The sequence below is a fragment of the Bradyrhizobium sp. C9 genome (assembly GCF_002532045.1).
GTDB lineage: Bacteria > Pseudomonadota > Alphaproteobacteria > Rhizobiales > Xanthobacteraceae > Bradyrhizobium.
On sequence record NZ_NWTG01000015.1, the window covers coordinates 1 to 113,208 of the forward strand.

108 protein-coding genes (1 of these 108 only partly in view) are annotated in these 113,208 nt (G+C 62.5%); 62 read left to right on the forward strand and 46 right to left on the reverse strand.

The features are described 5' to 3' along the window. Window positions 1–81: 81 nt before the first annotated feature. Together fghA and CO675_RS25790 are read right to left on the reverse strand one after the other, a co-directional pair. Entirely contained in the window at window positions 82–927 is an 846-nt protein-coding gene (gene fghA, locus CO675_RS25785) for an S-formylglutathione hydrolase (RefSeq protein WP_097674652.1), read from the reverse strand. Between the two features lie 24 nt (window positions 928–951). Continuing rightward, complete coding sequence (locus tag CO675_RS25790) at window positions 952–1,572, reverse strand: response regulator transcription factor (protein WP_097674653.1); 621 nt, start codon at window positions 1,570–1,572, stop codon at window positions 952–954. A gap of 177 nt (window positions 1,573–1,749) precedes the next feature. Between CO675_RS25790 and CO675_RS25795 the strand changes: the two genes are divergently transcribed. After that, window positions 1,750–3,114, forward strand: a complete 1,365-nt coding sequence (locus CO675_RS25795) for a histidine kinase (protein WP_097674654.1) — start codon at window positions 1,750–1,752, stop codon at window positions 3,112–3,114. On the opposite strand, the gene CO675_RS25800 is transcribed toward CO675_RS25795, so the two are convergent. Together CO675_RS25800 and CO675_RS25805 are read right to left on the reverse strand one after the other, a co-directional pair. After that, entirely contained in the window at window positions 3,111–3,542 is a 432-nt protein-coding gene (locus tag CO675_RS25800; RefSeq protein WP_198964742.1) for a YkvA family protein, read from the reverse strand. The two genes, CO675_RS25795 and CO675_RS25800, sit on opposite strands and share 4 nt — an antisense overlap. 29 nt (window positions 3,543–3,571) lie before the next feature. Then, window positions 3,572–4,546: a helix-turn-helix domain-containing protein gene (locus tag CO675_RS25805; protein ID WP_097674774.1), complete on the reverse strand. Its 975-nt coding sequence runs from the start codon at window positions 4,544–4,546 to the stop codon at window positions 3,572–3,574. Here CO675_RS25805 and CO675_RS40120 point away from each other — a divergent pair. The 6 genes from CO675_RS40120 to CO675_RS25830 all read left to right on the forward strand — a co-directional run bounded on the left by CO675_RS40120 (window position 4,500) and on the right by CO675_RS25830 (window position 10,219). After that, window positions 4,500–4,838 carry a hypothetical protein gene (locus tag CO675_RS40120; RefSeq protein WP_198964750.1) on the forward strand — a complete coding sequence of 113 codons (339 nt, stop codon included), beginning with the start codon at window positions 4,500–4,502 and terminating at the stop codon, window positions 4,836–4,838. The two genes, CO675_RS25805 and CO675_RS40120, sit on opposite strands and share 47 nt — an antisense overlap. A gap of 129 nt (window positions 4,839–4,967) precedes the next feature. Continuing rightward, window positions 4,968–6,770, forward strand: coding sequence for a lanthanide-dependent methanol dehydrogenase XoxF5 (gene xoxF5 / locus CO675_RS25810; protein ID WP_097674655.1), 1,803 nt, complete (start codon window positions 4,968–4,970; stop codon window positions 6,768–6,770). A 124-nt stretch (window positions 6,771–6,894) separates the two neighbouring features. Next, window positions 6,895–7,371: a c-type cytochrome, methanol metabolism-related gene (locus CO675_RS25815; RefSeq protein ID WP_198964746.1), complete on the forward strand. Its 477-nt coding sequence runs from the start codon at window positions 6,895–6,897 to the stop codon at window positions 7,369–7,371. 50 nt (window positions 7,372–7,421) lie between these two features. After that, a complete protein-coding gene (locus CO675_RS25820) occupies window positions 7,422–8,531 on the forward strand; it encodes an S-(hydroxymethyl)glutathione dehydrogenase/class III alcohol dehydrogenase (protein ID WP_097674776.1) in 1,110 nt (369 codons plus the stop codon). A gap of 33 nt (window positions 8,532–8,564) precedes the next feature. Continuing rightward, window positions 8,565–9,128, forward strand: a complete 564-nt coding sequence (gene gfa / locus CO675_RS25825) for an S-(hydroxymethyl)glutathione synthase (protein ID WP_097674656.1) — start codon at window positions 8,565–8,567, stop codon at window positions 9,126–9,128. A gap of 137 nt (window positions 9,129–9,265) precedes the next feature. After that, on the forward strand, window positions 9,266–10,219 hold the full coding sequence (locus CO675_RS25830) for a hypothetical protein (protein ID WP_097674657.1): 954 nt from the start codon (window positions 9,266–9,268) through the stop codon (window positions 10,217–10,219). 9 nt (window positions 10,220–10,228) lie between these two features. On the opposite strand, the gene CO675_RS25835 is transcribed toward CO675_RS25830, so the two are convergent. Beyond that, on the reverse strand, window positions 10,229–10,660 hold the full coding sequence (locus CO675_RS25835; protein WP_143279108.1) for a hypothetical protein: 432 nt from the start codon (window positions 10,658–10,660) through the stop codon (window positions 10,229–10,231). Window positions 10,661–10,963: 303 nt separating this feature from the next. On the opposite strand from CO675_RS25835, the gene CO675_RS25840 reads away from it, so the two are divergent. Next, window positions 10,964–12,106, forward strand: coding sequence for an epoxide hydrolase family protein (locus tag CO675_RS25840; protein WP_097674659.1), 1,143 nt, complete (start codon window positions 10,964–10,966; stop codon window positions 12,104–12,106). A gap of 109 nt (window positions 12,107–12,215) precedes the next feature. Here CO675_RS25840 and CO675_RS25845 read toward each other — a convergent pair whose 3' ends face one another. After that, the gene (locus CO675_RS25845) at window positions 12,216–12,680 is read right to left on the reverse strand and encodes a GNAT family N-acetyltransferase (RefSeq protein ID WP_097674660.1); all 465 of its coding nucleotides are present in this window, start codon (window positions 12,678–12,680) and stop codon (window positions 12,216–12,218) included. Window positions 12,681–13,115: 435 nt separating this feature from the next. Between CO675_RS25845 and CO675_RS25850 the strand changes: the two genes are divergently transcribed. Beyond that, the gene (locus CO675_RS25850; protein ID WP_245452919.1) at window positions 13,116–13,691 is read left to right on the forward strand and encodes an invasion associated locus B family protein; all 576 of its coding nucleotides are present in this window, start codon (window positions 13,116–13,118) and stop codon (window positions 13,689–13,691) included. Here the strand turns inward: CO675_RS25850 and CO675_RS25855 are convergent. From CO675_RS25855 to CO675_RS25890, 7 genes are all read right to left on the reverse strand, one after another. Then, entirely contained in the window at window positions 13,676–14,689 is a 1,014-nt protein-coding gene (locus CO675_RS25855; protein ID WP_097674777.1) for an ABC transporter ATP-binding protein, read from the reverse strand. The two genes, CO675_RS25850 and CO675_RS25855, sit on opposite strands and share 16 nt — an antisense overlap. Beyond that, entirely contained in the window at window positions 14,682–15,662 is a 981-nt protein-coding gene (locus CO675_RS25860; RefSeq protein ID WP_097674662.1) for an ABC transporter ATP-binding protein, read from the reverse strand. Before CO675_RS25860 ends, CO675_RS25855 begins: the two co-directional genes overlap by 8 nt. Beyond that, window positions 15,659–16,480, reverse strand: coding sequence for an ABC transporter permease (locus CO675_RS25865; protein ID WP_097674663.1), 822 nt, complete (start codon window positions 16,478–16,480; stop codon window positions 15,659–15,661). Before CO675_RS25865 ends, CO675_RS25860 begins: the two co-directional genes overlap by 4 nt. Window positions 16,481–16,547: 67 nt before the next feature. After that, window positions 16,548–17,483: an ABC transporter permease gene (locus CO675_RS25870; RefSeq protein WP_097674664.1), complete on the reverse strand. Its 936-nt coding sequence runs from the start codon at window positions 17,481–17,483 to the stop codon at window positions 16,548–16,550. Between the two features lie 60 nt (window positions 17,484–17,543). Beyond that, window positions 17,544–19,133: an ABC transporter substrate-binding protein gene (locus tag CO675_RS25875; RefSeq protein WP_097674665.1), complete on the reverse strand. Its 1,590-nt coding sequence runs from the start codon at window positions 19,131–19,133 to the stop codon at window positions 17,544–17,546. Window positions 19,134–19,699: 566 nt separating this feature from the next. Continuing rightward, window positions 19,700–20,638, reverse strand: a complete 939-nt coding sequence (locus CO675_RS25885) for a GAF domain-containing protein (RefSeq protein WP_097674778.1) — start codon at window positions 20,636–20,638, stop codon at window positions 19,700–19,702. Window positions 20,639–20,750: 112 nt separating this feature from the next. Continuing rightward, the gene (locus CO675_RS25890) at window positions 20,751–21,545 is read right to left on the reverse strand and encodes a class II aldolase/adducin family protein (RefSeq protein WP_097674667.1); all 795 of its coding nucleotides are present in this window, start codon (window positions 21,543–21,545) and stop codon (window positions 20,751–20,753) included. 188 nt (window positions 21,546–21,733) lie between these two features. Here CO675_RS25890 and CO675_RS25895 point away from each other — a divergent pair, with 188 nt between their 5' ends. Together CO675_RS25895 and CO675_RS25900 are read left to right on the forward strand one after the other, a co-directional pair. Beyond that, window positions 21,734–23,230, forward strand: coding sequence for a M81 family metallopeptidase (locus CO675_RS25895; protein WP_097674668.1), 1,497 nt, complete (start codon window positions 21,734–21,736; stop codon window positions 23,228–23,230). Next, a complete protein-coding gene (locus CO675_RS25900; protein WP_097674669.1) occupies window positions 23,227–24,237 on the forward strand; it encodes a glutathione S-transferase N-terminal domain-containing protein in 1,011 nt (336 codons plus the stop codon). Before CO675_RS25895 ends, CO675_RS25900 begins: the two co-directional genes overlap by 4 nt. A 39-nt stretch (window positions 24,238–24,276) precedes the next feature. Here the strand turns inward: CO675_RS25900 and CO675_RS25905 are convergent, their stop codons facing one another. The 5 genes from CO675_RS25905 to CO675_RS25925 all read right to left on the reverse strand — a co-directional run bounded on the left by CO675_RS25905 (window position 24,277) and on the right by CO675_RS25925 (window position 30,258). Next, window positions 24,277–24,906: a 2-hydroxychromene-2-carboxylate isomerase gene (locus CO675_RS25905; RefSeq protein ID WP_097674779.1), complete on the reverse strand. Its 630-nt coding sequence runs from the start codon at window positions 24,904–24,906 to the stop codon at window positions 24,277–24,279. 512 nt (window positions 24,907–25,418) lie between these two features. Further along, window positions 25,419–27,341, reverse strand: a complete 1,923-nt coding sequence (locus CO675_RS25910) for a flavin-containing monooxygenase (protein ID WP_097674670.1) — start codon at window positions 27,339–27,341, stop codon at window positions 25,419–25,421. Between the two features lie 9 nt (window positions 27,342–27,350). After that, a complete protein-coding gene (locus CO675_RS25915) occupies window positions 27,351–28,124 on the reverse strand; it encodes an SDR family NAD(P)-dependent oxidoreductase (protein ID WP_097674671.1) in 774 nt (257 codons plus the stop codon). Then, entirely contained in the window at window positions 28,121–28,765 is a 645-nt protein-coding gene (locus CO675_RS25920) for a TetR/AcrR family transcriptional regulator (RefSeq protein WP_097674672.1), read from the reverse strand. The genes CO675_RS25915 and CO675_RS25920 overlap by 4 nt, the downstream gene beginning before the upstream one ends. Continuing rightward, window positions 28,762–30,258 (reverse strand): AMP-binding protein, encoded by a 1,497-nt coding sequence (locus CO675_RS25925; RefSeq protein WP_097674673.1) that lies wholly within the window; start codon window positions 30,256–30,258, stop codon window positions 28,762–28,764. The genes CO675_RS25920 and CO675_RS25925 overlap by 4 nt, the downstream gene beginning before the upstream one ends. Window positions 30,259–30,428: 170 nt before the next feature. Between CO675_RS25925 and CO675_RS25930 the strand changes: the two genes are divergently transcribed. The 9 genes from CO675_RS25930 (at window position 30,429) to CO675_RS25970 (ending at window position 38,568) form a co-directional block, all read left to right on the forward strand. Next, a complete protein-coding gene (locus CO675_RS25930; protein WP_097674674.1) occupies window positions 30,429–31,688 on the forward strand; it encodes an ABC transporter substrate-binding protein in 1,260 nt (419 codons plus the stop codon). Between the two features lie 94 nt (window positions 31,689–31,782). Continuing rightward, complete coding sequence (locus CO675_RS25935) at window positions 31,783–32,685, forward strand: branched-chain amino acid ABC transporter permease (RefSeq protein WP_097674780.1); 903 nt, start codon at window positions 31,783–31,785, stop codon at window positions 32,683–32,685. Beyond that, window positions 32,682–33,701 carry a branched-chain amino acid ABC transporter permease gene (locus CO675_RS25940; protein ID WP_097674675.1) on the forward strand — a complete coding sequence of 340 codons (1,020 nt, stop codon included), beginning with the start codon at window positions 32,682–32,684 and terminating at the stop codon, window positions 33,699–33,701. The genes CO675_RS25935 and CO675_RS25940 overlap by 4 nt, the downstream gene beginning before the upstream one ends. A gap of 2 nt (window positions 33,702–33,703) precedes the next feature. Next, complete coding sequence (locus CO675_RS25945) at window positions 33,704–34,462, forward strand: ABC transporter ATP-binding protein (protein ID WP_097674676.1); 759 nt, start codon at window positions 33,704–33,706, stop codon at window positions 34,460–34,462. Then, window positions 34,459–35,175 carry an ABC transporter ATP-binding protein gene (locus tag CO675_RS25950; RefSeq protein ID WP_097674677.1) on the forward strand — a complete coding sequence of 239 codons (717 nt, stop codon included), beginning with the start codon at window positions 34,459–34,461 and terminating at the stop codon, window positions 35,173–35,175. Before CO675_RS25945 ends, CO675_RS25950 begins: the two co-directional genes overlap by 4 nt. A gap of 85 nt (window positions 35,176–35,260) precedes the next feature. Continuing rightward, window positions 35,261–36,481 (forward strand): CaiB/BaiF CoA transferase family protein, encoded by a 1,221-nt coding sequence (locus CO675_RS25955; protein ID WP_158231302.1) that lies wholly within the window; start codon window positions 35,261–35,263, stop codon window positions 36,479–36,481. Next, on the forward strand, window positions 36,478–37,254 hold the full coding sequence (locus CO675_RS25960) for an enoyl-CoA hydratase/isomerase family protein (RefSeq protein WP_097674679.1): 777 nt from the start codon (window positions 36,478–36,480) through the stop codon (window positions 37,252–37,254). Before CO675_RS25955 ends, CO675_RS25960 begins: the two co-directional genes overlap by 4 nt. Beyond that, window positions 37,255–37,710 (forward strand): MaoC family dehydratase, encoded by a 456-nt coding sequence (locus tag CO675_RS25965; RefSeq protein WP_097674680.1) that lies wholly within the window; start codon window positions 37,255–37,257, stop codon window positions 37,708–37,710. 3 nt (window positions 37,711–37,713) lie between these two features. After that, window positions 37,714–38,568 (forward strand): HpcH/HpaI aldolase/citrate lyase family protein, encoded by an 855-nt coding sequence (locus CO675_RS25970; protein WP_097674681.1) that lies wholly within the window; start codon window positions 37,714–37,716, stop codon window positions 38,566–38,568. Here the strand turns inward: CO675_RS25970 and CO675_RS25975 are convergent, their stop codons facing one another. The 8 genes from CO675_RS25975 to CO675_RS26010 form a co-directional block, all read right to left on the reverse strand. Beyond that, complete coding sequence (locus tag CO675_RS25975; protein ID WP_097674682.1) at window positions 38,569–39,807, reverse strand: CaiB/BaiF CoA transferase family protein; 1,239 nt, start codon at window positions 39,805–39,807, stop codon at window positions 38,569–38,571. Next, a complete protein-coding gene (locus CO675_RS25980) occupies window positions 39,804–40,847 on the reverse strand; it encodes a TRAP transporter substrate-binding protein (protein WP_158231303.1) in 1,044 nt (347 codons plus the stop codon). Before CO675_RS25980 ends, CO675_RS25975 begins: the two co-directional genes overlap by 4 nt. Before the next feature lie 39 nt (window positions 40,848–40,886). Beyond that, a complete protein-coding gene (locus CO675_RS25985; RefSeq protein WP_097674684.1) occupies window positions 40,887–42,176 on the reverse strand; it encodes a TRAP transporter large permease in 1,290 nt (429 codons plus the stop codon). After that, window positions 42,173–42,733 (reverse strand): TRAP transporter small permease, encoded by a 561-nt coding sequence (locus tag CO675_RS25990; protein ID WP_097674685.1) that lies wholly within the window; start codon window positions 42,731–42,733, stop codon window positions 42,173–42,175. The genes CO675_RS25985 and CO675_RS25990 overlap by 4 nt, the downstream gene beginning before the upstream one ends. A 17-nt stretch (window positions 42,734–42,750) precedes the next feature. Then, window positions 42,751–43,782, reverse strand: coding sequence for a TRAP transporter substrate-binding protein (locus CO675_RS25995; protein ID WP_097674686.1), 1,032 nt, complete (start codon window positions 43,780–43,782; stop codon window positions 42,751–42,753). 287 nt (window positions 43,783–44,069) lie between these two features. Beyond that, on the reverse strand, window positions 44,070–45,662 hold the full coding sequence (locus CO675_RS26000) for an ATP-binding protein (protein WP_097674687.1): 1,593 nt from the start codon (window positions 45,660–45,662) through the stop codon (window positions 44,070–44,072). Then, entirely contained in the window at window positions 45,659–46,363 is a 705-nt protein-coding gene (locus tag CO675_RS26005) for a response regulator transcription factor (RefSeq protein ID WP_097674688.1), read from the reverse strand. The genes CO675_RS26000 and CO675_RS26005 overlap by 4 nt, the downstream gene beginning before the upstream one ends. Before the next feature lie 28 nt (window positions 46,364–46,391). Continuing rightward, window positions 46,392–47,879, reverse strand: coding sequence for a DUF4153 domain-containing protein (locus CO675_RS26010; RefSeq protein WP_097674781.1), 1,488 nt, complete (start codon window positions 47,877–47,879; stop codon window positions 46,392–46,394). 245 nt (window positions 47,880–48,124) lie between these two features. Between CO675_RS26010 and CO675_RS26015 the strand changes: the two genes are divergently transcribed. Then, window positions 48,125–49,429, forward strand: coding sequence for a glycoside hydrolase family 3 N-terminal domain-containing protein (locus tag CO675_RS26015; protein WP_097674689.1), 1,305 nt, complete (start codon window positions 48,125–48,127; stop codon window positions 49,427–49,429). Window positions 49,430–49,439: 10 nt separating this feature from the next. Here the strand turns inward: CO675_RS26015 and CO675_RS26020 are convergent, their stop codons facing one another. From CO675_RS26020 to CO675_RS26030, 3 genes are all read right to left on the reverse strand, one after another. Next, entirely contained in the window at window positions 49,440–50,594 is a 1,155-nt protein-coding gene (locus tag CO675_RS26020) for an OpgC domain-containing protein (RefSeq protein WP_097674690.1), read from the reverse strand. A gap of 166 nt (window positions 50,595–50,760) precedes the next feature. Then, entirely contained in the window at window positions 50,761–51,036 is a 276-nt protein-coding gene (locus tag CO675_RS26025) for a hypothetical protein (protein WP_097674691.1), read from the reverse strand. A 160-nt stretch (window positions 51,037–51,196) separates the two neighbouring features. Beyond that, window positions 51,197–51,835, reverse strand: a complete 639-nt coding sequence (locus tag CO675_RS26030; RefSeq protein ID WP_097674692.1) for a LexA family transcriptional regulator — start codon at window positions 51,833–51,835, stop codon at window positions 51,197–51,199. Window positions 51,836–52,536: 701 nt separating this feature from the next. Between CO675_RS26030 and CO675_RS26035 the strand changes: the two genes are divergently transcribed. From CO675_RS26035 to CO675_RS26055, 5 genes are all read left to right on the forward strand, one after another. After that, complete coding sequence (locus CO675_RS26035; RefSeq protein ID WP_097674782.1) at window positions 52,537–52,749, forward strand: hypothetical protein; 213 nt, start codon at window positions 52,537–52,539, stop codon at window positions 52,747–52,749. A gap of 158 nt (window positions 52,750–52,907) precedes the next feature. Continuing rightward, a complete protein-coding gene (locus CO675_RS26040) occupies window positions 52,908–53,108 on the forward strand; it encodes a hypothetical protein (RefSeq protein WP_097674693.1) in 201 nt (66 codons plus the stop codon). A 278-nt stretch (window positions 53,109–53,386) separates the two neighbouring features. Continuing rightward, window positions 53,387–55,000, forward strand: a complete 1,614-nt coding sequence (locus CO675_RS26045) for a recombinase family protein (protein WP_097674694.1) — start codon at window positions 53,387–53,389, stop codon at window positions 54,998–55,000. Between the two features lie 639 nt (window positions 55,001–55,639). Then, window positions 55,640–56,062, forward strand: coding sequence for a GFA family protein (locus tag CO675_RS26050; protein ID WP_097674695.1), 423 nt, complete (start codon window positions 55,640–55,642; stop codon window positions 56,060–56,062). 288 nt (window positions 56,063–56,350) lie between these two features. Continuing rightward, a complete protein-coding gene (locus CO675_RS26055; RefSeq protein WP_097674696.1) occupies window positions 56,351–57,613 on the forward strand; it encodes a CaiB/BaiF CoA transferase family protein in 1,263 nt (420 codons plus the stop codon). A gap of 151 nt (window positions 57,614–57,764) precedes the next feature. Here the strand turns inward: CO675_RS26055 and CO675_RS26060 are convergent, their stop codons facing one another. Next, window positions 57,765–57,950 (reverse strand): hypothetical protein, encoded by a 186-nt coding sequence (locus CO675_RS26060; RefSeq protein WP_016847356.1) that lies wholly within the window; start codon window positions 57,948–57,950, stop codon window positions 57,765–57,767. 25 nt (window positions 57,951–57,975) lie between these two features. Here CO675_RS26060 and CO675_RS26065 point away from each other — a divergent pair, with 25 nt between their 5' ends. Continuing rightward, complete coding sequence (locus CO675_RS26065) at window positions 57,976–58,158, forward strand: hypothetical protein (protein ID WP_092115610.1); 183 nt, start codon at window positions 57,976–57,978, stop codon at window positions 58,156–58,158. Between the two features lie 23 nt (window positions 58,159–58,181). Here CO675_RS26065 and CO675_RS26070 read toward each other — a convergent pair whose 3' ends face one another. The 4 genes from CO675_RS26070 to CO675_RS26085 are packed head-to-tail and all read right to left on the reverse strand — an operon-like array spanning window position 58,182 to window position 61,306. Next, window positions 58,182–58,502 (reverse strand): cupin domain-containing protein, encoded by a 321-nt coding sequence (locus CO675_RS26070; protein WP_097674697.1) that lies wholly within the window; start codon window positions 58,500–58,502, stop codon window positions 58,182–58,184. Further along, window positions 58,499–59,239, reverse strand: coding sequence for a YqcI/YcgG family protein (locus CO675_RS26075; RefSeq protein ID WP_245452921.1), 741 nt, complete (start codon window positions 59,237–59,239; stop codon window positions 58,499–58,501). The genes CO675_RS26070 and CO675_RS26075 overlap by 4 nt, the downstream gene beginning before the upstream one ends. 40 nt (window positions 59,240–59,279) lie before the next feature. Further along, a complete protein-coding gene (locus CO675_RS26080; protein ID WP_097674699.1) occupies window positions 59,280–60,572 on the reverse strand; it encodes an MFS transporter in 1,293 nt (430 codons plus the stop codon). Beyond that, window positions 60,572–61,306 (reverse strand): hypothetical protein, encoded by a 735-nt coding sequence (locus CO675_RS26085; protein WP_097674700.1) that lies wholly within the window; start codon window positions 61,304–61,306, stop codon window positions 60,572–60,574. Before CO675_RS26085 ends, CO675_RS26080 begins: the two co-directional genes overlap by 1 nt. Window positions 61,307–61,348: 42 nt before the next feature. Between CO675_RS26085 and CO675_RS26090 the strand changes: the two genes are divergently transcribed. From CO675_RS26090 to CO675_RS26110, 4 genes are all read left to right on the forward strand, one after another. Continuing rightward, complete coding sequence (locus CO675_RS26090) at window positions 61,349–62,368, forward strand: GlxA family transcriptional regulator (protein WP_097674701.1); 1,020 nt, start codon at window positions 61,349–61,351, stop codon at window positions 62,366–62,368. Window positions 62,369–62,522: 154 nt separating this feature from the next. Continuing rightward, entirely contained in the window at window positions 62,523–63,656 is a 1,134-nt protein-coding gene (locus CO675_RS26095) for an alpha-hydroxy acid oxidase (protein ID WP_097674702.1), read from the forward strand. A 144-nt stretch (window positions 63,657–63,800) separates the two neighbouring features. Next, on the forward strand, window positions 63,801–64,004 hold the full coding sequence (locus tag CO675_RS26100; RefSeq protein WP_097674703.1) for a hypothetical protein: 204 nt from the start codon (window positions 63,801–63,803) through the stop codon (window positions 64,002–64,004). A 427-nt stretch (window positions 64,005–64,431) separates the two neighbouring features. Then, a complete protein-coding gene (locus CO675_RS26110) occupies window positions 64,432–64,785 on the forward strand; it encodes a phasin (protein ID WP_097674705.1) in 354 nt (117 codons plus the stop codon). 29 nt (window positions 64,786–64,814) lie between these two features. On the opposite strand, the gene CO675_RS26115 is transcribed toward CO675_RS26110, so the two are convergent. Next, window positions 64,815–65,075 carry a hypothetical protein gene (locus CO675_RS26115; protein ID WP_097674706.1) on the reverse strand — a complete coding sequence of 87 codons (261 nt, stop codon included), beginning with the start codon at window positions 65,073–65,075 and terminating at the stop codon, window positions 64,815–64,817. Window positions 65,076–65,261: 186 nt separating this feature from the next. Between CO675_RS26115 and CO675_RS41880 the strand changes: the two genes are divergently transcribed. Continuing rightward, entirely contained in the window at window positions 65,262–65,600 is a 339-nt protein-coding gene (locus CO675_RS41880) for a hypothetical protein (RefSeq protein WP_502693408.1), read from the forward strand. Between the two features lie 101 nt (window positions 65,601–65,701). Here the strand turns inward: CO675_RS41880 and CO675_RS26125 are convergent, their stop codons facing one another. After that, window positions 65,702–65,887 carry a hypothetical protein gene (locus CO675_RS26125; RefSeq protein ID WP_097674707.1) on the reverse strand — a complete coding sequence of 62 codons (186 nt, stop codon included), beginning with the start codon at window positions 65,885–65,887 and terminating at the stop codon, window positions 65,702–65,704. A gap of 682 nt (window positions 65,888–66,569) precedes the next feature. On the opposite strand from CO675_RS26125, the gene CO675_RS40660 reads away from it, so the two are divergent. The 5 genes from CO675_RS40660 to CO675_RS26145 all read left to right on the forward strand — a co-directional run bounded on the left by CO675_RS40660 (window position 66,570) and on the right by CO675_RS26145 (window position 69,733). Then, on the forward strand, window positions 66,570–66,731 hold the full coding sequence (locus CO675_RS40660) for a hypothetical protein (RefSeq protein ID WP_158231304.1): 162 nt from the start codon (window positions 66,570–66,572) through the stop codon (window positions 66,729–66,731). Between the two features lies 1 nt (window position 66,732). Next, window positions 66,733–66,900 (forward strand): hypothetical protein, encoded by a 168-nt coding sequence (locus tag CO675_RS42020; RefSeq protein ID WP_502693407.1) that lies wholly within the window; start codon window positions 66,733–66,735, stop codon window positions 66,898–66,900. 409 nt (window positions 66,901–67,309) lie between these two features. Beyond that, on the forward strand, window positions 67,310–68,485 hold the full coding sequence (locus CO675_RS26135; RefSeq protein ID WP_097674708.1) for an acyl-CoA dehydrogenase family protein: 1,176 nt from the start codon (window positions 67,310–67,312) through the stop codon (window positions 68,483–68,485). Window positions 68,486–68,495: 10 nt separating this feature from the next. Further along, window positions 68,496–69,050 (forward strand): flavin reductase family protein, encoded by a 555-nt coding sequence (locus CO675_RS26140; protein WP_097674709.1) that lies wholly within the window; start codon window positions 68,496–68,498, stop codon window positions 69,048–69,050. After that, entirely contained in the window at window positions 69,047–69,733 is a 687-nt protein-coding gene (locus tag CO675_RS26145) for a TetR/AcrR family transcriptional regulator (protein ID WP_097674710.1), read from the forward strand. The genes CO675_RS26140 and CO675_RS26145 overlap by 4 nt, the downstream gene beginning before the upstream one ends. A 6-nt stretch (window positions 69,734–69,739) precedes the next feature. On the opposite strand, the gene CO675_RS26150 is transcribed toward CO675_RS26145, so the two are convergent. Together CO675_RS26150 and CO675_RS26155 are read right to left on the reverse strand one after the other, a co-directional pair. Continuing rightward, window positions 69,740–70,615, reverse strand: a complete 876-nt coding sequence (locus CO675_RS26150) for a polysaccharide deacetylase family protein (protein ID WP_097674784.1) — start codon at window positions 70,613–70,615, stop codon at window positions 69,740–69,742. Between the two features lie 16 nt (window positions 70,616–70,631). Then, window positions 70,632–71,726, reverse strand: a complete 1,095-nt coding sequence (locus tag CO675_RS26155; protein ID WP_097674711.1) for an LLM class flavin-dependent oxidoreductase — start codon at window positions 71,724–71,726, stop codon at window positions 70,632–70,634. A gap of 168 nt (window positions 71,727–71,894) precedes the next feature. Between CO675_RS26155 and CO675_RS26160 the strand changes: the two genes are divergently transcribed. The 8 genes from CO675_RS26160 to CO675_RS26195 all read left to right on the forward strand — a co-directional run bounded on the left by CO675_RS26160 (window position 71,895) and on the right by CO675_RS26195 (window position 80,375). Continuing rightward, entirely contained in the window at window positions 71,895–72,776 is an 882-nt protein-coding gene (locus CO675_RS26160; protein WP_097674712.1) for an FAD binding domain-containing protein, read from the forward strand. Further along, window positions 72,773–73,258: a (2Fe-2S)-binding protein gene (locus CO675_RS26165; protein ID WP_097674713.1), complete on the forward strand. Its 486-nt coding sequence runs from the start codon at window positions 72,773–72,775 to the stop codon at window positions 73,256–73,258. Before CO675_RS26160 ends, CO675_RS26165 begins: the two co-directional genes overlap by 4 nt. Next, a complete protein-coding gene (locus tag CO675_RS26170; RefSeq protein ID WP_097674714.1) occupies window positions 73,255–75,645 on the forward strand; it encodes a xanthine dehydrogenase family protein molybdopterin-binding subunit in 2,391 nt (796 codons plus the stop codon). The genes CO675_RS26165 and CO675_RS26170 overlap by 4 nt, the downstream gene beginning before the upstream one ends. Before the next feature lie 67 nt (window positions 75,646–75,712). Beyond that, window positions 75,713–76,966: an ABC transporter substrate-binding protein gene (locus CO675_RS26175; protein ID WP_097674715.1), complete on the forward strand. Its 1,254-nt coding sequence runs from the start codon at window positions 75,713–75,715 to the stop codon at window positions 76,964–76,966. A 54-nt stretch (window positions 76,967–77,020) separates the two neighbouring features. Beyond that, window positions 77,021–77,905, forward strand: a complete 885-nt coding sequence (locus CO675_RS26180; RefSeq protein WP_097674716.1) for a branched-chain amino acid ABC transporter permease — start codon at window positions 77,021–77,023, stop codon at window positions 77,903–77,905. 7 nt (window positions 77,906–77,912) lie between these two features. Then, window positions 77,913–78,899, forward strand: coding sequence for a branched-chain amino acid ABC transporter permease (locus CO675_RS26185; RefSeq protein ID WP_097674717.1), 987 nt, complete (start codon window positions 77,913–77,915; stop codon window positions 78,897–78,899). After that, entirely contained in the window at window positions 78,896–79,666 is a 771-nt protein-coding gene (locus CO675_RS26190) for an ABC transporter ATP-binding protein (RefSeq protein WP_097674718.1), read from the forward strand. The genes CO675_RS26185 and CO675_RS26190 overlap by 4 nt, the downstream gene beginning before the upstream one ends. Before the next feature lie 4 nt (window positions 79,667–79,670). Continuing rightward, window positions 79,671–80,375 (forward strand): ABC transporter ATP-binding protein, encoded by a 705-nt coding sequence (locus tag CO675_RS26195; RefSeq protein ID WP_097674719.1) that lies wholly within the window; start codon window positions 79,671–79,673, stop codon window positions 80,373–80,375. Window positions 80,376–80,419: 44 nt separating this feature from the next. Here the strand turns inward: CO675_RS26195 and CO675_RS26200 are convergent, their stop codons facing one another. Beyond that, entirely contained in the window at window positions 80,420–81,571 is a 1,152-nt protein-coding gene (locus CO675_RS26200; RefSeq protein WP_097674720.1) for a zinc-dependent alcohol dehydrogenase, read from the reverse strand. Window positions 81,572–81,765: 194 nt separating this feature from the next. Here CO675_RS26200 and CO675_RS26205 point away from each other — a divergent pair, with 194 nt between their 5' ends. The 7 genes from CO675_RS26205 (at window position 81,766) to CO675_RS26235 (ending at window position 87,780) form a co-directional block, all read left to right on the forward strand. After that, window positions 81,766–82,773, forward strand: coding sequence for an ABC transporter substrate-binding protein (locus tag CO675_RS26205; RefSeq protein WP_097674721.1), 1,008 nt, complete (start codon window positions 81,766–81,768; stop codon window positions 82,771–82,773). A gap of 38 nt (window positions 82,774–82,811) precedes the next feature. Next, the gene (locus CO675_RS26210) at window positions 82,812–83,627 is read left to right on the forward strand and encodes an ABC transporter permease (protein ID WP_097674722.1); all 816 of its coding nucleotides are present in this window, start codon (window positions 82,812–82,814) and stop codon (window positions 83,625–83,627) included. 4 nt (window positions 83,628–83,631) lie between these two features. Beyond that, a complete protein-coding gene (locus CO675_RS26215; protein ID WP_097674723.1) occupies window positions 83,632–84,417 on the forward strand; it encodes an ABC transporter permease in 786 nt (261 codons plus the stop codon). Beyond that, the gene (locus CO675_RS26220; protein WP_097674724.1) at window positions 84,414–85,472 is read left to right on the forward strand and encodes an ABC transporter ATP-binding protein; all 1,059 of its coding nucleotides are present in this window, start codon (window positions 84,414–84,416) and stop codon (window positions 85,470–85,472) included. Before CO675_RS26215 ends, CO675_RS26220 begins: the two co-directional genes overlap by 4 nt. A 9-nt stretch (window positions 85,473–85,481) precedes the next feature. After that, window positions 85,482–86,321 (forward strand): phosphodiesterase, encoded by an 840-nt coding sequence (locus tag CO675_RS26225; RefSeq protein ID WP_097674725.1) that lies wholly within the window; start codon window positions 85,482–85,484, stop codon window positions 86,319–86,321. 295 nt (window positions 86,322–86,616) lie between these two features. Next, window positions 86,617–87,354 carry a Crp/Fnr family transcriptional regulator gene (locus tag CO675_RS26230; protein WP_097674726.1) on the forward strand — a complete coding sequence of 246 codons (738 nt, stop codon included), beginning with the start codon at window positions 86,617–86,619 and terminating at the stop codon, window positions 87,352–87,354. A 141-nt stretch (window positions 87,355–87,495) separates the two neighbouring features. Next, on the forward strand, window positions 87,496–87,780 hold the full coding sequence (locus tag CO675_RS26235) for a hypothetical protein (protein ID WP_097674727.1): 285 nt from the start codon (window positions 87,496–87,498) through the stop codon (window positions 87,778–87,780). A 15-nt stretch (window positions 87,781–87,795) separates the two neighbouring features. On the opposite strand, the gene CO675_RS26240 is transcribed toward CO675_RS26235, so the two are convergent. Beyond that, a complete protein-coding gene (locus CO675_RS26240; RefSeq protein ID WP_097674728.1) occupies window positions 87,796–88,890 on the reverse strand; it encodes an amidohydrolase family protein in 1,095 nt (364 codons plus the stop codon). A gap of 1,555 nt (window positions 88,891–90,445) precedes the next feature. Between CO675_RS26240 and CO675_RS40125 the strand changes: the two genes are divergently transcribed. Next, the gene (locus CO675_RS40125) at window positions 90,446–90,874 is read left to right on the forward strand and encodes a hypothetical protein (protein ID WP_143279110.1); all 429 of its coding nucleotides are present in this window, start codon (window positions 90,446–90,448) and stop codon (window positions 90,872–90,874) included. A 209-nt stretch (window positions 90,875–91,083) separates the two neighbouring features. On the opposite strand, the gene CO675_RS26255 is transcribed toward CO675_RS40125, so the two are convergent. Further along, entirely contained in the window at window positions 91,084–92,583 is a 1,500-nt protein-coding gene (locus tag CO675_RS26255) for a phosphomannomutase/phosphoglucomutase (protein ID WP_097674731.1), read from the reverse strand. A 245-nt stretch (window positions 92,584–92,828) separates the two neighbouring features. Between CO675_RS26255 and CO675_RS40130 the strand changes: the two genes are divergently transcribed. After that, the gene (locus CO675_RS40130) at window positions 92,829–93,125 is read left to right on the forward strand and encodes a hypothetical protein (protein WP_143279112.1); all 297 of its coding nucleotides are present in this window, start codon (window positions 92,829–92,831) and stop codon (window positions 93,123–93,125) included. A gap of 792 nt (window positions 93,126–93,917) precedes the next feature. Here CO675_RS40130 and CO675_RS26260 read toward each other — a convergent pair. The 3 genes from CO675_RS26260 to CO675_RS26270 form a co-directional block, all read right to left on the reverse strand. Next, complete coding sequence (locus tag CO675_RS26260) at window positions 93,918–94,769, reverse strand: GumC domain-containing protein (protein ID WP_143279114.1); 852 nt, start codon at window positions 94,767–94,769, stop codon at window positions 93,918–93,920. Window positions 94,770–95,424: 655 nt separating this feature from the next. Next, entirely contained in the window at window positions 95,425–96,015 is a 591-nt protein-coding gene (locus CO675_RS26265; protein WP_097674733.1) for an RES family NAD+ phosphorylase, read from the reverse strand. Further along, the gene (locus CO675_RS26270) at window positions 96,012–96,677 is read right to left on the reverse strand and encodes a hypothetical protein (RefSeq protein WP_097674734.1); all 666 of its coding nucleotides are present in this window, start codon (window positions 96,675–96,677) and stop codon (window positions 96,012–96,014) included. The genes CO675_RS26265 and CO675_RS26270 overlap by 4 nt, the downstream gene beginning before the upstream one ends. 174 nt (window positions 96,678–96,851) lie before the next feature. Between CO675_RS26270 and CO675_RS26275 the strand changes: the two genes are divergently transcribed. From CO675_RS26275 to CO675_RS40665, 5 genes are all read left to right on the forward strand, one after another. Beyond that, window positions 96,852–97,040, forward strand: a complete 189-nt coding sequence (locus CO675_RS26275) for a hypothetical protein (protein WP_097674735.1) — start codon at window positions 96,852–96,854, stop codon at window positions 97,038–97,040. 692 nt (window positions 97,041–97,732) lie between these two features. Continuing rightward, complete coding sequence (locus tag CO675_RS26280; protein WP_097674736.1) at window positions 97,733–98,050, forward strand: DUF485 domain-containing protein; 318 nt, start codon at window positions 97,733–97,735, stop codon at window positions 98,048–98,050. Beyond that, window positions 98,047–99,741 carry a cation/acetate symporter ActP gene (gene actP, locus CO675_RS26285; RefSeq protein WP_097674737.1) on the forward strand — a complete coding sequence of 565 codons (1,695 nt, stop codon included), beginning with the start codon at window positions 98,047–98,049 and terminating at the stop codon, window positions 99,739–99,741. The genes CO675_RS26280 and actP overlap by 4 nt, the downstream gene beginning before the upstream one ends. 37 nt (window positions 99,742–99,778) lie before the next feature. Then, window positions 99,779–101,134: a fumarylacetoacetase gene (gene fahA / locus CO675_RS26290; protein WP_097674738.1), complete on the forward strand. Its 1,356-nt coding sequence runs from the start codon at window positions 99,779–99,781 to the stop codon at window positions 101,132–101,134. A gap of 15 nt (window positions 101,135–101,149) precedes the next feature. Beyond that, a complete protein-coding gene (locus tag CO675_RS40665) occupies window positions 101,150–101,302 on the forward strand; it encodes a hypothetical protein (protein WP_158231305.1) in 153 nt (50 codons plus the stop codon). On the opposite strand, the gene CO675_RS26295 is transcribed toward CO675_RS40665, so the two are convergent. Further along, complete coding sequence (locus CO675_RS26295; protein WP_097674739.1) at window positions 101,289–102,341, reverse strand: AraC family transcriptional regulator; 1,053 nt, start codon at window positions 102,339–102,341, stop codon at window positions 101,289–101,291. The genes CO675_RS40665 and CO675_RS26295 overlap by 14 nt on opposite strands. Window positions 102,342–102,590: 249 nt before the next feature. Here CO675_RS26295 and CO675_RS26300 point away from each other — a divergent pair, with 249 nt between their 5' ends. Beyond that, window positions 102,591–103,358, forward strand: a complete 768-nt coding sequence (locus CO675_RS26300; protein ID WP_097674740.1) for an enoyl-CoA hydratase/isomerase family protein — start codon at window positions 102,591–102,593, stop codon at window positions 103,356–103,358. A gap of 2 nt (window positions 103,359–103,360) precedes the next feature. Further along, window positions 103,361–104,572 carry a CaiB/BaiF CoA transferase family protein gene (locus CO675_RS26305; RefSeq protein WP_097674741.1) on the forward strand — a complete coding sequence of 404 codons (1,212 nt, stop codon included), beginning with the start codon at window positions 103,361–103,363 and terminating at the stop codon, window positions 104,570–104,572. 431 nt (window positions 104,573–105,003) lie between these two features. On the opposite strand, the gene CO675_RS26310 is transcribed toward CO675_RS26305, so the two are convergent. Next, window positions 105,004–107,046, reverse strand: coding sequence for a BTAD domain-containing putative transcriptional regulator (locus tag CO675_RS26310; RefSeq protein WP_097674742.1), 2,043 nt, complete (start codon window positions 107,044–107,046; stop codon window positions 105,004–105,006). Between the two features lie 1,003 nt (window positions 107,047–108,049). Between CO675_RS26310 and CO675_RS26315 the strand changes: the two genes are divergently transcribed. Then, window positions 108,050–113,208, forward strand: partial view of an LEPR-XLL domain-containing protein gene (locus tag CO675_RS26315; protein WP_158231306.1) — the start only. It continues 25,156 nt past the right edge of the window; only the first 5,159 of its 30,315 coding nucleotides appear in the window; its start codon is at window positions 108,050–108,052; its stop codon lies beyond the right edge, outside the window.

Below are 113,208 nucleotides of genomic sequence, written 5' to 3' on the forward strand. Positions count from 1 at the left end.
TCGACGTCGGCCGCCGCCGGCTACTTTGCATGGGGTTGTTTTCGATATTTTGGTATCACGCCGCCTTGGCTGGGGAAAGCATCACGCCTTCAGCCGCGCGGCGTGCCACTGCAGATGATCGGCCATGAAGGTCGAGATGAAGTAATAGCTGTGGTCGTAACCCGGCTGACGCCGCAGGGTGAGGGGAATGTTGGCCTTCTCGCAGGCGGCCTTCAGGAGCTCGGGCCGCAGCTGTTCGGTAAGAAAGCCGTCGGCATCGCCATAGTCGACCAGCAGATCGGAGAACCGGGCGCCGTCCTCGATCAGCGCAACCGCATCATGCTTGCGCCACGCCTGCTTGTTATCGCCGAGATAGCCGCCCAGCGCCTTGTTGCCCCACGGCACCTGCGATGGCGCCACGATCGGGGCAAACGCGCTCGCCGCGCGATAGCGATCGGGATAGCGCAGCGCCACCGTCAGCGCACCATGGCCGCCCATGGAGTGACCGAGGATCGATTGCCGCGCCGTGTCGACCGGGAATTGCTCGGCGATCAGTTTTGGCAATTCCTCGGTGACGTAGCTCCACATCCGGTAATTGGTCGCGAACGGCGGCTCGGTCGCATCGACATAGAAGCCTGCGCCAAGGCCGAAATCGTAGGCATTGGCGGGATCGCCGGGGACGCCTTCGCCGCGCGGGCTGGTGTCGGGCGCAACGAAGATCAGGCCGAGCTCGGCGCATGCCTGCCGGAATTCACCTTTCTCGGTGACGTTGGCGTGCGTGCAGGTCAACCCCGACAGATAGGTGACGACGGGCAGCTTGGCCCCGGCTGCATGCGCGGGGACGAACACCGAGAAGGTCATGTCGGTCTTGGTTTCGCGGCTTGGGTGCCGGTAAACGCCTTGCGTGCCGCCATGCGACTTGTTCTGGGAAACCGTCTGCATCGTCATATTCCTCTGTGTTGGAGCGCGACGTCAGGCGACGCCGCTCTCGATCGCCAGCCGCACCAGCTCTGCCGAAGTGCGCACGCCAAGCTTCTGGCGCATGATCGATGACGTGTTCGCGACCGTCTTGTATGACGAATGCACCAGCCAGGCGATCTCCGACAGGCTCTTGCCGGAACTGAGCAGGCGCAGGATCTCCATCTCGCGCGAAGTGAGCTTGGAGAGTGGATTTTGCGCAAAGCCCGGCCGCGCAAAGGCGACGTTGCGCGCGATCGCCGGCGGCAGGTAGACGCCGCCATTGCCGACCTCGCGCACCGCCTCCACCAGATCGTTGGGGTCGCCGGTCTTCGAGACGTAGCCCTTGGCGCCGATGTCGATGGCGCGGGCGGCGAACACCGGGTCGTCGTTCATGCTGAACATGATGAGACGCGCGGATGCATCGCGCGACAGGATACGACGCGCCAGCTCGAAGCCGGAGACCGTCGGCAGGTTGATGTCGATCACGCAGAGATCGGGCTTCTCCGCGACGAACGCCCGTTCGCCGCTTTCGGCATCCGCAGCTTCCAGCAGGATGATCTCGGGATCGTCGGCGAACACGGTGCGACAACCGGAGGCCACGATGGGATGATCATCAACGATCAGAATGCGCATGGCGTTGTTCCGGCGACCTGCTTCGACTCATCGTGACATCGATTTGCGCGAAGAACACCTCGGTTTCGACCGGTTGTGCACCTCGCACGAGATTGCGATAGGGTGCGATTAGATAGCCGGGCAAATTTGGCTGTCAACGATCCTCTCGGAGGAGGGATCGCGGTCGGGGGCAACGTCATGTGGCAAAAGCTATCCTTGCGCGCACGGATCAACCTGCTGCTGGCGCTGATACTGGCGCTTGGGCTCGGCATCAATATTGCGCGGCTCGTGCTCGAAGCGGGGCCGCGCGTCCAGGCCGAGGATCAGAGCGTGATCCGGCTGGCGCGCGAGTTTGTCGCGACGATGGTGGCCGGTCTTGACGAGGCGCCGGATCCGGATGCGCGGCTCGACCAGATCGTCCAGGATCTGAGCCGGCTGCGTCACGTCAGCATCACGCGGCAGGATGACGCGACCGCAAAGTCTGCCGAGCACCCCGGGGAGGCAGGCGATCCGCGCGCTCCGCCGGAGTGGTTCGTCGCGCTGGTTCATCCCGAGCAGACCTCGGTGCGGGTGCCGATCTCGGTTCACGGCAAGCCGCAATCGCTCGTCATCACCTCGCATCCCGATGACGAAATGGCCGAGATCTGGGATGGCATCGTCACCCAGCTCGAGATCGGCTCCGCGATCGCGGTGGCGCTGCTGCTGGTGACCATGCTGGTGGTCGGCCGCGCGCTTGCGCCGCTGGAAGCGCTGTCGCAGGCCATGACCGGTATCGAGGCGGGAGATTACGATGCACGCGTCGAGCCGGGCGGATCGCCTGAATTGGCCGCGATCTGTGCCAAACTGAACCATTTGGCGGCGACCCTTGGCGAAGCCGTCGACAGCAAGCGGCAGCTGGCCGAACGTGCGGTTTCGCTGCAGGATTCCGAACGCAAGGAGATCGCGCGCGAATTGCACGATGAATTCGGGCCCTATCTGTTCGCGCTGCGCGCGCATGCCGGCGCGCTGACGCGGCTGTCGGAGGTCGAAAAGCCCGATCCTGCCGCGCTCCGCAAGCACGGCAGCGCTATCCTCGAGCAGGTCAACGCGCTTCAGCAGTTCACTCGCCGCATCCTGGAGCGATTGCGGCCGGTGGGTTTGGCAGAGCTTGGGCTCGCGGAAGCGCTTGGCGCGCTGCTGCGGCTATGGGGCGAGACCCATCCTGAGGTGGAGATCGAGAGCCGCATATCGCCCGATCTCGGCGAGACCGGCGAGACGGCCGATCTGACGATCTATCGTATCGTGCAGGAAGCGCTGACCAATGTGTTCCGCCACGCCGGCGCAACGGCGGTCGATATCACGATCGAGCCTGCGGAGCGGCCGACCGGCCTGCGCGGCAGCCGCGGCTGCGCGCTGGTGCGCGTCCGCGACAACGGCCGCGGCCTGCTCAGGGATCACCGGCTCGGCCGCGGTTTGACCGGCATGCAGGAACGAATCCTCGCGCTCGGAGGCACGCTCAAGATCAATTCCAGCGATGACGGCGTGACGGTCGAGGCACTTGTGCCAAAGGCCGCGCAGGCTTAGGGCGCGGTTCGCGGCCAGCATGCGAAGACGGCCCATCCCAGTGCGAGTGCGCCGGCGATCCAGAGCACGATGATCGCGATCATTCCCGCGCGACTGGTCGGGCGCTGCAGGACGGCGCCGCCTTTGGCGCGGCATTCTGCCATCACCTCATCCGGAACGAGCGAGATCGCAAGCCAGATGCCGAGCGGCAGCAGGATCAGATCGTCGAGATAGCCGATGACCGGGATGAAATCCGGAATCAGGTCGATGGGGGAGAGTGCATAGGCCGCGATAGCGACGGCGAGGGCTTTTGCGTACCACGGTACGCGCGGATCGCGCGACGCGAGATACAGCGCAACGCTGTCTCGTTTGAGGTTGCGCGCCCAATCCTTGATTGAGGACAACTTGATCGAGGAAAGTTTGATTGAGGACAGTTTGTTGGACGACATGGCGTGGCGCCCGCACGTCAGGCGAAACGCTATTCCAGGACCACATCGACCGGCATGCCGCCGTGCAGACCCTTGTGCACGGAGGAGGGGGCGATGCCAAAATACTTTCGGAACACACGGCTGAAATGCGATGAGCTCGAGAAGCCCCAGGAGAACGCAACGTCCGTGATGGTCTTGCCGTTCTGCGATTCCAGCTCCTGCCGGCAATTCTGCAGCCGGGCCTTCCAGATGTAGTCACTGACCGTCATACCGCGATCGCTGAACAGCATGTGCAGGTAGCGCTTCGAACAGCCGAGCGCCGCGGAAATGCGGTCGATGCAGAGATCGGGATCGCGCAGATGCTCGCGGATGAAGCCCTGGGCGCGCACATAGGTCGCCTCGGCGCTGCCGCGGTCGAACATCGCGCCGGTCTCGCGCAGCGGCAGCAGCAGCAGGTCGATCAGCGCATCGGCGACGCCGACGGCGTTGACCGGGGTCAGCGTCGGCGCCTCGCCGAACGCGGCATGGACGAAATCATAGGCGATGCGGCCGGTGCCGTTGCGCGCCGACAGCTTGCACGGCGCCATCTTGGAGAGCTGGAAGCCGCGCTCCTTGAGCAGGTCCTTCGGAACGATGACAACCTCGTGGCGCGTCAGCGACGGGCTGATGATCGTGTGCGGACACGACACATCGTAGGCGAAGCAGTCGCCCGGCATGATGTCGAAGTGCAGACCGTCCTGCTCGAAATGCGAGACGCCGTGGGTCTGAAATACGATCTTGATGTAGGGGTGCTCGCTCAGCCTGATGCGCGAGATGGTATGCGCGATGCGGTGCTGGCTTGCCTCGATCTGGCACAGCTTCAATCGCGATACGGTCGTGAAATTGATCCGGCCCTCGAGCGAGGATCCTTCCAGCGCATCGACGTCGAACTGACCGCAGAGGTCAGTGAGCGCATCCGACCAGCGCTGGATCTGCCGCTTGGGCGTCAATCCGTTCGTGCTGAGTGAATGGACTGTGTCGGTCATCTTTCCAGCCACCGATTCGATCCCCAACGTGACTGCCCATCGCGCCAAATTCTGGTCCGGGATGATGCGCCTTCTCCCTGATTCTGAACAGTTTGGGGAGGCGGCGGGATTTCTTCCCGATCAAAGCCGGGCGATCCTCCGACTTAGTTCTGGGCGCGTCAAGCGCAACCTTGGGCCGGTTCTATCCGACACTGGAACAGCGCCGGAGACGTTTGATGCCCTGCAGCATGAAGCAGCCTTTACCGCTTATTCGCGGCCCGACCGCAAAAATCTGACAATGCTTCGCTTCTGAGCAAACGGCGCTTCGCTGCTGGGCAAGTCAGCGGGATTCGATCGGACTATCACTTGGGTACCAAAATGGAAGAAGTGGGGCCGTTTCGGCGGAAACCCTTGAGCTCTTGAACCTGGGAGGAAATCCACGATGCGCAAGTTGCTTTACGCGACCAGCCTTGGGGCAATGGCGGTGTTCGCCGCCGGAGCTGCCAACGCCAATGACGAACTCCACAAGATGGCGCAGAACCCGAAAGACTGGGTGATGCCGACCGGCGACTACACCAATCAGCGCTATTCGAAGCTGAATCAGATCAACGCCCAGAACGTCGGAAAGTTGCAGGTAGCGTGGACGTTTTCGACCGGCGTGCTGCGCGGTCACGAAGGCGGCCCGCTGATCATCGGCAACATGATGTACGTGCACACGCCGTTCCCGAACAAGGTCTACGCTATTGACCTTTCCAAGGACAACCAGATCGTCTGGAAGTACGAGCCGAAGCAGGATCCGAACGTCATTCCGGTGATGTGCTGCGACACGGTCAACCGCGGCGTCGCCTATGGTGACGGCAAGATCTTCCTGCACCAGGCAGACACCACGCTGGTCGCACTCGATGCCAAGACCGGCAAGGTGGAATGGACGGTGAAGAACGGCGATCCGAGCAAGGGATCGACCGGCACCTCCGCACCGATGGTGATCAAGGACAAGGTCTTGATCGGCATCTCCGGCGGCGAGTTCGGCGTTCAGGCCCACATGAGCGCCTACGACATCAAGACCGGCAAGCTGGTCTGGCGCGGATACTCGGAAGGTCCGGATGACCAGATCCTGGTCGACGACAAGACCACCGAACTCGGCAAGCCGGTCGGCAAGGACTCGAGCCTGAAGACGTGGCAAGGCGATCAGTGGAAGATCGGCGGCGGCGCGACCTGGGGCTGGATCTCCTATGATCCCGAACTGAACCTCGTGTACTACGGATCGGGCAACCCCTCGACCTGGAATCCGAAGCAGCGTCCCGGCGACAACAAGTGGTCGATGACGATCTGGGCGCGTAACCCGGATACCGGCGTCGCCAAATGGGTCTACCAGATGACGCCCCATGACGAATGGGACTATGACGGCATCAACGAGATGATCCTTTCGGATCAGTCGATCGATGGCAAGCCGCGCAAGCTGCTGACCCACTTCGACCGTAACGGCCTCGGCTACACGCTCGACCGCGCCACCGGCGAACTGCTGGTCGCCGAGAAGTACGATCCGAAGGTGAACTGGACCTCGGGCGTCGACATGAAGAAGGACTCGCCGACCTATGGTCGTCCGAAGGTTCTTGACGCAGCGTCGACCGACAAGGCCGGCGAAGACCATAACGTCAAGGGCATCTGCCCGGCGGCGCTGGGTTCGAAGGACGAGCAGCCGGCAGCCTACTCGCCGGAGACCCAGCTGTTCTACGTGCCGACCAACCACGTCTGCATGGACTACGAGCCGTTCAAGGTGAGCTACACCGCAGGTCAGCCCTATGTCGGCGCGACGCTGTCGATGTATCCGCCTCCGGGTGAGACCAACATGGGCAACTTCATCGCCTGGGACGGCAAGACCGGCAAGATCGTCTGGTCGAACAAGGAGCAGTTCTCGGTCTGGTCGGGTGCACTCGCGACCGCCGGCGGCGTGGTGTTCTACGGCACGCTGGAAGGCTACCTGAAGGCAGTCGACGCCAAGACGGGCAAGGAGCTCTACAAGTTCAAGACCCCGTCCGGCATCATCGGCAACGTCACGACCTATGAGAACGGCGGCAAGCAGTACATCGCCGTGCTGTCGGGTGTTGGCGGTTGGGCAGGCATCGGCCTCGCGGCCGGTCTGACTGATCCGACGGCCGGTCTCGGTGCAGTCGGCGGTTATGCCGCGCTGAGCAACTACACCGCGCTCGGCGGCACGCTCACCGTGTTCTCGCTGCCGCAGTGAGCTGAGCAACCCTCGTTCCGGCGCGTGGAGCGATCTCCATGCGCCGGTCCGTCTTCAATCCGCACGCGAGGATATGCTTTTGCGTAAGATCTGGTTTGTGACTGCCGCGATCTTCGTCGTGGCAATGGGAGGAGTTGCCTCCGCCGAGGACGTGGGTGATCCGACCGCCGTCAAGTCCGAGGACGGCAAGTATCTCGACAAGGATGGAAACCCGACGTTCAAGGTCGCGTCCGACGGTACGGTGGACTGGTACACCTACTCCGGCTACCGCCGTTATCATTCGGAGTGCCACGTCTGCCACGGTCCCGACGGCATGGGCTCGACATACGCGCCGGCGTTGAAGGATTCGCTGAAGACCATGAGCTATGCCGACTTCATGGGTGTGGTCGCGAGCGGGCGCAAGAACGTGTCGACGTCGCAGGAAAACGTCATGCCGGCATTCGGCGATAATCCGAACGTTGCCTGCTACATGGACGACCTCTATGTGTACCTGCGCGCCCGCGCCAATGATGCGGTTGGGCGTGTTCGACCGGCCAAGCACGAAGACAAGTCGGATGCCTACGGAAAGGCGGAAGACGCCTGCATGGGCAACAAGAACTGAGCGTGACCGGCGCGAATGACAAACCTGTTTGATGTTTTGTGGAGACCAAGATGAAGACCCGCGCCGCAGTCGCATTCGAAGCCAAGAAGCCGCTTGAGATCGTCGAGCTCGACCTGGAAGGACCCAAGGCCGGCGAGGTCCTTGTCGAGATCAAGGCGACGGGTATCTGCCATACCGATGCCTACACGCTCGACGGCTTCGACAGCGAAGGCATCTTCCCCTCGGTACTCGGGCACGAAGGCGCCGGCATCGTTCGCGAGGTCGGCGCCGGCGTGACGTCGGTGAAACCGGGCGATCACGTGATCCCGCTCTACACGCCCGAATGCCGCCAGTGCAAAAGCTGCCTGAGTCAGAAGACCAATCTCTGCACCGCGATCCGCGCGACGCAAGGCAAAGGCGTGATGCCCGACGGCACCTCGCGCTTCAGCCACAAGGGCAAGACGGTCTTCCACTATATGGGCTGCTCGACCTTCTCGAACTTCACCGTTCTGCCTGAGATCGCGGTGGCGAAGATCCGCGAGGACGCGCCGTTCGACAAGAGCTGCTACATCGGCTGCGGCGTCACCACCGGCGTCGGCGCCGTCGTCAACACCGCCAAGGTGACGCCGGGCTCCAACGTCGTCGTATTCGGCCTCGGCGGCATCGGCCTCAACGTGATCCAGGGCGCCAAGATGGTGGGCGCCGACAAGATCATCGGCGTCGACATCAACGACTCAAAGGACAATTGGGGCCGCCAGTTCGGCATGACGCATTTCGTCAACCCGACCAAGGTGAGCGGCGATATCGTGCAGCATCTGGTGGGCCTGACCGACGGCGGCGCCGACTACACCTTCGACTGTACCGGCAACACCAACGTGATGCGCCAGGCGCTGGAGGCCTGCCACCGCGGCTGGGGCGTGTCGGTCGTGATCGGCGTTGCGGAATCCGGCAAGGAGATCGCGACGCGGCCGTTCCAGCTCGTCACCGGACGGGTCTGGAAGGGCACCGCGTTCGGCGGCGCGCGTGGCCGCACCGACGTGCCGAAGATCGTCGACTGGTACATGAACGGAAAGATCCAGATCGATCCGATGATCACCCACGTGCTGAAGCTCGACGAGATCAACAAGGGCTTCGACCTGATGCACGAGGGCAAGTCGATCCGTTCGGTCGTCGTGTTCTAAAATCAAAACACCAAGCACTAGGAGGATAGGTCAATGACTGTTCATATCCACCCGTCAGTCGACAACGGCGTCAAGCAAGGCTCCGGCAGTTTTGCCGGCGGCACACTGGTCTGCAAATGCGCGGACAAGAAGGTCAAGGTCGGGGTCAAGGGCGATGTCGCCCACAACCACGCCTGCGGCTGCACCAAATGCTGGAAGCCTGCGGGCGCCACTTTCTCGGTGGTCGCCGTGGTCCCGCGCGAGAACGTTACCGTGCTGGAGAACGGCGACAAGCTGAAGATCGTCGACGCGGCTGCGGTGATCCAGCGCCATGCCTGCACCGGATGCGGCACGCATATGTACGGCCGGATCGAGAACAAGGGCCATCCGTTCTATGGTCTCGACTTCATCCATCCGGAGCTGTTCCAGGAGTCCGGCTCGGCAGCGCCCGGGTTCGCCGCCTTCGTCTCGTCCGTGATCGAGTCCGGCGTCAAGCCGGCCGATATGGCCGGGATCAGGTCGCGGCTGAAGGAGCTTGGGCTCGAGCCCTATGACTGCCTGTCGCCGGCGCTGATGGACGCGATTGCCACCCACGTGGCGAAATCCAAGGCGGCCTGACCAAGGCAGTCTGACGAGGACGGTCTGACCGGCCGGCCCTGACGAGATCCGGTGCCGGCAGAGGGCCTGTCGGCGGCGGATATGCTGGTAGTACCCGTGACCTTGAACCTTGCATGCCCTGCGGGCGACCACAGGGCATGCATTTTATTTTCCGCCTTGCCCTCGTCCTATCCCCGATCCTGCTCCTTTCGCCGGCCCGCGCCGTGTCGCCGGAGGACCGCTACATCGCCGCGCGCGACGCTGCGATCGCCAAATTCGCCAAGCTGTCGAACGACAACAAGATCAATGAGGCCGTCGACAAGGCGGAGGCCGCCGCGCGCGACGAGCTGAAGGGGCAACTGACGGCGATCCTGTCCCAGCCCGCCCGACCCGGCTTTGCGCCCGCGCAGCTCAATCTCGATACTCTATATAAGGGCGATATGGGGTTCGGCATGCTGGATGGCCTCCGCTTCGACGCCGACAAGGGCAGGGACGGCGGCAAGATCGGCGAGAAGCGCGCCGATGGCAGCTTTGTCGAACCGAAAGCCCATATCATCGTTACCTCCGAAGCCCTGTTCACGCGCTGGCTGCACGAGCACAAGACGTGGTGGGACAAGGGCAGCAAGAACGTGCCGCAGCAGATCGAGCCGGCCCTGAAGTTCGAGGGCCTCTACACCCAGGCGATTTCGACCGATGCCGCGGTGATCAACTTCAACGAGCTGCCGATCGTCAAACCGGCGTCGGCCACCCTGACTTACGGGTTCCTGGCCGGCCGCACCCAGGACACAACCCCCGAGGCCGCCGACGAGGTGTTCGTCGCGGCGCTTGCCGGCGGCAAGTTCTACATCGCCTATGGCGAGATCGAGCCGGTCGTGAAGGTGCCGGCCTGTACGGCGATCCGGACCGACTACAACAAGAAGGCGGACGAAGCGGCCGAGAAGCTCGAGCGCAAGCAGATCACGCGGAAGGCTTATGACAAGCTCGGCGACCTGCGCCAGCAGGGCGATGACGCATTCAAGCGCTGCTTCGTTCAGCACGCCCCGGAGCAGCCGGCATTCGCCGAAGCCGCCAAGCAGGCCCAGGCGCTGCTGGAGACGGCGATCGGCAGGTAGATCCGCGCGCTATTCCCACTCTCCAAACAGCAGACACATCCACACCACCTGCAGGACCGGCCAGGCCGCGAACGCGCTGCACAGCAGCCCATTGCCGAGCGGCGCCCTGCGTCGGCGCACCCGCATGAGGGAGGTGATTCCGAGTGGAAGCAGCAGGAGAAATGTCGGTGCGAAAATCGCGCCGTACAAAATGACAAGCTCCGCGTGGGCGGGAATGCCTTCCTGCGTGATGAATTGCAGCAGGAAAAAGTACATGACGAGGAGAACAGGGGCAAACAGGGCCGACGAGGCTGCCGGCGAGAACCCTGACGGATCGATGCCATGCCTGCTCACCCAAGCCCTGATGATGATCCATCCCGACACGAACATCACGACAAGCGGCACGCCCAGCTTCAACAGAACGTCTTGCGCGTTCATGATGCTCGTCAGGTAGAGTGCCACATCAAGCTCCATGCGCTGCGACGTGAGTGCTTCGATCGCCTGCGATTCATGCCGATCGATCGCAGCTTCTGTCCTAACAACATGGCGGCGCCGATGATGGATTTTGTCGTGCAGAATTCGCGGTTTGTCGTGCAGGGTTCGTGCAGACGGCCAGGATAGCCGCAGCCGCGCTCCTGCCGATGACTGGCAAGCAGGCCCGGTGCCGCCGCTGCAAGCGATGGCTCGCGAATGGCCCGGCGCGGGTTTGATCGGCGGCCCGCGCGCACCTATCTTCTCCGGACGCTCTGCATCCCGGGAGACGCCATGAATACCGCCATCAGCCCGTTTCGCATCGCCGTCAGCGACGATGTCCTCGAGGATCTCCGCACCCGGCTGCGCCGGACCCGCTGGCCCGAGGCCGAGCTGGTCGACGACTGGAGCCAGGGCGCGCCGCTGCAATGGATCAGGGACGTCTGCAACTATTGGGCGGAGAGGTATGATTGGCGGCAGCGCGAGGCGCAGCTCAACCGCTTCAGCCAGTTCACGACCGAAATCGACGGGCTCGGCATCCACTTCATCCATGTCCGCTCCAGGCACCCGGAGGCGCGGCCATTGCTCATCACCCATGGCTGGCCGGGATCGGTGGTTGAATTCCACAAGGTGATCGAGCCGCTGACCGATCCGACGGCGCATGGCGGCAGCGCGGCCGATGCCTTCCATGTGGTGTGCCCGTCCTTGCCGGGCTTCGGCTTCTCGGCCAAGCCGACCGCCACAGGCTGGGGCGTCGATCGCATCGCCACCGCCTGGGCCGTGCTGATGGAGCGGCTCGGCTATTCCAGGTATTTTGCGCAAGGCGGCGATTGGGGCTCCGCGGTCACGACCGCGATCGGCGGGCAGGACGCGGCACACTGCGCCGGCATCCACATCACGCTTGCGATGTCGACCCGGCCCAATGTCGAGGGACAGCCGACGCCGGAGGAGACCCGTGCGCTCAACGGCATCAAATACTATGCCGATTGGGATTCCGGCTATTCCAAGCAGCAGTCCACCCGGCCGCAGACGCTTGGTTACGCGCTGACGGATTCACCGAGCGGGCAGGCGGCCTGGATCCTGGAAAAGTTCTGGGCCTGGACCGACTGCGACGGGCATCCGGAAAACATCCTCAGCCGCGACGAACTGCTCGACAATGTCATGCTGTATTGGGTGACCGAGACGGCCGCGTCGTCGGCGCGGCTCTATTGGGAAAGCTTTGGGCCCGGCAAGCGAACCCCGCACAAGGTGAGCGTGCCGACCGGCGTTGCCGTGTTCCCGAAGGAGATCGTCACGCCGGTCCGCAAATGGATGGAGACGAATTTCACCAACATCCAGCACTGGCGTGAGATGCCGAAGGGCGGACATTTCTCGGCGTTCGAGCAGCCCGAGCTGTTCGTCGGCGAGGTGCGGGAGTTTTTCGGCAAGCTGGGTTAGCTGTGTAGTTCGACGCGCAGGATGGGTAGAGCGAAGCGAAACCCATCGACCTTGCGTGCAGCACGAATGATGGGTTTCGCTTCGCCCTACCCATCCTATGAACCACAAACTACAGCAGCCCCCGGTAAATCCCCGGCGCGGAGCCTTCGATGGCCACCGCGCCGACGGCCTTTGCATAGAATTCTGCCGGCCCGACGCCGCCGATGATGGCGTAGCCGAAGCCCTGGTGTTTCATGTCCTCGAGACAGGCGAACAGCAGCGCCTTGCCGATGCCGCCCTGCTGCGCCTTCGGCGCGACGCCGGTCGGACCGAAGAAGTTGCGACAGGCGGCGTCGTGGCAGGCAAATCCCACGATCTTCTTTTGCTGGATCGCAATGAAGCAGGAGGCCGGTTGGCGGCTGAATGCGACCTCGGTTTCGCTGGCCCATGCTTCGCTGAACGTTTCCCGCACCCAGGCCACGACCTTGTGCTTTTCGGGCGCAAGCGCCCTGCGCATGACAATTCCGGCCTTCAGCAATCGATCGTAGGCGGGCCGGGAATCGGGCAAAGCATAGAGCTTGACGAGCATGTCCATCCGGCGACCTTAATTGAAAACGCGCCCCGCGGGCAAATCACGGGAGGAAGGGTGGGGCGGGGCCGCAGGCTTTGTGGATGAATGGATTCCGGGTTTCTCGCTTCGCGGGCCCCGGAATGACGGACCTGTCGCGATGGATTGCCGCAGTACGGACCGTCGAGCGCCGCTCATTTCCGCCGCTGCTTGTTCGCGATCCTGGCTTCGCGCGCAACGGCCCAGAAATACCCGCCGCAGAATGCAACAATCGAAACAATCACGGCGGCGGCAATAGTCTCTTGCATGTCGGCGGCTCTCCAAGTACACGTGTCTCACATACGTGGGAATTATGCCCACGAAATGGCAGGTCGGTTTCGGGACGTAAAGAGGCGGAGCGCATGCATGGCGAGAGACAGCGCAACAGACAGACGCCTTCGGGCAATCGCAGCTTTCATCATCATGGCCGGCATCGGTTCGGCGCAAGCGGCTCGGACTGCTGAGAAGCCGGATGCCAGCCGGGGCACCGTCTCGATTCCGATCGACACAAGGAGCCAGACGTCCGCGATGGAGGGTGTGGTCCGCCCCATCCAGCTTCCCAAGGGCGCTTCCGCGCTCAGCGAGACCTATGGAGACTGGATCGTCAAATGCCTGCTCGACGGCGGTGCCAAGCTCTGCACCCTGGGACAGACACAGACCTCCAAGGAGACCAATCAGCAAATCTTCGCCATCGAGCTGATTCCGAGGGATGGAAAGGCCGAAGGCAACATCCTGATGCCGTTCGGGCTGAAGTTCGACGCCGGGGCCGTGCTCAAGCTCGACGGCAAGGATCTGGAGCAGACCCGGTTCTCCACCTGCACCGCGCAAGGCTGTTTGCTTCCGGTATCTTTTCCCACGGTCGTGACCGACACGATCAGCAAGGCGAAGACGCTCACCGTTGCCGCGCAGAACATCAGTAACGGGCAGGCGGTCGTCTTCAATGTCCCGCTCAACGGCTTCGCCGCCGCGCTGGAACGCACCATTCAGCTTGGAGGCTGACCGGCAATCTCGTCAGCGCGCCAGCACCGGACCGCGTGCCCGTCGGTGCGTGTTTGGAGCGAAGGCCCGGGCTCGCGCTGGCACACCGCTTCGGCGTAGCGACAGCGTGGGCTGAATGCACATCCGTCCGGCGGATTGAGCGGATTGGGAAGCTCGCCCCTTGTCGTCGCAAGCGGTGCGCGGCGTAGCGGATCGGGAATCGCGGCGATCAGGGTCTGCGTATACGGGTGGGCCGGCCGTTCGAAGATTTCGCGCCAGCCGCCCGTCTCGACGATGCGGCCGAGATACATCACCGCGACCCTGTCGCTCATGTGCTCGACGACGCCGAGGTCGTGGCTGATCATGATGTAGGAGAGGCCGAGAGTCTCCTTCAACTCCAGCAGCAGATTGATGATCTGGGCACGGATCGAGACGTCGAGCGCCGAGACCGGTTCGTCGCAGATGACGATCTTGGGATTGAGGATCAGCGCACGGGCGATGCCGATCCGCTGGCGCTGGCCACCCGAGAACTCATGCGGGTAGCGGCCGGCCTGCTCGGGCCGCAGGCCGACATGTTTGAGCATCGCCGCAATGCGTCCGTCGATTTCGCTCTTGGCCGTCACGCCATGCAGGCGCAGCGGGTCTTCTAGCGTGCGGCGAACGGTCTGGCGTGGATTGAGCGAGGCGTAGGGATCCTGAAACACCATTTGCGCGGTGCGGGCCAGCAGCTTTCGATCGACCGATCGCTGGCCCGTCACGACGTGCCCGTCGAGCACGATCCTGCCTCGCGTCGGCGTCAGCAGCCCAAGCAGCAAAAGGGCGACGGTCGACTTGCCGCAGCCGGATTCGCCGACGAGACCGAGGCACTCGCCGCGCTTCAGTTCGAGATCGATACCGTCGACCGCGCGCAGCAGCCGCTGGCCGCCGCCCAGCAAGCCGCCGCCGAGCGGAAAATGCACTGCGAGATCCTCCACGCTGAGGATGACATCGTCGCCGGGCCTCGCCGCAAGGTCATGCATGGTGGTGGCACCTGACGAGGCCGCCTGCACCGAGCCATGTCGTCTCCGGTGCGGTGGTCCGGCAGATCTCGGTCGCCTGTGCGCAACGCGGATTGAAGCGGCAGCCGCTCGGAAAGTCCGCGATCGCCGGGACGACACCGGCGATCTCGCGGAGCCGCGACCGGCCGAGTGCTGCGCGACTGCCCAGCCGCGGCAGCGAGTCGACCAGGCCCTGCGTGTAGGGATGCGCGCAGGCGCGGAAGATATCGTCCGAGCCGCGCTCCTCGACAATGCGGCCGGCATACATGACGCCGACGCGGCGGCAAACGTTGGCGACGAGGCCGAGATCGTGGCTGATCATCAGGATCGCCGTGCCTCGCTCGGCGCACAGATTGCGCATCAGTTCGATGATTTCCGCCTGTACCGTCACGTCGAGCGCGGTGGTCGGCTCGTCGGCGATCAGAAGATCCGGGTCGCATGCCAGCGCGATGGCGATCATCACACGTTGGCGCATGCCGCCCGAAAGCTGGTGCGGGTAATCCTTCACCCGCCGCTCCGGCGCGGGGACGCGCACGTTCGCCAGCGCTTCGACCGCCAGCTGATTTGCCTCGCGCCAGCTCTTGCCCTTGTGCAGCACGAACATCTCCGCGATCTGCCGGCCGACCGGCGAGACAGGATTGAGTGCCGTCATTGGCTCCTGGAAGATCATGGCAATGCGGTTGCCACGCAGCTCCCGCTGCTCGGCAGCGGAAAGTCCTTGAATCTCGCGGCCCTCGAAACGGATCGCGCCAGCGGCAACCGCGAGCGGCCGGCGCAGCAGGCCGATCAAGGCGAGTGCAGTAATGCTCTTGCCGCAGCCGGATTCGCCGACAAGGCCGAATGTCTCGCCGCGATCGATACGGAATGAGACACCCTCGACCGCCGCAACATGCTTGACGCCGTCGTCGAGATCGATGCGCAGGTCCTCGACTTCGATCAGCGGAGGAGCCGTCATGTACGCCGGCTCCGTGATTGCGGATCGAGCACGTCACGCAAGCCGTCGCCAAGCAGATTGAGGCCGAGCACCGTCAGGAAGATGGCAAGGCCCGGGAACACCGAGAGCCATGGCGCCGTGGTGATCTGGTCGCGCGCCTCCGACAGCATGCTGCCCCAGCTTGGATAGGGCGGACGGATGCCGAGGCCGAGGAATGAAAGCGAAGCTTCTGCCAATACCGCGCCGCCCATGCCGAGCGTGCCGATGACGATGATCGGGCCGACCATGTTCGGCAGCAACTGCGTGATCATGATACGCAGATCTCCATAACCGAGCACGCGCGCAGCCTGCACGTAGCCCTGGCTCTTGAGCGACAGCGTCGAAGCGCGTGCGATCCGGCACGTGAAAGACCAGTTGGTCAATCCGAGCGCGATCAGGAGGCTGGTCAGGCCGGGTCCAAGCACCGCCATGATGGCGAGTGCGAAGATCAGCGAGGGGATGGCCAGCATCAGATTGGTCAGCCCGTTGACGACATCGTCCCACCAGCCGCCCCAATAGCCCGCCGTCAGGCCCAGCGTCACGCCGATGACGCTATTGACGAGCTGCGAGACGATGCCGACCGTCAGCGAGATGCGCGCGCCATGCACGACGCGGGAATAAATGTCGCGCCCCTGCGCGTCGGTGCCGAACCACCAGATCCAGCTCGGCGGTTCTTCCGCATTCATGAGGTTGGCACCCATGACCGGATCGGTATGTGCGAGCCAGGGCGCGAACAGGCCGACAAAGATCGCAAGCGCGAACAGCGCCCCGCCGATGATCGCGCTGGTTCCAAGCTTCATCGCGGCCGCTCCGATTTAGCAGGGAGCACGGTCGCGCGTGGGCTGGCGTGATGAGACTGGCCGCCGCTCATGCGTATCTGATCCTGGGATCGATCACGCCATAGAGCAGGTCGACCAATGTATTGACGGCGAGGAAGAACAGCACCACCACGAGAATGGTGCCTTGCACGGCGGGAATGTCGCGCTGCAGGACGCTGTCGACCAGCAGCGAGCCGATGCCCGGCCAGGAGAACAATTTCTCGACGACGACTGCTTGCCCCATCACGACGCCGAACTGCAGGCCGATCGCGGTGAGAATGATGACGAGAGCATTGCGCATCACATGCCACGTCACAACCCGGGTTTCGCTCATGCCCTTCGAGCGCGCCGTGCGGACAAAATCCGCGGTCATGATCTCGAGCACCGCTGCCCGCGTCGTCCGCGCCAGCAGCGCCATCGGCGAGACGCCGAGGGTCACGGCAGGCAGCAGCAGATATTTGAGGCTGCCATCGCCATAGCCGAAACTCGGCAGCCAGCCGAGCTTCAATGCGAACAGATACATCAGCAGCAGCCCGAGCCAGAATTTGGCCATTGAAAGGCCCGACACCGCCAGGACCATCGAGAGTGTATCGACGATGCTGCCCGGCCTCAGCGCGGCGATGAAACCGAGCGGAACGCCGACCGCAACCGCAAACGCCAGCGCTGCGAAGATCAGCTGCAGCGTTGGCCACATCCGCTTGGCGACCATGGTCGTGACCGGCTCGCGGGTCCGGAACGAGGTCCCGAAGTCTCCTGTCGTGAGCTTGGCGACGTAGGAGCCGAAACGCACGTAAATGGGATCGTCCAGGCCGAGCTGCTTTTTCATGCGCTCCACGACCTGCGGGTCGGTCGGACCCCGGCCGTCATCGCCCATGCTGGACACGATGCTGCCCGGAACGACGCTGAACAGCACGAAGATCACCAGCACGACAGCCAGCACGGTCGGAATGGTCTGCAGGACTCGGCGGATCGCGAAGGAGAGCATTGGACGTTTTCCTCATCCCCTCCATCGTCTGAAACGATGGAGGGCGAGTGATGGCACCTGTCACTTCGCCGGCGAGGTATCGTCGACCCAGAGGTCTTCGACGTTTTGATGGGTCAGTTCCGTCGCGTCCAGCTGGATTCCCTTGAGCCAGGGCTGCACCGCCATGACCGCCTTGTTGTAGTTGAAGAACCAGACCGGCGCTTCGTCCTGGAGCAGCGCGTTGGCCTTCTGCAGCAGCTGGACGCGCTTTGCGGCATCGTCGGTCTGGCCGGCCGCATCGATGATCTTGTCGAATTCCGCGTTCTTGAAGTTGGTGTAGTTGCAGGCCGATAGCGGCGTCGCCGAATGGAAGCATTTGAGCGCCGCCTGCGGATCCGGGCCGGTGGCCTGGGAGTAGATGAAGGCCTCGAAGTCGCCTTTGCGGATGACCTCCGCCAGCACGGCGGTCTCGACCTGCTTGACCTTCACCTTGATGCCCACCTTGTCCAGCATCGGGATCGCGGCTTCGACGATCGGCAGGCCCCAGCTTTCGTTCTGGCTGGTGGTCCATTCGAATTCAAAGCCGTTGGGATAACCCGCATCCGCAAGCAATTGCTTCGCCTTCGCCGGATCGTAAGGGTAGGGCTTCATGGCCTTGTCGTATGCCGGCGAGGTCAAAGGCAGCCAACCGGTGGCGCGATAGGCCTTGCCCTTGACCAGCTTGTTGATGATCAGATCGGCGTCGATCGCGTAATTGATGGCCTGCCGAACCCGCTTGTCTGAGAACGGTTTGAACGCAGGATTCATCCCCATATAGCGGGTGAAGACCTCGGCGACCTCGACGATGGTGCCCTTGAGGTTGGGATCGGCCTGATAAGCGACATACTGCGCCGGCCCGAGCACCGAGGTGTCGATCTCCTTGTTGCGGAAGGCGACGTCGCGGGCCGCGGCTTCGCCCATCAGCGATATCACGAGCTTGTCGGCATATGGCTTGCCAGGCTTGTAGAACCGGTCCCACCGTTCCAAGACGATGCGGGATCCCGGCACGTGCTCGACGAATTTGAACGGACCAAGTCCGATCGGCTTCTGCAGGAAGCTCTCCTTCCCGCCCTCGTCGGCGGGATAGATCGAGGTCAGCGCGGTGAAGAAATAGAAGGCGGGATCGACTTTCTCGGTCAGCTTCATTTCGAGGGTGAAGTCGTCGATCTTCTTCAGGCCCGAGATTTCCTTGGCTTGGCCCTTCTCGACCTCGGCCGCGCCCTCGATCAGGCGGACAAAGCGCGCGCCGGGATAGGCCTTGGTGCCGTCCATGATGCGGTTGTAGGACCAGATGATGTCGTCGGCCGTCATCTTGCGGCCGTTGTGGAAATAGGCGTCGTCGCGCAGCTTGAAAGTATAGATGAGACCTCCACCCGAGACGGTGACCTCCTTGGCAAGTTCCAGGACCGGCTTGCCCTCGGTCGAGTCCCATATGTAGAGCGAGCGGTGCAGAGCCTTGGCGTAGATTTCGTCCTGGGCGCGCGGTGTCGTGTGGATGTCCATGCTGGTGAAGCTGGAGCCATAGGGCGCCGTCATGCGAATGGTCCCGCCCTTGCGCGGGCTCTGGGCTTCCGCCGTGGCGGCGAGTGCGAGCCCGATGCCAACCGCGATCGCAATGACCTTGAACTTCATGCTTCCCCCAACGATGCAGGAACATTCCGAACTGCGAGTTGACCATCGGCAGCACGTCAAGCGCAAGGTCCTCATGTCGTGTCGATGGCGACCGGCACCAAATAATTTGTGTCGCTGCGATGCGCTGGGCAGGATGATGGAAACGCTGCGGGTGCAGTGGGCGCCTACGCACTGATCTGACCGCGCCAGTACCGTGGCTGCAACTTGCGCGAGCAAGTAAGCAATTGCGATTGAACGGATTTCGGCTTCCGTCGCAAAATGCGAAGCCAAGGTTACCATGTCGCGAGAATGCTAAAGTATGGCCCACAAACGGCGCACATATTCGATGTCGTCCTGGCGAAAGCCAGGACCCATTACCCCAAATGTCAGTTGCGATGCGACGCTGGGGCCACGGCCCGTCTCTCAACAAATATCGGTGGTTATGGGTTCCTGGCTTTCGTCAGGACGCCGATTGGGCAGATGGCGGCCTCGTAATCTCTACCGTGAGGCCCGCGCGACGGCGAAGACTTTGCGCGGGCGTGACGGGACGGATAGCTCCGCGCAATCTTGGACGTTCATTCCAATCCCTAAAGATACCAGGCCAGTACCGCCTTGAGCCGGGCATTCTCGATCACCGGCAGCGCGACCACCTGGTTCATGCCGGAGCTACGCGCCAGGTTAGCCGCGATCGATTCATCCTGCTTCAGATGTTCGGTGAGTGCGGGCATGCCGGTCGCCCATGCGCCGCCGATAGAGCCTTCGCCGCGGCCGATCGTCTTGGCCGCATAGAGCGCGGCGAGATCGGGCTGCTCGCTGCAATCGCCGGAGTGGAACACCAGCGCCGACCGCTCTTCGTTCGGCACCCAGATCTCGAACCGGCGTGCGATCGGCGTCGCCTGGGCCGACAGCAATGTCACCACCCAGGTCTGGTCGCCGGTCGTGTAGGGGATGCCGACGCCGCAATTGATGCCGATCTCGGACGCGTCTTCCGAGCGCAGGAATCCCTTGGAATTGTGCAGGTCCTTGATGATCAGCGGCATGCCGGCCTTCCAGGTCCGGCCGGGGAGGCCGAAGCCGCGCGGGAATTTGGTGTGGCGCGAGTTGAACTCGAACATGTCGGCGGTGCCGTAATAGCCGTCGACCAGCGCCATCTCGTGGGATTTGTCGGGATCGTTGTGCCAGAGCTCGATCGCGCCGACATGCCGCCTGTCGTCACCGCAGAGCAGCACCATCACTGCCATCAGGAATTCGCCGGCAAACACCGGCAGCGCGACGGCGCAGGTCAGGCCGGCCTCGCGCGCCTCGTCGGTTCGCTTGAAACAGGAGTTGGCGAATTTGGTCAGGATGACCGGATGGCCGCTCGCCCAGGCCTTGCCGGGAAGGCCCTCATCATAGGCGAACAGCGCGTGCTCGCTGACCGCCTGGAATTCGGCGAACTCGGAGCTGTGGAGGCTACCGCCGAATTCCAGCCGGGTCCGCGTTAGATCGGGCACCCACAGTTCAACAACGCGAATGAAGGTTTTCATCACACGCACCTGCCGTCTCGCCGACGGCTAGCATCGGCGATGTCACGGCAAAATGTGCGCTCAAATAGCGGGCAAGCGACGCCCAAAGTTGATGCGAAGGCGCGATTTCGTCTCAGTCCCGGTACGACGGATCGGCGCGGTCGAGCTTGCGCAGCAGCGCCGGCCAGGCCAGTTCGCCGTTGCGCGCGGCGCGGCCGGGCTTGGGCAGCATCCGCTCATAGGTGTCTTCGAGGATGTTCTGCGGCGGATAGATCAGCTTGGTGTTGCAGGACAGCGCCATCACCTGGGTCTGGCAGGCGCGCTCTAGGCGGAACAGCACGTTGAAGGCGGCGGGCACGGTGCGGCCGACCACTAGGAGGCCATGGTTGCGCAGGATCATCGCCTCGTTGTCGCCGAGGTCGCGGACCAGCCGCTCGCGCTCATCGACATTGTCGGCGATGCCTTCGAAGTCGTGATAGGCGATGTGCAGGAAACGCATCGAGGTCTGCGCCAGCGGCAGCAGGCCGCATTCCATCGCCGACACCGCCATACCGGCCGGAGTGTGGGTGTGCGCGACGCAGGCCATGTCGTGCTTGGCCATGTGGATGGCGCTGTGAATGACGAAGCCGGCGACGTTGACGTCGTAGTCGGTGGCGTTGAGCAGCGTATTGCCTTCGACGTCGACCTTGATCAGGCTGGAGGCGTCGATCTCGTCATACAGCATGCCGTAGGCATTGATCAGGAACTGGTCGGTGGTGCCGGGCACGCGGCACGAGATGTGATTCGCGATCATCTCAGTCATGCCGTACATCGCCGTGAGGCGATAGCAGGCGGCGAGATCGACAAGGGCCTGCCACTCCTCGGCGCTCACCTGCTCGCGAACGGATTTCACGACCTTGATCGCGGGCGAGCTGACGGGGGGATTCATGGCGTTCTCTCCTTGAGATGTCTGCGAGGCCGGAGCCCGATTGTTGGCGCGGACCATAGCAGAATCCGCACGGCGGCAAGCGGCGGCGCGCCTGCTTATTTGCAGGTCTGGCGGGCAAAAACCGAATGCGGCATTGGCGCGCCGCGCCTTCGATGCCAGTATGCGGAAAAACAGTCGAGGCGCACAAAATGAGCGAACGCAAGATTCGTATTGCAGTCCTGCATTTCTCCCACGAAACCGTCTCGTTCCTGCCGAACGAAACCACGCTCGACGACTTCATCTATCCGGGCTCGCCGGCGAAGGGCGAGGCGCTGCTGCAGTTCGATCCCAAGAACTACATGGGCGGCTTCGTGCAGGTGGCGCGCGAGTTCTCCGAGGTCGAACTGGTCGGCATCGAATCCCCGCTCTGGCCGAAGACCTATACCGGATCGGGCTGGATCACCCAGGAAGCCTACCGGACTTTCACCGGCAAGATGATTGCCGGGCTCAAGGAGGAGGGACCGTTCGACGGGGTCTATCTGTGCCTGCATGGCGCGATGGCTGTACGGGACGTGGCGCGGCCGGAGGCCGATCTGGCGCGGCAGGTCCGCGAGGTGGTCGGCCGCTCCGCCTTCATCGCCGCGACCTTCGATCCTCATGGCAATGAGGACGAGGCGTTCCTCGAGCAGGCGGACATGGCGTTCGCTGTCAAATATTTCCCGCACTATGATGCGCATCTGCAAGGCGAACGGGCGGCGCGGATGCTGGTGCGGGCGATCCGCGGCGACTACAAGCCAACGCATAAGACCATCAAGGTTCCGGTGATCTCGCCCACCGTGCTGCAATGGACCGGCGCGCGTCCGTGGATGGATCTGGTGCAGCGCGCGCTAGTGTGGGAGGCCCGCGAGGTCGACGTCTACGTCAACATCTTCTTCGGCTTTCCGTTCGCCGATGTTCCCGATGTCGGCATGACCGTGCAGGTCCTGACCAACGACAACCCGAAGCTCGCCGAGCAAATAGCGCGCGACCTCGCCGGTACGATCTGGCGGCTGCGCGAGGCGCTGCTGCAATCGACCAGGCTGCACAGCATCGCCGAGGGCGCAGCACTGGCCAAGCAGGCCGTCGCCGATGGCAACACGCCGGTGGTGCTGGCCGATCACAGCGACCGGTCGGGATCGGCGACCTGGCTGCTGCGCGAGATCATCGCGCAGGACCTCGCCAACACGGTGATCGCCACGATTGCCGACGCAAGAGCGACGGCAATCCTGAAGGCGGCCGGCGCCAAGGCCGGCGATGCCTTCGACATGGAGATCGGCGGCCGCGCCGACGATTCGGCGGGTGATCCGGTCCGGATTCAGGGCACGATTTCGGCGGCGGGTGACGGATACGGGCAGTTCTGGGTCTGCGTGCGCTTCGGCCGCAACAATGTGCTCATCCTCTCCACCTATCTGGTGCAGGTCATGGAGCCGTTCTCGCTGAAGGCGCTGGTGCCTGACATCGGCAGCTTCGATGTGATGGCAATCAAGTCGCGGGTGCATTTCCGGCGCGGCTTCGACGACAATGGCTTTGCCAGGACGATCCTGCTGGTCGAGCCGGACCAGCCGTTCCTCGGCACGACGCGGCTGGACAAGTTGCCTTACAGGAATGTCGACCTCACGCGGTTCTACCCGTACGGCAATCCCGCGTTCCCGGAGGCGGCGTCATGACCGAAGGCCGCTACCGCCTGATCGGTTCGACCGCGTCACCCTATGCAATCAAGCTGCGGGCGCTGATGCGATACCGGCGGATTCCGCACGACTGGATGATCATGACCAAGGCGTTGCGCGCGGCGACCGCGCATCTGAAGCCGATGCTGATCCCGGTGCTGCAATATCCGGACGGCAGCTATCGCGGCGAGACCACGACGCTGGCCTACGATCTGGAAGCGCGTCATCAGGGGCGGTCGGTGATACCGCAAGATAAAGCCGTCGCCTTCGTCTGCGATCTGCTCGAGGATCTCGCCGACGAATGGGCGGTGAAGCCGCTGTTTCTCTATCGCTGGTGGGATCCCGAAGATCAGGCCTATGTCTCGCGCTGGGCCGGCGAGGAGTGGTCGACGTCGGACGCCGAGGCCGGCAGCCGCGCGGAGATCGAGGAATTCCGGCAACGGCAGATCTCGCGCATGGTCATTCTCGGCGCGACCGAGGAGAACCGTCCGCTGCTGGAGGAGAGCTATCGGCGGACGCTTGCGGCGTTCGAGCCGCATGTCGGCATGACGAATTATCTGTTCGGCAGCCGGCCGTCGCTGGCGGATTTCGCCTGGTTCGGCCAGCTCAGCGAGATGGCGACAGATCCGACCCCGATGCGGATCATGCGCGAGCGCGCGCCGTTCACCGACCACTGGGTGCGGCGGCTCGATGATGCGTCCGGTGTCGAGGGCGTCTGGTATCCGCGCGAGCAGGCGCTCGGCGGGTTCGCCGAGGCGCTGCTGTGGATCGCAGGCGAGCTCTATCTGCCGTTCCTCACTGCCAATGCGGATGCATTCGCGAAAGGCCTCGAGCGGCTCGAGATCAACGTCTGGGGACTGCCTTATGCGCTGGCGCCGTTCAAATATCAGGTCAAGTGCCTGCAGCAGCTGCGCGAGAAGTTCGCCGCGCTGGATGCAGGCGATCGCGCGGCGTTGAAGCCGGTGCTGGAACGCACCGGATGTTGGGCGATCCTGAATGGGGGCTGATCGATCACGGACGGCAACCAGGTTCAAGACGGCGCGAGCTTAGGTCCGGTGCCTGCTCCCGAGTGCGGCGGCAACCGATTCCGGATGCCTGATCCGCTCGATCAGCATGTCGATGCGGTCGCCGCCCCAGAACAATTCGCCGTTGAACACCATGCTGGGCACGCCGAACACGCCGAGCGCTTCGGCCTCGTCGATGATGCGGTCGTGTTCGGTGCGGGCAGGCCCACGAACATAGGCCTCGAACGCCTCAGTGGAACCGCCAATCGCGGAGATCACGCCTGTAATCTCGGACAGCTCGTCGATCTCCAGCTCGTGGTTCCAGAATCTCTGGAACACCGTGTCATGGTAAGGCCGGAACAGCCCATGATGCTGCGCGAACAACATCCCGGCGCTCGAATAGAACGCGTCGTAGATCCGGCGCGGGCCCTTCATGGTCAGCCCTTGCGCGTTGGCGAACCGCCGCGCATCCATGTAGGAGTAGCGCACCTTGCGCCAGAAATGCGGCGTGCGCGCCTCGACCGTGCCCATGAACTCAGGAATGCGAAGCGTGTAGGGCAGCCACTCCAGCTCGACGCCAAGGGTGTCCTCGAGCTCGAACAGCCGCTTGTTGGCGACATAGGCGTAGGGAGACTTGTAGTCGGTGTAGATGCGTACGCGCGGCTTTTCGATCATTGTTCCTCACCTGTCGGGACAATTGTTCCCGATCCAGTGCGGTGGCGCAATGCGGGCGAGGAGGGAGAGACGAGGGAGAGATAGCGCGCAAACGAATGGGCCCCGGTGCATTCAAGCATCGCGGGGCCCTGCTACTTCGTTTTAGCGAAGGATCTCTGGTGTAGACCAGTGGTGTTTCGGGACCTAAAAGCGCTTGGCCTTTGCGCTCTCGTCCTGCGGATATGTTCAGATTGTCGGCAGTGCACGCGGCTAGCAGCTGCTGTTCGCCTCAACGTGCACCGAGACCTTGCCGAGCAAGGTCGCTGGCTTTCGCCGGTGGCGTCATGCTCCTCTCCAAGGGTGGGCCGACGGACCTCTGTCCGCTTCTGCTGCCTGGCGACCGATCCCATAATCGTCCGTCAATTCCTGCGACGCCGGGAGCAGGCGCTCCCGCACCCCAACAGGTGCAGTCATCGAAATGCTGCGGCAGATACGGCCTGCTGTCAAGTTAACGAGCGGAGTATTTCAGGTCAGGAGTCCTGTCGCGACTTGGTCTTTCGATACTGGGTGAAGTCCGGATCGTGCGTCATTTTCCAGTAGTCGACGAACCGCCACGGCATCGCCGAGAACACCCGGCCGCTCCTGTTGCGGTAGTAGGTCGTCATGCCCGGATGCGTCCAGATCAGCTGCTCATGCTCGGCATCGACATTGCGGATGTATTCGTCATGTGCATCGGGATGCACGTCGATCGCAGCGATATCGTTCTCGATCATCTCGACGAGGCAGGCGGAGATGTAGCGGCTCTGGCATTCCGACTGGAAGATCACGCTGCCGCCATGCGCAGGTCCCGAGTTGGGGCCAAGCATCAGAAACAGATTGGGGAAGTCAGGCACGGTGAGACCGAGATACGCGGTCGGATTGTCGTCGCGCCACGCCTGCTTGAGGGTCTTGCCGTCGCGCCCTGTGATGTTGAGACGCGCCGCCATCTCCGAGACCTTGAAGCCGGTCGAGATCACGACGACGTCGTGTGGCCGCGATGAGCCGTCGGCCGTGACGATACCGTCGGCCGCGAAATGGTCGATCTTGTCGGTGACCAGCTCGACATTCGGCCTCGTGAGCGTCTTGAACCAGTTGTTGTCGAGCAGGATGCGCTTGCCGTAAGGCGGATAGGTCGGCATGCACTTCTCGATCAAATCGGGGCGGTCCTTCAGCTCGGAGAGGATGAAGTCGGCCAGTTCCCGGCGATGCCGGTCGTTGCCCTTGTTGACGGCGCGGTCCGGATGCGGCCAGGCCGGATCCTTGCGCAGGAATGGCAACAGCCCGTCGCCGTAACGCCAGAACATGTTGAAGCGGTACCACTGCACATAGAACGGGAGATGGGCGAGCAGCCACTGCGCACCTTCGGTGATCGGATCGGAATAGCCCTTCACCGGCCGCGCCCACTGCGCGGTGCGCTGGTAGACGGTGACCGAGGCGACGCGGTCGGCGATCGACGGCACCAGCTGCATCGCGGTCGCGCCTGTACCGATCACAGCGACATGCTTGCCGTCGAGCTTGATATCGTCGGACCACAGTGCTGAATGAACCTTCTGGCCAATGAAATCCCCGTCTCCCTTGAAGGAGGCAGGCGAGGGATCGTTGAGCTGCCCGATCGCGCTGACCAGCGCGGTGGACTCGAAGGTCTCCTCGCCGTTCGCGGTCTTCAGCGTCGAGATCCAGCGGCGCTTGCCTTCATCCCAGCGCGAAGCGACGAGCTCGGTCGAGAGGCGGACGTGCTCGCGGATGCCGTATTCGCGCACGACCTTGAGCAGATAGTCGAGCAGTTCCTGGCGCTGCGCGAAGTAGCGGGTCCATGGGTTGCGGGCGCCGAACGAGAAGGAATAGGAGTGGTTCGGCGTATCGACGCCGCAGCCGGGATAGCGGTTGACGTACCAGGTGCCGCCGATCTCGTCCTGCTTCTCGACGATGGTGTAGGGAATGCCGAGCCGCCCGAGCGCAACCCCGAGCGCGATCGCGCAGACCCCGGCGCCGACGATCAGCACGTGCTGCTGAGCCAGCCTCGCCTCGGATGGGCGTTCGCGCCAGTGCGCGTCGCGGGATACGAACCCCATCTCTTCCCGCATCAACGGTGCGTATTCCGGTGCGACGTGCTCGCCGAGCGTCGCGCGCATCATCCGCAGCATCAGCTCATCGCCGGGATCGGTGATGACGGGTTTCGGCGTTCCGTTCGCGAACAGGTTCAGCACGGCGGCGCGGATCTCGTCCTGGATCTCCTTCGGCACGCCGGCGTCCGGATCGGGGATCAGGCGGACGTCGCGCTTCGGCTTGTACGGCGGCTCCAGCCACTTCTCGTCGCCGGTCATGTGCACCAGCACCATCAGCAGCACGCGGATGTCGCCCTCAGCGATCGCGGAGGACAGATCGAGGTGTTTGCGCGAAAGCTCGATATTCATGCGGTGTCCTCAGCTCGCCGGTGCGTCCGGGAGGCCGCCATAGGCGGCCCAGGTGGTGCCCACTATGTAGCCGGCATCGACCGGCAGGTTGATGCCGGTGACGCCGCTGCTCTGCGGCGAGAGCAGCCAGGCGATCGCCTGAGCCACTTCCATCGGCTCGACCAGCCGGTTCATCGCAGTCGGGCGGGCCAGCAGATCCTTGTTCAGGGCGCCCGACGCGATGCCCGCCTCGAGCGCCACCGTGCGGGTGAAGCCGGGCGACACCGCGTTGACGCGGACGCCGGAACGGCCCCATTCGGCGGCCAGCGTCTGCGTGATCTGGATGACGCCGGCCTTCGCCGCGGTATAGGCGTGGATCGGACCCGACGTCATGCCGGCCACCGAGGCGACGTTGACGATCGCGCCGTGCCGCCGCTTCGCCATGCCGATGCCGACGCTACGCGCGACCAGGAAGGTGCCGCGCAGGTCGATGTTGACCTCGCGGTCCCATTGCTCCATCCGCACCCGCTCGATGGTGTGCATCTTGCCGAAAACGCCGGCGGCGTTGACGAGGCCGGTGATCGGGCCGTGTGCCTTCTCGATGTCGGCGATGCCGGTGACGACGGCGCCTTCGCTCGCGACGTCGAACGGCGCCGGCCAGAGGATGGCGGCTGTTCCGGCCAGCGGCTCAGGCGCGATGTCGACGATGACCACGCGATGGCCCTGATCGGCAAGCAGTGTTGCGGTCGCAGCGCCGATGCCGCGGCTGCCGCCGGTGACGAGGATGGTGCCGTCGGCGCTCATGACTTCTTTCCCTTGTCGCTCGTGGTGAACAGGCCGCGCGTGACCAGCTTCTGGTAGGCCGTGATGACGTAGTCGGGCACGGCGGTGACGCCCTGCTCGGAATAGGAATAGCGGCGGCTGAGATAGCCGCGCGCTCCCATCAGGACCTGGACGATGGCCTCGAATTCCTCGTCGCTGAAGGTGTTGGTGGCGCCCGCGGCCCGCGCTCGCTGCAGGATCCGGACATAGGCATTCGAGATGTTGTCGAAATGCTTCTGATAACCGATCGGCGCGAAGAATTCGGCCTCGTTGAGGATGCGGAGAAACTCGGGGACCTCGCGGATGAAATCGAAGAAGGCGCTGAAGCGCTCGACCTCCTGCCGTGCTTCGTTGGCGGTGCCGGTGCGCGCATGGATAAAGCGGACCATGTCGATGCCGATCTTCGGTAGTAGCTGGTCGAGCAGTTCCTGGCGGTTCTCGAAGTGATTGTAGAAGGTGCCTTGCGCGACGCCGGCAGCTTCGGTGATGCGGGCAACCGAGGCTTCGGCGTAGCCGTATTTGCCGACGACCTTGGTCGCGGCGTCAAAAATTTTCTGCTTGGTCCAGGCGTTGCGCTCGACACGGTTGAGTTTTGTCACTTTGGCGGATGTCGCTTGCGTCATGCGGTGGCCTCGAGTTCGGTGCGGAGCACGCGTTTGAGCACCTTGCCGGATGGATTGCGCGGAAGGCTATCGCGGATGATCAACTGCCGCGGCACCTTGAAGCCGGCGAGCCGTGTCCGGCAGAATTCGGTGAGCTCGGGCAGGTCGAGCCCTGCGTCATCCGCTAGCACCACGATGGCGACCGGCTTCTCGCCCCAGCGGTCGTCGGGCAGGCCGATCACCGCGACTTCGCGCACCCCGGGGATTTCATAGATGACGCGTTCGACCTCGGAGGAGGCGATGTTCTCGCCGCCGGAGATGATCATGTCTTTCTTGCGGTCGGTCAGATAGAGGAAGCCGTCGTCATCGAGATAGCCGACGTCACCGGTACGGAACCAGTCACCGAAGAAGGCGGATGCGGTCTTCTCGGGATCCTTCCAGTAGCCTTGCGTGACCTTCGGTCCGCGCAGGCAGATCTCGCCATTCTGCCCGGCGGGCAGGCGCTTGCCGGCGTCGTCGCGGATCTCGATCTCGACATGAGCGATCGCGCGGCCGGTCGAGCCGATCTTCTCGATCTCGCGGCCGGCGTCCATGAAGGTGTCGCCGCCGCAGCTCTCAGTGAGCCCGTAGGCATCGATGTAGCGCGCGTTCTTGAAATAGTCAGAGAAAGCGCGGATGCGGACCTCCGGTGTCTTCTCGCCGCCGCCGATCGCCCATTGCAGGCTGGAGACGTCGTAACGTTCGCGGTTCGGGCAGGTCAGGAGGGCCGTGGTCATGACCGGCGCAAACCACGCCGCGTTCAACTTCTCGCGCTCGATCGCGGCCAGCGCCGGTTCGGGCTCGAAGGTGCGGTGAATGCACAGCATGCCGCCGTGCCAGAGCACCGCGATGCCAGGCAGGTCGAGCGCGCCGACATGATAGAGCGGACCGACGACGAGCAGCCGCGTGTCGGCGCTCAGCCCAAGCACCAGGGTCTGGTCGGAGGATTTCCAGTAGATGTTCTCGTAGGTGAGCATCACCCCCTTGGGGCGATCCGTCGTCCCCGAGGTGTACATCAGGCGCATCAGATCGCGCGGCTGGCGCACATGGATCGGGGCCGGGGCGATGTCGGGAGCAAGGTTGGTGACGCTCGACTGCGCGACTTCACCCAGCAGCACCACCGGTGCGCCACCGGCCGCGATCGCGGCATATTCCTCATCGGCGACCAGCAGTCGCGCGCCGGAATTGCCAACGATGTAGCCGACCTCATCGGCCGATAGGCGATAGTTGATCGGCAGGAACACCGCGCCGATATGGCTGGTCGCAAACACCAGTTCGAGAAAGGCTGTGCTGTTCTTCATCAGGACGGCGACGACTTCGCCGGGCGCGACCCCCTGCAGCGCGAGCCAGCTGCCGACCTGCCGGATCCGCAGATCAAAATCGGCGTAGGAGATGTCCTCGCCGCGATATTTCAGCGCACAGCGGTCCGGAGTCCGTCTGGCATGAAATGCGATGAAGCTGGAAAGATTGATCATTTGCCGTCCGCCGGGCCAATTCTGGCGCCGTTTTCTCCCTAGATGAATTATGAGTCGTAATTCATCTTTGGCTTGACGTCACCCCCCTTGCTCTGAAAACATTGCGGCCATGGAGACGGAACGATCTCCGCAAGGGATTTTGGGAACGCGAACCCGACAGGGAGGGGAATATGACGAGGACCCGGAAACCGGGCATCAGCCGGCGCTCGACGCTTGCGCTGATGGGCGCCGGTGCGGTGACCTTTGCTGCGCCTTGGGTGGCGCGCGCACAGGCCAAGACCATCAAGATCGGCATGCCGACCATTCTGTCCGGTCGCGTCGCGCAACTCGGCACGTCCTCGCGCAACGCGGTGATGCTGGAGGTCGAGAAGGTCAATGCCGCCGGCGGTCTTGCCGGACGGCAGATCGAGATGGTGATCCGCGATTCCAAGGGACAGCCGCAGGAAGCCGCGCGTATCGCGCGCGAGCTCGTCAACACCGACGGCTGCGAGATGCTGCTCGACGGCGAGGCGTCGTCGGGATCGTTCGCGGTTCACGAGGTGGCGCGCGATCTCGGCGTGCTCTGCATCCATACCTGCTCGGAGGCATCGTCGCTGACCGCCGATCCCAAGCAGCACATTCCGAACGCCTTCCGCTGCGTGCGGCAAGGCATTCATGATTCGATCGTCGGCGCCGGCTACGCGGCAGGGATCGCCAAGGCCAAGGGCCTGAAGAAATGGGCGACCTGTTCGCCCGACTACGCCTATGGCCGCGACACCACCGGCGAGTTTGTGCTGTACCTGAAGAAGTTCGCGCCCGATGTCGAGATCATCAGCGAGTCCTGGCCGAAGCTGTTTCAGCCGGATTACACCGAGGTCGTGACCAAAATCCTGCAGGCCAAGCCGCAGGCGCTCTATTCCTGCCTGTGGGGCGGCGATCTCACCTCCTATATCGATCAGGCCAACATCTACGCGATGTTCACACAGATGGAGGTGTTCGCAGTCAACATGGCCGACTACACCGCGCTCACGGTGGTGAAGAACCTGCCCAAGGGCATCCACTCGGGCGACCGCTACATCAAGACATTCCCGCCGACGCCGGAGAATGCAGCCTGGGGCGATGCCTACAAGGCGAAGTATAACGAGTACCCGACCAACTGGTCCTGGCAGAACGCGACGGCGGTCATGTTCCTCAACGAGGCCGTCAAGAAGGCGAACTCGACCGACGGCAAGAAGGTCGCGGAGGCCCTCACCGGGCTCACCATCAAGTGCCCGTTCGGCGCCGACGGCACCGTCACGATGCGCGCCGACGACCACACGCTGGTCGGCTACGCGATCGGCTGGGGCACCACGATCCCGCAGGAGCCCTACGTGCCTGACGTGAAGGCCGGGGACTGGAAGACCATCTTCGAGCTCGAAGCCGAGTGGAAGAAGAGCAAGGGCTACACCTGATCCGCATGCGAAGCGGAGGCAGCCAGTTGTCTCCGCCTAGCATCTGATGTTTGTCGCGCGCCGGCGTTGCGGCCCGCCGTAATGGATGATTCTCGTGGACCTCGACGCGCTCGCCAGTTGCCTCGCCAGTCCTGCATGTCTGGTGACGCAGACCACCAGCGGCCTGATCATCGGCATGCTGCTGTTTCTCGTCGCCGTCGGGCTGACGCTGATCTTCGGCGTGCTCAAGGTGGTCAATTTCAGCCACGGCGCCTTCTACATGTTCGGCGCCTATTTCGCGATGACGGCCTACCAGCTCACCGGCAGCTTTGCGCTGGCGATCCTGAGCGGCGCCGTCGGCACCGCGCTCCTCGGCCTGATCTTCGAGCGCGCCTTCATGAGCCGCGTCTACGGCCGCGACGTGCTGATGCAGCTTCTGGTCTGCTATGCCTTCGTGCTGATCTTCGACGATGTCGTCCGCATGATCTGGGGGCCTGAATTTAGGTCGATGGGCATGCCGGCCGCATTCCAGGTGCCGCCGCTGTTCATCGCCGGCGGCGTGGTGCCGCCATACTACCTGCTGCTGATCGGGGTGGCGCTCGCGGCCGCGGTGGTTCTCGGGCTGGGGCTGGCGCGCTCCAGGATCGGCAAGGTGATCCGTGCAGCCGCGCACAATCCGGGGATGGTGTCGGCGCTCGGCATCAACACCGGGCTGATCTATGGCGGCGTGTTCGCGCTCGGCGGCATGCTGGCAGGGCTGGCCGGTGCGCTTGCCGCCCCCGTGCGCTCGCTGACGCCGGGCATGGGTTTCTCTGTCCTGATCGAGTCCTTCATCGTCACCGTGATCGGCGGCATGGGCTCGATCCTTGGGGCCTTGATCGGCGCGCTCCTGATCGGCCTGATCCGCTCGTTCGGATCGCTTGGCTTCCCGCTGTTCACCGAGGGGTTGATGTATCTGTTCATGGTGATCGTGCTGGTGTCGCGTCCGACCGGCCTGTTCGGCAAGGAGGTCGCATGACCGAGTTGCAGGCAGGCCAGGGCGCGCAGCCCCTCGAAGTGCCCCGGATCGACGCCAGGCCGCAGCGCTATCGCGATCTGCTGATCGCGCTCGCGGCCTTTGTCCTGCTTGCACTGCTCCCGATGATGTTCGGCAGCAAGCAGCTGCTCGACTTCGTGATCCGCTGCGCGGCCTACGGCCTGTTCGCGACATCGCTCAACCTTCTGGTCGGCTACACCGGCCTGATCTCGTTCGGGCACGGCATGTTCTTCGGCCTCGGCGCCTATGGCTTCGGCCTCATGATGCAGAAGACCGGCGTGCCGATCCCGGTGGCCTTTGTTGCCACGCTGGCGATGACCTTCGTCATGGCCGTCGTGATCGGCGCCATCTGCGTGCGACTGAAGGAGATCTATTTTGCCTTTGTCACGCTGGCGTTCCAGATGCTGATCCACTCCACCATCCTGTCGTGGCAATCGCTGACGGGCGGCGACCAGGGCCTACGCGGCGGCATTCCGCGGCCGCCGTTCCTCGGCATCGACCTCTCGAACCATCTGCATCTCTACATCACGAGCTGCGCCCTGCTGGTGATCGGGCTGCTGCTGATGCGGCAGATCGCGCAGTCGCCGTTCGGCTACACGCTGCGCATGATCCGCGACAACGCCACGCGGGCGAGCTTCATCGGCATCGACGTCTGGCGCGCCAAGCTTGTGATCTTCGTGCTGGCGGCGCTGTTCGCCGCGACCGGCGGCATCATCATGGCGCTGTTCGTCTCTGGCGCCTATCCGGAGTTCGCCTACTGGACGATCTCGGGCGAGGGCATCTTCATCAACATGCTCGGCGGCGTGACGACCTTCCTCGGGCCGATGGTCGGAACGGTGCTGCTGCTGATCCTCAACGACACCGTCACCCGCCTGACCGAGTATCACGGCATCGTGCTCGGCATCGTGATCCTGTTCTTCGCCATAGGCCTGCGAAAGGGCTTGATGGACTTCGTCGTCGAATGGTTCGCCCAGCATCGCGGCGAGGGGCGCGGTTAGCCATGCTGGAAATTCGCGCCCTCTCGAAATCCTTTGGCGGCGTCAAGGCGACCGACAACGTCTCGCTCGACTTTGCCGACGGTTCGCTCACCGCTGTGATCGGTCCCAACGGGGCCGGCAAGAGCACCTTCTTCAACCTGATCACCGGCGCGCTGCGGCCGGATGTCGGCCAGATCCTGCTCAATGGCGTCGACATGGCGGGCAAGACGCCGCCGGAGATCGTGCGCCACGGCATCGGCCGGGCCTTCCAGGTCGCGAGCATCTTCCCGTCGCTGACGGTCGAGGAGACGATGCTGGCGGCGGTCTGCGCCGATCAGCGCCGCGCCGGCGTGATGCATCGCCGCTTTCCATTGGCCGAAACGCGCGACCGCGCCGAGCATGCGATGGAGCTGCTCGGCCTCGCCGGCAAGCGCAACAGGACCGCGGCGACGCTGTCGCATGGCGACCAGAAGCTGCTCGATATCGCGCTCGCGCTGGTGCTCGACCCCAAGGTGCTGCTGCTCGATGAGCCGACCGCGGGCATGGGCACCGAAGAACGCTGGCGCATGATCGACAAGGTGCGCGAGCTCTGGGAGAAGCAGAAGATCACGGTCGTTTTCATCGAGCACGACATGGATATCGTGTTCAAGATCGCACCTGAGATCGTCGTGCTGTGCTATGGGCGGATCCTTGCGACCGGAACGCCGGATGCGATCCGCAGGAATGAGGCCGTCATCGAGGCCTACCTCGGCAGCGACGACCACGCGGGAGCGCTGGCATGAGCGCGCAGCCAGTGGTGCAGGTCGAGGACCTCGACGTTTACTACGGCACCAGCCAGATCCTGTTCGGCGTCGGTCTCTCGGTGCGGAAGGGCGAGACCATGGCGCTGCTGGGCCGCAACGGCGCCGGAAAGTCGACCACCATGAAGGCGATCATGGGGCTGGCGCCGGCGCGCCGCGGCAAGGTGAGCCTGCGCGGCCAACTGGTATCCGGAATGCGGCCGCATCGCATCGCGCGGGCCGGGCTCGGCTTCGTGCCGGAGGACCGCCAGATCTTTCCCGAGCATACGGTCGAGGACAACCTCGTCATCGGCCAGAAGAAGGGGCCGGACGGCGAGGATGAGTGGTCGATCCGCCGCGTCTATGACGTGTTCCCGCTATTGGAGCCGCTGCGGTACCGGATCGCGGGCCGGTTGTCCGGCGGCGAGCAGCAGATGCTGGCGATCGCCCGCACGCTGATGGGCAATCCGGTGCTGCTGCTGCTGGACGAGCCGAGCGAGGGGCTGGCGCCGATCATCGTGCAGCGGATCGGCGAGCTGCTGCGGCAGCTCCGCGGTACCGGTGCCACAGTATTGATCGCCGAGCAGAACATGCATTTTTGCCTTGGCCTTGCGAGCCACGCGACGGTTATCGACAAGGGCCAGATCGTCTACACATCCTCCATCGAAGAGCTGAAGGCCAACGACAACATCCGGCAGCGCTACCTGGCGCTGTAGGGCAGGATCCGGAAAAGTGCGCAGCGGTTTTCCGAGACGATCATGCCCAAGAGAATAAGGCTCTTCGACTGTCATGGGAGGACAAATGGCGGGCAAGTTGACGCCGACGCACGAAGCGCCGTATCGCGGGTTGAAAGTGCTGGATTTCGGGCAGGGGATCGCCTCGCCTTATTGTGCGATGCTGCTCGGGGTCTACGGCGCCGACGTCATCAAGGTCGAGCCGCCCGAGGGCGACTGGTCGCGCTATCTCGGCACGACCTACGGCAATCACACGACCCTGTCGGCGGTCTACAACCGCGGCAAGCGCAGCCTGTGCCTCGACATGAAGCACAAGGATGGCATTGCCGTCGCGCAGCTTCTGGCGCGCGAGGCCGACGTGCTGATTGAAGGATTTCGCCCTGGTGTCGCGGAGCGGCTCGGGCTCGGCTATGAGAGCCTGTCGCGCGACAATCCCGGCCTGATCTATCTGTCGGTCAGCGGATTTGGGCAGAGCGGGCCGTACTCGAAGCGCCCCGGCTCGGACTCTGTGGCGCAGGCGTTCTCCGGGCTGGTCTCGGTCAATGTCGGCACCGATGGTGTGCCGCATCGGGTCGGCACCACGATCTCCGACGTCGTCACCGGCGTCTATGCATTCCAGGCGATAGCAACGACGCTGTTCGCGCGTGCGACGGTCGGCACCGGGCGCTGGATCGATGTCAACCTTTGCCAGTCGACGTCGGCGCTGCTGGGGCACAAGGTTGCGGAGTTCATCCTCGAGGGTGGTGCCCCGCGCGCGCTCAATGTGCCGGCCGGCACCTATCAGACGCAAGACGGCTGGATGATGGTCACGCTGGTGAACGAGCCGCAATACAAGCGGCTGTGCAGTGCGATCGGCCGCGAGGATCTTGCAAGCGATCCCCGTTTCGCCGACTTCGCGCGGCGTGCTGACGCTGCCGACACGTTGATCCCGCAGCTGCGCGAGGTATTCCTGGCGCAGGCGACGGATACCTGGCTGACGCGGCTGCACGCCGCCGATATCATCGCGGAGCGGATACTCAATCCCGGCGAATGGCTTCGCAACCCGCATGTCGAGGCGACCAGCGCGTCGGTGCGCCAGGATACGCCGGGCGTCGGCGCGGTCTATTCGCCGCGGACGCCGGGGATCGCGAGCCTGTCCGAGGATCACCTTTGTCCCGCGCCTGATGTGGGGCAGGACAGCCGCGCGGTGTTGACGGAGGCTGGTTTTGGTTCCGCCGAGATCGACGGCTTGCTGCTGTCGGGCGCGGTGCGGCAGGCCAAGGCGATGACAGGAGGCAAGACATCATGAGCACGGACCTCGTTCACTACTCGGTCAGCAACCAGATTGCGGAGATTGTGCTGGATCGCGGGCCGGTCAATGCGCTCAGCATCCCCTTGATCGACGCGTTGCTGGCGGCGCTGGCGAAAGCGCGCGACGATGACGCGGTGCGCGCCGTCATCATCAGCAGCGCACACAAGGTGTTTTGCGCCGGCCTCGACCTCGACATCGTCAGGGGCAAGCCCGCGATCGAGACCAAGGCATTTCTCGAGCGGCTGTATTTCGCGCTGAACGATACGCAATACCGCATGGGCAAGCCGACGATTGCGGCGATCGATGGCGCGGTGCGCGCGGGCGGCATGACGATCGCGATCTCCTGCGACATGACTATCGCGGGCGACGGCTCGACCTTCGGCTATCCCGAGATCGATGTCGGCCTGATCCCGGCGATCCATTTCGTGCAACTGCCGCGGTTGGTGGGAAAGCACCAGGCGTTCGGCCCGCTGTTCCTCGGCGAGCCGTTCGACGCCGCAACCGCCTATCGCATGGGGCTGCTCAGCGAGGTGGTGCCGAAGGGCACCGCGCTGGAGCGGGCTCGCGAGATCGCGCGGAAGCTGGCGACGAAATCGCCGATCGTGATGAAGATCGGCCGCGACGCCTTCATGCGTGCGGTCGATGCCGATTTCCGCCGCTCGGTGGAGAACACGGCGGAAAGTTTTGTGGTGGTTGCATCGACGCAAGACTGCCAGGAAGGGCTGAATGCGTTCGTTGAAAAGCGAACGCCCAACTACAAGGGACGGTAAATGGCTGGATTGTATTTCGAAGAGTTCGAAGTCGGGCAGGAATTCCATCACGAGTTCAGCCGGACCGTGACGGAGATGGACAACACCATGTTCAGCCTCCTGACCATGAACCCGCAGCCGCTACACCTCGACGCGCATTTCTCCGAGAAGACTGAGTTCGGGCAGCGGCTGTTCAACAGCCTCTACACGCTCGGCATCATGATCGGCATGAGCGTGTACGACACGACGCTTGGAACCACGGTCGGCAACCTCGGCATGACCGACGTCAAGTTTCCGAAACCAGTCTTTCACGGCGATACCTTGAAAGCGCATACCAGGATCATCGGCAAGCGCGCCAGCAAGTCGCGGCCGACCCAGGGCATCGTCGAGTTTGAGCACACCATGACCAACCAGCGCGGCGAGGTGGTGGCAAGCTGTCGCCGCACCGGCCTGATGCACTGCAAGCCAAAGGCATAGACGATGCGATCGTTCCTGTTCGTTCCTGGCGACAGCACCCGGAAATATGAGAGCGCGAAGAAGACCGCAGCCGACGCCCTGATCCTCGATCTCGAGGATTCTATCGCGCCGGAGCAGAAGGTCGTCGCGCGTGGCATTACGCGCGAGATGCTCGATGTGCGCAATCCGGAGCAGAAGCTTTATATCCGTGTCAACGCGCTCGACACCGATCTGACGCTGGGCGATCTCGCCGCGGTGATGCCCGGGAGGCCCGATGGCATCGTGCTGCCGAAATGCGCCGGCGCTGCCGACGTCAACAAGCTCGCGCTTTATCTCGATGCATTCGAGGCCGCCTCAGGTATCGCGCAGGGCACCACGCGGATCGTCACGGTGGCGACCGAGACGGCACGGGCGGTGCTGAAAATCCTCGACTTCGAGAATATGAGCCCGCGGCTCTGGGGCATGATGTGGGGGGCGGAGGACCTTGCGGCCTCGCTCGGCGCAACCCGCAACCGCACCGACGGCCGCTATCATTCGCCCTTCATCCTCGCACGCGATCTCTGCCTGATCGGCGCGGCCGCCGCCGGCGTGGTCGCGATCGACACCATCGCCACCGATATCAACGATCTCGATGCGCTGAGAGCTGAGGCGATCGCCGCGCGGCAGGACGGTTTCCTGGCCAAGGCGGTGATCCATCCCAAGCATGTCGATGTCGTCAACGCGGCGTTCATGCCGACCGACGAGGAGATTGCCTGGTCGGAGCGGGTGATCGCCGCGTTCGCCAACAATCCATCGGGTGTCGCCAAGATGGACGGCAAGATGCTGGACAAGCCGCATCTGCGCGCTGCCGAGAAGATCCTGGCGTCGCGCAGGAAATAATCAGGAGTAGGGTTCGATCAGCGCGCCCTCCTCGAGGAGGGCGGCAATCTCTGGATCCGCGAGTCCAGCCTCGCGCAGGATCTCTCGGCCATGCTCGCCGAGGTTCGGCGGATAGGTCCGGATCGATGGCGGCGTCTTGCTCCAGGTGGCGGCCGGGCCGGCGACCCGCAGCGTGCCTTCGGTCGGATGCTCCAGCGACTGGATTAGCCCGACGGCTTGCAGATGCGGATCGTCGATTAGGCTGTCGAGATCGTGCAGCGGCGCATGCGGAATATCGGCCTCTTCGAAGAAGCGCATCCATTCGGCGGTGCTGCGGGTTCTCATCATCTGCGAGAACCAGTCGTAGACGAAATCGTAGTTCCGGGTGCGCGCCGAAATGCTGTTCAGCCGCGGGTCGCGGTCGGCCTCATTGGTGAGCCCGATCTTTGCGAAGAACGCGTTCCACTGCTTGTCGGAATAGACCAGCGCGCAGATGTAGCCGTCGCTGGTCTGGTAGGGGCGGCGGTCGGGCGACAGCAGCCGGGAGTAGCCGGGCGGCCCGATCGGTGGCTCGAAGCTGCGGCCGGCCATGTGATCGCCGAGCACGAACTGCGCCATGGTCTCGAACATCGGGATTTCGATCGCCTGGCCTTCGCCGGTCCGCTCGCGATGGAACAATGCCGCCAGGATAGCGTGGACGGCGTTGAGGCCGACGATGCGGTCGGCCATGGTCGCCGGAGAGTAGCGCGGCTCACCGGTGATCCTGCCAGTCAGCGCGGGCAGGGCGGTCAGTCCCTGGATCAGGTCGTCATAGGCGGGCCGGCCGGCATAGGGCCCGGTCTCGCCGAAGCCGTGCAGGCTGGCATAGACGAGCCGCGGGTTGGTCGCGAGCAGATCGTCGGCGCCGAGTTTCAGCCGCGCCATCGCCGCAGGACGGACGTTGTGGACGAAGACATCGACGTTCGAGGCAAGCTGCAGGAGCGCCGCGCGGCCGCCGGCCTTCTTCAGGTCGAGCACGATCGAGCGCTTGTTGCGATTGCCCTGCAGGTACATCGCGCCCATCGCGGGATGGCGCATCGGGGCGGCGTGGCGCATCACATCGCCATCGGGGCTCTCGATCTTGATCACGTCGGCGCCGTAGTCGCCGAGGATCATGGTCGCGTACGGGCCCATCATCACGCTGGTGAGGTCGATGATCCTGACGCCGGCGAGCGGGCCCGCCGGCGCTGATGGCTTGTCTCTCGTCGATGCTGGGCTCAATGGGTTGCAGCCAGTGCTTCGGTGAAGGCCTTGAAGACGTCGGTGCCCGGCTTGCCGCGCTTGTCGACGTCCTTCACCCAGTCCTGCGCCACCGACTTGAAGGCGGTGTCGAACACCTTCTTGTCGTCGGCGCTGAAATTGATGACCTTCATGCCCTGCGACTTGATCTTGTCGGCCGCGGCCTTCTCGCCGTCCTCGAACCGCTTGCAGGCCTCGCGCGTGGTCTGCTCGCCAGCTTCGATCAACGCTTTGCGCACGTTCTCCGGCAGCGACTTGAACTTCAGCTCGCCGATCGAATAGGTGAAGATCGCGGTGCCGAAGTTCAGCCCCTCGGTACCGGACTTCAGGATCTTGCCGAAGTCGTAGGACGCCGAGCTCTGGTAGGAGAAGATCAACCCGTCGAGCGTGCCGCGGGTCAGCGATTCATAGATCTCGGGCGCGGCCATCCGCACCGGCACGCCGCCGATCGAGCGCATCATCAGGTCCATCGCGCCGCCGGTGGTGCGGATCTTCAGGCCTTCGAGGTCCTTTGCCGTCTTCACGTCGCGGCCGGTGGCAAGCTGGACCTGGTAGGCCGGCAGCGCGAGCGTCACCAGCGGCCGCAGCTGGTTCGGCGCGAACTCCTTGGTCTCCAGGATTCCGCCATTGTGCGAGACCTTGTAGAAGGCAAGCGAGCCCTGGCATTCGCTGTCGAAGATGCCGGGCAGTTCGGCGACCGCCGTGAGCGGAAACTTGTCCGACGAATAGGACGGCACGATGTAGGAGACGTCGGCAACCCCAAGCGCGGTGAGCTGGGCCATATCCTTGGCCTTGCCGAGTTGCTCCGCCGGGAAGTGCTGGAAGCTGACCTGGCCGTTGGTCAGCTTGGTGACGAGTTCGGAAAACGGCTTGCCGACCAGCTCATGGATCACGTGGCCAGACGGCAGGCTGTCGGCAAGCCGCAGGGTGATCTTTTCCTGGGCGAGGCCCGATGATGCGGAGGCTGCGAGCAAAGCGGTGCCGACGGCTGCGCCGGTGAGGAAACGGGAATACAAATTCATCATGATCTCCAGAGATGGCCGTCTCGACCGACGGCTTCTTCAATGTTGCATATGGTTCGGCAGCCAGAGGATGATCTCCGGGAATGCCACGAAAATGGCGATCGCGATCAGGTGCGCGATGAAATGCGGAAATGTGCCGTGGAACACCTCGCCCACGGGGCGGTGTGCATAACGCGCGACGATGAAACAATTCAACCCGATCGGCGGTGTGATCATGCCGACCTCGGCGGTCACGATCTTGATGACGCCGAACCAGATCGGGTCAAAGCCGAGCGACTTGATCAGCGGCAGCACGATCGGAACCGTCAGCACGAGGATTGCGATCTGGTCCATGAACGAGCCGAGCACGATGTAGCCGCACAGGATCAGCGCGATGATGATCCAGCGCGAGACGTCGAGCCCGCCGACCCAGCCAACGATGTTCTGCGTGACCTGGGTGAGAGTGAAGAAATAGCCGAAGATGTGCGCGCACATGATGATCAGCACGATCATGCAGGTGCCCTGGGCGGCATGCCGTAACGTCGTGTAGAGCGAGGTCAGGTTGATCTTGCGCTTCCAGCAGGCGAGGCAGAAGGCGCCGAACGCACCAAAAGCCGAGGCTTCCGTCGGCGTCGCGATCCCGAGATAGATCGTGCCTGTCACGATCGAGAACAGGACCACCATCGGGCTAACCTGCCAGAGCAGGCTGAACCGCTCCGACCACGTCACGGCCGATATCGTTGGGGCGCGCGTGGGATCGAGCAGCACCAGGATATAGATCGTCGACATGATGATGATGGTGACGAAGATCGCCGGGATGATGCCGCTGATCAGGAGCTTTCCAATGTTCACCTCGGCAAGCAGGCCGAAGATCACCAGCGCCACCGAGGTCGGCAGCAGCATCGCCAGCGTGCCCGAGATCGCGACGACGCCGGCGGCCATCTTCGGCTCGTAGCCCTGGCGGATCATCGCGGGCAGGCTGGTCGAGGACAGCGTCGCGGCCGAAGCTGTGCTGGTGCCGCAGATCGAGCCGAAGCCAGCACCGGCCAGCGCGGTCGCCATGCCGAGACCGCCGGGGATGCGTCCGACCCAGGCTGCTGCGGTCTTGAACAGGTCGTCGGCGACGCCCGACAGCAGCACGAGGTCTGCCATCAACAGAAACATCGGGATCGTGATCAGCTCGTAGGAGGTGACTGCCGACAGCGGCGTGGTCTGCAGCACGCCGAGCAGGATCGGCAGCCCGCCGGTCAGATAGAGGCCGAGGCCGCCGGAAAATGCCATGGCGAACGCGACCGGTGTTCCGATCGCGAGCAGGAAGAACAGCAGTGCGAGAATGAAGGTCGGGATCATTCGAAACCTCCGGCAGCCTTGTCCGAATGGCCGGAGATGGCCGGCAGCGGCAGCAAGTTCTCGCCGGTCAGGAGGCTTGCGGCATTGGCAATGAGATGAACGGCAAGACGCAGCGCGAGAATTCCCGCACCAACCGGCACGAAGATCGAGGACGCCCAGGTCGGCCACGGGATCGCACCCGCCATGACGTCGCCCGACACATAATTGTCGAGTGCGCGCTGATAACCGAGCCAGGCGATCGGAACGAAGATCGCGAGGCCAACGAGATTGGAGATGATGACGCAGAGGCGCTGGACGATCGCCGAGAACCGCGGCAGCAGGATATCGACGCTGATGTGGCCGTTGACCGCGTAGGTGCCAGAGAGGGAGAGAAAGAACACGCCGGCCATCACGTAGAGCGAGATCAAATCATAGGCCCAGGAGAACGGCCGGTTGAAGACGTAGCGCATCACGACGTCGGAGAAGACGATGATCATGATCGCAAACATCATCGCCGCGGCGATGGCCGAGGTCACCTTTTCGATGGCGGTCAGTGCCTTCAGACTTGTCTTGATCACGTTGGGCTCCGTCCGCGTTACTGGGCCGGCACGTCCGCAACGGCGGCGCTGAATTCCTTCAGGGCGTCGCTGCCGTGCTTGCCGCGTGCATCGAGCCCGTCGGCCCATGTCTTGCCCACGCCCTTCGTCAAGTCCTTGAGTTTTGCGACGACGTCGGGCTGCAGGGTGTCGAAGTGGACGCCTGCGGCTTCCATCGACTTCATGGTCTCGCTGTCCTGCTTCTGCACTTCCTTGCAGGCTGACGGCAGGATCTCCTCGGCGGTGTCGATCATCGCCTTCTGGATGTCTGGCGACAGTTTCTTCCAGGCGGTCTCACTGATCGAATAGGCGACCACGAAGCTCGCGAAGCCAAAGCCGTCGGTCGAATGTTTCACCAGCTTGTCGGCGCCATAGGCGACGACGCTTTCGAGCGGAAACAGCAGGCCATCCATCGTACCGCGCGACAGCGACTCGTAAGCATCGGGGGCAGCCATGCGCACCGGCACCGCGCCGATCGCGCGCAAGGTGAGGTCCTGCGCGCCGCCGGTCGACCGCAGCTTCAGTCCATTGATGTCGGCAACGTCCTTCACTGGCTGCTTCACGGTGAGGATACGATAGGGCGGCAAGCTCACCGCGAGCAGCAGGCGGATGCCGTTTGCGGTATAATCCTGCTGTGCAATCACGCCGCTCCGCGCGGCCTTCCAATAAGCGAGCGTGCCCTGGCAGGAATGCTCAAACGCGCCGGGAAGCATCGCGACTTCGGACACCGGCATCTTGTCGGACACATAGGCGGGCGCGACGTAGCCGATGTCGGCGACGCCGGATTGCGTCAGCTTGAGCATGTCAGCGGCCTTGCCGAGCTGCTGGGCCGGATAGTGCTCGAACGTCACGGCGTTGTTGGTGCGCTTCTGGACCTCGGCCATCCAGGGCTCGAGCACAAGGCGGACGAGGTAGTGCCCTTTCGGAAAGGAGTCAGCGACCCGCAGCTTGATCGGCTCCGCCGCTGCAGCCAGATTGATCGATGCGATGAGGAAGCCGTAACCGGCCAGCGCCTGTCGAAGCCCGCCCATTTTTCCTGCCCCTGAGTAGCCTTGTTGTTTTGAGCAGCTGCGCACAAACGAATTTGCGCGTCAAGCAGGGCTCGGCTGAGCATGCCTGATCGGACAACCGGAGAGCGCGGATGAGATCGCACGAGAGGATTCGATCCGTCGAGGACGACGGCCTATTGAAAGCTGACGCCGAAAAGCACCCGATATCAATTTGTCCACCGCGCGGGAAATTCCTCCGGCGTGGTGGACGACTCGGGCGGCACCGGTCGCATGCCCCTGCGATCATCATCGAGCGGGTCTGATCTCGCTCAGACCGCGGGAAACTCCAGCGCGAATGCGACGCCCTGACCGGACGGCAGGAGACGGATGGTACCGCCATGGCTCACCATGACGGCTTGCGCGATGGCGAGCCCCATGCCGGTGCCGCCGCTGTCGCGGCGGGTGGTGAAGAAGGCATCGAAGATCTTGTCGCTGTTGGCGTCGGAGATCGGGTCGCCATCGTTGCTCACCGTCACCTTGACGGTCGAGGCCTCGGCGGCCGCTTCGAGCTGCACCGACCTGGCATTGTGACGGAACGCGTTGTCCGCAAGATGCGCCAGCACGATCAGCGCCTTCTCGCCGGACATCCCGACGGAGCGGTCGAGGTCGCCTCTGGCCGTGATTGTTTGCTCCGCAAAGCGGCTCTTCAGGTTCGCGATGACGCCAGAGAGGGGAGTCTGCTCGTTCCGCGGAGCGCTCTCTGCCCGCGCCAGCTCACGCAACCGCTGGCTCATCGCATCAAGCCGCTCGACGTCGCCAAGGATGTTCGAGATGAAGCTGTGTTGCTCGGATCGGGTCAGCGTGTCCGACTTGCTCTGAAGCGAATCCTGCAGCAGCTCGGCGGCGCCCCTGATCGAGGTCAGCGGCGATTTCAATTCGTGCGTCAGGTGGGCCGAGAAGGTGGCGATGTAATCGGAGCGGCGCGACAGCTGCTGGGCCATGTCGAGGAAGCTGTCGGAGAGTTGGGCGAGCTCGCGGGTGCCGTAGTGTTGCAACGGCTGAAACGCATTGCGGTCGCCGCGGCCGATCCGCGCGGCACGATCGACGAGCTCGCGCATCGGACGTGTGACCGTACGTGAGAACATCAGCCCGATTGCAACCGTCGCCAGCAGCACGGCCAATGTTGCGAGCAGGAACTTGCCGCGTTCCTGATAGAGATGGTCGAAGATGTTGCTCGGCGTCCGCGACGTGTAGATCACGCCGGCGACGTGGTCGTTGACGATCACGGGCATCGCGGAGAAGACGTGGACACCGACACCACGGCTGATCGAATAGATCGGTGGCGGAGGCTTGTCCGGCATGCGAATACGGAGCGCGGCGCTGTACTGGCCGCCCAGCGCCGCAGCCACTTCCTCAATATGGGCAAGCGACTGTCCGACTTCCTGGCGTCCGGCGATCACCACGCCTTGCGGATCGAGAATCCGGAAACCCGCCAGCGTGACCTTCTGGGTCTCCAGGATGATGGGCATGAGCGCGGTCCCGATCTCGACATAGGCCGGATCCGCGGGCTTCGCCGCCGGCAGCGCATCGGGCCGCCGCCGCAACAGGTCGTTGCCGGCGAGATCGAGCGCGGGACGGATCGGCGTCACCTGGTCGTTGGGGTCGGGCAGGGCGTCCTGAGGAGCCGTAGCGCCGAGCGGGATGCCATTGCCGAGCCGTGCCTGCACGTCCCGCGCATAGATCGCGGCCAGCACGCGGCTCTGCGCGATCAGCTCGGCCTGCGTCTGGTGAATCAGTTGGTTGTCGTAGAGGCGGAAGAAGAACAACCCCATCAGTGGCAGCGCCGCGACCGAGGCAAGCACCGCGAAGGTGACCAGACCAAGCGACGGTCGCCACTTCTGGCGGGCGCGGAACGATGTCATGCTTGCTGCTCGCAGCGCCCGAGCTTGAAGCCGACGCCGTGAACGGTTTCGATAACGTTGTCGCAGTTCACGGCCGCAAGCTTGGCCCGGATGTTGCGGATATGGCTGTCGATGGTGCGGTCGGAGACCTGGATGTTGAGCTGGTAAGCCGCGCTCATGATCTGCTCGCGGTTGAACACCGCCGTTGGTCGCGTCAGGAAGGCGCGCAGAATTCCGAACTCGATCGCGGTCAGGCGGAGCGGCTCGCCTGCGAATGCCGCCACGTGCTGCTCGGGGTCAACCGAGAGATGCCCCCGGGAGAGCGCGCCGGTCTCTGTCCTTGTGCCCGCCTTCCGCGGGGCCAGGCGCCGCAGGATGACGTTCACCCGCGCGACGAGCTCGCGCGGGCTGAACGGCTTGGTCACATAGTCGTCGCCGCCGATCTCGAGACCGAGAATGCGGTCGATCTCCTCGTCGCGGGCGGAGAGGAACAGGATCGGTACGTCGGACGATTTGCGGATCTCGCGGCAGACGTCGAGGCCATCGAACTCCGGCATGCCGATGTCGAGCACGATCAGGTCCGGCGGCTCGTCGGCAAACCGGGTCAGTGCCTCCTTGCCGTCGCGGGCCTCGGCCACGCTCATGCCGGCTTTCCTGAGCGCGACGCGAATGACCTCGCGGATATGCAGATCGTCGTCGACGATGAGGATGCGGTGCGTCACGAGTCGTCTCCGAAAACCGGCGCTTCGACTATCCCGGCACGTTGCTCTGCTGTCCGTCCAGGAAACGCTGGAGCCGCCAGCCGCGAAAGCTCCAGCCGCGCCATGAGGCCATCTGCTGGCGTTGCTGTTCTACAAGGCTATTGCGGCGAGAGACAAGGACCGGGTTGGCGGAACGCAGTCGGATCGCTTGGTCGATGGCCGGAAGCGCGTTCGGACCGAGCTGGATCAGGTAGCCCATGTCCAAGCTGACGCCGCTGCCCGAGGCCTCGCGGCTGTGACTGACATTATAGTCGGCGATGACGGCGGCGAAATTGATCAGGGAGCAGACGTAGAGCACGATGGTCAGTAACAACAGGTTGGCACGGACCAGCCATTCATTCGATGCCCGCAGGACAATGCGCACCAGAATCAGGATCAGCCCGACAGCGACGAGCAGCATCCAGACAAACGCCGCGACGCGCCAGTAGGTGAGTAAATAGGTTTGCACATAGAGATCAAGCCGGAGCATAGCGGAGATCACCAGCAGGACATTCTGCCCGACCCAGAGGTAGACGAGCGGTCGGATGACCCGCGATTGCTCGGCTGGGCCGCCCGGCCGCATCGCGACCAGAACGAAGGCCGCGGCCAGGAGCGCAGTGACAATCAGCGGATAGGCGCCACGGTGGGCGTAGGACGCGTAAGTGATAGCGGCCGGAAGCGTTGCGTTGCCCCAGAGATAGACCGCGTCGAGAATTGTCTGAATTGAAAACAGCAAGTTGAACAGGATCAGGGAGCGCAGGATGGTGCCGGCACCGAACAAGTCGATGAAATGATCGGGTTGGGCCGGACCCTGCGCGGAAGATCGCGGTCCGTTGGGCGCGACGTTGGTATAGCGCCGCCATTTGACATGGACGAATGGCCAGACCAGCGCCAACGCGAGGATCCAGAACAATGTGCGACCGAGGCTGAGGCTGGCGGCGGGATTACCGGGGTTCAGCCGGCTGATCCATATTTCCAGCACCGGATTGGCTGCGACGAACAGGAGGACGAAAACCGTTCCGAGCAGCAATGGTACGAACCATAGGATGAACCCCCTAGTGAGGCCCGGCAGGTCGAATGCGCTGACGACGTCCCGGAACAACCTGAAAGGGCTGACCAGAAAGAGATCCACCAGCGAGGCGGCTCCCGTGGTCACGCCGTCGAGACGGGGATTGGTCGTCAGCGCAAGCGCGGTGCCGAGCGCAAGAATAGCGAAGGCCAGCGATGCTGCGTTGACCTCCTCCAGGGCAGGCAGCAGCCCGGCCACAACGATCGCGCCGGCGATCGGCAGCCTGTGGCGAGCGACGTGACCGAAGTTGGCGGCCAGTGACACGCCGGCCAGTGCGAAAGCGAAGAGAACCACCGAGAGCCCGGCATTCTGATCATAGAACAACCAATCGGCCAGCGCGGCGAGCCCAAGCGCGGCGGCGGCCTTGGCCGGCGGCAAACCATTGGCGATCGAGTGGGTCTCGGTTTCCGGTGACTCTAGACTCGTCATCATGACCTCTGGATTGAAGGACGTGTGGACTTCGGCGGTCGCGTTGACGTGATCAACGGGTATGGGAACGCGATCCCGTCTGCGGCAGAGCGCACCTTGGGTTGGCCGCGTGCAGACACCGCGAAGGCGATCAGCAGGAGTTCAGGATTGTTATGCAGATTGCGTGCAGGGCGGTCTTATCCGCTCGCTGCGGCGAGTCCGGTCTGATACCGACAATTCGTTCGGTTCGTTCAGCCCTCGTCTCCATGCAAATCATCAAGCGCGTCGGCATTGCCCTGGCCTGGATCGTCGGGCTCGTATTCGTCTTGGCCGGCGTCAACAACAACGATCCCTATCTGGTCCCGCTACGCGGGATCGGCAATCTGCTGCTCGTGATCACGAGCGTCGCCGTCGTCGTCCTGTTGCTCCGCCGTGCGGGCTGGCGCAGGCGGACGTGGGTAGCACGGTTGCTTGTTATCCTGTGGTGCCTGCCGCCGCTCGCAATGCTTGTCGCGCATGGTGTGTTTGAGGTGCGAAAGCATCGCGTTCTCCAGACTGAGCCGGTTCTCGCGCAGTCGCTCGGACAGCATTTCGTCATCGGCTACCGGTCGTTCGACGAGGTCGCGCCGCTGGTGGAGAAGGGGTTGGTTGCGGGCATCTATGTCACCCGGCGCAACGTCGCCGGCAGGACGGCCGACGCCTTGAAGGCGGAAATTGCCACATTGCAGGCGATGCGGCGGGCCGCGAGGCTGCCGCCGCTGATGGTCGCGACGGATCAGGAGGGCGGCATCGTTTCACATCTGGCTCCGCCGCTCACGAGACTGCCCGCATTGGCTTCTCTGGCCGAGCTGGGTCCGGAGGTACAAAAGGCCAAAGCCGAAGAGTTCGGCCGTATCCATGGACGCGAGCTGGCGTCGCTTGGCATCAACCTGAATTTTGCCCCGGTGCTCGATCTGCGGCCGGCGGCGAAGCACAACCGGTTCGATTTCAATACACTGATCAATCAGCGTGCGATCTCCGACGATCCGGCCAAGGTGAGCGCGATAGCGAGCGCCTATATTCACGGCCTCGAGTCCGCGGGCGTTAGCGCCACCGTAAAGCACTTTCCGGGATTGGGCCGGGTGCGCGCCGATACGCATCATTTCAACGCCGATCTCGATACGCCGGTCGGCGAGCTCGAGGCGACGGACTGGCGCCCGTTCCGCGACGTGCTGTCGTCGACCGGCGCGCGTCTGATGGTCGGACATGTGGCGGTGAGTGCGATCGATCCCGGGCGACCTGCGTCGCATTCAAGGGCCGTCGTCGATGGACTGATCCGCAAGAGCTGGAGCTATCAGGGCATCGTGATGACGGACGATCTGGTGATGGGCGCGATCTACCAGCACGATGTCTGCACCGCGGTCGTGGAGGCGCTGAACGCGGGCGTCGATCTGCTGCTGGTCGCCTATGACGGGTTGCAGTTCTATCGCCTGTTCGCTTGCGCTACGGATGCTGCTGCGCGCGGAGGGCTCGACACCGCCGTGCTGCACGACAGCGAGATGCGGCTGAGGCGTGCGCTGCTGGTCGACTAGATCGATCGATTCAGGAATGAGCGCCGACCGCGGATCTGCTGTCCTGCTGCCTCGACCACGAGACGTAGTAGGCGACAGCGGTCATTGCCGCCAGGCCGGCGAGGCTGACCGCGACCTGCCTTGTCAGTGAGTACGGGCCGGTGATCAGAATCAGGTGCGCGGCGAAGGAGAGGAACACGCCCGCACAGAACACGGCTAACCATTCCTCGCCGCATTTGATGATCGGCTGCAGAGCATAGGATCGCAGATATCCCCAATCGCGCGGCACCAACCAGGTGAACAGGAACGTCAAGGTCAGGAAATGCAGGATGCGGTGAGGTGCGACGTCCTCCCGGTCGTTCTGCATCAGCATGTCGCTCAGTCCGCTCGGCATCATTTGGGCGAGTGCCGGGAAATCGCTGCTGGAGACGATCGTCAGCGCGAACAGCAGATACAGCAACGCCATGGCGCGGAGCGCGGCAATGGCCTGCATCGCGCGGATCTCGGGTGCGTATCGCGTGCCGATCAGCGCGAGCCAGCCGCCCATCACGAACAGCAATTGCCAGCAGAACGGATTAAGATACCACGCTCCGTACGGATATGATGTCAGGTTCCAGTCCAGGACCCGGGCGGTGGCGTAGAGCGCTACGGAAGCGAGAAGGGTCGCGTTCGGTACGTACAGCAGTCCGAACACGACGATCGGGTGGAAGGCCATCAGGGCGATGATGAGCTGCAGCACGTCGAGATTGAGCGGCTTGGCCTGCAGGAACAGACCGTAAATCAGCGTCCGGACCGGGTGGTCGATAAAGCCGGTGATGTTGAACTCGCTGATGATCTCGGGTGCCGCGGTCCGTGTGGCGACATAGCTGATCAACTCGACATAGATCACGAACAGGACGATGTAGGCAGCATAAAGCTGCCATACGCGCTTGAATATCCGGGTGGCAGCCACCACGAATCCGCGTTCCAGTGTCATCCGGGCGTAGATGAGCGTCACCGCATAGCCGCCGATGAATACAAAAAGATCGGTCGCGCCGCTAAAGCCGAAATTGCGCATGGTCAGCGCGCTGACGACGTTGTGCGGAACGTGATCCAGGAACAGAAACCAGTTCGCGATGCCAAGCAGCAGCGCGATCCTGAGATCGCCATCGGCTTTCGCGATCTCGGCGTTTGTTGTCGAAGTCATCTGAAGCTGAAATCTGCCGGCCCGAGAAAACGATTTCGCGAATCTATTGGGAACCCGCGCCCGGTCCGAATAGACTCTGCGTGAACCCTATCTAGTCTGTTTCGGGTTCCGGCCAAGTGTGCGGTTCAAGAAAGATCACGTTTTCGCAATCACCGCGTGAGCGCCGTCAGACCGGCTCGTGTTTGCGCAGGTCGCGGGCGTGATCCAGCGCATCGGCTTGCAGGTTTGCGCCGGTCAGGGCGACCTCCGGCAGAGCGGCCTCCGCGAGGATATCGTCGGTGACATCCTCGACCGAGCACTCGGCGACCTCGTGGATGAAGCTGATATTGGCGTATTCCCCTGACGCCACCCGTGAGATGACCTCGCGCCGCGTCATTTCGGGATCTACGATCGCCTCCCGGCCGCGGCGGCCATAGTCGATCATCACAACAAAATACTGCATGCCTGACGGGTTCGATGCGTTGACTTTTGTCAGTCTTATTTCCGATAATCGGAATTATGTCAAGGGAAATTGCGGGTAATCGGAACCCGGGCATGGGCGCTCCGACCGATTCGGACTGAAGGCATCCGAATCGGTCAGGCCAGCCCCGAAGGACGCGCGGTTACTTCTCGGACGACCGTCCGCCTTGTGATCGGGTGGATTTGCGGCCCTTCGCCGCCGTCTTGCCGCGCAGCCTTTCGATCTGGCCGCGGGGCAGGGTGACGCAGATCTCGCCGATCCATTCAAGCTTGACGCCGTTGATCGGCTTGGCATTGAAGCTCTTGAGGTTGACCGTGCCGGACGAACTGCCCCGCTCGATCGTCTTCAGGTAGCGCTCGCCGCTCTTCAGCCGGACCGCAGCTTCCTCTCCGTAGAAGCTCGACAGCGGATAGCGCTGCTCGCGATACACCACGATGACATCGCCGTTCTCGTATTTCGGCAGCATCGAATCGCCCGAAACTTCGAAAGCGACGGTTTCCTCCGTCATCGGGAAGGGGAGTTCGATCTCGCCGAGACCCTCCGGCGGAACCTGTTCAAGCTCGGGCTGGATCGATGCACCGGCGCCGACCCGGCCAACGATCGGCACCGCGTTCAACTCCAGGTACTCCATGATCGGGGCGATCTCCGATGCCTTGATCAAGCGGATTCCCGACAGGATTTCGGACACCGCCCCGGCCCGAACACCCATTGCGCGGGCAAGCCCGCCCTTGCTCTTTCCGGTCTTCTCCAGTGCTCGTTCGATCAGTGCCGCGTCCAGCATGGTTCATCCTCTCCAAAGCTGGATACATTATTAGCGTTACGATTATCAGAAATCAAGCTTGACTTCCTCTTTGCGACGCTGAAAGCTGTGTGGCGGGCAGCCGGCAAAACTGCCAAGACGTCGTGAAATGCTGTGAAAATTTCCAACCGGAGCCGAAACCCGGCCGAAGGTTGTCGTTGCGCCCGCGCTGATTTTTCCTCACTGAAGCGAGCGTCCGGCCGATGGGTGAGGCATTAGGAAGCTTGACAGGTCTTTGACTACGTGCGGCAGGCGCGATACGCAACATCTTCACTGGACGAATTCCGCTGTCGAATTTTCGCTGGATCCTCTGCAAAGGCAGATGCCGAAGCGATTTTGCGAGGCGGCAAGTCGACCGAAACTGCACAAGAACTTTGTGCCGAGCAAGAGCCCCGGGCAGCAAGGTGCACAGATGCTGACGCGCGTGCGCGTCCAGTTCATTGGCAGGGCACACCCGGCTCGCCCGTTCGATCCGCCGCCGGGTTCGGCTTTGCCGTATCGGCTCAATATCAGCGATTGCTGAAGCCGCGAGAGCTCCTTGGGGGCGGGCGCGCCTCGCGGCCTCGATCCCCACGTCGCGCCCCGACGTGCAGTCATCAAAATTTTCAAAAAAACAGAAAAAGACTAGACGGGGCACCCAACTCAATTTTATCATGATGTCTTGAGACGATGAGGTGATCGTGATGGCAGATCAGCAGGTCAGGTCTTCGGACCTCGTCGAAATCGCTCGTATAGCCGGTGATTTTCGCAAGCACTACGGCGTCGTACTTGGAGCATTTCTTTACCTCAGTTCGATCAGCGCTGCGCGACCACGGTCGATTTGGTGGACCGGTGTGCTGACAGCTCTGATCGGCGCCGCAGCGATGTGGCTCAAGAGTCGCGGGAGCGACGGCTAGCGAGCGAGACCATTGGAGGTTTCTCCGACCGGCGCAGGAAGTCACGCCAGGTACCCCTGAGACGGGTGACGCTGATCACCAGAAAACATCCAGTTATGACTTGGCGCTTGGCAATTTCGTTCAACCAACTATCCTTGCGTAAACGACGGGAACGCGAGATGAACCAGCATGCGATGCTGAATGTGACCCGTTCAGAGACAATGCTGCGCCCCGATGGACGTTCTGCCATTCTGTTAGAGACCAAGGAGATGAGTGTCATCGCATCCGAGGTAAACAGGGAAGCAATTGCTGCGCTCCGCCTGCACTTAGCGCGAGCAGAAATGCACATCCTACAGAGCCAAAATCAGACCAAAAACTGATTACCTTCTCGCAGCGATCGATGGCGTCCTGCCGCTGTCCTTTTTACCTCTTCGTGCGATGCGACGCAGCGCTCAGACCGATTGATATAGGTCGAGCACATGCTCGTCGTAGAGCAGGCACTAGCTTAGGGCAAGCGGGCGCGCGGTTAGTCATCGTCGATACGACAGCGCACCTGACCGTCCTTCGATGCGAATACTCGGGGGCGCTGCCGAGCCTTATCGCTTAATGTTGCGTTGGGCAGTAGTCGCGGTTATCGCCGCCTGCGGAGTGCAGCACCATGGCAAGGGCTCTCGTTGTACACAGGGATCGGCTACCTCAGTCGCAGAAGATTTATCAGGCGGCACAATACGTCCGCATGTCCACCGATTACCAGCAATACTCGATTGAAAATCAGGCGGTGGCAATCGCCGCCTATGCCGAACTCCACAGACTCAGGATTATCCGCACCTATCGTGACGAAGGTGAAAGCGGTCTCAAAATCGAGAACAGAACCGGTTTAACTGAACTGATCAATGACGTCCAGGCTGGTCACACGAACTTCGGGCATTTGCTAATTTTCGATGTCAGCCGCTGGGGCCGCTTTCAAGATATAGACGAGAGTGCTCACTACGAATTCATCTGCCGAAGGGCCGGCATCAAAGTTGCCTATTGCGCCGAGCAATTCGACAACGACGGGGGCCTGCTTTCGAGCATCGTCAAGAATATCAAGAGGGTCATGGCGGCGGAGTTTAGTCGGGAGCTTTCAGCCAAGGTTCTTGCAGGAGCTTTGCGTCTGGCAAGTCACGGATTCAAGATGGGCGCTCCAGCACCTTATGGTCTAGAACGACGGCTCGTTGACGATAAATGCAGGGCGAAAGGAGTTCTGCAAAGCGGCGAGCGGAAGTCCCTTACAACCGACCGTGTAAAACTTGGGCCAGGTTCGCCGGATCAAGTCGCCGTCGTGAAGTGGGTCTTCGATGAATATCTACGATGCAACTCGCAGGCGGAAATCGTACGAAAGCTTAACCGACGAGGCGTCCTTACTAACCGAGGATACCGATGGCAGCAAAGTGCGATCAGCACACTTCTTCATAACGAAGCTTATATCGGTAACATCATCTACAATCGCGACACTGAGAAGCTAGGAGCGAGGCGAACGCACAATCCCAGAGAGCTCTGGATCAGAAGTGAGGGAGCGATCGAGCCAATCGTCAAGCGTGACACATTTCTGCGCGCAAAAAGGGTGATGGAAGAGCGTTGCGTGCGAATTTCCGAGAAGGAGATGCTGTCGCGCATTCGCAAGGTTCTGATGAAGAAAGGCAAGCTCAATGCCTCGATTATCAGAGCAAGCCCCGGGTTACCCTCGCTCTCCTCATGTCTATTCCACTTCGGCACACTTCGAAATCTCTATCGGTTGATTGGCTATGCGGGCAACCAAGGCCGCTTCGATAAGCTTGACGCCCACAGAAGGTGGGTCGATTTCCACCTCGAAAATGCCAACCGTCTGCGAGAAGCCTTTGAGGATGCGGGTAGGTGCGCCACACTCGATCGGTCGATCGAATGTTTGCGGTTAAATAATGCGGTGAACATCTGCTTCCGAGTGGCCAAATGGCGCAAGTATGGGCTCCAGCCGCTGCGCTGGGCGCTGGTTCAGCGCGTGGGGTCGCCGAAGGGGTGGGTCGTTGCGCTAAGGATGGGTGAGAACAACGAGGCCGTCATGGACTATCTACTGTTGCCGTCGACATCGCTTTCATTCAAGGGCGGGGTATTCCGGTTTTCGCAGGACACGCTGGCGGTTCACAAAATCGAGCGCTTTCAGACTTTCGAAGGGTTGTCTCGATCGCTCGTAAAGCGAATCTGTAAGAGGACGAGCAAAACAGAGCAGACTAAGAGAGGCCAGCTGTCTAAGTAGGCGTTCGTTGGAGCAGCGTCATGTTCAATATTAAGCACACTGCTCGGGATTGTACGCTCTCAAGCCTCCCAACTCTTTGGCAGATTTCCGTCTGTGACGACTTCGGTGCACCGGTCTGACCGGCGCCGCCAATTTTTTGGCGCAGGCCGGCTAAGTGGCGGCCTGCCACGTTTTTTAGATGAGTCTAATCGACGCCTGTGGTCGGTCCATTACGACGTTTGCTACGACTGCATCAAAGCGGAGCGCGTATCACATTGACAAGGAGTCATATGTACGTGTCCTAGAGTGACGCGCAAGCATCCGGCACCGCAACAAGATTGCAGGACTGTGCTTAGCCTCACAATGCGCACCATCCTAGTGTGATCGGCGATGGGTTCGGCCGTATGGGACGAAGATGGTCGACAGCAGCGCGGACTCTCATGTAACTTCGCTCGCGTCGACGACCTGCCCGCACTGGAGCGCAGTGTGATGGCCTCTTGCGCGGGGAATGGTCCGGTACGTTCACAAGGGAGTTCGCAGCGGCTACGCCTGCCCTGATCTTATCCTGCATCGCGAACATCACGAGTAACGTGGGTCGATGCCGGCGCGGAGTCCGATCAATTGAACCTCCGATCAATTCACCCAAGGGAGAACCGAGCGATGAATCACACTGGAAACTGCTTTTGCGGCGCCGTCGAGCTCAAGGTCACCGGAGAGCCTGAGGCGATGGGCTATTGCCACTGCCGTTCATGCCGTTCCTGGTCCGGCGGCCCGGTGAATGCGTTCAGCCTCTGGAAGCCCGAGGCGGTCGAAGTCACCAAGGGCGCCGATCATCTCGGGACGTTCGAGAAGACCGCGATGAGCCAGCGCAAATACTGCACCAAGTGCGGCGGTCACCTGATGACGAACCACCCGACGCTTGGGCTCGTCGACGTGTTCACGGCAACGATCCCAACGCTGAAATTCAGCCCCGGCGTTCACGTCAACTATTCCGAGGCGGTGTTGCCGATACGCGATGGCCTGCCGAAGCTGAAGGACTTTCCGGCCGAGTTCGGCGGCTCGGGCGAAATGATCGCCGAATAGCGCGACGGTTCTCAAGCGGGTGGCGACGGAGAGTCGCTACCCGCTAAGGTCCATTCTTCCGCTGGCCGGCGCGCTGACAGATCCGGTATCCGGCGGATTTCCTTGATATTCGAATCGTTTGCCCCGTGTCAGCGCTGCCCCTTGCCGGTGACAGCCATGTCAGGCGAAGGTCCCGCCCTGCAAAATCCGGGTTTGGTTCTGGTGACGCCCTTCCGCTAAAAGGCAGGCAGCGCCGGTCCTGGCAAGGGCCGTCGTATTTCGCCTGACAAATAACAGAGGAAGCGTCAGATCATGACCAAACCAGAATTGCCAGGGCGCACGCCGCGCGGGGAGGGAGTTCCGACGGCGCTCGATGGCCTGCTGGTGGTCGACTTCACCCGCGTCGTTGCCGGCCCGGCCTGCACGCAAACGCTGGCCGATTTCGGGGCCGAGGTCATCAAGATCGAGAATCCGGACGGTGGGGACGACACGCGCGCCTATGAGCACGCCGAAATCGGCGGGGAAAGCGCAGCGTATCTGAGCCTTAACCGCAACAAGCGTGGCATTGCGCTCGATTTCAACAATCCGGCCGCGCTTGAAGTCGCGCGCGCGTTGATTGCCAAGGCGGATGTCGTGGTGGAGAATTTCTCCGGCGGCGTGATGAAGAAATTTGGTCTCGACTATGCGTCGGTGGCACCGACCAATCCGCGGCTGATCTATTGCTCGATCTCCGCCTATGGCCGCAAGGGCGATTTCGCACTGCGCCCCGGCTTCGACCCGATCACGCAGGCCGAAAGCGGCTTCATGTCGCTCAACGGCTTTCCGGACGGCGAACCTGTGCGCACCGGGCCACCGATCGTGGACATGGCAACCGGCATGTCGGCCTGCAACGCCATCCTGCTCGCCTTGATTGCTCGGGATCGGCTCGGTCGCGGGCAGCAAGTCGAGGTCGCGTTGATCGACACCGCGGTGTCGATGACCGGCTTCTACGGCATGGCCTATCTCATCAACGGCAACAACCCCGGCCGTTTCGGCAACTCACCGAACGGTTCGCCGACCGTCGGCGTCTACCGGGCGTCCGATGGTCCGCTCTATATGGCCTGCGCCAACGACCGGCTCTATCGCCGGCTCGTGACCGACGTGCTCGAGCGCCCGGATCTCGTCACCGACCCCGAGTTTGCTCACCGCAAGGCGCGGACCGCCAACAAGGAGAAGCTGCGCTCCATCATCGCGAGCGTGTTTGCAAGCGACACGCTCGAGCACTGGATGGCAAAGATGAAGAAGGCCAATATTCCGGTTGGCTATCTGCGCACGGTCGAGGAAGGCTTCAACGCACCCGAGGTGCGCGATCGTCATCGCCTGAGCAAGATCGCGCATCCGACCGCCGGCTCGGTTCCGAACATCGAGTCGCCGGTCAATATGAGCCTGACGCCGACGGTCGATCCCGTCGCGGCACCGCTGCTCGGTCAGCACACCCGGGATGTGTTGAGCAAGACGCTTGGCTACGACGACAGGCGCATCGCCGCGTTGGCCGAGGCAGGCGCATTCGGCAAGCCAGGCAACACCGGCTAGCCGTTCAGCCCGAACCAGATATCAGATACGCGCTAACCGCCTGACCTGAGGCGAGAGGGAGACCTCTCGCCTCGCAGGACGTCGGTTCGGGTGTCACCGGCCCTCGCCGCGTGCCGGTGGCCTTCGACCTGGAACTGGCCCGTTCGGGACGTCAGTTCGGCTTGCTGCGCAAGTTGTTCCTTGGCATACTTTCAACTTCCTCGGGCTCCGCCCGATCGATTTCGAGACGGGCCATCCGGAGTATCAAGGTTGCCGTGGTCAGGCCGAGGCGTTCGGCCTCTTGCGCTGCGGTGTCGACCTTCTGGGCCAAGCCTTCACGTTTACCTGGGTATGCCATTCGTAGTCCTCACTTAAGGTGCGAGATGAAAAATCCCACATACGTTGCAGAGCTGCAGAACAAGCTCGGAGCTCCATCGAGCGAAACACTGGAAAGCCTGCGACTGTTGAAGGCTTTCCTTCGACTTGCGCCCGACCAGCGTTCCGAGGTCATTGAGCTGGTCGAACGTTTGGCGGTTGAGCCGCCGCGCGATCCCTCACTGTCCTGAGGTGTTCGCGTTTTTCCTGGACGTCAGTTGTTCATTGGCCTAGCGGGCGGCTGTGTCGCGATCACGTAGATTGCACCACCCTCGAGCGCTTCGGATTGATGCCGGGTGCCGGCAGGCAGCATGATGGTGTCGCCGGCGCCGACCACCCGCTCACCGCCGTCCCAGATGAAGTTCAACCGGCCGCTGATAATCATCAGGATTTCATCGACCGGATGGGTATGGAAGTGATGCACCTTGCCGGCTGCATCATGCTGCAGTTCGACGGAGCCTTGGGCCGGGAGCAGGTTCAGGATCTCCGGATCGATGGCAAATTCGGTCTTCGTGCCCGCGAAGATTTGGGTCATGCTGCCTGTTCCTTGTTCGCGATAGCTGGCGTCTTGTTCTGCGCGAGCTTGGCAAAAGGGCAGCCTCCGCTCGCATTGTTGTCGTCGTGCAGGAAGTACTGCAGATATTCGCGGCCATCGGTCGCGCCGTAGCGGCCAAGAAGCGGAGAGGGGCTGGCGCCGTCGTACGGGATCAGGCGCTTGCGGACCTCGGCGAACGCGGCGGTCGCGGCCTTTTCCGTCCCGAGGATCTTGTCGAACACCCAGCGCGGCTGGAACGTGAGCATGAAGGCGCTGGATCGGCGGCTCTGGCGCATCACATGGGCCGGCGTCGTGCACACGACGAAGATCGGCTCGCCCGCGAACGAGAACTCCCACATTGGATGGTCGATCTGCTCCGGAATGTCTGACGGCCATGGGTTCTTGTCCAGGCGCGCGAGCTGGTCGAGCGTCAGCCACATCTTGCGATAGTAGGCATCGAGCGTCTGCACGGGGCGGGGTCGCGTGAACACGATCAAGGAGGTGTTGGGACCGAACGAGCGCGCCTCCGAAACATATTGTGCGAGCTGCTCGCCGAGCACAGCAACGTCATACGGATCGAGGAAAAGATAGCGCAGCTGATCCTGGCGATGTCCGGTCACCCCGAACACGCAAGGGAACGGCCTTGCCTCGCTGCTCATCTGCGCTTCAAATTCGGAGAACATCACGCTTTGCCAGCTGCTGACCGGAAAGTTTGCCGCGACTTCGCCTTTTCTCAAGAACAAGCGCTCCATAACACCCCCTACACTCATAACGACACTAACGAGCTATCAACTTGCTTCTCATCAATAGCGGCCCGGCTACACCCGGCAGCGACATGAGAAGCAGAATGACGATCAAGGCGCTGTAACCGCCGTCACCGATCGCGCCCGTGTTGTGCACGGCGTCGGTTCCGGAGGCGTTGCTGGCGGCAAGCATCGCAAAGCCGATGATCGGCTGCGAGACGCCGGCGAAGATTCCGGCAGCGGTGGTGTTCACAGAGGCGCCGACACCGATCAGCTCGGAGGTGTAGAGCTTCTTCACGCATTTCAGCACCAGCGGGACGGTGCCGCCGGCGACGAGCCCCAAGGCCGTGAACACGACGGTGACGTAGGCGAGACCAAATGTCCGGGCAATCGGCGGCAGCAACAGCGCGATCAGCAGCATGCGTAATACGCAAATGCCGATCAACGCGCGGTCGAGCGCCGCCGCGGCACGATCGGCAGCGTGACCGAGGAAGATCGAGCCGAGCGCATTGCCGATCATGAAGGCGAGCAGCGGCGTTCCGGCAGCGGTCGGGGAGATATGGAAGAAGTGGGCGACCATCGGAATGCCCCAGACGCCCGACAGCGTCGTCACGACCGCGAAGTGCGACGCGAACGTCATTGCGCAGCCCCAGTTCGCGACATGGGCCAGCGATTGCCGCGCAGCGATCACGACGCCCTTCAGCGTCTTGTTGCTGTGCGAAGCCGGATCTGGCTTGAGCGCGAGCTTGGCGAAGGCGAGGTTGGCAAGACCAATGCAGGCGATGAACAGGAAGCAGGCCCGCCAGCCGAACCCCGAGACGGCGGCTGCGAGCGGCGTGGTCGCAATTACGCCTCCGACATAGCCGGAGACCTGCGAGATGCCAGACATCATGCCGAACCGCTCGTCAGCGAAGCTTTGTGCCACGAGCTTCAGGAGCGCCGTGAAGACCAGCGCATCGCCGCAGGCGACAATCAGGCGCGCAGCAAAAACGTCGAGCAGGTTCGGCGCCAGCGCGAACGCTGCGCTGCCGAGCGACGAGGCGATCATGCTGACGAGGACGACGCGTTTGACGCCGTAACGATCGACCAGCAGGCCGGCCGGAATCTGCATCAAGGTGTAGCCCCAGAAATAGCTCGAGGCGAGCATCGCAACACCGGCCGCATCGGTGTTGAAGTCGTGCATGAAACTGAGGTTGGCCGATTGCGGCGACACGCGCTGCAGGAAGGCGATGGCGTAGGCGATGGCCACCGCCGTCCAGGCGAGATAGGCGCGGTCGGTGAAGCGCGACGTCGGGGCGTAAACGGCTTGTTGTCCGAGCATCGACATCACACCCTCGCGTAACCCACCGAGAACAGGGCATCTGCTGAATTCGGAATCTTCCGCGACATCGCAGCATCGACCAGCGATGCGGTGCCACGATAGGCCTGCCGATGGTGTTTAATGTGGCCGTAAGCGCCCCGCATGATCATATCGGGCAGCTCGAGCGGCTTGCCCGGATAGAGCGAAGTGCACATCTCGACACAGGCCGCCTGCAATGCCGGGTCCTGCGCATCGTCGAGCAACGATGGAGAAACTTTCTCGCAAATTTTAGCGTTCGCTGCCCAGACGATCGGATTGCGGGTCCGCCAGCCATAGAGCACGTTGCCGTCGGCCCTCTCGGCGGCGCCCGAGCATCTCAGTACTTCCGCCGTAAAGAAGCCGTAGAGGCCGCGACCCTGATGCGCCGGGACTACTTCCGTGCCGCTGCGATAGATTCCAAGTCCGGCCGACATCTGCAGGATGCGGTAGACCGAGAAGGCCACGAGGCCGGAGCCGTCATAGACGAGGATCAGGCTGTACTTCTTGTCGAAGGGTGAGGAGGTTGCCGTCCAGTGCGGCTCGGTGGCCTGCCAGTTGACGGCAATGATGCCGTTCATGGCGTCCATCAGCGGCTGGCGGTCGCGGGCTTCGATCCGGGAGGCATCGGGTAGACTGTAGATCGCGTAATCCGTCCAAGGCGATTTGATCGCCTCGTATCCGCTGCCCAGATTTCGCGACATGGCAGAACTCCAGAATTCCATTGCAAGCTATACAGGGCAGCCTCGAATGGCTTAAAGGACAATATGCCCTCGAAAACTGCCAAGCCGCCCCGGCCCGGGCCGCGCGACAAGAAAGCGACGCGGCGGATCGCGATCGTTGCCTTTCCCGGCGTGACCTTGCTCGACATCTCGGGGCCGGCTCAGGTGTTCGCGGAGCTGGAGGCGATCGAACTGCCAGGGCCGGACTATTCGCTATCTTACCTTTCGACTTCAGGCGGCCTGGTGCCGACCGATGTCGGCATGATGATCGACACGGCGCCGATCGCCAGTGTTGCGCCCGCCGAGGTCGACACGCTGGTGATCCCCGGCGGACCCGGCATCTGGAAGATCCGCAACGACGCCGATTTGATGAACTGGATCGCGGAGGCGCTACCTAAGGCGCGCCGTATCGCATCTGTCTGCCTCGGCGCATTTGCGTTGGCATGGACCGGGATTCTGGACGGCAAGCGTGCTGCGACGCACTGGCGCTATTGTCCGCGTTTGCAGGACAGCTTTCCCGACATCCGCGTCGAGCCCAACGCGATTTTCGTCAAGGACGGACATGTCTGGTCGTCGGCGGGTGTCAGTGCCGGCATCGATCTCGCGCTCGCGATGATCGAGGAGGATTTCGGCCACACCATCGCGCTCGATGTTGCGCGCAGACTTGTGGTGTTTTTGAAGCGGCCAGGTGGTCAGAGCCAGTTCTCGACCGTCCTTGCGGCCCAGGCGTCGGACGTCGAGGGACGCTTCAGCGCGCTGCATGCCTGGATCATCGAGAACATCACGAGCGACCTCAAGGTCGAGACCCTCGCGGAAAAGGCCGGGATGACGCCGCGCACCTTTGCCCGAACCTATGTCAGTCGCACCGGGATGACACCTGCTAGCGGTGTCGAGGCGCTGCGCGTGGAGACCGCGCGCTTGCTGCTCGAAAGCCGGCAGATCGGCGGTGTGGTCGAGGTTGCCAAGCGCGCTGGATTTGGCGACGACGAACGAATGCGGCGGGCCTTCCTGCGTCACCTCGGCGTGTCGCCGACAGAGTACCGAAACCGGTTTTCGGGCAGCTAACGCGTGTCGGATAGCTCAGTTCGGGGGCGTGGAAACCCGATCTATCTCACAACCGAATAGCTGGCCTTCGCTGGCCGGTTTCGTGGGTCAAGGTAGTAGCTTTTCCGGTTTGTCTGCGGCTAATGTGCCGGCCAAATCGGGAGAAGAAACGACCATGAATGACGGGACCCCCATTCAGCAGGCGCGCAATGTCGAACTCGGCGCCAGCGGCGAGGAATTCCAGAACCTGCACGAATTCGCGCAAAAGGCCCGCGCCCGGCTGAACCAGAACGCCTGGGACTACATCGTCGGCGCCTCGGAAACCGAGACTACGATGCGCCGCAACAGAATGGCGCTCGACGAGATCGCGTTCCGGCCGCGCGTGCTGCGCAACGTCGTCAATGTCGATCCTTCCACCGAGGTCTTCGGCCGCAAGCTCCGGCTTCCGGTGATGATCGCCCCGGTTGGTGCGCTCGAGATCTTCGATCCGGAGGCGGGCGCAGCCGTCGCGCGCGGAGTGGGAACGTTCGGCGCGGCCCATATGCTCAGTTCGGTGTCGGAACCAGGGCTGGAGAACACCGCCAAGGCGGCGCCTGACGCCTTGCGTATCTTCCAGCTCTATGTGCGCGGCGACGATGCGTTCGTCGAGGATACGGTCAGCCGGTCCATCGACAACGGTTACGCCGCGTTCTGCCTCACCGTGGACACAGCCCATTACAGCCGGCGTGAGCGCGACATCGCCAAACGCTATGTCCGCGAAAGCCGCATCCGCGCCACCGGCGGCGATTTCCAGAAGGGGCTGGAATGGCGGACGGTGAAGTTGATCAAGGACAAGTTCAAGATTCCGCTCATCCTCAAGGGGATCGCCACCGCCGAAGATGCCAAGATCGCGCTCGATCACGGCGTCGACTGGATCTACGTTTCAAATCACGGCGGACGGCAGCTCGACCAAGGCCGCGGGTCCATGCATGTCCTGCCCGAGATCGTTCAGGCCGTCGCCGGCCGCGCCAAGATCATGGTCGACGGCTCGATCTGCCGCGGTACCGACATCGTGAAGGCCATCGTCTCGGGGGCCGACCTCGTCGGGATCGGCCGTCTGCAATGCTGGGCGCTCGCCGCGGCCGGCGAGGCGGGCATCGTCCGGATGCTAGAATTGCTGGAGGACGAGGTGATCCGCTGCCTCGGGCTGCTCGGTGTCACCAGCTTTGCCGAACTGGACAAGTCCTATCTGCATCCGGCGACGCCGACCAATCTGCCGAGCGTGTTCAGCGCGTTCCCGCTGCTCGATATCGAGCCCTACCGCTATTGAGCCGCAGCGAGAGACATAGGGAGCGATGACGCGATCGGGGCGCTGGGTACCTCGATCGCGCCGGCTCGCGGTCAATCTGTGGTGTCCATGAAGCCGCCGCGGCAAAGACAAAGTCTGATCCAAATGCCGCATTAGTCGAGGCGAATGGCAAACAATCCATTCGCTGATTTTTCACTTGAGCGCGCTATCGGCTTGCGCTGGACCCTTCGCGATATCCAGGCTCGCAGGCTCAAATTGTCTCCGGTCAGCGACGAGGACCTGCGCGTCCTCACCGAGCTTGGCTTGGTCGAATTGCATGACGAGGAGCCCGTGCTGACGGAGGCGGGGGCCGCTGTGCTGAACGACTAAACAGGCCGACAACCTAGCGCGCGTTCAGGAAGCTTTCGCCGGAGTTACAGGGCGCGCACTGATAGGTCAGCACGTCGTAGACCTGGTCGCGCGGCTCGATCAAGGCAAGCTGCATCTGTGTTCCGCACTTCATGCACGGCATCTCTATGCTGGTCTTGAAGCGGGTGCAGGTCGGCGTTGGACGAATGGCGCGCAGCATCGGATCCCCTTATTCCCCACAAGAGACGCGAACGCGACCAACGACGAGGTCGAATCACTATGCCACAGTGCTGACACGATTGGAATCGGCCTGCGTGCAGTCCGGTCGCCGCTAGGTAAATTTTCCTCGGGCGCAGGAGCAAGTGAGCCTTTCGGTTTGGCGATACGGCGCTGACGCCGTCACAATCTATGCTAACCTCGGCAGACGCTTATTTCAGGGGGCGCGATCATGATTGAGCCGAAGCTTGAAGTTCCCGCCGAGTTGCGCGATCTGGCGGAAAAGACCATCGACCAGGCCGAGCAGGCGTTCAGCCTGTTCTTTGACGCCGCGAGCAAGTCGATGACGTCGATGCCGGGTACCGGTACCGAGATTTCCAAACAAGCGCTGTCGTTCACCGAGCAGAACATGAAGGCGGCGTTCGAGCACGCACGCAAGCTCGTGCACGCGACCGATCTGCAGGAGGCGATGCGGATCCAGTCGGAGTTTTTGCGCAGCCAGTTCACCAATGCCGGCGAACATATGCGGCAGATCAGCGGAAGCGTGATGTCCGCAACCAAGGACGCCACGAAGGGCAAGTTCTAGGGCGGGCCACCTTCGCGGCGGGTCGGCGTCTAGCGCCGGCGCGCTGCAGCAACACCGAGCAGAAACGCGACGAACAGGCTTGCGAGCGGCGCTTCGCGCGTGACCGCGCTCAGGGTGGCGAGGACGCCGCCCGGCCGGCGCGAGCTTGCGATCGCGTCGCTGAGGCGATCGGCCGCCGCTCGAAGTCCGTCCGACACCTCCGTGATGGTCCGCGAAACGTCGGTCGCGGTGTCGATCGCCCGCTCACCCAGCGTGGGCTGAAGCGGAGACTCGGGTGTTTCGGAGCTCATGGGCTGTGCCGCGATTTCACTAAAGGTGAGGTGGCCAAGCTTGGCTATCCGCGCGTGCGCATGTCGACAGCCGCATATCGGGAAAATTCAGCAGCCGGGGATTGGTTCCACAACTCGCTTCACATCGGGAACCGGAAACTTATGTGCCGGTCGCGGCTTGTCTCCGTGGAGGAGACGATGATGACGATGCAGGCGCATGGCATATCGGATGGCCACCCGGTCAAAGATCGGAACTCGGTCAAAGATCGGAACTCGGTCAAGGATCGAAATCGGCACGGTGGCGCGCCGCTGTTGGTTGCAGCCATGGTCGCGCTCCTTGGCGTGCTGGGCATGTTGATCGTCGACCATGGTCCCTGGAGCAAGCCGAAGGTACAGCCGGCCGCTTCCGCCAACTATTCAACGACGGGCGAGGCGGCACGCGCGGCGGGCGCAAAGGTGACGCCGACCGAGCCGAAGGCGCCGATCGAACCAACTCCGCCCGGTCCGAAGCCCGCTCAACCGGCAAATCCAAATACGCCGCAATAGATGCGGGGCGTTCTTGAGAGCCGCCTCCAACGCAAAAGCGCGGGAATTGACTCGTCGGGCAAATCAGCGGCACAAACGATAGTCGGAATACTACGGGACGATCAGCGAATGCTGACGAGCATGCCCCACGCTGCGGCAAATCCCGCGCCGACGAGAACCAGCACCGGGCTATCGCAGAAGATGCCGCCATACTGGCACATGGTGGTCCCGAGTGATCCGATCTGATGATGGCCCGCGGCGTAGAACATGCCGGATAGGACCGCGAGCACGGCAGCAACGAAATACATCGACGCTCCTCCTTGCAATCTCACTGCGGCGCGGGTCAACCGACGCGAGCCAAAACTGTCCTGATGTCGATCCAAATGTTATGAGCCGCTTGCCCACTTGACGCGCCGGGCAACTCAGCGACACACTGACATCATCGCAACAAGCATACGGCGATCAGCGCCGACTCGTGTCGCGATTCCGGATCATGCATCGAGTTTCGATCAGGGCGGTTTCTCATCGTCGAAGTCGACGCATCACATTTTACCGATCACGTTCAGCTCGTAAAAACGTTTGACACGTCGGGCAACTTAAGGACTTAATCCGAAAATCAGAAATAGTTGAGTCCGCCGTGGAGCAATCCGCGGCGGGCTTTTTCTTTGCCGTTTCACCAATCGGACGGCGGACGCAACGTTACGACGCCACATCCTCTCGGCCCGTCGCCTGAGCGTCGCAAGCGAGCACGAAATTGGACGGTGCGTGCGAACGCGCCGGTCCAGCGGCGCGGTGAACGCCGAGCTGCCCGCGGCCCCACTCGTCAGGGATAAGGTTCGCGCCCCAAAGATCGCCGCCCGCTGCGCGATCTGCCGCACATTCATTCCATGGCCGCATCGCGCGGACGGCCGATCAACGAGGCTCCATGACCGCTCATCTGATGTTGCTCGCGCTCGCGGGCCTGATCGCCATTGCATCGTCGGAGTTTGCATGAGCGCCGAGATCATACAATTCATCCCCCTTCCGTTCCACGAACGCGAACGAACGGATTTTCCCACGATCGCATTTCGCTCGGTGTTGCTCGATCCTGACACGAATGATGTGGACACAGCTCCGAGCGAATATCTTCCGTCCGATTGGGAGGAGAAATAGCTTGGCCAAGACGATCACCCAGATCCGCTCACTCGCGCGGAGCCGTACGAGGAGCGCACTCAATCGTTTCTCGGCCAACAACTTCATTCGCCAGGGGTATCGGCTCTTCGCACCTGCCTCGCCGTGGGCATGGCGGCGCACGCTGTATTGGCAGAAAGAACTCTTCTAGATCCAGCGAGGTGGATTGGATCGTTGCCGACAGTCTGACAACGAAAAACGTCCGGTGGTCGATTAGCCACCGGGCTTCTCGGCGTTTCCGGTTCGTAGGCAGCCCCCTTGGCAAGCCGCGGTCGCTGGCCGGCACCGCGATCAAGTCATGGGCGGGGGATTGCTGGAATGCCCTGTCCCGCGCGGACGAAGCATGGCTGAGAGCGTTCCGTCACTGGACGCCCGGTGGCGGCAGTTGAGAATTCTGCGCTTTGAATTCGCCGGACGCAGGCGTGCGCGTCTTGATCTCTGGTGATCGCTCGATAAACTGAGCCGATCGGCCCGGCTGTGCGAATGGAGATCAAACGAAGGAAGAGACCATGGTTGAGGTTGGCCGCGGGCTCGACGCGAAAGTGCCGCCAGGCCCTGATATGGATCGCTATTCGGTCATGGTCGCACGAGCTAGGGCGCTTGTTCCGCTCTTGCGCGAACGGGCGCAGCGGACCGAAGACCTGCGCCGCTTGCCGCCCGAGACAGAGCGGGATTTGCACGATAGTGGGCTTTTCCGAATCCTGCAGCCCAAACGCGTCGGAGGCAGCGAGCTCGACTATGTTGCCCTGGTCGATTGCGCCGACGCGTTGGGGCAAGGCGACGCCTCGGTCTCCTGGAATTTTGCCAATCTTGCGAGCCATCACTGGATGCTCGGTATGTTCGCACCTGAGGCGCAGAGCGCCGTGTGGGGCGACAATCCCGATACGCTGATCGCGTCTTCCTTTGTGTTCCCGGCGGGTCGAGCCAGGAAGACAGGTGGCGGATATATCCTGAGCGGTCATTGGCCGTTCTCGTCCGGGGTCGAAGCATGCGGGTGGAACATGCTCGCGAGCGTGGTTGCGTCGGATGATGAGGCTGACGGCGTCGAGTATCGGCTGTTCCTGCTCAACAAGCGCGACTACAGCATCGACGACACCTGGAACGCGGCGGGCCTGCGCGGAACTGGATCGAACGATGTGCGGGTAACTGACGCATTCGTTCCCGAGCACATGACCGTTGCCGTCAGCGATCTCGCCGGCGGCGCAACGCCAGGCAGTGTCGTTAATCCGAATGCACTCTACATGCTTCCGGTTTTCTCGTTGTTTCCCTATGTGCTGTCTGGTGTCGGTCTGGGAAATGCCCAGGCTTGCCTTGACGATTACGTCGAGATCGCACGCCACCGCGCCTCAACATATAACCGGGCCAAGATCGGCGACCTGCAGAGCACACAGATCAAGATTGCCGAGGCATCCGCGAAAGTAGATGCCGCGCGCCTGATCATGCGCACAAATTGCATTGAGGTGCTTGCGGAGATCCGGCATGGCGAGATCCCGAGCATTGCGGCGAAGACGAAACTTCGGCGCGATGGCGCGTTCGCGGTCAATCTATGCACTGAGGCGGTGTCCTTGCTATTTGCAGCGAGCGGGGCGCGCAGCCTGTTTAGCTCGGGAGCATTGCAGCGCCAATTCCGCGATGCACATGCGGTGAACTCGCACCTCGCCTTCAACTTCGACGCGGCGGGCACCAATTACGGACGGGTGGCTCTTGGGCTGCCGTCTGAAAACCTGACGCTTTGAGGCTAACCGGATGTCCGACTCACCCAAACATCCGCCGGATCCGGCCAGTGAGCTCGCAAGCGACAGCTCGACGATCGACCCTCGTGACTTCCGCAATGCGCTCGGTACGTTTGCAACCGGTGTGACGATCGTCACCGCGATGTCGGCCGAAGGACGGCCGTACGGAATTACTTGCAATTCCTTTGCATCGGTGTCGCTCAACCCGCCGTTGGTTTTGTGGAGCCTGGGGACGTTTTCGCAGGGACTGCCAATCTTCCAGAATGCCAGCCATTTCACGGTCAATGTTCTCGACACATCACAGCAGACGTTGGCGATGCAGTTTGCCAGGTCGTCGGGTGACAAGTTTGCGGGTGTGAGCTGGAAACCAGGTCTCGGGAACGCCCCTGTGCTTGCCGGTGTGGTCGCAAATTTTCAATGCCGTGCCGCCAACCGCTACTACGGCGGAGATCATGTCATTTTCCTGGGAGCGGTAGAAGCGTACGCTTATAACCGGAACAATCCGCTGTTGTTCGCGCGGGGAGGTTTTGGCCGGTTCCAGGCTGACGATGATCGCAACGCATCATGAATCGAAAGACGCCCGTCAAGCGAGCACGTGCCAAGCAGAAGCGGTTATCAGCCGATGATCGTCGCAGTGAATTCGTGACCAAGGCAACCGAGCTCTTTGCCGAGGAAGGATTTGGCGGGGGTACGCGTGCCTTGGCGCGTAAGCTCGGCGTCACCCAGCCGCTGCTTTACCGCTACTTTCCGAGCAAGGATGACCTCATCAAGGAGGTCTACCGCAAGGTCTATCTGGAACCCTTGGAGATCGGCTGGGAGAAATTGCTCTCGGATCGGTCGCGTCCGATTCGTGTGCGGCTGCAGGAGTTCTACGAAGTTTACACGGACGCGATCTTCAACCGCAGATGGCTCAGAATCTATCTCTACTCAGGCTTGAAGGGACTCGATATCAACCGTTGGTATGTCGGCATGGTCAAGGACAAGATACTGACGCGCATTCTCAGGGAATGCCGCCACGACGCCGGCCTCGCGACCCAAAGCAGGCCCAGCGCCGCCGAACTGGAGCTGGCCTGGGTGTTTCACGGCGGGATATTCTATTACGGCGTACGCAAGTACATCTATGAAGCGCCCGTCCTCGATGACAAGGCGCAGATGATCAGTGATGCGCTGGATATCTTTCTTGCGGGATTTGAGAGGATGGCGGAAAGCGCGACGGATCGTCGACGAGCGCCGATCAAAATCGCCGGTTGAGCCGCGCTACCTTGCCGCCATCTGATCCCGATACCAATCTCCAATCTGGCTCGCTGTCATGAGCGCTACGCCATCATGGCCGATAACGTAATCGAGCAGGGCCTCCAGGTACTTGATTCGGTGCGGCACCCCCGTGATGTAGGGATGCACCGAGATGGCCATGATCCGCGCGTTCTCGGCGCCTTCGAGATAGAGCCGATCGAACTGGTCGGTGCAGCGCGACAGGAATTGGTCCGACGGCAAGTGCTGTAGCGCGTGAATGACAATGTCGTTTGTCTCGACGGAATAGGGAATCGTGGTCACAGTTCCGTGCGGCGTGGTAATATCCTGCGGAAGATCGTCGATCACCCAGTCGGCCACGTATTCAATCCCGTTGAGGCGCAGGAGATCGAGTGTTTCTTCGGTCTCCGTCAAGCCGGGGCTTTCCCATGATCGCGGTGCCTTGCCGGTAAATCCAGCAATGGTGTCGACCGCACGCCTGATCGCGTCCGCCTGGTTCTCGACCTTGTGCATTGGGCCCTGCACGAACCCATGTCCCATGAATTCGAAGCCCGCTTCGCGCGCCGCCGACGCCACGCGCGGATAGCGGTTGCAGACGTTTGCATTCGTGGCCAGCGTCACCGGTATCTTTCGGTCGGTAAGGGCCTTGAATTGCCGCCAGAAGCCGGCGCGCATGCCGTATTCGTGCCACGACCAGTTCGGCACGTCAGGCAACAGTGGCTGGCCCATCGGCGGACTCAGCACGGTGCGTGGCATCGCATTTTCAATACGCCATTCCTCGACGTTGAGGATCACCCAAACAGCAAGTTTCTTGCCATCAGGCAATGTCAGTTTCGGTCGGTCGATCTGAGCCTGGTACGGAATGCGATCAGTGAAAGCCACGTCGAAACTCCCCTCGTCACGCGGATGACCCGGCGGCGGCATTGATCCGCGGCAAGACCTTCTCAGCCATCAGGATCATCGATCGTCGGCCGAGCTCGCGATCCTTCCAGTCCTTGCCGGCATAGAGCAAGGTGCCGAAGGTGCCGATCTCTTCCTGGAATGCCAGTAGTTGATCGGCTACACTTTCGGGCGTGCCGTGGATGATCAGTTTGTCACAGATCGACTCGAGGGTGACCTCCGAATCTGGTTGATCCCGCCTTGTCTTGAACAGCTCGAGCCGGCCGCTGCGCTTCAGCTTCGTGAACAGCTGATGATAATAGTACACGTAGGGGCTATCGGGCGACGTGGCATAGGCCTTCGCCGTCGCAGCGTCCTTTGCCACGAATACGCTCTTGGCGACGCGCCAATTGGCGGGGTCCGCTGCCCGGTTCACACGCGCGCAACCCTCGACATATTTGGGCCAGTGGCTCTTCACCCAGGCAGGCATCAGGAAGTTCGCCGAGATCGGATCCCAGCCGCGCGCGGCGGCTTCCGTGACGCCTTTTGAGAATGGCGCGACCGCGGTCACTACGATCGGCGGGTGGGGAGTTTGCAATGGGCGGGCTATCAATCCCTGGCCGATGTCCTCAATCAGGGTTCGCTCGACCGAGACATTCCAATATTGGCCCCGCAAATCATAGGGCGGCTTGCCAGCCCAAATCTCCAGAACCTGATTGATCGCCTCGAGGAACATGGCATTGCGGTCGGCATCGAGATTGCCGAAAACCTCCGCATCAGAGAGCAATCCTCCGGGGCTTATTCCAAGGATGAAGCGGCCATCAAGCATGTGATCGAGCATGGCGACGGTAGCGGCGACCGATGCCGGATGAGTGTTCGGCATGTTGATGGTACCGGTTCCAAGCTTGATCTGCTTGGTTGCGGCCGCGAGCCAGGCAATGAAGGCGATGCTCGAGGTGATGTTCTCGGCTTTGTCGGTGACATGCTCGCCGACATAGGCCTCGGTGAACCCGAGCTCATCCGCGAGCAGAAAGGCCTCGCGATCCTCTCGGAGCGATTGCCGCCAATCCTTCTCGAGAGGATGGATCGGCATCGTAAAGAAACCGAGCTTCATGATCCGCCGCCCCGCGCGTTGAACTTTAGTTGGCCAGGAACCTGCGACCTTCCCACGGCGAAGACAAGGCCCGCCCCACAAATAATCACTCGATAAACAAGCTTGACCTTTGAATAGGGCGGCCCTCTAATCTGGCAAATCAAAATTGGGCCGGGAGGCCACGCCCACATGAAAGCTGCGGCTTTCGCCTACGCCCGCGCGACCAGCGTCATGAATGCGCTGGAGTTGCTTGCTGCGCATGGCGACAGGGCGAAGGTTCTGTCGGGCGGCCAGAGCCTGATGCCGGCGATGAACTTGCGGCTCCTATCTCCCGACATTTTGGTGGATGTCGGCGGCCTTGCCGAGTTGCGTGGCATCGCGGTGAGAGGAAACCTGCTGGTCGTTGGCGCGCTGACCAGGCATGTCGACCTGCTCAGATCACCCGAAGTTGCACTGCACGCGTCGCTGTTGCGTGATGCCGTTGCCCACGTTGCTCATCCCGCAATCCGCAATCGCGGGACGATCGGCGGTAGCCTCGCTCACGCCGATCCTGCATCCGAGCTGCCGGCCTGTGTCGTGGCACTCGGTGCCACGATCGTTGTTCGTGGCCCGGCTGGTGAGCGCCGGATTGCTGCAACGGAGTTTTTCAAGGGAATCTACGAGACGGCGCTGTCGCCGGACGAGTTACTGGTCGCGGTCGAGGTGCCGGTCGCAGGCCGTGGAGCGACGTTCTTCTTTCAAGAGTATGCGCGGCGGCATGGTGACTATGCCGTCGTCGGTCTTGCCGCCAGCGCCGTTGTTGCCGCTGGTAGGTTCTCCGATCTTCGGCTCGGCTTCTTTGCCGTTGGCGACCGACCGCTGCTCGCAGCGGCCGCCGGGAAGCTGATCAACGCATCCGTGACATCTGCTTTGCTCGCGGAGGCGGCGACTGCGCTGGCTGATGAACTCGATCCGCAGGAAGATCAGCAAGCGAGCCCGGCCATGCGCCGACACCTCGCCACCGTCTTGCTCCGGCGCTGTGTGGCCGCGTTATTGGCGCGGTCCGAACTGGAAGCAGGAGTGACCAGGTGAGCGTTCCGGTGCCCGTTTCACTTCTTGTCAACGGCGAGCGCATCGATGCCTTCGTCCTGCCGCGGCTCAACCTCGCCGATTTCCTCCGCGAAAATCTCAAGCTGACCGGAACCCATGTCGGTTGCGAGCACGGCGTTTGCGGTGCCTGTACGGTGCGGGTCGATGGCGAGATCGTTCGTTCCTGCCTGATGCTGGCGGTCCAGGCTGAGGGGGCGTCGGTCGAGACAGTCGAGGGCCTGTCCGACAGTGGTGAAATCGCCGACCTTCAGGCAGCATTTCGCGAACGTAACGCATTGCAGTGCGGTTATTGCACGCCTGGGATGCTGATGACGGCGCAAGACTTGCTGAAGCATTTGCCTGCGCCGGATCGCCAGGCGATCCGCGAGCACCTTTCCGGCAATTATTGCCGCTGCACCGGCTACCAAGCCATCGTCGACGCCGTTGAGGCAACGGCCAGGATGCGCGCGGAGCGGCGGGCATGACAGTCACCCGTGCTCCAGCAGAGACGCTGTCAGTGCTCGATCGTCCGAATTCCTATATCGGCAAGACGGTGCCGCGGCCGAATCTCGACCGGCTGCTGCAAGGGCGCGGACAATATGTCAGCGACCTGGAATTGCCGCGGATGGCGCATGTGGTCTTTTTACGGTCGCCCTATGCCCACGCCAGAATTGTTGCGATCGATGCCGACGCGGCCCGGCGTATGTCCGGGGTCATTGCCGTCGTCACGGGTCGAGAGCTTGAGGCCGTCATCACGCCGTGGGTAGGTGTCCTATCGCACCTGAAGGGATTGAAGTCGGCGCCGCAGCACGCAATCGCGGTCGACCGCGCGTGTTGGCAGGGTGAGGCCGTTGCGGCAATTGTCGCAACCAGCCGTGCGGCAGCTGAAGATGCCATGGAGCATGTCGTCGTCGACTATGAGGAGCTCGCGGCGGTCACGGACATGCGCACCGCACTCGATCCGGCAACACCGGTCATTCACGCCTCGCTCGGTGACAATCTCGCCTTTGAGCGGACGCTTGATGCCGGCGATGTCGACCAGGCATTGTCGGATTCCGAGGTCGTCGAAGCGGAATTCGTGTTCGGGCGCCATACCGGCGTGACGCTTGAACCGCGGGCAGTGGTTGCCGACTGGAATGCAGCCGAGGCACGGCTCACGATCTATCAAGGTACGCAGGCACCTCACATGGTGCAGAACATCGCGGCTCTACATCTCAGGCTAAAGGAAGCGCAGGTCCGGGTGGTCTGCAAGGATGTCGGCGGATCGTTCGGCATCAAGGTCCACATCTACGCCGACGAAATGGCGACCTATGCGCTGTCCAAGCTGCTGCGGCGGCCGATCAAGTTCGTGGCCGACCGCGTCGAGAGCTTCAACACAGACATTCACGCCCGCGATCATCGATGCAGGGGCCGGATCGGCGTCCGGTCGGACGGCACCATCACGGCCTTCGAAATCGACGATCTGACGGGGATCGGTCCTTATTCGATGTATCCGCGCACCAGCGCCATCGAGGCCAATCAGGTGGTCAATCTGGTTGGCGGGCCGTATGTCACGGCGAACTATCGGGCGCGAGCGCGGGTCGTCTTCCAGAACAAGAACGTGATGTGCCAGTACCGGGCGGTCGGACACCCGATTGCCTGTTCGATCACCGAGGGGTTGGTTGACCTTGCTGCATCGAAGATCGGCATGGACCCCGTCGAGATCCGCCGGCGCAACTTGATCTCCGACGACGCCTATCCCTGTGCATCACCCTCCGGCATGAAATTCGAGCAACTTTCGCATCATGCCTCATTGGCCAAGCTGCTGCAGATGATGGACTACGGCGCTTTGCGTGCCGAGCAAGCGGCATTGCGCACCAGAAATATTCACCGCGGCATCGGATTCGCCAGCTTCATCGAGGTCACCAACCCCAGTGCAACCTTCTACGGCGTCGGCGGGGCGAAAATCTCGTCGCAGGACGGCGTTGCGGTTCGCCTCGACGCGCAAGGTTCGGTGATCTGCCAGACCAGCATCACGGAGCAAGGGCAGGGGTCGGAATCGCTAACCGCCCAGATCGTGGGCAGCGTGCTCGGCGTCTCGATGGAACGGGTCCGCGTGATCCTGGGCGACACCGACAATACGCCCTATGGCGGCGGCACCTGGGCCTCGCGTGGCGCCGGCATCGGCGGCGAAGCCGCGTTGCAGGCCGCCAAGGCTCTGCGCCAGAATATTCTGGATGTCGCAGCGGCCATCCTGCAATCGAGGCCGGCTGGGCTCGATATCGTCAACAACCGCATCGTCAATGCCGACGACGGTGCGCCGCGCATAGAGCTGAACGAACTGGCGCGGATCGTCTACTTTCGGCCCGACACTCTCCCGCCGGGCATCCAGCCTGAATTGATGGCGACCCGGCATTTCGTACCGCGCCAGTATCCCTTTGCGTTCACCAACGGGGTTCAAGCTTCATGGCTCGAGGTCGATACCGAGACCGGGTTCGTGACGCTGCTGAAGCATTGGGTGGTCGAGGACTGCGGCACCATCATCAACCCGCAGCTGGTCGACGAGCAGATCCGGGGCGGCGTCGTGCAGGGCCTCGGCGCGGCGCTGTTCGAGAAATGCATCTATGACGAACGCGGCCAGCTGACCAACGCCAACATGGCGGACTACCTGGTCCCGATGTCCGGCGAGATGCCCGATATCGAGATCGGCCATGTGGTGTCTCCGACGCAGGAAACGGAGCTCGGAGCCAAAGGGGCGGGTGAGGCAGGCACGGCCGGCGCGGCAGCTGCGGTTGCCAATGCGGTCAATGACGCGCTGCGGCCGTTCGGCGCAACAATTACCGAGATTCCGCTCACGCCACAGGTTATCCTGACCGCCTTGGGACGGATCTGAGTGGAGACGTTTCGGGCAACGATAATACGCTAAGCAAAACACAGGCAGTTCTTGGGGAGGAATAGTCATGGCGAACAAGGTCAACAAAGCTGGTTCGATATCGCGGCGTCGGCTGCTGACGACGGTAAGCGCCGGCGCCGCTCTCGCCGTCTCGCCTTTTCGCATCAATCTGCTCCAGGCCGAGGAAGCACCCATCAAGATCGGCTTCCCTGTCCCTCTGACCGGTCCGTATGGTGCCGAGGCCCAGGACCAGGTGCGGGCGGGGCAGCTGGCTGTTGCCCAATTCAACGATGCCGGCGGTCTCAACGGCCGGAAGGCCGAGCTCGTCGTGCGCGACGACAAGCTCAATCCCGGCGAGGCGGCGACGCGGACATTGGAACTGGTCGAGAAGGAGAAGGTGAATTTCGTCGTCGGCAGTCTGTCGGCCGCGGTTCAGCTTGCGATCAACAACGTCACCAAAGAGCGTGGCGTCATCTTCAATTCGATCAGCCAATCCGACGCCATCAACGAGGCGGCCGACTTCAGCAAGTACACATTCCATGAAGCGCTGAACCCGCACATGACGTCAGGCGCGGTCGGCCGCTATGCCTTCGCCAAATTCGGCAAGAAGGTTGCGTTTCTCACGGCGGATTATGCCTATGGTCACGAGATGGTTCGTGGTTTCCTCGAGGTCGGCAAGGAGTTCAACGTCGAGAACCTCGGCGACATCCGCCATCCGCTGGGAACGACTGACTTCTCCACGTTGCTGCCGCGTCTTCAGGCGCTGAAGCCCGATATTCTGTGCATCAGCAATTTCGGCCGCGACCAGCAGATCGCGCTGAAGCAGGCGACCGACTTTGGCATCAAGAAATCGATCCAGATCATCGCACCGCTGCTCTCGCATGCCAGCCGCGTCGCGGCCGGCCCCCAGGCGTTCGAGGGCGTCGTCGGCGGCTGCTCGTTCTACTGGGGTATCGAGGACAAGTTCGCCTCGACCAAGGCGTTCAACGATGCGTTCCGCAAGATGTACGACGGCAAGCTGCCCACCGACTACGGTGCGCTCGGCTATGGCGGTGTTCGGACCGTGCTGGAGGCAGTCAAGGCCGCCGGCAGCGTGGAGACCGACAAGGTCGTCGCTGCATTGGAAGCTCTGAAGTACGATTACTACAAGGGGCCGCAATATTATCGCAAGTGCGACCACCAGTCGGTGCAATCGGTGCTCGTGATCAAGTCGAAATCCAAGGACCTGAGGAACGAGTCCGACGTGTTCGAGGTCCTGTCGACCGAAGAACCCAACGAGAAGTACCTGCGCACCTGCGAGGCGCTCGGTCACAAGAGCTGAGCTCGTGCGACGGCGCGCGCCACGGGTCGGTGCGTGCCGTACTGAGGGGGACAAATGGCGGGCCTGAGCTTTGACCTGATTGCGCTGCAATTGTTCGCCGGGCTGGCGCTCGGCGCCATCTACGTGCTGTTTGCGATCGGCCTCTCGCTAATCTTCGGGATGTTGACCGTCGTCAACTTCGCCCACGGCGCGTTTTACATGGTCGGCGCCTATGTCGGGCTCTATCTGATCTCGATCGGGGGAAATTTCTGGATCTGCCTTGTGGCTGTGCCGATCGCAATCGGACTGTTCGGCCTTGCCGTCGAGCGCGTGCTGATCCGGCCGCTTTACGGCCGCGGCATCGACTATCCGCTGCTGCTGACTTTCGGGCTGAGCTACGTGATGGTCGAATGCGTGCGCATTGCCTTCGGCAAGACCGGCTATCCTTTCGATACGCCCGAAATCTTGCAGGGCGCCGTCGATATCGGTGTCGGCTATTTCCCGCTCTACCGCCTGTTCGTGATTGGGGCGACAGCCGTCGTGCTGCTGGCGCTCTGGCTGTTTCTGGAGAAGACCAGCTTCGGGCTGATTATCCGGGCCGGCGCACGCGATCCGCAGATCGTCCGTGTTCTTGGGGTCGATGTTTCCAAGGTCTGGTTGATCGTGTTCGGGATAGGTACTGCGATCGCGGGCTTTGCCGGCCTGTTGGCCGCGCCGCTTCAAGGCGTCATTCCGGAGATGGGCGGCACGATCCTCGCCGAAGCCTTCGTTGTGACCGTCGTGGGTGGGATGGGGTCGATCGGCGGCGCCGTACTGGCAGGCCTGCTGGTTGGCGTGGTGGTCAGCATGACCTCGCTGTTCGCACCTGAGATGGCCAAGGTTTCGATTTTTGCCTTGATGGCGGTCGTTCTGATCGTTCGTCCCCAGGGCTTCTTCGGCCGCGCCGGATTGATGAGCTGAGCCCGGCATGAGCGAAACCACTCAATCGATCAAACGGCCAGGTGCCGCGACTGGCAGCTGGTACGAGCTCGCGACGCGGCACCGCGCCAGCATTGTCGCGGCGGTCATCCTGGTTTTCCCGATGGTGATGCCGTTCACGGCTCTGGCGGTGAACATCCTGATCTACGGGCTGTATGCTCTCGGCTTCAACCTGGTGTTTGGGTATCTGGGTCTGTTGTCGTTCGGTCATGCGGCACTGTTCGGGACGGGCGCCTACCTCTGTGGCATTGCCATCGTGCACTTCGGCTGGCCGTGGTATGCGGCGATCGCCGCCGGGGTCGCCGGCGGATTGTTGATGGCGCTGTTGATCGGCGTGCTCGCGATCAGGACCCGAGGCATCTACTTCGCCATGGTCACGATGGCGCTGTCGCAATGTGTCTACTACCTTTTCTACCAGGCGGTTGACCTCACCGGCGGTGAGAACGGCCTTCGCGGCATTAACGTCCGCACCATCGATCTGTTCGGCCTGCGGATCGACTTCATCAATCCGATGACCCGTTACTACGTCATCGCGGCTTTTGTGATCGCCGCGTTCTTCGTGATGTCACGCATTCTGGCGTCGCCTTTTGGTGCCGTCATCGAAGCGGTGCGCGAGAACGAGGGGCGTGCCCGAGCGTCCGGTTACGACGTGACCCTGACGCGATTGCTGACCTTCGTCCTGTCAGGCGGTTTCTGCGGCCTCGCGGGTGCGTTGCAGGCCCTGCATTTGTCGATCGTTCCGATCGAAATCCTGCATTATGAAACCTCGGGCCTGGTCGTGATGATCGCTCTCCTCGGCGGAATGGGAACGTTCTTCGGGCCGATGATCGGCGCAGCTGTTTTCCTGGTCCTGGAGAACGTGGTCTCAGTGTGGACCGTTCACTGGCAACTGATCGTTGGCGCCATCTTCATCGCATGCGTGCTGTTCTTCCCGGCGGGCATCTGGGGTACGCTGATCGCGCGGGGTAGACGATGAACGCCGCGGAAGGTCAGGCAGGCGAAGTCATTCTGCGCACGACGGGCGTCGGCAAGACGTTCGGGAAGTTTGTCGCCCTCAACAATATCTCGGCCGAGTTTTCCAGGGGAGCGATCACCTCCATCATTGGTCCGAACGGGGCTGGAAAGAGCACCTACTTCAACCTGCTATGTGGCGCCTTTCCGCCGACGAAGGGCAGCGTCGAGTTCGAGGGCAGGGATGTCACCGGTCTGCCGCAACACCGCTTTGCGCACATGGGGATCGCGAAATCCTTCCAGATCACCAGCGTGTTTCCGCAGCTTACGACACGAGAGAACATCCGCGTCGGCCTGCAGGCGCTGGTGTCGCGATACGATATCTGGCGTCCCCGTGCGCGCCTGACCGAGCTGACCGAGCGGGCGGACGAACTGCTGGTGCTGGTCGGATTGTGGGAATCCCGGGAGCGTGCGGCCAAGACGCTGGCCCATGGTGAGCAGCGAGCACTGGAGATCGGCATGGCGCTTGCCAGTCAGCCTCGTCTGCTGCTGCTGGACGAACCGACGGCCGGCATGAGCCCGGAAGAGACCCGGACCATGATGGATCTGATCGTGAAGCTCGCCAGGGAGCGTACGGTCATCCTCGTCGAGCACAAGATGAAACTGGTGCTGGGGATCAGCGATCGCATCCTCGTGCTGCACCACGGAGAATTGCTTGCCGAGGGAACGCCACAGGAGGTTCGGCAGAACGAGGCAGTGAAGCGTGTCTATCTCGGTCAGCGGGAGCACTGACGCGATGCTGCAGGTCAGCAAGCTCGATGCCTGGTATGGCGCAAGCCACGCGCTGCAGGACATCAGTCTCGACGTGACCCGGGGCGAGATCGTCTGCTTGATCGGCCGCAATGGGGCCGGCAAGACGACGACGCTCAAATCGATCATGGGATTGATGGGGCGGACGCGCGGCTCGGTCACCTTCAAGGGCGAAGAACTGTTGCGCCAGCCGGCGCACGTGCGCTTCGCGTTGGGGCTGGCCTACGTTCCGGAGGAGCGACGGATCGTGCAGGGGCTGACCGTGCGGGAGAATTTGCGGCTCGGGCTGGTCGCCTCAAAGGAGAAGAAGCGGGAAGCCGAGCTGATCGCCGAGATTGCTGCGATCTTCCCCCGGCTGGCCGAGCGTATGGACCAAGAGGCGGTCACGATGTCGGGCGGCGAGCAGCAGATGCTGGCGATCGCGCGGGCGATGATCGCAAAGCCCGACCTGATCATGCTGGACGAGCCTTCGGAGGGCATCATGCCGGTCCTGGTCGACGAGATGTTCGAGCTGTTCCGCAGCATGAAGGCGCAGGGCACGACGGTTCTGCTGGTCGAGCAGAACGTCGAGCTCGCGCTCGGCATCGCCGATCGTGCCTATGTGCTGGACCAGGGGGCGGTGGTGCACCAGGCCTCCGCGCAGGCGCTGCTCGCGGACGACGAGATCAAGGAGCGCTACTGCTCGGTGTGAGCTGGCCCTCGGGTTCGTGCTTCCGCGAGCGGCCCGAACGAGCTTTATTCAGCAGCGCTGGCGATCGCGTCGGCCTTTCGATTGGTGACGACGACCTTGATCGCGTCATCCACGCGGTCCCGGGCATATCTCAGCGCTGTCGGCAGGTCGGCCAGCGGAAACGTATGCGTGTGGATCCTGGTCGCGTCGAACCGCTTCGCGGCCATCAATTCCATCGCGCGGTGAGTGGCGCTCCGGCCTTCGCCGCGGATGCCGTAGGCATAGATGTTGTTTCGAACGAGGTGCGCAACGTCCAGCGTTGCGGCCTCGTGCGGGAAGGCGGCCAGACAGATCTTGCCGCCGCGATTGGTCATGTGAATGGCCTGGTTGAGTGTCGCTTCGGTGCCGGCACATTCGACGACATAGTCTGCGCCGATCCCCCCTGTTAGTTGCTTCACGACCTCAACGACGTCTTCGTCGTTGATATTGATGACGCGGTCGGCCCCCAGTTCCTGGCCGATCGCCAGCCGCTTGTTGCGCGTTCCGGTCAGGATGACCGGGCTTGCACCAAGCGCCTTGGCCACAGCAACTGCGAGAAGTCCGATCGGCCCTGGGCCGATCACCACGACGCTCTCGCCGGCCACCAATCCCCCCAATTCCGTCAAGCCATACATCGATGTCCCCGCCGTCACCACGAGCGTCGCTTCCGCGTCGCTCATGGTATCCGGGACGCGCGCCAGCGTATTGATGTGGTTCACCGCATACTCGGCAAATCCGCCGTCGGTCGTAAAGCCGTTGGCGCGGTGACCCTTCTCCGGCTTTCCGTAGTTGAGGCATGACGTGTACATGCCCTGGCGGCAGCGTTTGCATTGGCCGCAGCCGGCGTGGATCTCGACGCTGACCCGCTCACCGATCCTGAATTCGTCGACATCAGGGCCAAGCGCGGCAACCGTGCCCATATATTCGTGACCCGGCGTGAAGTTCTTGTTGAAGGGCGCGCCGCCTTGAATGCTTGCCGGCGATCCGGCATGGATGATTTCGAGATCGGTGGCGCAGATCGCGACAGCGTCGATGCGCACCAGCACTTCGGCGCGCGACGGGACCGGCGTCGGCTTCTCACGAAGCACGAGCTGGTCGGGGTCACCAAGGACCCAGGCCTTCATCCGGTCGGGGACGGGAAGATCGGGCGATGTCTTGACGCCGGGCGGCTGGTACATGGGCGCTTCCTCTTTCCGCTCTCAGCCTAGCGCGAAACGACGGTTTGCCGCGAGCCTCGGATCATTGGCATCCGGGCTGGTGCATTTGCTGCACGGCAGCAAGCGCGTCGCAAAACATTCATACGCGGCCTATACTTGGTCGCTCCGTTGATGTTGAAATCTGCATTGCATCCTCTCCCAGACCGGAGCCTCCCATGAAGACCGTCCGCCTTGTCCTTGCGTTGCTGGCGCTGACGCTGCTCGCGTCGTGGCAATCCGCCAGGGCGGCCGACGTGATCTGCTACAATTGCCCGCCGGAATGGGCCGATTGGGCCTCGATGCTGAAGGCGATCAAGGCGGACCTCAACTACGATATCCCGCATGACAACAAGAATTCCGGCCAGGCGCTGGCCCAGATCCTGGCCGAGAAGAGCAATCCGGTCGGCGACATCGGCTATTTCGGCGTGACCTTCGGCATGAAGGCCAAGGCCCAGGACGCGCTCGAGCCCTACAAGCCCGCGCATTGGGATCAGGTCCCCGCCGGCCTCAAGGATCCGGACGGCTATTGGACCACGATCCACTCCGGGACGCTCGGCCTGTTCGTGAACAAGGATGCGCTGGGCGGCAAGCCGGTGCCGGCCTGCTGGAAGGACCTCCTGAAGCCCGACTACAAGGGCATGGTCGGCTATCTCGACCCGTCGTCGGCGGCGGTCGGTTACGTCGGCGCGGTCGCCGTCAATCTGGCGCTCGGCGGCTCGTCCACCAATTTCGATCCGGCGATCACCTTCTTCAAGGAACTGCGCAAGAACGATCCGATCGTACCCAAGCAGACGTCCTATGCCCGCGTCGTCTCCGGTGAGATGCCGATCCTGTTCGACTACGACTTCAACGCCTATCGGGCGAAATATTCGGAGAAGGGCAACTTCGAGTTTGTCATTCCGTGTGAGGGCTCGGTGGTGTTTCCCTATGTCGTTGGTCTCGTGAAGAACGCGCCCGACAAGGAGAAGGCCAAGAAGGTGATGGACTATCTCTTGTCCGACAAGGGGCAGGCGATTTGGACCAATGCCTATCTGCGCCCCTCGCGCCCGATCGAGCTGCCGGCTTCCGTGAAGGGCAAATTCCTCCCCGACAGCGACTATGCCCGCGCCAAGAGCGTCGACTGGGGCGAGATGGAAAACGTGCAAAAAGCCTTCGTCGACCGCTATCTCGCCGAGGTTCGCTGAGGCAATATGGTGCCCATCGACGGGGCACCATTCTTCCGATGTCGCAAAAATCCTTCGTCTGGCTCTGCCTGCTGCCGCTCGTGCTGGTGACCGCGGCGTTCTTCCTGCTGCCGATGGCGCGGCTGGTGGTGGCGGGCGCCGAAGGGCCGCACGGGCTTGCCGGATATCTCGCCACCCTGACCGAAGGCCGCTATCGCGCGACGCTGATCAATACCGTGCTGCTGGCGGCGGCAACCACGGTCGTCACGCTGATCGTGGCGACGATCGCCGGAATGTTTCTGCAGCGGCACCGCTTTCCCGGGCGGGCCGTGCTGATCGCAATGCTGACCTTTCCGTTGGCTTTTCCCGGCGTCGTGGTCGGCTTCATGATCATCCTGCTGGCAGGCCGGCAAGGGCTAATCGGCGACCTCTCGAACCGGATCTTCGGCGAGAAGCTCGTTTTCGCCTATTCGATCTACGGGCTCTTCCTCGGCTATCTCTATTTCTCGATCCCGCGCGTGATCCTCACCATCATGGCGGCCGTGCAGAAGCTCGACGTCGGGCTGGAGGAGGCCGCGCGTTCGCTTGGCGCAAGCCCATGGGCGGTGCAGCGTGACGTCGTGCTGCCGGCGCTGGCGCCGGCCTTTGTCGCATCGGGCGCGATCGCCTTTGCGACTGCGATGGGCGCCTTCGGCACCGCCTTCACGCTGGCGACCAACATCGACGTGCTGCCGATGCTGATCTACACCGAGTTCACGCTGGCCGCCAACTTCGCGACCTCGGCCGCGTTGTCGGTGGGGCTCGGCCTGATCACTTGGCTCATCCTTGCGCTGGCCCGCACGTTCAGCGGCAGCGCGGTCGCGGCGGCCGGGTGAAAGCATGCGCGATCGCCTGATCTTCACCGGCCAGTTCATCTTCACGCTGCTGGTTGCGGCATTCCTGGTGGTGCCCGCAGGGCTCTCGATCTCCGCCGGCGTCACCGTGAATTATTTCCGGGGCATCCAATCCGGCGTGACCCTGCAATGGGTCGCGCAGGTCTGGGAGCTCTATGCCGGGACCATTCTGCTCTCCTTCGTGATCGCCTTCGCGACGCTTGCCGTCACGCTGCTCGCCGGCGTTCCCGCGGCCTATGCCCTGCATACGCGAGGCGGTCGGCTTGCCCGCATCGTCGAGGAGGTCATCACCTTGCCGCTGGCGATCCCCGGGCTTGCGATCGCGCTTGCACTGCTGCTCACCTATGGGAGCTTTGGCGGCTTCCGCCGGTCCTGGCTCTTCATCCTGGTCGGCCACGTCATCTTCACCATGCCGTTCATGGTGCGGTCGGTCATGGCGGTGTTTGCGACCGTGGACATCAAGACGCTCGATGAGGGCGCTGCCTCGCTCGGGGCATCGCCATGGCGGCGCTTCTGCGATGTCATCGTACCGAACGCGCTGCCGGGAATTCTGGCCGGTGCACTGATGGTGGTCACGCTGTCGCTCGGTGAATTCAACCTGACCTGGATGCTGCATACGCCGTTGACGAAGACGCTGCCGATCGGGCTCGCCGACAGCTACGCCTCGATGCGGCTCGAGGTGGCCTCGGCCTACACGTTGATCTTCTTCGTGATGATCATTCCGCTGCTGGTTGCGATGCAACTGCTGGCCGACAAGGACCACAAGCGATGAATACGGCGGGGCACGGGGCGGCGGTGCGGATCGAGGCATGCGGCAAGACCTTTGCCGATGGGACGCGTGCGCTCGATCCCGCGACCCTCGACATCGCGCGCGGCGAGACGCTGGTGCTGCTCGGCCCATCCGGCTGCGGCAAAACCACGATGCTGCGCATCATCGCAGGCCTCGAATTGCCGGATGCGGGCGGCAAGGTCCTGTTCGATGGCAAGGATATGACTTCGGTCCCGATCGAGCGGCGCAATGTCGGCATGGTGTTTCAGTCCTACGCCCTGTTTCCCAACATGACGGTCGCGGACAATATCGCCTATGGTCTGAAGATCCGCGGCGTTGCCGGGGGCGAGCGCGCTGCGCGCGTCGCCGAGCTGGTCGCGCTCACGAACATCACGGGATTGGAGAACCGCCGCATCGACCAGCTTTCTGGCGGCCAGCGCCAGCGTGTGGCACTGGCACGTGCGGTTGCGATCCGGCCGGGCATCTTGCTGCTCGACGAGCCCTTGACCGCGCTTGATGCCGCCTTGCGGGACCGGCTGCGAGGCGAGCTCAACCGATTGTTGCGCGCGCTCGGAATTACGACGATCTACGTCACCCACGATCAGGCCGAAGCCATGGAACTGGGCGACCGCATCGTCGTGATGCGGAAGGGTGCGATCGCCCAGATCGGCACGCCGCGCGAGGTCTACTTCGCGCCCAAGGACCGCTTCGTGGCGGAGTTCATCGGAGCGGCGAATATCGTGGAAGCTCCGATAGACAACGGCGTGCTGATCCTGCCCGGCGGACGATTGCCGATCGAGGGCGGCGCGACAGCCGCGAACGCGACCGTCATGATCCGCCCCGAAACCATTCGCGTAACGGACGCCGGGGCAGGGCTGCTCTCGGGCGTGGTTGATTCCGTCAGCTTCATCGGCGACCGGCAGCGGCTCGTTGTGAGTGGTGCATCGAGCAAGCCGCTCAATGTCGACGCGCCCAACACGATCCTGGCCAAGGTCGGCGATCGAATCGGGCTGTCCATCGCGCCCGATGCGCTTCGCCTCCTGCCGTCCGAACCCTGAGATTCACCGATGCCGTCGAAACCCGTCCTGATCGCGCAGATCTCCGACCTCCACATCAAGCCGCCGGGAGCGCTGGCCTATGGCCGGGTCGACACCGCAAAGGCGCTTGAACGTTGTGTGGCGGCGCTCGGCGCGTTCGAGCCGGCGCCCGATTTCGTCGTCATCTCGGGCGACCTCGTCGATACGCCGTCGGTCGTGGAATACGACTATCTCAAGCAATTGCTCGCGCCGCTGCGTCTGCCGTTCGCCGGCATTCCCGGCAATCACGACTCGCGTCAGTGGATGCGCGAAGCGTTTCCGGCCGCGGCCTATGTTCACCGAGCCGGCCCGCTCGACCAGAAGATCGGGGTGAATGGCCTCGATCTTCTGCTGCTGGATTCAAGCGTCGCGGGCAAACCGCACGGCATGCTCGAACCGTCCACGCTGCAATGGCTGGACACAGCGCTGGCGACGGCAGCGGACCGGCCGGCGCTGCTTTTCCTGCATCACCCGCCATTCAAGGGCGGCATCTGGCATATGGACCGGCAAGACCTGTTCAATGCCGACGCATTGGCTGACATCGTCAGGCGTCACCCGCGCGTGCGGTTGATCGCGTGCGGGCACGTCCATCGTGCGATGCTGACCATCTTCGCCGGGATTCCCGTGACGATATGCCCGGCACCGAACCATGCGGTCGACCTGGACCTCGGACGGCTGCGCGAGCCGTCGTTCAAGGTGGAACCGCCGGCATTTCATTTGCACACATGGTTTCCCGGGCCGGACTTTGGACAGCTGGTCACGCACCAGATCCCCATCGGTCAGTTCGACGGGCCGCATCCGTTCTTTGGGCCGGACGGCAAGCTGCTGTGAGTGGGTGGCGTCGCCCCATCGCACGGATGGGTTTCGTCAGGCGGGATTTGCCGCCGATGGGCGGGGTTTCCAGATCAAGAGCGACCGCCGGCTACAATTGAGCGTTGCAACTAGGCGCGTATTTATTCCAAATTGTACCTTGGTTGCCCTCTAGCCCGATTTCACCGGTTCTGACCTATTGTTGCTGTAGGCCCCCGGTGGGGCTATAGTCCTTTCCGATTTCATTGATCGATGGCTTGTCGGTGTCGCGCTGCTGGCGCGCCGATTGAACGCAACACAATCAGTCTGGATCACGATGACCGGTGCGCTGCCCATAGAACGAACTGCCGGCGCGCCGTTGTTTCCAAACAACAAGCTGTCGGTGCTGCGCAAGCATCCTTACTTTGCCGATCTCGAGCCCGAAGCATTCGATCAGCTCTGCCGCTATGCCAAGCACACCACGCTGAAGCGCGGAACGACGATTTTCTCCAAGGGCGATCCGGGCACCAGCCTGATCGCGGTGATCTCTGGCACGGTGAAGATCAGCATCTCGTCGCCGGACGGTCGCAACGCGATCCTGAACCTGATCGAGGCAGGAGAGATATTCGGGGAGATCGCGCTGCTCGACGGTCTGTCGCGGACCGCCGATGCCACCGCCAACACCAATTGCGAGCTGTTCGTCATCGACCGGCGCGAGTTCATTCCGTTCGTGCGCAGCCAGCCGACGCTTGCGATGAAGTTCATCGAGCTGCTGTGCGCGAGGTTGCGCTGGACCAGCGACCAGGTCGAGCAGGTGATCCTGCAGGACCTGCCGGGCCGTCTGGCGAGCGCGCTGCTGCGCCTGAGCGACAAGCACAAGCCGCAGGGGCGCACCATCTCGATCACCCAGCAGGAGATCAGCGAGATGGTCGGGATGACCCGCGAGAGCATCAACAAGCAGCTCCGCGCGTGGGCGACACGTGGTTGGGTCAGGCTCGAGCATGGTGCGATCGTCGTGCTGAAGCCCGAGTCGCTGCAGGCGCTGGTCGACGCCGGCGCTGATGACGGCGAGTAGCCGCTCTCCCGTCGGCGCGGTCGCTCCGGCGTTTCACGAAATGGTGAACCGGACAATGCCTGTGAAACCATTCACATCGGCGGTGCGTGCCCTGCGGTAAGTGACGCTTCGGTGGAGCACACTCGCACCGTGGAGGAAGCCATGCAGGGCTCTTTCGACAACCGGGAGCAGCACGCGCGGCAGCAGGATCCGGAAAGCAACTACAGAAGCTTCAGCATCAAGCTGATCGCTTTGCCGGTGCTCGTGATCGTTGCATTGATCGGCATGCTGGTCAGCCACCCCGCCGCGGTCAAATGGATTTCGGACGCCGCGCAAGCGGAGTTCGTGGGAACCGACGCCGTCGATGCCGATCCGTCGACCAAGATCGCGCAGCCGGCGCCCACGGCGCTGCCACGCAATGAGACGCGGACGGTGAAGACCAACTGATCGTTGGCATCCTCGTCACGCCGCAACCCCGAGCAGCTTCGCCGCGGTCCGGCCGAGAATGTTGGCCTTGTCGTCGTCGCTCAGCGATGAGCAGGCGAAGATGTGGTCGGCCGGCGCCAGTTGCCATGGATAGGGATAGTCGCTTCCCAGCACGATCTGGCCGGGGCCAACCTGGGCGGCGAGGTGCCGGATCGCCTCGGGCGTGAAGATCAGCGAGTCGAAATAGATCTGCTTGAGGTATTCGGTCGGCGTCTTCTGCAGCTTGGTCTCCGGATTGCATCCCTTGGGTCCGACCAGGCAGGGGTGGTCCGAACGATCGGCATAGGAGGGGAGATAGCCGCCGCCATGCGCGGCGATGATCTTCAATCCCGGGAAGCGGTCAAGGGTGCCTTCGAAGATCAGATGAGAGAGCGCGATCGTGGTCTCGAGCGGATTGCCGATGGTGTTGCCGAGCCAGCCATTGCCGGAGAGCCGCTTGCCGAGTTCAGGCACGCCCTGCGGATGGATGAACAGGGGGACGCCGAGTTCTTCGGCCTTGGCCCATACGGGATGAAACCTGGAATCGGAGAATTCGACACCGTCGACCACGCCGCCGATCGCCGCGCCCTTCAGCCCCTGCTTCTTCACCGCCGTCTCCAGCTCCTGCACCGCAAGGTCCGGAGCCTGCAACGTCAGCGAGGCGAAGGCTGCGAACCGCTCGGGCTTCGAAGCGCAGAGTTCGGCGAGCTTCTCGTTCTGAATCTTTACGATCTTGCCCGCGAGATCGCGATCACGCTCGTACCAGAACGGATTGATCGACAGCACCTCCATGTCGACGGCCTGCGCGTCCATTGCGGCGAGGCGCTTGTCGATCTCGATAAAGGCCTCAGCGGCGCCGTTGACCGGCGGTAGTTGATATTTTCCGGCGTCTGCTCCGAGCAGGGCGCCGGCCTCGCGGAAGTGGCAATGCGCGTGAATGTCGATCGTCCGGATGCGCTTGCCGTCGACGGTGACCGGCAATTTCTGGCGCGACTGCTGCGCATGCGCGTTGTGGACAAGCCCGCAGCCGCAGAACACGATGCCTGCCGCCGCCGTCGCTCCCGCTTTCATGAAATCCCGCCTTGTGGTCATGACGATCGCCTCCCTGGTCTTGTTTTGTTATGGGCAGGGAGCCTAGGGACATGGGCTAGCTGTCGCAAGACCACACGCCGTGCGTGTCGCGCAATGTTGATCTGCTCAGACCGGCTTGATCCCAGCCTTGGCGACGATGTCGCGCCAATTCGGCACTTCGTCTGCAATACGCTTTATGCTTGCCATCGGGCCGTTTGCGGGCACCTTGAAGTCGGCGTGTCCACCGGCGGAACGGGACGGCGATTCATGCTATAATCCCGCCTGCGGCATTGAGAGAAGCGTGAGCGGAAATAGGGTCAGGTTAAGCCGAAGCCACGCCGACGGCAGCGCTTGCCTTGCAAGCAACTAGAAAACATCCCCGCGAGGACAGGGGGTCGATGGGAAGAAAAATGGACCGAAACCTTGTGATCCTGAATGTGAGTGCTTCGGAGACGATGTTGCGTTCCGACGGACATGCTGCCATTCGGCTAGAGACTAAGGAGATGGGCCCCATCGCCTTCGAGGTGAACCTTCAAGCCATTGCCGCGCTTCGTCGGCACTTGGCGCGGGCAGAAATGCACATTCTTCAGAGCCAGAATCAGACCAAAAACTGACTATCTCAGTGGCCTGTACGGCACGGCGAAGTATGGGCCGGTGACAGCTGGCGCCGTTAGCGCTCTCTAACGCGATATGGGAGACTTGGGTCGTTCCGCTCAGGATCGCCTGGATGGCTGGACCGTCGCTCAGGACCGTACGTGCGTCATCGAGATATTGAACAGCTCGCTGGCGAAATGTGGCGTCGATAGGTAATTGGCGCGAAGTCTCTGACCAGATCGCACGGGATATTGGCGTACGGATCAGGATTGACGACATAAGCGCTCGATGGGATCAGGAGTGTATAGTCGTCGAGTCGGCGCGCGTGCCGCAATGCCGATCCGTTCTCGACCACACTGGTGCCGCCGAGCGCCTCTCCGAGATGAGCACGGAGGATGCGGGCCATGATGTCGGTCGGTCCACCCGGCGCGAACGGCACGATGATCTTGATCGGATGTGCTGGGTGGCTGGCAGCCTTCCAAGCTGAATACGAGGGTTCGATTCCCCTCAGCAGATCGATTGGCCTCAGATCGCCTAACCGATCATCCGCGTGGGTTAGAAAGTTGAGTAGAACCCATAGACGATTGTTATCGCTCGATGGCAATCGAAGGCTTGGCTTTCCATTTCCGTTGCCGTGGGCATTTTGTAGCCCATTTCTCGATGACTTGATTGGCGATGAGAGGAAATTCCGAGGGCTCGACGCGCGAGCAGGGCGAGCTTTTCTGGCGATTGGTGGGTGAGAGGACTCCAGAGGCGGCCATAGCGGCGACGCTGAACAAGACTTGTTAGGATCTCAGACGGCGCCTGGGCTTGCCGGCAAAATGGTTTAAGTCGGCGAAGACCACAGGCTCTGCCTGGGCCATCGATTGCTTAGTGCAAGGAGTCGACAACGATGAGAAAAGGTCTCGATGCCGTGCTCGAAATCCGGAACAAACTCCCAAACGGATAGTTACCCCGTTTGTCCGCAATCGGGGAACCGGTCATGACCGAACCTTCAATGTCAGCCGATACACAGCCGCGATCGGTGCTGTCGCTTCTCGCCGCTATTCTTGCCCTCGTCGTTGCCAGCGGTGCGCTTTGGATGAGTTACGGCAACACTAGAAAGCTGGCCACTTGGCAAGAGCATGCCGCAATAGCGCCACCTCCGGATCCATCGATTGAACAGATGAAGCAAACCTTAGCGTCCCTACAGCAAGCTGTGCAGGGGATTCAAGCCGACCAACAAAGGCAGGCTGAGCGGGTCGGCGACATTCAACAGAAGACTTCAGCACAGCAGGGCGAGCAGAAGCTAATTTCTGATCAGATAGGCGCGCTAAGCGCGCGAGTTAACTCGCTGGAGTCGGCAAGGGCGGAAAGCCCGGGTCCCGCGCCACAGACGACTCCGGTCCCACAAAGGCGCACGAAGCGGTAGAGTAGGGGGCCGGAAACGTGCGAAAGCGCCGCAGCCGGAGTTGAAGCGGGGAACAAGCCCTCAACGGTCGCCTAAATAGAATTGATCAAGTGATCGCGTGGCGCCGCCGCCAATGCACTGCGGGTACGCGACCACCTCAATTGCACGGAGTGGCAGTCCATTCTCCGTCGAACTCCGTTCGCCAACGGCGTAGTCCGTTCTCCACGCGGTCAAATCTTCTGATTGTATTCGCCGACCTCGGGATGCGTGCGCAGCACGGAATCCATCGCCTCGAACATGTCGCGCATGCGCCGCTCGCTGACCGGGCTTTCCACCACGACCACGAGCTCCGGCTTGTTCGAGGACGCGCGCACCAGGCCCCAGCTGCCGTCCGCGACCGTGACGCGCACGCCGTTGACGGTGACGAGATCGCGGATGGTCTGGCCCGCGACCTGCGCGCCCTGCTGCTGCAAAGTCTCGAAGTGCTTCACCACGGCGTCGACCACGCCGTACTTCGCCTCGTCGGCACAATGCGGCGACATGGTCGGCGACGACCAGGTCTTCGGCAGCGCGTCCTTCAAATCGGCCATCGACTTGCCGGGGGCGCGGTCGAGCATCTCGCAGATCGCGATCGCCGACACCAGACCGTCGTCATAGCCGCGGCCGAACGGCTTGTTGAAGAAGAAGTGGCCGGACTTCTCGAAACCGGCGAGCGCGCCGAGCTCGTTGGTGCGGCGCTTCATGTAGGAATGCCCGGTCTTCCAGTAGACCGTGTTCGCGCCCTGCTTCTGCAACACCGGATCGGTCACGAACAGGCCGGTCGACTTCACGTCGACGACGAATTGCGCATTGGCATTGATCGCCGACATGTCGCGCGCCAGCATGACGCCGACCTTGTCGGCAAAGATCTCCTCGCCGGTGTTGTCGACCACGCCACAGCGGTCGCCGTCGCCATCGAAGCCGAGGCCGACATCGGCCTTGTGCGCCAGCACGGCATCGCGGATCGCGTGCAGCATCTCCATGTCTTCGGGATTCGGATCGTATTTCGGGAAGGTGTGATCGAGCTCGGTGTCAAGCGGGATCACCTCGCACCCGATCGCCTCCAGCACCTGCGGCGCGAACGCGCCCGCGGTACCGTTGCCGCAGGCCGCCACCACCTTCAGCTTGCGCGTCAGCTTCGGCCGGTTGGTGAGGTCGGCGATGTAGCGCGCCGGGTAGTTCTCATGAAACTGGTAGGAGCCGCCGGCCTTGTTGTCGAACGCGGCGCTGAGCACGATCTCCTTCAGCCGCGTCATCTCGTCGGGGCCGAAAGTGAGCGGACGGTTGGCGCCCATCTTGACTCCGGTCCAACCATTGTCGTTGTGCGAGGCGGTGACCATCGCAACGCAGGGCACGTCGAGATCGAACTGCGCGAAGTAGGCCATCGGCGTCACCGCGAGCCCGATGTCGTGCACCTTGCAGCCCGCCGTCATCAAGCCGGAGATCAGCGCGTATTTGATCGAGGCGGAATAGCCGCGGAAATCGTGCCCTGTGACGATCTCCTGTTTGACGCCGAGCTCCGCGATCAGCGCGCCGAGCCCTATGCCCAGCGCCTGCACGCCCATCAAATTGATCTCCTTGTTGAACAGCCAGCGCGCGTCGTATTCGCGAAACCCGGTCGGCTTCACCATCGGCTCGGATTCGAAGGCATAGGTGTTCGGGACCAGCGCGGATTTCGGCTTGGGAAACATGGGTCGGCCTTATGGTCGCATGCAGAAAGACATCCCCGCAGCCTTTAGCGAATGCGCAGGCCGCGCGAAAGGTGGGACTGCGGCTGGTGGCCGACAATTGCGGCGGAAATGGCCGGCGACACGGTCGCCGGCCACATGCCCGTGAGGCTAGCCGAAACCCTCGATTAACTGCGCGACAACCAGGTCCGACGAAGCGCTGCCGACGGACATAATTGGTCCGCAATGATCCCCGAAACGGCCGTCGCATGTATGTTGCGTACCTTCATAAGCTGCGCGCGGGGTTTGCCGCAGCGGCGTTTTTGTTGAGCCTGTCGCTTTGCGGCTGCGCGACCTCCACTGGTTCATCGCCGATGGATGCTCGAGCTGAAATGCCCGCGCGGGTTAAACCAGGCACCTATCTCCCGGTCGAAGATTTGCCGCCGCCACGCAAAAATCCCGCCATGACGGCTGAACAACGATCGAAGCTTCAGGGGGAATTGACGGCCGCACGTGACCGCCAAGGGGCGGCTGCCAAAGCCCAGGGCGGGCCGATCCGCGACTGACGATCGCATCACAGACATTAGGGCAGAGGCGGGGCTATTGGCCCCTGCGCTCGGCACGAGCATCGAAATAGGCTATGACGGCTATTGTGACCGCCACAGCCAAGACGCCAATACACCCCGCAATCACAAACATCATTGCCATCGTAGGGTCAGTATTCCTACGGATAACGGCGCCGGCAATTCACGAATAATCAGTTCGAGCGCAAGCCTTCAAATTCCATGGACCGTGTGGCTCCAACGGCACGGTTTTACCGGTAAAATGATGTTAACCCAGCCCGATCTATTATCACGGCTGGAGCGCATCATGTCGGGATCCGACGTTTGGAGTGGAACCGAGAGACCGTCCGGTGAGTGGCCTCGCGCGCGCGATGAGCAGCGGTTCGACGGCTATCACCGGTTCGACGGCGGCTTCTCGCGGCCGCCGCAGAGTTCAAAAAACGTGATATTGGACCGGGACAACCCGCCCGTTCGGCGATCCAGTCAGCGGCCGGGCGGTTGAGAGGCGGACAAGAAGAGCGCGCGTTTTTTGAGATAGCCTAACTAGGTCATGCGCTTATCGTTGTAATGTGCTTGATCGGCCCTCGGCGCCCCTTAGCAACGCCATGTGAGGCCTCGGCGCATCAATCCCCCGCGCCGGGGCCTTTTGGTTGGCAATGCTCCGTCGGGCACTGAGGCGACACACTGCGACGCGGTTTCGATCGCAGTGATGCGTCGAAGGAGCCGCGACGATCGAGAGGGTGATGCAAAGACCAATTTGCACCTGACCAGGAAGCCGCGGTTCTGCTGCTGGTCTCACTCAACTGCAGCTTGGCGCCATTTAATCGAGTGTCGGAACCAAAAAAACATCAAGAGCAAAATTTCTGCGGCGATCGCTGCGAGCAGGCCCCAGCGAGCGGCATGAGTTGGGTTAGGGGCGTCGGGCAGGTTCGGTGGGCTAAACACAGCATCCTGCGAGGCTCCTAGCGTTTGCAGTTTTAGCTGCTCAATTCGTTTATTGGCCTGGTCGATCTTGGTGATAAGAGCGATGGCCGGGGTCAAGGCATCTTCGGAAAGCGTGTTCTCGGCGTGCAGCACTGGTGGCGACGCCTTCTTGATGACGTCGAGCAAGGCCGACATCTGCGGAATCAATTGCTCCGTTCGCGCAATCTCGTCGTTCAGTGCCTTCAGTTTAATCGGTGGTGGGATTGTCGCCTCAATCCAGGCCGCTATGAACGCAGCATTGATGGCTTGCGCCATCGTCGGATCGGCATTGGTTACGCTCAGACGAAACAGTGGCGATGTTCGAGGGTTTTCTTTTTGCGCGACTGAGATCGACCGGTTGCTATCGAGTGCGCGGCGACGATCCTCGGCGGTGGCGCCGTCGACCTTGAATTTGGTGAGTAGCTGATCGAGCACGGGGACAGTGCTCATGATGGCGTCGGCTGCGCGTGCCGAGTTCTCATCAAGCCGTAAATAGGCCACGCTAGTATATTCCTTGGTTCGGAAGCTCGCGTAAGCTGCAACTACGGTGCCTGCAATGAGTGGCGCCACGATCAATGCGACAACGTTCTTGCGAACTACCGCAAAGATTTCTCGGATGATAAGAACTGCTGCTGAGGAATTGGCTTCAGAAAACTGCGATTCTTGAAAATTGCTCGACGTCACTTCGTCCTCCCCTCCTTTTTAGTCTAACCCAAAGGAACTCGTGCCCGAACATGGTTAGTCGTGGAGGCTCGTCGGAAATCACCCGCTGGGAAGAAACTGTTTCTTTGATCTAAAGTTCCGCGAGGATCGATCGCCGGCCGGCGTTGTCATCTCAAGCTGAGTCCGGTGCCTTAACGTCGGGCTCTTCTTGATGCCTCACAGGTATCCGCGGCGATCTCATCGCGCTGGCAGGCGTCATACTCGGCATGGAACTGCCACATCTGGCGCGAACTGTCGGGTTACCGCAGGCGGTATTTCGAGTGGCTTTCGGGTGATGGGCATCGCCGAGAGATGGGTATTAAGGACTTACGAGTTCCATATAGACCAATTGCCGCATTGTTTCTCGAAGGCTAATTCGCTGAAAATCTCGATTACGCAGCGGAATGCTACAACGGATGCGGAACTACAGCACCAGCGTTGGGTAGGGACGTTGGTGCTTTTTATGCGAACGAGTGTTTTGCCTGCTTGCGTCATCTGCGGAATCGGCGAGAGCCCTAGCAACTTTTGGGGGCCAGGGAGGCAGTTGTCGGGGCCCTCTATGCGGCTGGTCCAACGCCAGCCCACTCGCAATTGAAAGGCTGCCAGCTTTAGGTCCAGAGCGTCCCTATTTCTGAGGCTAGCCGGGTGCGAGTCCGACCCTATATCGCTGCGCAAGGCGCCAGAACCAGTCTTGGTCGAGGTTGGTCTGCCGATCAATTTCTCTGACCGAGCTGCGTGCGCGATCGAACAGCGCGTAGCAAAGGCCTTCGTCGTCGTGGCGGGCGTAATAGGCGATGCCGTCGGGATTGAGCGGATGGCTGAAAAGCGCCTTCGACCAGGCCTGCGGCACGTCGTAAGGCAGTCCGCCATGCACCACCTCGGCGGTCGCGCCGAGAATAGCGAGCGAGGGCCCGGCCAGTCTGATCAGCGAAAGGTCCGCTGTGATCTCCAGACGAGCATAGGCCTTGAGGCGGAGCAGGCTGGTATCAAGCAGCGTCCGGCCGGGCACGCGGAGGAACGTTTCTGCGAAGGCGCCAAAGGGCTCCCGGGCCGCATAGAGAACGCCATAGCTGCCGTCGGGAGCGTTCAGCCGGCCGAGACGCGAGGTGTCGAAGAAGATCGGATCGTACGCGGCGGTGTAGAACCGGTGAACGACCGTACCCGCCCGCAGCCGGACCAGGCGGGGACGGCGGCGGTCGAGATCGTCCGGCGGCAGTGGAGCGGTCACGCGCCTTGCTGGGCCATACGCCGGGCGGCCTCGACCACAAGTTCAACCCTGCCTTCCCTGAGGAGGTCGATCGGCTTGCGGCCGCCCAGCCGGTCGTCAGGTTGGGCCAGGAAATTCAGAACGGTCCAGGGGTTGTTGGTCGGCAGCGCTTCCTGGACGGACTTCAGACCTTCGACGACGGTGCCGTCGGCGTTGAACTGAAGCGTCGGAAAGCTCCGGTGATTGCTCGGACCTGGCACCGCGAGGAGGCTGCCTTCCTGCACGCGCTTGTCGACAGCCTGCCGCGAGATGCCGCGCAGGAGCGTTCTGACCTGGTCCAAATCATAGGCGCCGCCGGATCGCCGAAGGTCCTCCTGCGCAATGCGGACACCTTCGAGAACCGCGAGCGCGCGGGCATCGGGTGCGAATGCGTCCTTGTTGACGACAGCGGCTTGCTTCGCTGCCTCGGAGAAGAACCGGAATGCTTGCCCCGCCAGATGCTTGTTCCGCTCACGCACCTTCTGCAGTGCGGTCGCGTTTTTGGAAACGATAGCGACTTGCGCGTCAGCGGGCAGCGCCAGGTTCTTCAAAGCGGCGGGCTTCTGCTTAAGTACCATCATTACGCCGTCCCCCCGGAGGGACAGATCCTCGGTACCGGATGGCTTAGACTGTGCCTTGGACATGAGCTGAACTCCGTCTTGAATATCGGGACGTTGTGCAACTTTGTCAACTTTGACAAACCGTAGAAGAGGTATTTTGGTAGGGAAAATTGGGCCGAGGTGGTTTCGCCGGCACTCCCCGCGAATCGTGCGGAGAAGAGTGCCCTAAATTAATCTCCCGATAGCTCGTGGCGCGAGATGGATGGCCGTTTGGGCAGTCCGTCGCGCAGCGATATTGCTTTCGACGCGCGCTTTCTCCGGCTGACCGATATGACCATCGACGTTGAAGCACAAACAGCCCTGGTTCGATTTTTGCACTCGCTGGGGCCGATCCGGGCGAGGCCGAACCGGCAATCCAGTTCGATCATGCCGTTCACCTTCAATTGAGGAGCTTCCTCACTCACGCCGAGACTGCCGCAGCAGCGATCTTGCTTCGACGGGTTTGATTGTGCCGGATCTCGCTGCCGACTGCTATTTTTATTCAAGTTGAATGCGATCCCGCTTTTCATCTCGCCGCGTTCGTTGCGAGCGTCGAGTGGGGGCGGAAAAATGTTTCCGGCAAAAATCTACGTCGGCGAGATCGCGGTCGTGTCCCGCGGCATCGAGCCGCCAATTGTTCGAACTCCAGTGTAAGCATTCGAGGATTGGTGGAAGCGGGTCGAATCTCTTAACGGCAGTAGGATTCGTCATATCGCCAGAATCCGTCAGATCCGAAGTTGTTCTAAAGGAAATGAGTTCGCATTGAGACTCAACAAGCGGCTGACGCCGGTCATTTTCAGCAGCGTCGAAGACAAGCTTATACCGGAGCGCTAATCCTGCACGCTGTGCTCCACCCATCTTACGACTGTCTGGCTTGTGGATAGTCCGCGGCATGACGAGACAGGCGACGCGCAAAAATCGCGGACAACCTGGCGTGGCATGAAATCACCCGGAGTTTGGCAGGATATCACCTTGCCGGACGCGGTCCGGATTCTAATGCTCCGAGCCTGGAGAGGAGACACCCCGAGCCCTGAATCTCTGCGGCGCAACGCACGCGGAAGAGCACGGCGATCAGCAAATGTCTCCGAGGGAGGAATCGGATGCCGCAACTGTCGCCCGATCGCACGCGACAAATCCTTGCCGATAGCGCGTTCAGGGAGCTCGTTTCGGGACGCGCGAGACTGCGATGGGGTCTGTCCATCCTGACGCTGGTCATGTTCTTCGGCTTCATCGCGCTGATCTCGACCGCAAAAGCCGCGCTCGGCGCGAGCTTCGCCGGCAGTGCGATGCCGCTCGGCTTCGCGCTCGCGCTTCTCATGGTCACGGCGATCGTCGCGTTCACGGGCTTTTATGTTTTGCGCTCGAACGCGCGCTTCGACGCCCTCGCGCGCAGCGTCAACCGGGAGCTCTGCCGATGATCGCCAGATCGCTGTTGATCGCGCTTTGCTTTGCGTTTCCATCCGTGGCCATGGCTCAGGGAGCGCCCGCGGCGGGAGCCCGCGGGCCTGACTGGATCGCGATCGGCATGTTCCTCGTGATCGTCGCCGTCACGCTCGTCATTACCTGGCGCTCGGCCGGCAGTACGCGATCGAAGGCCGGCTTCTACACCGCCGGACACGCGATCACGCCGCTGCAGAACGGGCTGGCGACCGCCGGCGACTTCCTCTCGGCGGCGGCCTTCCTCGGCATCTCCGCGCTGGTCTATGCCAACGGCTTCGATGGCTTCATCTATGCGCTCGGGTTTCTAACGGGATGGCCGATCGTGCTGTTCCTGATGTCGGAGCGGATGCGCAATCTCGGCAGCTACACCTTTGCGGATGCGGCGGCGTTTCGCCTGCAGCGGACACCGGTCCGGCTCGTTGCCGCGACCGGAAGTCTCGTCGTCGTGCTGTTCTATCTGATCGCGCAGCTGATCGGAGCCGGCAAGGTGATCCAGCTGCTGTTCGGCATCAACTACATCTTCGCCGTGCTCGGCGTCGGCGTGCTGATGATCTTTTACGTGATCGTCGGCGGCATGCAGGCGACCACCTGGGTGCAGATCACCAAGGCCGTGCTACTGCTGTGCGGCGGAACGCTGCTCGCGCTGGCTGCACTGTGGCATTTCGACTTCAGCCTCGGGCGGCTGCTTGGGGCTGCGAGCAGCATCCATCCCAAGGGAGCCGCCATTCTCGTCCCCGGCGGACTGTTTGCCGAGCCGGTGTCGGCGATCTCCCTTGGCCTCGCTTTGGTGTTCGGCACGGCCGGCCTGCCGCATATCCTGATGCGGTTCTTCACGGTGAGAGATGCCGCGGCCGCCCGCAAATCCGTGTTCTATGCGACGGCCTGCATCGCTTATTTCTGCTGGATCATTCCGGTGCTCGGCTTTGCCGCCGCGGCGATCCTGATGGCCGATCCGAGCTACTTCAATGTTGCAGCATCCGGGCAGTTCAACAAGATCGCCGATCTGATCGGCGGGCCCAACATGGCGTCGATCCATCTTGCCCATGCGATGGGCGGTCCGCTGCTGCTTGGCTTCATCTCCGCGGTGGCATTTGCGACCATTCTTGCCGTCGTCGCCGGCCTGACGCTCGCTGGCGCCTCGGCCGTCAGCCATGACATCTACGGCCAGGTGTTAGCCGGCGGCAAGGCATCCGAAGCGCGCGAGCTGCTGGTGTCGAAGATCTCGGCTGTCGCCATCGGCGTCGTTGCGGTTCTGCTGGCCTATGCCTTCGAGAACCAGAACGTGGCGTTCATGGCGGGTCTTGCGCTGTCGGTCGCCGCGAGCTGCAACTTTCCGGTGCTGGCGATGGCGATGTTCTGGCGTGGCACCACCACGCGCGGGGCCGTCGCCGGCGGTATCGCTGGCCTCGTCGCATCGGTCGTGCTGGTCGTGCTGAGCAAGACGGTCTGGGTCGCCGTCCTCGGCTTCCCGACGGCGCTGTTCCCTTACGACAATCCCGCGCTGATCTCGATGCCGCTCGCCTTCCTGTTCGTCTGGCTGTTCTCGGTGACGGACCGCAGCGAGCGCGCGGCGCGCGAACGCGAGGCATTTGCAGCGCAGTTCATCCAATCCGAGATCGGAACGGCTTTGGCCAGCGAACGCCCGGCTCTCGCAGCCGCGGCCTCGTGACGTTGGACGGCACGAACCGAGGAGCCTGGAAAACAGCATGACCAACGCAGTTCAACTCGACGACACCCACGACCCGGCACGGCGGAGCTTTGTCGAATCGGCAGACGGCGAGGCGACCGACTTCCCGATCCAGAATCTGCCGCTCGGCGTCTTCAGCACCGCGGCCGATCCGCGGCCACGGATCGGCACGGCCATCGGTGACTTCGTCTTCGACCTGAAGCGGGCGCTCGGGTCGGATGAACGTCTCGCGGCGCCGATCCGCCAGGCGCTGCAACAGTGCACGCTCAATGCGCTATTCGCGCTCGGACCCGTGGCGATGCGGGAGCTGCGCCGCCGCGCCGCCGATCTGCTTGGTCAGGGCAGCGCGGCCAATGACACCAGGCGCCGTGCGTCCGAATTGTTGACGCCGCTCGCGGACGCGACGCTGCATCTGCCGACACGCGTCTCGAACTACACGGACTTTTATGCCGGCATCTATCACGCGCAGGCCGCAGGCGCGCTGTTGACGCCGGAAAATCCGCTGCCCGCGAACTACAAATGGGTGCCGATCGCCTATCACGGCCGCGCCTCGTCCGTGCAGGTCGGCCGCGGGATGGTGCGGCGGCCGCTCGGGCAGCGCCCGCCCGCGGCGGCAGGCGGTGCACCGAGCTTCGGCCCGTGCGAACGGCTCGATTTCGAGCTTGAGATGGGCTTCTACCTCGCCGCCGGCAACCGGCTCGGCAATCCCGTTCCGATCGCCGAAGCATCGCAGCAGATTGTCGGCTATTCGTTGCTGAACGACTGGTCGGCGCGCGACATCCAGCGCTGGGAGATGTTTCCGCTCGGGCCGTTCCTCAGCAAGAGCTTTGCCACCTCGGTGTCGCCCTGGGTTCTCACGTCGGATGCGCTGGCGCCGTTCCGCGTCGCGGCGCTGGCGCGGCCGGACGGCGATCCGCGTCCGCTCGATTATTTGTTCGACGTGGCCGATCAGTCGCACGGCGGACTCGATGTTCATCTCGAAGTCCTGCTCTCGACCGCACAGATGCGTGCCGCGAACCAGCCCGCCGCGGTAATTCTCAGCTCCAATGCAAAATACCTGTACTGGACGCCGGCGCAGATGGTCGCGCACCACAGCATCAACGGCTGCAATCTGCAGCCCGGCGACCTGATCGGCACCGGTACCATTTCGGGGCCAAGTCCGGCCCAGCTTTCGAGCATGCTCGAGTTCACCGCCGCCGGATCACGGCCGGCCGCCCTTCCGAACGGCGAGCGCCGCGGTTTCCTCGAGGACGGCGACGAGGTCATCTTCCGTGGCCGCTGCATCCGGGAAGGTTTTGCGACCATCGGGTTCGGTTCATGCGTCGGCAGGATCGGGCCCGCCGATGCCGTGATTGCTGGAAGCAACCATGCCTGACAGGGGGAGGCTGATATGGACTGTCAATCGCTGCTCATCCACGCGCATCTGCAGAACGGGGCGCTCGACCCGGACGACTTCCAATTCGGACAGCTTCTGACCTTGACGGTCGGGCTGTCGCTGCTGCTGCTCATGCGTCTGGCGATGCTGCTGCTCACTGCGCTGTAGGGCGACGGAAGTCCGACGGCGAGCGGTTGGTCCATTTCTTGAACGCCTTGCGAAAGCTGGTCGCATCGGCAAAGCCGACACGCTCGGCGACCTGGTCGATGGCCAGATGGGTGTTCTCGAGCAGCTCCGTCGCAATCGACCGCCGCATCCCGTCGACGATCGATTGGAAGGACTGCCCGTCCTCCGCCAGCCTGCGGTGGAAGGTGCGCAACGACAGCCCGAGCCGCGATGCGATCTCCGGCGCACCGGCAAATCGGTTGGGGCTATTGAGGCATGCCGCTCTGATCCGTCTGACCAGCTCCGATTCGCCGGGCCGCTCGGTCATGACGACGTCGCAGAGCTGTTGGCAGATCTTCGCGGTGATCGGGTTGGCGTTGGGGCAGGGCAGATCGAGCACCTTGGCGTCGAAATGCCATTCCATGCGATCGGCGCCGAAGTCGATCGGGCAGTTGAACATCCGCTCATAGTTGCGCCAGTGCACGGGCGCCGGAAAAGGGAAGATCATCCGCTTGCTCGGGAACGGCGACTCGAGGATGCGGCTGAACACCGCGGTCATCGAGCTGCGCCAGAATTCCGCGGCGAACGGCAGCAGCTCGCCGAGCGGGTCAAGCCCATGGCTGCGCAGGATCGCGGTCGTGCCATGCTCGATCCGGAAGCTGATCTGCCGCACCGCCGGCCCCGCCATCGTGATGTGATCGAGCGAGAACGTCAGCGCTTCGCCGAATGTCCGGCTCGACACCAGCGCATAGCCGTAAATGCCGTAATCGCTGATGCGCTGCCGGGCTCCCGCGAGCAGCCCGATGTCGGATCGCTTCGCCAGCCGCATCGCGTTGCGGTAGATCGCCAGTCGCTGGCGGTGCGAGATGCGGGCATGGGGATCCTCGAGCTGCGAAGCATCGAGGCCGGTCCGCGCGAACAGCTCCCGCACCGAGACGCCCTCCGCGGCGAGCTCGGCCGCCAGCGCGCCGAGGCCGAGCAGGCTCTGCGTCGGCGCATCGGGATCGCTCGAGATCGGCATCACGATCTTGATCGGCTTCATGGCGCGTCCTCCGCCTCCCCCTGGCACAGATTGACAGGTCGACGAACGGCTCTTCCGGCCGTTTGGCAATATTCGACATCATAAATGGCAGAGCTTGACGTTGTCACGCTTGTTATGACGGGTGACATTCAAATGATCAGAACGGCGGGACCTGCGCCGAGCAGGCCCGCACCGAGGAGACGTCTGCCCGCCGTGATACCGCGTCGAAAGCGCGTCCGGCCGGCTTTTGCATCGAGCGGAGGGAACCCGATGGCGACAGTACTTCACGACATGGACGGGGGGGTCGGCGTGGTGACGCTGGCGAAGCCGCCGCACAATTTACTCGACGACCAGCTCATCAATGATGTGGTCCGCGCCTACCACGCGGTGGTCGCGGCCGGTTGCCGCGCCATCCTGCTGCGCAGTGCGATGCGGCACTTCTGCGCCGGCGCGGAGATGGCCTCCTGGGGAACCGGCACCAAGCTGCACACCGATCAGGCCGGGCTCGAACGGGTCTGGCGCAGTCTCGAGGATGTGCCTGTCCCGACCGTTGCAGCCGTTAACGGTGGCGTGCTCGGCGGCGGGCTTGAGCTCGCTTTGACTTGCGACATGATCATCGCCGCGAACACCGCGTTCCTCGGCCAGGTTGAGGTTGCGGTCGGGTTGCTGCCGTTGCTCGGGGGCACGCAGCGCATTGCGCAACGCGCGGGCGTTGCGCGGGCCAAGGAGATCGCGATGCTCGGCCGCCGCCACACCCCCGAGGCGTTCGAACGCTGGGGCATCATCAACCTCGTCGTCCCGGAAGCCGAATTGGGCGCATCGTCGATGACCATGGCGCGGCAGCTCGCCGCCGGCCCGACCAAAGTCATCGCGGGCGTCAAGATGCAGGCGAACCTGCAGGCGCGCGGCGGCGTCGCGGCCGCCGACGCGCGGCAGGTCGAAATCAACGACATGATCTGGAAGGCGAAGGATCGCCAGCGCGGTGCCGATGCCTTCTTCGCGTCGGGTCCGGCAACGGCCGTCTTCGAGGGAGATTGATGATGTCGGCTGCACCTCTCCAAGGATTGCGGGTCGTCGATTTTACCCGTGTGTTGGCCGGTCCGCATTGCACCAAGGCGCTGCGTGACCTCGGCGCCGACGTCACCAAGATCGAGCCGCCGTCCGGGGACATCGGCCGCGCGGGACTGCCTTACGTCGGCGGCATGGGTCTCTATTTCGTACAGCAGAACGCCGGCAAGCGGAATCTCAGCATCGACCTGAACTATGCTGAGGGACGCGAGATAGTCACCCGCCTGTGTAGGGATGCGGACGTCATCGTCGAGAATTTCCGTCCCGGCACCTTGGCGCGGTTCGGCTTCAGCTACGACGACGTCCGTGCCTTCAACCCCGGCATCATCTATGTCTCGCTGAGCGGCTATGGGCAGTCGACGTCCTGGCGCAATCGGCCGGCCTTTGCGCCTACGGTGCAGGCCGAGACCGGCCTGACCTCGATCGTGCAGGACCATTTCGGCGCGGCATTGTCGGAGCCTCGCGGCGATTCCTGTAGCCATGCCGATGTCTATACCGGGCTGCAGGGCGTGATCGCCGTGCTTGCTGCACTCCAGCATCGCAACCGCACCGGCGAGGGACAGCACGTCGACGTGTCGATGGCTGCGACGATGCTGTCGGTCAACGAGCGCGCCGGCGCGATGATGTCAGGGATCGACACCGAGGGCGAGCCGATTGCGCTGTCGGCTAATGAGTCGCACATCTTCGAGATGTCCAACGGCATCCGCCTGACGATCGCCGCCAGCCCAATCTATTCGCCGATGTTCACGCGCTACTGCGCGATGATGCGGCGAAGCGATCTGCTGGCTGATCCGCGCTACGCCACCGCTAACCTGCGTCGGCAGAACCTCGCGCCGCTGCTCGCTGAGATCCGCGCCTGGATCACGACGTTCGAGAATCTCGAGCAGCTGCAGGCGCAGGTTAGCGAAGCCGGGCTCGCGGTCGGGCGCGTGCGCACCGTCAACGAGTTCGTGGAGACCGATTGGGCCAAGGAGTGGAATGCCGTGGTCGAAGTCGATGACCGGGCCGGCGGACTCGTCCGAATGCCAGGCAATCCCTGGATCTTTAGCCAATCGGAACTGCCATTGCCAGGCTTGCCGGCCTATCAGGGCGAGCACAACGAAGACATCCTTGGCCAGCTCGACTTTGCGCCCGAGAAGATCAGGGATCTGGCGCAGCGCAACATCCTGCTCAGCCGGCGATAGACGGAGCTTGTGCAGGCCATGGTTGAAAGAGCGGTTCGATTGGATGGAGGACGGAAGCCGACGGCATCAAGCGATCCGTGACGACCTCCTCGGCATGTTCCGCAGCGTAAATTTTGTGACGCGAACTCGCCATGCAGGCGCCTAACTGTTTCCGACCCTCTCACCGCAGGCTCTAACGTTTCATGCCCGGTGCTCGCAGGCAATCGGGGGGCTCACCATGACGACCTGCTGTATTGAAAAACCGGCTTCGAAGAGCCGACTTGTTCCTTCGTGGCGCAAATCGTGAAAGCATAGATCATCGATCTCAATAGCGTTGCGCGAACGGCGGAAGGAAGCTCCAACCTCACGCACTTTTGAAAATCAAAAGCGATCGTGTAGCGACCGGTTGAGGATAATGCGGCAGCACGGACATTCTCCAAAGAAACACGGCGTTAGAGCGCATGCGTGAGCGTTTGGCAAAGACGGCTATAGTCTCGTTCGACCTCCCCGGGGAAACGACGTCCATAAAAAGCCCGCGCGATGTCTAAGAACCCCTGCGGGGTGAAGTCGGGCAGATGGCGCTTCAGGATGATTGCAGCTTCGCGAGCTTCACCGTAGCGTCCTTGCAATCCGAGAGCACAGACAAGTTCAATCCATTGAGCTGGAGCGTCGCTATAGAGCTCGATGGCTCGTCTCGCCGAGTCCTCCATCGCCTCAAGGTCTCCTGTCTTCCAAAAGCACCAGCCTGCATAGTGGTGCCACCGATGACTGCGAGGGTCTCTCGGACTTATTCGCATTGCCTTCTCGATTAATTTCAGGCTCTCGGAAACCTCCTGGCCGGCGACCCGACGAACATTTGCCAACAACGCTAGAGTCTGCGGATCCTCTGGACCATCAGAAACCGCAGTGCTTAGGAGTTCCAGTGCGAGGTCAATGTTTCCCGAAGAATAGAGCGCAGTATCGGCGCAGTTTGCCAGCACATAGGGATTTCGTGGCGCCGCTTCCCGTGCGCGGGCCGCGTAGCTGATGGCTGCTGCTCTGTCCTGCGAGGCATCGGCCCTCGACCAGAGCGCCCGCCAGGTATGAACAGCTGACAACAACGATTCAGCCATGGCGTAATCCGGCTCAATAGCGAGTGCCTGCTCCAGTTCTTCAATGGCCTGGGCCAAACCCTCAACTCGTCGCTTGAACAAGATGTGACCATTGGCCCTCTGTAGTCTGGCCCAGGCATCGAGATTCGGCGTCTCGCTTGCAAGTGCTCGCTTGATTTCAGATAGCATTAGACTTGGCAGCAATCGGCTTGCCGCAAGTTTAATGATCTCGTCGCGAACCTCGAAAAACCGGACAAATTCCCGGTCAAACGTTTCGGCCCAGATATGAAGGCCGGTTTCTCCGTCGATCAGCCGAACGTTTATGCGGAGCTGAACTCCGCGAATTTCCACGCTGCCTTCGAGGACGTAGCGCACTCCGAGTTCCGCTGCGATCCGGCGGACGTCGAGCGAGGAGCGCTTGTAGACCATCGAAGACTGACACGCGGTTACGAATAGCCCGGGGACTCGGGCCAGCGCCATCGCGAGTTCTTCGGTCAGGCCGTCGGCGATGACTTCATTGCGGAAACGTCCGAGGCCACGATCGACGAAAGGGAGAACTGCGATCGAGGGTCTGCCCTGAATGGGCGCCATTAATCGCGGATTGGGTGGCGCCGCAACATCATGCTGACGATTGATTTCAGCAATCCAGGTCGCGGGCTGGCCTTCACTATCAAGCGCCTGTTGCGTTGGCTGCAATGATCCGAGTGCCCTGCCTATGGTTGCCGAGCTTTGATATGATGGGGTACGACCGCATGATTTGAGCGCTTCGGCGAAGGTACGATATTGTTCAATCGCCAGCGCCACGTCTCCTTGATCGAGATAAAAGTGAATGAGCGATTGCTGAGCCTCCTCGCATGTCGGGTCGAGTGTAATCAATCGCTTCGCAAAGAGCTTTCTCTCAGTCGGTCCGGTAGTCGATAATCTTAACAGACACAGCAGGCTTCTGCATGCGTCCTGCCGAAACTCGAGCCGCCATTTGGCCAGCCACTCCTGAAAGACGCTGTTCTTTATGTTGGCGTCTTCAAAGAGGTCGCCCCGATACGTCCGGACCGCTGTCGCATGATCTCCGCGCTGGACCGCTTCTCGAAACAATTCGATATCGGTTCCGACCTGTGCGGGAAGCTCAACCCGGTCGCCCTGGCTCCAATCAGCCGCCGCCGTGATAACCAGGTCGTGGCGCAGTGAAAGAAGTTGTTGGCGAAGATTGGATCGTGCGCGATGGCTTTTTCCGTTCTTCCACAACAAATAGGACAAGCGTTCGCGGGTCCAATTGTCCCTCTCGACGGCCAAGCAAGCCAGGAGTGCCCGGGAGCGCTCGCTTCGGATCGGGATTGATAGCCCGCTGCCGTCGCTGACCTCAAGGTTTCCCAGACAATTCACGGTGACCTTGCGCATGATCATCATCGCAATTTCCGTAGCGCTGGATGGCGGGAAAGCTTAGCCGAAAACATTCTCCGGCCAGCGTCAATTCTTTCAATCCGAGGGCGCGGCATTTTTGACGCGCAGGTTAAAATGTTTCATGCGACAGATCGTGGCAATAAAGCTGGATGCCTTAAAACGAGACCTTCAGGGTATCAACCCGCGGCACGGGTCTCGCCGGGCAAACGTCTGAGCCGCTGCCATTTGGGAAAATGCCATTCTGGGTTGGCGAATTGGAAGGCGTCGATGCGTATCGCCGCCGATCTTCTTTGCGATCTCGGGCTGTGCCGGAATCGAACGACGTCTCATATTGCGCTGTGTGATCACGAGTCACCAAGCGCTTTGGTCCAGCGAGAATTTCAAGAAGATCAAATAAGCGATCAATAACTTCCCGAACCTGTAGCGGCGGCGAGACATTGCCGACGATCCGGCTTTCTTCTCATCCGGCTTTCTTCTCATGTCTGCCTCGGTGGGGAGAATTCGAGTGTGAACTGCCTCTCATTGCCGTGAAAAAATTCGATGAGCATGACGGTGCTTGTGAATGCGAAGACGACGTGTCATAGTTTTGTTGCCTCGTGTTGCTAGTCCTGCTCTATGCTTTGCTACTTTTAGTAAATTTAAAGCCGCCGGCTCGTTGTTCGTAGAGGGCGCCGCTATGAATGTTTTTCTGAATATCTCTGAAGTTGGGTTTTCATCCCGACGTCAGCCGCACATTGAATTGGATAGCCTCAAAATCAGAAGCCCCCTCCTGGAATCGGTCAGTCGCTAACTTGTTTCGCCCTGCGCGCGTATTTGTGCGGGGTTGTCGTTGCGTGAGTGATTTTTCTGCGCCGTCAGGTCCATTTCCAAATGGAGCAATCCAATGGGTATTCATTGGCGCTGGAACAAGGAATCCTTTAAGCGCTCCACGTTCGAATCGCTCCTCGACAAGGTCGTCCGCGAAATTTTCCCGGGCCGCGCCATAAAGCGACGGCGCATAGGCGGCGCCGTGCGTCCAGCGGCCAAACCGAAGCGCCAGAGCTTCACGCTCGAGCCGATCGAGCCGCGCTTGTTGCTGTCGGCCGATCTGTCGTACGGCAGCTCCGGTTCCAGCGAATTCTGGGTAAAGGCGGTTGACAGCACGCATGTGCAGCTTTTCAATGACGCAACACTGACCGACGCGAGCCACCAGGTCACTTCGGCCCAGCTGCTTAGCGGCGGCCAGCTGACGATCGAACGCGGCTCGCTCCTTGGTGCCAACCTTGGCGACCTCACAAGCGACACGATCCATATCGACACCGACACGTTTGCGACCCTCGACGCCAGCGCCACCGGCATCAGCACGAAGAACCTGCTCGATATCACTTTCGACGGCGGCGACCAGCGCGCTTTCCAGGACCACGTCAAACTGGACAAAGATGCCAGTCTGCAGTTCGGATTGTCGGTCACCAGCAATTCGGAAATCACCGCCACCAACAGCCTCACCGTCGCCGGCGATCTTACGCTCAAGTCCGACCAGATCGGACTGACCGGCGCGCTTCCCGGCGCCGGCTTCATCCCGGGATTCTCGCAGGCGGCCGTAGCGATCGGCAATGCCGGAATTACCCTGGACGGCGCTGACTTCCTGGCCAAGGGCGGCAACGTCACGCTGGAGGCGCACTCCAATTTCAATATCAGTACGGGCGGCGGCGCGGACGATGCCAGTGGCGTCGGTCAGTTCAGCCTCAACGATCAGTCGATTCTCAACGCCAACATGGGCTCCAGCAATCTGTCGAACGTTTCGCTGGTCCTCAGCTTCAGCAGCGTCAAGGTCGATATCGGCGACGGCTCGACGGTCAAGACCCAGGGCAGCGGCGATGTCAGCATCAATGCGCTTGTCGACGACGCCGGCGGCGGCATCATCGGCACGGCGAAGAACAACAGTTCGGTCAATTTCGCGGTTACCGTCGGCAGCGCCGACCCGGAGGTGCTGATCCACGGCGGCTCGCACATTACCTCGGCCGGCAAGATCGACGCTCACGCCACATCGGACATCAGCACGTTGAAGACCGAAGTCGTCGGTCCGGACTCGGGCGGCGACAACAGCAACTCCAAGCTGGACGGTGCGGTGGCCGTGACTGTGTTCGAAAGCAAGGCGGTGGCGGCCGTCTTCGAGTCGGCCCAACTCAGCGCTTTTGACGCTACGACAGTGACGGCGAGCAGCAAGGTCATCGGCGACACCAAGGCAGATGCGACGGGCGTGACGGCCGGCGCCGCGGTCGCGGTCTCCGTCCTGTACGGCGACACGACGGCATCGGTCGACGGGGCATCCGTCGACGGCAGTTCTGTCACCCTCAGCGCGGCTTCGGACCGCGAGTTCGGCACCGCATCGACGTCGTCCACGGATGGCTCGTCGCAACACAACGGGGGCAGTGCCGACAATCCCAGCGAGAACACGCTGTCGACCAACAAGGCGACGACCGCCGACAATACCTCCACTGGGGCGGCGGGCACCGAGAGCAACATTACCGTCGCCGGCGCCGTGTCGGTCGGCGTTGACCTCGGGGCAACGTCGGCGTTCATCAACAATGCGACGATCGGCCATGTCGGTACCGGCGCGGTCACGGTGGCGGTCGATCCGATCGACATCATTTCGGTCACCGCCGACGGCTCCAACACCGGGAGCGGAAACAACGGGGTCGGCGTCGCCGTCGCCATCGACACCGCCACCCGCGACAATCTTGCGTTCGTCGCCGGCACCACGACGATCGCTGCGAATGCGCTCAGCGTCGAGGTCAAGCCGTCGACTGCAAGCAGCTTCGATGCCGAGGCGACCTCGGGCGCCGGCGATCCGACCAAGGTCGGCGTGGCCGGCTCGTTGGCCGTCAACGTGATCCTGACCACCAACAAGGCCTATATCGACACCGGTTCGTCGCTGACGCTGCTCGGCAGTCCCGATGTCCTGATCGAAGCCGATTCAAACATCACGATCACGACCAAGGCGCTGCCGGGAGGAGAGGGCGGGAGCGACGAGACGAAATTCGGCATCGGCATCTCGGTCGCGGTTAGCTACGGCCAGGACGAGACCGCGGCGTTCCTTGGCAACAATGCCGGCGTCAGCGGCGCGAAGGGGTTGAGCCTGCTTGCCGACTCCGTCCACAAGATGGACACAGAGGCGACCGGCGGCGGTCAGGGTCAGACAGCGGTGACGCCGATCATTGCGATTTCGGTCGCCGACAATGACACTCATGCGACCCTTGGCACCGGCTCGCTGCTCACGGTCGGAGTCGATGGCTTCAGCGCATCCTCGAAGCTGACCGATACGGTTCAGACGATCGCCACCGGCGACACGAAGTCCACCAAGACCGGGGTCGGCATCTCGATCTCGCTGTCGATCGTCAATGACAGCTCGCTGTCGACCACGAACCGCGACATTGCCTCGAGCGGCATCGCCGCGTTCATGTCGAGCGCGATTTCACTCAGCGAAAGCATCTCCAGGGCCAGCTCGAAGGGCGGCGAAGACGATAATGCTTCGAAGGGCGAGGACAGCGACAACAGCAGCGTCGACGGCAAGACCAATGCACAAAAGAGCTTTGCCAATAATGAAAAGGGAAGCGGTGGGCAAACGTTCGGCTTCACTGCGGGCAACGTCAGTACGACCGCCGATACGATCCAGCTCGGATCGGGTCTCAGCACCGGCGACGAGGTGAAATTCCATATTCTCGACGCCACCTCCGGCGAAGGCCTGCTCAATAATCAGAACTATTATGTGCGAGACGTCGGCGGCGGCAATTACAAGTTCTACCATTCGGCCGATGACGCGAAAAACGACAAGAATGCCATCAACCTGATCGGTTCGCCCAACGGCAGCCAGGAGTTTGTTTCGGTCGCGCCGACGCCTTCCCGCGACACAACCACCGAGGGCACCGATCCGAACAAGACCCAGAGCGACAAGCGGCCGTCCGCATCGACGTCGAGCGGGTCGGTCAGCGTTGCCGGCGCAGTCGCCATTAATGTCGAGAACGGCAAGTCGATCGCGTCGATTCCGAGCGGGCGGCACGTCACGGCGACCGGCCTCGTCTCGACGCTGTCGAGCGCCAATATCGACAGCCACGCAATCGCCAACGGCGTCGCCACCGCAAGCGGCGGCACCGGCGTCGGCGCGGCGGTGCCGATCAATGTCAGCAACATCACCAATCTCGGCTATATCGGGAGCGGCGCCGTGGTCAGCGGCGGCGGCATCAGTGCCGGTGCCGTCATGGCGGACCGCGAAATCGCGGCGCCGGCGCTCGCGCCGAACGTCGTCACGCAGGACGGCGTCGCCAACAGCGTCTTCAAAGAGGATTCCATCTTCGTCGGTCTTGATGCCGGCCTGAAGAACGGCGACGAGGTGCTGTACACCCCGAAGGGCTCTTCGATCCAGGGTCTGAGCTTCGGCGGCAGCTACTACGTCAACGTCGCCGAGGATGGCACGATCCGGCTGTACGGCGATGGTACCGGCAACGGCAACGGGCAGTCGGACGCCGTGGCCGGCAACGGCAACTACGTCAAGCTCAAATCCACCGGAAGCGGCTCCGAGCACGATTTCTTCAAATATGTCGACCTTCCCGGCGGCGGCACCGCCCCGAACCTGCTCAGCCCGATCAAGTTCAACCCGCAAGGCACGGTGACGTTGTTCAACGCCGGCGACGACAGCGAGTTGCGGACCGGCGATCAAGTCACCTACGACGCAGCGCTTGGCGCGGCAGTCGGCGGACTGACGCAGAAAACCCAGACCTACTACGTGATCGATCTCACCGGGGGGCACTATCAGCTGGCGGCGTCGCGCGACGATGCGATTGCGGGCACGGCGATCGCCCTGACCGGGACCGGCAACGACAACCAGGTGCTGCACGACGCGACGCATTCGAGCCGGGCCGATGCGGCGTCCGGCGCCGGCGACGGCGACGTCGGCGTCGCCGGTTCTGTCGCAATCAATGTCGTCAACAACGATACCGAAGCTGTGCTGGGTCGCGGCGGCGCCGCGACGCTGACGGTCACCGGTGGCGGGGACGTCTCGGTCGTCGCGGCGAGCGATGAGGCGAATATTGCAATCGCCAGGCCGTCGGACGGCAACGTCACCGGCAAGAATGTCGGCGTCGGCGCCTCCGTCGCGGTCAATGTCATCGGCCCCGACAGCAACCATAACCTGGTCAAGGCCGCGATCACCGACGGCACCAGCATCAGCGGCACAATCGGCGCGTTGACGGTTTCCGCGACCTCGGGCGACGCATCCTACACGCACGGCGAGAACGGCGCCGAGTCGTCTTCGGGCGTGGCGGTTGGCATCAGCGCCGCCGTTGCCGTGATCGACGACACCGTCAGCGCCTATGTCGGCACCGACAACGGCACCGGAATTTCGGGTACCGGCGATGTTTCGATCACCTCGGCCGTCACCGCGGACGATTTGACCGAAACCGACGCCAAGGCGGCAGGCAAGAGCGTTGGCGTGGGCGCCTCGGTCTCGGTCGCCGTCGTCGACGTCGAGAACAGCGCTGAGGTTGCGCGCGGCATCTCCACGACGCTCGGCGGCTTCACGCTGCAGTCTTCCGCAACGGTATCGAGCGTGGCGGAGGCGGTTGCCACCGTCAGCGGCGCGTCCAAGGATAAATCTGACGACAACAATACGAGCAACGCGTCCAAGACCTCCGACGATCAGGCCAACAAGCAGCTAAGCGGCAACGCCGGCAACGCCGGAAGCAGCACGACCTCCCTGAGCACGGCATCGGGTGGCAGCACCGCTACCAGCGAATCGAGCAGCGGCAAGAGCTCGAGCTCGGGTGAGGGCGGCAGTGACTCGAGTGGCGTCGGCGTGGCCGCGGCGGTCTCCGTCAACGTGCTCACGTCGAACAACACCGCCAAGATCACCCATGGCGCCAAGATCACCGCGCACGGCGCGCTCAAGGTGTCGGCGCAGGCGGAGGACGATGCCGTCGCCAAGGCCGTTGGTGCGGCGATCGCGATGAACAACAGCACCAATGTCGGCGCCGCCGTCGGCCTCAATGTAGTGAATGCGACCAACAAGGCCCAGGTCACCGATGCCTCCACGATTTCCGGCAATGGCATCACCATCGAGGCGATCACTCCGACCGGCAAGACCGACGATTTCATCGTTTGGGGTGCGGCAGCGGCCGCGACCGGCGACAACGG

What these genes read in the sequence shown, in the direction of transcription:
- CO675_RS26030 (WP_097674692.1), bottom strand. Translation starts at nt 51,835, where the DNA reads ATGCTGGACGCGGCACTGATCGAACGAGCACTGGAGAAGACCGGAAAG.
- CO675_RS40665 (WP_158231305.1), top strand. Translation starts at nt 101,150, where the DNA reads ATGGACTGTCAATCGCTGCTCATCCACGCGCATCTGCAGAACGGGGCG.
- CO675_RS26140 (WP_097674709.1), top strand. Translation starts at nt 68,496, where the DNA reads ATGTCCGACTCACCCAAACATCCGCCGGATCCGGCCAGTGAGCTCGCA.
- CO675_RS25830 (WP_097674657.1), top strand. Translation starts at nt 9,266, where the DNA reads ATGCATTTTATTTTCCGCCTTGCCCTCGTCCTATCCCCGATCCTGCTC.
- CO675_RS25970 (WP_097674681.1), top strand. Translation starts at nt 37,714, where the DNA reads ATGCGATCGTTCCTGTTCGTTCCTGGCGACAGCACCCGGAAATATGAG.
- CO675_RS25930 (WP_097674674.1), top strand. Translation starts at nt 30,429, where the DNA reads ATGACGAGGACCCGGAAACCGGGCATCAGCCGGCGCTCGACGCTTGCG.
- fahA (WP_097674738.1), top strand. Translation starts at nt 99,779, where the DNA reads ATGACCAACGCAGTTCAACTCGACGACACCCACGACCCGGCACGGCGG.
- CO675_RS25900 (WP_097674669.1), top strand. Translation starts at nt 23,227, where the DNA reads ATGACCGAAGGCCGCTACCGCCTGATCGGTTCGACCGCGTCACCCTAT.
- CO675_RS26275 (WP_097674735.1), top strand. Translation starts at nt 96,852, where the DNA reads ATGGATGGCCGTTTGGGCAGTCCGTCGCGCAGCGATATTGCTTTCGAC.
- CO675_RS26205 (WP_097674721.1), top strand. Translation starts at nt 81,766, where the DNA reads ATGAAGACCGTCCGCCTTGTCCTTGCGTTGCTGGCGCTGACGCTGCTC.
- CO675_RS26240 (WP_097674728.1), bottom strand. Translation starts at nt 88,890, where the DNA reads ATGACCACAAGGCGGGATTTCATGAAAGCGGGAGCGACGGCGGCGGCA.
- CO675_RS26180 (WP_097674716.1), top strand. Translation starts at nt 77,021, where the DNA reads ATGGCGGGCCTGAGCTTTGACCTGATTGCGCTGCAATTGTTCGCCGGG.
- CO675_RS25790 (WP_097674653.1), bottom strand. Translation starts at nt 1,572, where the DNA reads ATGCGCATTCTGATCGTTGATGATCATCCCATCGTGGCCTCCGGTTGT.
- CO675_RS26015 (WP_097674689.1), top strand. Translation starts at nt 48,125, where the DNA reads ATGCAAATCATCAAGCGCGTCGGCATTGCCCTGGCCTGGATCGTCGGG.
- CO675_RS25965 (WP_097674680.1), top strand. Translation starts at nt 37,255, where the DNA reads ATGGCTGGATTGTATTTCGAAGAGTTCGAAGTCGGGCAGGAATTCCAT.
- CO675_RS26155 (WP_097674711.1), bottom strand. Translation starts at nt 71,726, where the DNA reads ATGAAGCTCGGTTTCTTTACGATGCCGATCCATCCTCTCGAGAAGGAT.
- fghA (WP_097674652.1), bottom strand. Translation starts at nt 927, where the DNA reads ATGACGATGCAGACGGTTTCCCAGAACAAGTCGCATGGCGGCACGCAA.
- CO675_RS25865 (WP_097674663.1), bottom strand. Translation starts at nt 16,480, where the DNA reads ATGAAGCTTGGAACCAGCGCGATCATCGGCGGGGCGCTGTTCGCGCTT.
- CO675_RS26045 (WP_097674694.1), top strand. Translation starts at nt 53,387, where the DNA reads ATGGCAAGGGCTCTCGTTGTACACAGGGATCGGCTACCTCAGTCGCAG.
- CO675_RS25845 (WP_097674660.1), bottom strand. Translation starts at nt 12,680, where the DNA reads ATGGACATGCTCGTCAAGCTCTATGCTTTGCCCGATTCCCGGCCCGCC.
- CO675_RS26215 (WP_097674723.1), top strand. Translation starts at nt 83,632, where the DNA reads ATGCGCGATCGCCTGATCTTCACCGGCCAGTTCATCTTCACGCTGCTG.
- CO675_RS25800 (WP_198964742.1), bottom strand. Translation starts at nt 3,542, where the DNA reads ATGTCGTCCAACAAACTGTCCTCAATCAAACTTTCCTCGATCAAGTTG.
- CO675_RS25840 (WP_097674659.1), top strand. Translation starts at nt 10,964, where the DNA reads ATGAATACCGCCATCAGCCCGTTTCGCATCGCCGTCAGCGACGATGTC.
- CO675_RS25980 (WP_158231303.1), bottom strand. Translation starts at nt 40,847, where the DNA reads ATGAATTTGTATTCCCGTTTCCTCACCGGCGCAGCCGTCGGCACCGCT.
- CO675_RS26310 (WP_097674742.1), bottom strand. Translation starts at nt 107,046, where the DNA reads ATGATGATCATGCGCAAGGTCACCGTGAATTGTCTGGGAAACCTTGAG.
- CO675_RS26135 (WP_097674708.1), top strand. Translation starts at nt 67,310, where the DNA reads ATGGATCGCTATTCGGTCATGGTCGCACGAGCTAGGGCGCTTGTTCCG.
- CO675_RS26160 (WP_097674712.1), top strand. Translation starts at nt 71,895, where the DNA reads ATGAAAGCTGCGGCTTTCGCCTACGCCCGCGCGACCAGCGTCATGAAT.
- CO675_RS26010 (WP_097674781.1), bottom strand. Translation starts at nt 47,879, where the DNA reads ATGACGAGTCTAGAGTCACCGGAAACCGAGACCCACTCGATCGCCAAT.
- actP (WP_097674737.1), top strand. Translation starts at nt 98,047, where the DNA reads ATGATCGCCAGATCGCTGTTGATCGCGCTTTGCTTTGCGTTTCCATCC.
- CO675_RS25875 (WP_097674665.1), bottom strand. Translation starts at nt 19,133, where the DNA reads ATGAAGTTCAAGGTCATTGCGATCGCGGTTGGCATCGGGCTCGCACTC.
- CO675_RS25925 (WP_097674673.1), bottom strand. Translation starts at nt 30,258, where the DNA reads ATGATCAATCTTTCCAGCTTCATCGCATTTCATGCCAGACGGACTCCG.
- CO675_RS26070 (WP_097674697.1), bottom strand. Translation starts at nt 58,502, where the DNA reads ATGACCCAAATCTTCGCGGGCACGAAGACCGAATTTGCCATCGATCCG.
- CO675_RS26230 (WP_097674726.1), top strand. Translation starts at nt 86,617, where the DNA reads ATGACCGGTGCGCTGCCCATAGAACGAACTGCCGGCGCGCCGTTGTTT.
- CO675_RS25820 (WP_097674776.1), top strand. Translation starts at nt 7,422, where the DNA reads ATGAAGACCCGCGCCGCAGTCGCATTCGAAGCCAAGAAGCCGCTTGAG.
- CO675_RS26305 (WP_097674741.1), top strand. Translation starts at nt 103,361, where the DNA reads ATGTCGGCTGCACCTCTCCAAGGATTGCGGGTCGTCGATTTTACCCGT.
- CO675_RS26040 (WP_097674693.1), top strand. Translation starts at nt 52,908, where the DNA reads ATGAACCAGCATGCGATGCTGAATGTGACCCGTTCAGAGACAATGCTG.
- CO675_RS26295 (WP_097674739.1), bottom strand. Translation starts at nt 102,341, where the DNA reads ATGAAGCCGATCAAGATCGTGATGCCGATCTCGAGCGATCCCGATGCG.
- gfa (WP_097674656.1), top strand. Translation starts at nt 8,565, where the DNA reads ATGACTGTTCATATCCACCCGTCAGTCGACAACGGCGTCAAGCAAGGC.
- CO675_RS26085 (WP_097674700.1), bottom strand. Translation starts at nt 61,306, where the DNA reads ATGGAATTCTGGAGTTCTGCCATGTCGCGAAATCTGGGCAGCGGATAC.
- CO675_RS26255 (WP_097674731.1), bottom strand. Translation starts at nt 92,583, where the DNA reads ATGTTTCCCAAGCCGAAATCCGCGCTGGTCCCGAACACCTATGCCTTC.
- CO675_RS26225 (WP_097674725.1), top strand. Translation starts at nt 85,482, where the DNA reads ATGCCGTCGAAACCCGTCCTGATCGCGCAGATCTCCGACCTCCACATC.
- CO675_RS26125 (WP_097674707.1), bottom strand. Translation starts at nt 65,887, where the DNA reads ATGTATTTCGTTGCTGCCGTGCTCGCGGTCCTATCCGGCATGTTCTAC.
- CO675_RS25870 (WP_097674664.1), bottom strand. Translation starts at nt 17,483, where the DNA reads ATGCTCTCCTTCGCGATCCGCCGAGTCCTGCAGACCATTCCGACCGTG.
- CO675_RS26100 (WP_097674703.1), top strand. Translation starts at nt 63,801, where the DNA reads ATGGCAAACAATCCATTCGCTGATTTTTCACTTGAGCGCGCTATCGGC.
- CO675_RS26210 (WP_097674722.1), top strand. Translation starts at nt 82,812, where the DNA reads ATGTCGCAAAAATCCTTCGTCTGGCTCTGCCTGCTGCCGCTCGTGCTG.
- CO675_RS26065 (WP_092115610.1), top strand. Translation starts at nt 57,976, where the DNA reads ATGAAAAATCCCACATACGTTGCAGAGCTGCAGAACAAGCTCGGAGCT.
- CO675_RS25955 (WP_158231302.1), top strand. Translation starts at nt 35,261, where the DNA reads ATGGCGGGCAAGTTGACGCCGACGCACGAAGCGCCGTATCGCGGGTTG.
- CO675_RS25890 (WP_097674667.1), bottom strand. Translation starts at nt 21,545, where the DNA reads ATGAATCCCCCCGTCAGCTCGCCCGCGATCAAGGTCGTGAAATCCGTT.
- CO675_RS25855 (WP_097674777.1), bottom strand. Translation starts at nt 14,689, where the DNA reads ATGCATGACCTTGCGGCGAGGCCCGGCGACGATGTCATCCTCAGCGTG.
- CO675_RS40660 (WP_158231304.1), top strand. Translation starts at nt 66,570, where the DNA reads ATGAGCGCCGAGATCATACAATTCATCCCCCTTCCGTTCCACGAACGC.
- CO675_RS40125 (WP_143279110.1), top strand. Translation starts at nt 90,446, where the DNA reads ATGACCGAACCTTCAATGTCAGCCGATACACAGCCGCGATCGGTGCTG.
- CO675_RS26090 (WP_097674701.1), top strand. Translation starts at nt 61,349, where the DNA reads ATGCCCTCGAAAACTGCCAAGCCGCCCCGGCCCGGGCCGCGCGACAAG.
- CO675_RS26170 (WP_097674714.1), top strand. Translation starts at nt 73,255, where the DNA reads ATGACAGTCACCCGTGCTCCAGCAGAGACGCTGTCAGTGCTCGATCGT.
- CO675_RS25850 (WP_245452919.1), top strand. Translation starts at nt 13,116, where the DNA reads ATGGCCGGCATCGGTTCGGCGCAAGCGGCTCGGACTGCTGAGAAGCCG.
- CO675_RS25920 (WP_097674672.1), bottom strand. Translation starts at nt 28,765, where the DNA reads ATGACGCAAGCGACATCCGCCAAAGTGACAAAACTCAACCGTGTCGAG.
- CO675_RS25915 (WP_097674671.1), bottom strand. Translation starts at nt 28,124, where the DNA reads ATGAGCGCCGACGGCACCATCCTCGTCACCGGCGGCAGCCGCGGCATC.
- CO675_RS25860 (WP_097674662.1), bottom strand. Translation starts at nt 15,662, where the DNA reads ATGACGGCTCCTCCGCTGATCGAAGTCGAGGACCTGCGCATCGATCTC.
- CO675_RS40130 (WP_143279112.1), top strand. Translation starts at nt 92,829, where the DNA reads ATGTATGTTGCGTACCTTCATAAGCTGCGCGCGGGGTTTGCCGCAGCG.
- CO675_RS26185 (WP_097674717.1), top strand. Translation starts at nt 77,913, where the DNA reads ATGAGCGAAACCACTCAATCGATCAAACGGCCAGGTGCCGCGACTGGC.
- CO675_RS26020 (WP_097674690.1), bottom strand. Translation starts at nt 50,594, where the DNA reads ATGACTTCGACAACAAACGCCGAGATCGCGAAAGCCGATGGCGATCTC.
- CO675_RS26190 (WP_097674718.1), top strand. Translation starts at nt 78,896, where the DNA reads ATGAACGCCGCGGAAGGTCAGGCAGGCGAAGTCATTCTGCGCACGACG.
- CO675_RS25945 (WP_097674676.1), top strand. Translation starts at nt 33,704, where the DNA reads ATGCTGGAAATTCGCGCCCTCTCGAAATCCTTTGGCGGCGTCAAGGCG.
- CO675_RS26035 (WP_097674782.1), top strand. Translation starts at nt 52,537, where the DNA reads ATGGCAGATCAGCAGGTCAGGTCTTCGGACCTCGTCGAAATCGCTCGT.
- CO675_RS25805 (WP_097674774.1), bottom strand. Translation starts at nt 4,546, where the DNA reads ATGACCGACACAGTCCATTCACTCAGCACGAACGGATTGACGCCCAAG.
- CO675_RS26270 (WP_097674734.1), bottom strand. Translation starts at nt 96,677, where the DNA reads ATGTCCAAGGCACAGTCTAAGCCATCCGGTACCGAGGATCTGTCCCTC.
- CO675_RS25885 (WP_097674778.1), bottom strand. Translation starts at nt 20,638, where the DNA reads ATGAAAACCTTCATTCGCGTTGTTGAACTGTGGGTGCCCGATCTAACG.
- CO675_RS26300 (WP_097674740.1), top strand. Translation starts at nt 102,591, where the DNA reads ATGGCGACAGTACTTCACGACATGGACGGGGGGGTCGGCGTGGTGACG.
- CO675_RS26110 (WP_097674705.1), top strand. Translation starts at nt 64,432, where the DNA reads ATGATTGAGCCGAAGCTTGAAGTTCCCGCCGAGTTGCGCGATCTGGCG.
- CO675_RS26200 (WP_097674720.1), bottom strand. Translation starts at nt 81,571, where the DNA reads ATGTACCAGCCGCCCGGCGTCAAGACATCGCCCGATCTTCCCGTCCCC.
- CO675_RS26220 (WP_097674724.1), top strand. Translation starts at nt 84,414, where the DNA reads ATGAATACGGCGGGGCACGGGGCGGCGGTGCGGATCGAGGCATGCGGC.
- CO675_RS41880 (WP_502693408.1), top strand. Translation starts at nt 65,262, where the DNA reads ATGCAGGCGCATGGCATATCGGATGGCCACCCGGTCAAAGATCGGAAC.
- CO675_RS26145 (WP_097674710.1), top strand. Translation starts at nt 69,047, where the DNA reads ATGAATCGAAAGACGCCCGTCAAGCGAGCACGTGCCAAGCAGAAGCGG.
- CO675_RS26175 (WP_097674715.1), top strand. Translation starts at nt 75,713, where the DNA reads ATGGCGAACAAGGTCAACAAAGCTGGTTCGATATCGCGGCGTCGGCTG.
- CO675_RS26000 (WP_097674687.1), bottom strand. Translation starts at nt 45,662, where the DNA reads ATGACATCGTTCCGCGCCCGCCAGAAGTGGCGACCGTCGCTTGGTCTG.
- CO675_RS25985 (WP_097674684.1), bottom strand. Translation starts at nt 42,176, where the DNA reads ATGATCCCGACCTTCATTCTCGCACTGCTGTTCTTCCTGCTCGCGATC.
- CO675_RS25950 (WP_097674677.1), top strand. Translation starts at nt 34,459, where the DNA reads ATGAGCGCGCAGCCAGTGGTGCAGGTCGAGGACCTCGACGTTTACTAC.
- CO675_RS25795 (WP_097674654.1), top strand. Translation starts at nt 1,750, where the DNA reads ATGTGGCAAAAGCTATCCTTGCGCGCACGGATCAACCTGCTGCTGGCG.
- CO675_RS25995 (WP_097674686.1), bottom strand. Translation starts at nt 43,782, where the DNA reads ATGGGCGGGCTTCGACAGGCGCTGGCCGGTTACGGCTTCCTCATCGCA.
- CO675_RS26060 (WP_016847356.1), bottom strand. Translation starts at nt 57,950, where the DNA reads ATGGCATACCCAGGTAAACGTGAAGGCTTGGCCCAGAAGGTCGACACC.
- CO675_RS26195 (WP_097674719.1), top strand. Translation starts at nt 79,671, where the DNA reads ATGCTGCAGGTCAGCAAGCTCGATGCCTGGTATGGCGCAAGCCACGCG.
- CO675_RS26235 (WP_097674727.1), top strand. Translation starts at nt 87,496, where the DNA reads ATGCAGGGCTCTTTCGACAACCGGGAGCAGCACGCGCGGCAGCAGGAT.
- CO675_RS26095 (WP_097674702.1), top strand. Translation starts at nt 62,523, where the DNA reads ATGAATGACGGGACCCCCATTCAGCAGGCGCGCAATGTCGAACTCGGC.
- CO675_RS26080 (WP_097674699.1), bottom strand. Translation starts at nt 60,572, where the DNA reads ATGTCGATGCTCGGACAACAAGCCGTTTACGCCCCGACGTCGCGCTTC.
- CO675_RS25910 (WP_097674670.1), bottom strand. Translation starts at nt 27,341, where the DNA reads ATGAATATCGAGCTTTCGCGCAAACACCTCGATCTGTCCTCCGCGATC.
- xoxF5 (WP_097674655.1), top strand. Translation starts at nt 4,968, where the DNA reads ATGCGCAAGTTGCTTTACGCGACCAGCCTTGGGGCAATGGCGGTGTTC.
- CO675_RS26115 (WP_097674706.1), bottom strand. Translation starts at nt 65,075, where the DNA reads ATGAGCTCCGAAACACCCGAGTCTCCGCTTCAGCCCACGCTGGGTGAG.
- CO675_RS26025 (WP_097674691.1), bottom strand. Translation starts at nt 51,036, where the DNA reads ATGCAGTATTTTGTTGTGATGATCGACTATGGCCGCCGCGGCCGGGAG.
- CO675_RS25940 (WP_097674675.1), top strand. Translation starts at nt 32,682, where the DNA reads ATGACCGAGTTGCAGGCAGGCCAGGGCGCGCAGCCCCTCGAAGTGCCC.
- CO675_RS26280 (WP_097674736.1), top strand. Translation starts at nt 97,733, where the DNA reads ATGCCGCAACTGTCGCCCGATCGCACGCGACAAATCCTTGCCGATAGC.
- CO675_RS25960 (WP_097674679.1), top strand. Translation starts at nt 36,478, where the DNA reads ATGAGCACGGACCTCGTTCACTACTCGGTCAGCAACCAGATTGCGGAG.
- CO675_RS25895 (WP_097674668.1), top strand. Translation starts at nt 21,734, where the DNA reads ATGAGCGAACGCAAGATTCGTATTGCAGTCCTGCATTTCTCCCACGAA.
- CO675_RS26050 (WP_097674695.1), top strand. Translation starts at nt 55,640, where the DNA reads ATGAATCACACTGGAAACTGCTTTTGCGGCGCCGTCGAGCTCAAGGTC.
- CO675_RS25815 (WP_198964746.1), top strand. Translation starts at nt 6,895, where the DNA reads ATGGGAGGAGTTGCCTCCGCCGAGGACGTGGGTGATCCGACCGCCGTC.